The organism is Streptomyces sp. NPDC102283 (assembly GCF_044766265.1).
GTDB lineage: Bacteria > Actinomycetota > Actinomycetes > Streptomycetales > Streptomycetaceae > Streptomyces.
Window position 1 is genome coordinate 1 of record NZ_JBIWLQ010000014.1, and the last position, 115343, is coordinate 115343.

98 protein-coding genes, 1 tRNA gene and 5 pseudogenes are annotated in these 115343 nt (G+C 72.0%); 45 read left to right on the forward strand and 59 right to left on the reverse strand.

The genetic code is table 11. The annotated features are described in order from the left end of the window. Positions 1-202: 202 nt before the first annotated feature. On the reverse strand, positions 203-859 hold the full coding sequence (locus ACIRJT_RS25630; RefSeq protein ID WP_403913191.1) for a hypothetical protein: 657 nt from the start codon (positions 857-859) through the stop codon (positions 203-205). A 217-nt stretch (positions 860-1076) separates the two neighbouring features. Then, positions 1077-2012, reverse strand: a complete 936-nt coding sequence (locus ACIRJT_RS25635) for a hypothetical protein (protein ID WP_403913194.1) — start codon at positions 2010-2012, stop codon at positions 1077-1079. A gap of 809 nt (positions 2013-2821) precedes the next feature. Here ACIRJT_RS25635 and ACIRJT_RS25640 point away from each other — a divergent pair. The 7 genes from ACIRJT_RS25640 to ACIRJT_RS25670 all read left to right on the forward strand — a co-directional run bounded on the left by ACIRJT_RS25640 (position 2822) and on the right by ACIRJT_RS25670 (position 10186). Beyond that, the gene (locus ACIRJT_RS25640; protein ID WP_403913196.1) at positions 2822-4036 is read left to right on the forward strand and encodes a helix-turn-helix domain-containing protein; all 1215 of its coding nucleotides are present in this window, start codon (positions 2822-2824) and stop codon (positions 4034-4036) included. A gap of 200 nt (positions 4037-4236) precedes the next feature. Further along, on the forward strand, positions 4237-4500 hold the full coding sequence (locus ACIRJT_RS25645) for a hypothetical protein (protein ID WP_403913199.1): 264 nt from the start codon (positions 4237-4239) through the stop codon (positions 4498-4500). Positions 4501-4626: 126 nt separating this feature from the next. Beyond that, positions 4627-5100, forward strand: coding sequence for an SCP2 sterol-binding domain-containing protein (locus ACIRJT_RS25650; protein ID WP_403913201.1), 474 nt, complete (start codon positions 4627-4629; stop codon positions 5098-5100). A gap of 4 nt (positions 5101-5104) precedes the next feature. Then, complete coding sequence (locus tag ACIRJT_RS25655) at positions 5105-6319, forward strand: acyl-CoA dehydrogenase family protein (RefSeq protein ID WP_403913204.1); 1215 nt, start codon at positions 5105-5107, stop codon at positions 6317-6319. A 508-nt stretch (positions 6320-6827) separates the two neighbouring features. Further along, complete coding sequence (locus tag ACIRJT_RS25660) at positions 6828-7004, forward strand: hypothetical protein (RefSeq protein WP_164613048.1); 177 nt, start codon at positions 6828-6830, stop codon at positions 7002-7004. A 173-nt stretch (positions 7005-7177) separates the two neighbouring features. Beyond that, positions 7178-8032: a hypothetical protein gene (locus ACIRJT_RS25665; protein WP_403913207.1), complete on the forward strand. Its 855-nt coding sequence runs from the start codon at positions 7178-7180 to the stop codon at positions 8030-8032. Positions 8033-8092: 60 nt separating this feature from the next. Next, positions 8093-10186 carry an MDR family MFS transporter gene (locus ACIRJT_RS25670; RefSeq protein ID WP_403913209.1) on the forward strand — a complete coding sequence of 698 codons (2094 nt, stop codon included), beginning with the start codon at positions 8093-8095 and terminating at the stop codon, positions 10184-10186. Positions 10187-10236: 50 nt separating this feature from the next. Here the strand turns inward: ACIRJT_RS25670 and ACIRJT_RS25675 are convergent, their stop codons facing one another. From ACIRJT_RS25675 to ACIRJT_RS25690, 4 genes are all read right to left on the reverse strand, one after another. Further along, positions 10237-10671, reverse strand: coding sequence for a YchJ family protein (locus ACIRJT_RS25675; RefSeq protein WP_403913212.1), 435 nt, complete (start codon positions 10669-10671; stop codon positions 10237-10239). Between the two features lie 28 nt (positions 10672-10699). After that, positions 10700-11509, reverse strand: a complete 810-nt coding sequence (locus tag ACIRJT_RS25680; RefSeq protein WP_403913215.1) for an SAM-dependent methyltransferase — start codon at positions 11507-11509, stop codon at positions 10700-10702. Between the two features lie 71 nt (positions 11510-11580). After that, positions 11581-11817 carry a DUF397 domain-containing protein gene (locus ACIRJT_RS25685; RefSeq protein ID WP_403913218.1) on the reverse strand — a complete coding sequence of 79 codons (237 nt, stop codon included), beginning with the start codon at positions 11815-11817 and terminating at the stop codon, positions 11581-11583. Further along, positions 11817-12677 (reverse strand): helix-turn-helix domain-containing protein, encoded by an 861-nt coding sequence (locus ACIRJT_RS25690; protein ID WP_403913221.1) that lies wholly within the window; start codon positions 12675-12677, stop codon positions 11817-11819. The genes ACIRJT_RS25685 and ACIRJT_RS25690 overlap by 1 nt, the downstream gene beginning before the upstream one ends. A 207-nt stretch (positions 12678-12884) precedes the next feature. On the opposite strand from ACIRJT_RS25690, the gene ACIRJT_RS25695 reads away from it, so the two are divergent. Next, positions 12885-13361 carry an ATP-binding protein gene (locus ACIRJT_RS25695; RefSeq protein ID WP_403913224.1) on the forward strand — a complete coding sequence of 159 codons (477 nt, stop codon included), beginning with the start codon at positions 12885-12887 and terminating at the stop codon, positions 13359-13361. Beyond that, a complete protein-coding gene (locus tag ACIRJT_RS25700; RefSeq protein ID WP_403913227.1) occupies positions 13355-13792 on the forward strand; it encodes a hypothetical protein in 438 nt (145 codons plus the stop codon). Before ACIRJT_RS25695 ends, ACIRJT_RS25700 begins: the two co-directional genes overlap by 7 nt. A gap of 92 nt (positions 13793-13884) precedes the next feature. On the opposite strand, the gene ACIRJT_RS25705 is transcribed toward ACIRJT_RS25700, so the two are convergent. The 8 genes from ACIRJT_RS25705 to ACIRJT_RS25740 all read right to left on the reverse strand — a co-directional run bounded on the left by ACIRJT_RS25705 (position 13885) and on the right by ACIRJT_RS25740 (position 22856). Then, entirely contained in the window at positions 13885-15231 is a 1347-nt protein-coding gene (locus ACIRJT_RS25705; protein ID WP_403913230.1) for a 6-phospho-beta-glucosidase, read from the reverse strand. Positions 15232-15365: 134 nt separating this feature from the next. Next, a complete protein-coding gene (locus ACIRJT_RS25710) occupies positions 15366-16982 on the reverse strand; it encodes a cytochrome P450 (RefSeq protein ID WP_403913233.1) in 1617 nt (538 codons plus the stop codon). 179 nt (positions 16983-17161) lie between these two features. Next, complete coding sequence (locus ACIRJT_RS25715; protein ID WP_402012842.1) at positions 17162-17776, reverse strand: GTP-binding protein; 615 nt, start codon at positions 17774-17776, stop codon at positions 17162-17164. Continuing rightward, positions 17757-18128 carry a DUF742 domain-containing protein gene (locus ACIRJT_RS25720; protein WP_003964953.1) on the reverse strand — a complete coding sequence of 124 codons (372 nt, stop codon included), beginning with the start codon at positions 18126-18128 and terminating at the stop codon, positions 17757-17759. The genes ACIRJT_RS25715 and ACIRJT_RS25720 overlap by 20 nt, the downstream gene beginning before the upstream one ends. Continuing rightward, positions 18125-18532: a roadblock/LC7 domain-containing protein gene (locus ACIRJT_RS25725; RefSeq protein ID WP_003964954.1), complete on the reverse strand. Its 408-nt coding sequence runs from the start codon at positions 18530-18532 to the stop codon at positions 18125-18127. Before ACIRJT_RS25725 ends, ACIRJT_RS25720 begins: the two co-directional genes overlap by 4 nt. Then, the gene (locus ACIRJT_RS25730; protein WP_403913237.1) at positions 18529-20175 is read right to left on the reverse strand and encodes a sensor histidine kinase; all 1647 of its coding nucleotides are present in this window, start codon (positions 20173-20175) and stop codon (positions 18529-18531) included. Before ACIRJT_RS25730 ends, ACIRJT_RS25725 begins: the two co-directional genes overlap by 4 nt. Before the next feature lie 462 nt (positions 20176-20637). Then, positions 20638-21144, reverse strand: coding sequence for a MarR family winged helix-turn-helix transcriptional regulator (locus tag ACIRJT_RS25735; RefSeq protein WP_403913240.1), 507 nt, complete (start codon positions 21142-21144; stop codon positions 20638-20640). Continuing rightward, the gene (locus tag ACIRJT_RS25740) at positions 21141-22856 is read right to left on the reverse strand and encodes an FUSC family protein (protein ID WP_403913242.1); all 1716 of its coding nucleotides are present in this window, start codon (positions 22854-22856) and stop codon (positions 21141-21143) included. The genes ACIRJT_RS25735 and ACIRJT_RS25740 overlap by 4 nt, the downstream gene beginning before the upstream one ends. Before the next feature lie 135 nt (positions 22857-22991). Here ACIRJT_RS25740 and ACIRJT_RS25745 point away from each other — a divergent pair, with 135 nt between their 5' ends. The 4 genes from ACIRJT_RS25745 (at position 22992) to ACIRJT_RS25760 (ending at position 26247) form a co-directional block, all read left to right on the forward strand. Beyond that, complete coding sequence (locus ACIRJT_RS25745; RefSeq protein ID WP_403913244.1) at positions 22992-23423, forward strand: hypothetical protein; 432 nt, start codon at positions 22992-22994, stop codon at positions 23421-23423. Between the two features lie 130 nt (positions 23424-23553). Then, the gene (locus tag ACIRJT_RS25750) at positions 23554-24204 is read left to right on the forward strand and encodes a DUF3105 domain-containing protein (RefSeq protein ID WP_403913247.1); all 651 of its coding nucleotides are present in this window, start codon (positions 23554-23556) and stop codon (positions 24202-24204) included. After that, complete coding sequence (locus tag ACIRJT_RS25755; protein ID WP_403913249.1) at positions 24201-24860, forward strand: DUF305 domain-containing protein; 660 nt, start codon at positions 24201-24203, stop codon at positions 24858-24860. Before ACIRJT_RS25750 ends, ACIRJT_RS25755 begins: the two co-directional genes overlap by 4 nt. 139 nt (positions 24861-24999) lie before the next feature. Further along, a complete protein-coding gene (locus ACIRJT_RS25760) occupies positions 25000-26247 on the forward strand; it encodes an ROK family protein (RefSeq protein WP_403913252.1) in 1248 nt (415 codons plus the stop codon). A gap of 143 nt (positions 26248-26390) precedes the next feature. Here the strand turns inward: ACIRJT_RS25760 and xylA are convergent, their stop codons facing one another. Beyond that, complete coding sequence (gene xylA / locus ACIRJT_RS25765; protein WP_403913255.1) at positions 26391-27557, reverse strand: xylose isomerase; 1167 nt, start codon at positions 27555-27557, stop codon at positions 26391-26393. Positions 27558-27776: 219 nt separating this feature from the next. Between xylA and xylB the strand changes: the two genes are divergently transcribed. After that, positions 27777-29261 (forward strand): xylulokinase, encoded by a 1485-nt coding sequence (gene xylB, locus ACIRJT_RS25770; RefSeq protein ID WP_403913258.1) that lies wholly within the window; start codon positions 27777-27779, stop codon positions 29259-29261. On the opposite strand, the gene ACIRJT_RS25775 is transcribed toward xylB, so the two are convergent. Both ACIRJT_RS25775 and ACIRJT_RS25780 read right to left on the reverse strand, forming a co-directional pair. After that, positions 29244-30419, reverse strand: a complete 1176-nt coding sequence (locus tag ACIRJT_RS25775; RefSeq protein ID WP_403913645.1) for a macrolide family glycosyltransferase — start codon at positions 30417-30419, stop codon at positions 29244-29246. The genes xylB and ACIRJT_RS25775 overlap by 18 nt on opposite strands. Positions 30420-30527: 108 nt before the next feature. Beyond that, positions 30528-32147 (reverse strand): ABC-F family ATP-binding cassette domain-containing protein, encoded by a 1620-nt coding sequence (locus tag ACIRJT_RS25780; RefSeq protein WP_403913260.1) that lies wholly within the window; start codon positions 32145-32147, stop codon positions 30528-30530. Between the two features lie 153 nt (positions 32148-32300). On the opposite strand from ACIRJT_RS25780, the gene ACIRJT_RS25785 reads away from it, so the two are divergent. Next, the gene (locus ACIRJT_RS25785) at positions 32301-32945 is read left to right on the forward strand and encodes a TetR/AcrR family transcriptional regulator (RefSeq protein WP_403913262.1); all 645 of its coding nucleotides are present in this window, start codon (positions 32301-32303) and stop codon (positions 32943-32945) included. A gap of 152 nt (positions 32946-33097) precedes the next feature. Here the strand turns inward: ACIRJT_RS25785 and ACIRJT_RS25790 are convergent, their stop codons facing one another. Further along, complete coding sequence (locus ACIRJT_RS25790; RefSeq protein WP_403913264.1) at positions 33098-33763, reverse strand: hypothetical protein; 666 nt, start codon at positions 33761-33763, stop codon at positions 33098-33100. Between the two features lie 157 nt (positions 33764-33920). On the opposite strand from ACIRJT_RS25790, the gene ACIRJT_RS25795 reads away from it, so the two are divergent. The 5 genes from ACIRJT_RS25795 (at position 33921) to ACIRJT_RS25815 (ending at position 39722) form a co-directional block, all read left to right on the forward strand. Next, a complete protein-coding gene (locus ACIRJT_RS25795) occupies positions 33921-35201 on the forward strand; it encodes a VWA domain-containing protein (RefSeq protein WP_403913266.1) in 1281 nt (426 codons plus the stop codon). Continuing rightward, entirely contained in the window at positions 35201-36058 is an 858-nt protein-coding gene (locus ACIRJT_RS25800) for a hypothetical protein (RefSeq protein ID WP_403913269.1), read from the forward strand. Before ACIRJT_RS25795 ends, ACIRJT_RS25800 begins: the two co-directional genes overlap by 1 nt. A gap of 99 nt (positions 36059-36157) precedes the next feature. Beyond that, positions 36158-37738, forward strand: a complete 1581-nt coding sequence (locus ACIRJT_RS25805) for an aspartate:alanine exchanger family transporter (protein WP_403913271.1) — start codon at positions 36158-36160, stop codon at positions 37736-37738. A 61-nt stretch (positions 37739-37799) separates the two neighbouring features. Continuing rightward, positions 37800-38240, forward strand: coding sequence for a hypothetical protein (locus tag ACIRJT_RS25810; RefSeq protein WP_403913273.1), 441 nt, complete (start codon positions 37800-37802; stop codon positions 38238-38240). Positions 38241-38354: 114 nt separating this feature from the next. Beyond that, complete coding sequence (locus ACIRJT_RS25815) at positions 38355-39722, forward strand: cytochrome P450 (RefSeq protein ID WP_403913276.1); 1368 nt, start codon at positions 38355-38357, stop codon at positions 39720-39722. 62 nt (positions 39723-39784) lie between these two features. Here the strand turns inward: ACIRJT_RS25815 and ACIRJT_RS25820 are convergent, their stop codons facing one another. The 9 genes from ACIRJT_RS25820 to ACIRJT_RS25860 all read right to left on the reverse strand — a co-directional run bounded on the left by ACIRJT_RS25820 (position 39785) and on the right by ACIRJT_RS25860 (position 52212). Further along, positions 39785-40759, reverse strand: a complete 975-nt coding sequence (locus tag ACIRJT_RS25820; RefSeq protein ID WP_403913279.1) for an ABC transporter substrate-binding protein — start codon at positions 40757-40759, stop codon at positions 39785-39787. 1 nt (position 40760) lies between these two features. Next, a complete protein-coding gene (locus ACIRJT_RS25825; protein ID WP_403913281.1) occupies positions 40761-42746 on the reverse strand; it encodes an ABC transporter permease in 1986 nt (661 codons plus the stop codon). Next, positions 42746-43897, reverse strand: coding sequence for a glycine betaine/L-proline ABC transporter ATP-binding protein (locus tag ACIRJT_RS25830; protein WP_403913284.1), 1152 nt, complete (start codon positions 43895-43897; stop codon positions 42746-42748). The genes ACIRJT_RS25825 and ACIRJT_RS25830 overlap by 1 nt, the downstream gene beginning before the upstream one ends. Then, positions 43894-45501 carry a GMC family oxidoreductase gene (locus ACIRJT_RS25835; RefSeq protein ID WP_403913287.1) on the reverse strand — a complete coding sequence of 536 codons (1608 nt, stop codon included), beginning with the start codon at positions 45499-45501 and terminating at the stop codon, positions 43894-43896. Before ACIRJT_RS25835 ends, ACIRJT_RS25830 begins: the two co-directional genes overlap by 4 nt. Before the next feature lie 102 nt (positions 45502-45603). Continuing rightward, complete coding sequence (locus ACIRJT_RS25840; protein WP_403913290.1) at positions 45604-47106, reverse strand: aldehyde dehydrogenase family protein; 1503 nt, start codon at positions 47104-47106, stop codon at positions 45604-45606. 210 nt (positions 47107-47316) lie between these two features. Next, a complete protein-coding gene (locus tag ACIRJT_RS25845; RefSeq protein WP_403913293.1) occupies positions 47317-48573 on the reverse strand; it encodes a hypothetical protein in 1257 nt (418 codons plus the stop codon). A 226-nt stretch (positions 48574-48799) separates the two neighbouring features. Beyond that, positions 48800-49624, reverse strand: coding sequence for an ATP-grasp domain-containing protein (locus ACIRJT_RS25850; RefSeq protein ID WP_403913295.1), 825 nt, complete (start codon positions 49622-49624; stop codon positions 48800-48802). Between the two features lie 36 nt (positions 49625-49660). Then, complete coding sequence (locus ACIRJT_RS25855) at positions 49661-50914, reverse strand: cytochrome P450 (RefSeq protein ID WP_403913297.1); 1254 nt, start codon at positions 50912-50914, stop codon at positions 49661-49663. Then, on the reverse strand, positions 50911-52212 hold the full coding sequence (locus tag ACIRJT_RS25860) for a cytochrome P450 (RefSeq protein ID WP_403913300.1): 1302 nt from the start codon (positions 52210-52212) through the stop codon (positions 50911-50913). The genes ACIRJT_RS25855 and ACIRJT_RS25860 overlap by 4 nt, the downstream gene beginning before the upstream one ends. 222 nt (positions 52213-52434) lie before the next feature. Here ACIRJT_RS25860 and ACIRJT_RS25865 point away from each other — a divergent pair, with 222 nt between their 5' ends. The 10 genes from ACIRJT_RS25865 (at position 52435) to ACIRJT_RS25910 (ending at position 61380) form a co-directional block, all read left to right on the forward strand. Beyond that, a complete protein-coding gene (locus ACIRJT_RS25865; protein ID WP_402012794.1) occupies positions 52435-53160 on the forward strand; it encodes a response regulator transcription factor in 726 nt (241 codons plus the stop codon). A gap of 118 nt (positions 53161-53278) precedes the next feature. Next, a complete protein-coding gene (locus ACIRJT_RS25870) occupies positions 53279-55201 on the forward strand; it encodes a sensor histidine kinase (RefSeq protein WP_403913648.1) in 1923 nt (640 codons plus the stop codon). Positions 55202-55326: 125 nt separating this feature from the next. Continuing rightward, on the forward strand, positions 55327-55827 hold the full coding sequence (locus tag ACIRJT_RS25875; RefSeq protein WP_403913304.1) for a hypothetical protein: 501 nt from the start codon (positions 55327-55329) through the stop codon (positions 55825-55827). A 107-nt stretch (positions 55828-55934) separates the two neighbouring features. Further along, positions 55935-56609: a class F sortase gene (locus tag ACIRJT_RS25880; protein WP_403913307.1), complete on the forward strand. Its 675-nt coding sequence runs from the start codon at positions 55935-55937 to the stop codon at positions 56607-56609. A 140-nt stretch (positions 56610-56749) separates the two neighbouring features. Beyond that, entirely contained in the window at positions 56750-57730 is a 981-nt protein-coding gene (gene sph / locus ACIRJT_RS25885) for a sphingomyelin phosphodiesterase (protein ID WP_403913309.1), read from the forward strand. A gap of 138 nt (positions 57731-57868) precedes the next feature. Next, positions 57869-58666: an N-formylglutamate amidohydrolase gene (locus ACIRJT_RS25890; RefSeq protein WP_403913312.1), complete on the forward strand. Its 798-nt coding sequence runs from the start codon at positions 57869-57871 to the stop codon at positions 58664-58666. Between the two features lie 191 nt (positions 58667-58857). Further along, entirely contained in the window at positions 58858-59061 is a 204-nt protein-coding gene (locus ACIRJT_RS25895; protein ID WP_403913315.1) for a hypothetical protein, read from the forward strand. 302 nt (positions 59062-59363) lie between these two features. Continuing rightward, positions 59364-59936 (forward strand): FtsK/SpoIIIE domain-containing protein, encoded by a 573-nt coding sequence (locus ACIRJT_RS25900; protein WP_403913317.1) that lies wholly within the window; start codon positions 59364-59366, stop codon positions 59934-59936. Beyond that, positions 59930-60862 carry an FtsK/SpoIIIE domain-containing protein gene (locus tag ACIRJT_RS25905; RefSeq protein ID WP_403913319.1) on the forward strand — a complete coding sequence of 311 codons (933 nt, stop codon included), beginning with the start codon at positions 59930-59932 and terminating at the stop codon, positions 60860-60862. Before ACIRJT_RS25900 ends, ACIRJT_RS25905 begins: the two co-directional genes overlap by 7 nt. Then, entirely contained in the window at positions 60859-61380 is a 522-nt protein-coding gene (locus ACIRJT_RS25910; RefSeq protein ID WP_403913651.1) for an AAA family ATPase, read from the forward strand. The genes ACIRJT_RS25905 and ACIRJT_RS25910 overlap by 4 nt, the downstream gene beginning before the upstream one ends. Before the next feature lie 153 nt (positions 61381-61533). Here the strand turns inward: ACIRJT_RS25910 and ACIRJT_RS25915 are convergent, their stop codons facing one another. From ACIRJT_RS25915 to ACIRJT_RS25925, 3 genes are all read right to left on the reverse strand, one after another. Beyond that, positions 61534-62778, reverse strand: a complete 1245-nt coding sequence (locus ACIRJT_RS25915; protein WP_403913322.1) for a VWA-like domain-containing protein — start codon at positions 62776-62778, stop codon at positions 61534-61536. Next, positions 62775-64064, reverse strand: a complete 1290-nt coding sequence (locus tag ACIRJT_RS25920) for an AAA family ATPase (RefSeq protein WP_403913324.1) — start codon at positions 64062-64064, stop codon at positions 62775-62777. Before ACIRJT_RS25920 ends, ACIRJT_RS25915 begins: the two co-directional genes overlap by 4 nt. A 106-nt stretch (positions 64065-64170) precedes the next feature. Then, entirely contained in the window at positions 64171-65622 is a 1452-nt protein-coding gene (locus ACIRJT_RS25925) for a hypothetical protein (RefSeq protein WP_403913326.1), read from the reverse strand. 309 nt (positions 65623-65931) lie between these two features. Here ACIRJT_RS25925 and ACIRJT_RS25930 point away from each other — a divergent pair, with 309 nt between their 5' ends. From ACIRJT_RS25930 to ACIRJT_RS25940, 3 genes are all read left to right on the forward strand, one after another. After that, positions 65932-67524 (forward strand): protein kinase, encoded by a 1593-nt coding sequence (locus tag ACIRJT_RS25930; protein ID WP_403913328.1) that lies wholly within the window; start codon positions 65932-65934, stop codon positions 67522-67524. A 77-nt stretch (positions 67525-67601) separates the two neighbouring features. Further along, positions 67602-69737, forward strand: a complete 2136-nt coding sequence (locus tag ACIRJT_RS25935) for a UvrD-helicase domain-containing protein (protein ID WP_403913330.1) — start codon at positions 67602-67604, stop codon at positions 69735-69737. A 125-nt stretch (positions 69738-69862) separates the two neighbouring features. Continuing rightward, complete coding sequence (locus tag ACIRJT_RS25940) at positions 69863-73174, forward strand: type ISP restriction/modification enzyme (RefSeq protein WP_403913337.1); 3312 nt, start codon at positions 69863-69865, stop codon at positions 73172-73174. Positions 73175-73186: 12 nt separating this feature from the next. Here ACIRJT_RS25940 and ACIRJT_RS25945 read toward each other — a convergent pair whose 3' ends face one another. The 6 genes from ACIRJT_RS25945 to ACIRJT_RS25970 form a co-directional block, all read right to left on the reverse strand. Continuing rightward, entirely contained in the window at positions 73187-73567 is a 381-nt protein-coding gene (locus tag ACIRJT_RS25945; RefSeq protein WP_403913340.1) for a hypothetical protein, read from the reverse strand. A 289-nt stretch (positions 73568-73856) separates the two neighbouring features. Further along, on the reverse strand, positions 73857-74246 hold the full coding sequence (gene rbsD / locus ACIRJT_RS25950) for a D-ribose pyranase (protein WP_215109292.1): 390 nt from the start codon (positions 74244-74246) through the stop codon (positions 73857-73859). After that, a complete protein-coding gene (locus ACIRJT_RS25955; protein WP_403913343.1) occupies positions 74243-75166 on the reverse strand; it encodes a ribokinase in 924 nt (307 codons plus the stop codon). Before ACIRJT_RS25955 ends, rbsD begins: the two co-directional genes overlap by 4 nt. A gap of 76 nt (positions 75167-75242) precedes the next feature. Further along, the gene (locus tag ACIRJT_RS25960) at positions 75243-77201 is read right to left on the reverse strand and encodes a substrate-binding domain-containing protein (RefSeq protein WP_403913346.1); all 1959 of its coding nucleotides are present in this window, start codon (positions 77199-77201) and stop codon (positions 75243-75245) included. Beyond that, positions 77191-78804 (reverse strand): sugar ABC transporter ATP-binding protein, encoded by a 1614-nt coding sequence (locus ACIRJT_RS25965; protein ID WP_403913349.1) that lies wholly within the window; start codon positions 78802-78804, stop codon positions 77191-77193. The genes ACIRJT_RS25960 and ACIRJT_RS25965 overlap by 11 nt, the downstream gene beginning before the upstream one ends. After that, the gene (locus ACIRJT_RS25970) at positions 78801-79817 is read right to left on the reverse strand and encodes a LacI family DNA-binding transcriptional regulator (protein WP_403913352.1); all 1017 of its coding nucleotides are present in this window, start codon (positions 79815-79817) and stop codon (positions 78801-78803) included. The genes ACIRJT_RS25965 and ACIRJT_RS25970 overlap by 4 nt, the downstream gene beginning before the upstream one ends. A 214-nt stretch (positions 79818-80031) precedes the next feature. On the opposite strand from ACIRJT_RS25970, the pseudogene ACIRJT_RS25975 reads away from it, so the two are divergent. After that, positions 80032-80592 (forward strand): annotated as a pseudogene (locus ACIRJT_RS25975) (agmatine deiminase family protein); the annotation flags it as partial. A gap of 81 nt (positions 80593-80673) precedes the next feature. Here ACIRJT_RS25975 and ACIRJT_RS25980 read toward each other — a convergent pair. Genes ACIRJT_RS25980 through ACIRJT_RS25990 form a run of 3 tightly spaced genes read right to left on the reverse strand, consistent with a single transcriptional unit; the run spans position 80674 to position 84931 of the window. After that, positions 80674-82794, reverse strand: a complete 2121-nt coding sequence (locus tag ACIRJT_RS25980) for a hypothetical protein (RefSeq protein ID WP_403913355.1) — start codon at positions 82792-82794, stop codon at positions 80674-80676. 47 nt (positions 82795-82841) lie between these two features. Next, entirely contained in the window at positions 82842-84494 is a 1653-nt protein-coding gene (locus ACIRJT_RS25985) for a hypothetical protein (RefSeq protein ID WP_403913358.1), read from the reverse strand. Next, positions 84491-84931: a hypothetical protein gene (locus ACIRJT_RS25990; RefSeq protein WP_403913361.1), complete on the reverse strand. Its 441-nt coding sequence runs from the start codon at positions 84929-84931 to the stop codon at positions 84491-84493. Before ACIRJT_RS25990 ends, ACIRJT_RS25985 begins: the two co-directional genes overlap by 4 nt. A gap of 152 nt (positions 84932-85083) precedes the next feature. On the opposite strand from ACIRJT_RS25990, the gene ACIRJT_RS25995 reads away from it, so the two are divergent. From ACIRJT_RS25995 to ACIRJT_RS26020, 6 genes and pseudogenes are all read left to right on the forward strand, one after another. Continuing rightward, on the forward strand, positions 85084-85668 hold the full coding sequence (locus ACIRJT_RS25995; protein WP_403913364.1) for a tetratricopeptide repeat protein: 585 nt from the start codon (positions 85084-85086) through the stop codon (positions 85666-85668). A gap of 444 nt (positions 85669-86112) precedes the next feature. Then, positions 86113-88683 (forward strand): tetratricopeptide repeat protein, encoded by a 2571-nt coding sequence (locus ACIRJT_RS26000; RefSeq protein WP_403913367.1) that lies wholly within the window; start codon positions 86113-86115, stop codon positions 88681-88683. Beyond that, positions 88680-89246, forward strand: a complete 567-nt coding sequence (locus ACIRJT_RS26005) for a hypothetical protein (RefSeq protein WP_403913369.1) — start codon at positions 88680-88682, stop codon at positions 89244-89246. Before ACIRJT_RS26000 ends, ACIRJT_RS26005 begins: the two co-directional genes overlap by 4 nt. 40 nt (positions 89247-89286) lie before the next feature. Beyond that, positions 89287-89800: pseudogene (locus tag ACIRJT_RS26010) on the forward strand (NAD-dependent epimerase); the annotation flags it as partial. Between the two features lie 68 nt (positions 89801-89868). Continuing rightward, positions 89869-90756, forward strand: a complete 888-nt coding sequence (locus ACIRJT_RS26015; RefSeq protein ID WP_403913371.1) for an SDR family oxidoreductase — start codon at positions 89869-89871, stop codon at positions 90754-90756. 59 nt (positions 90757-90815) lie between these two features. Then, positions 90816-91415 (forward strand): flavodoxin family protein, encoded by a 600-nt coding sequence (locus ACIRJT_RS26020; RefSeq protein ID WP_403913373.1) that lies wholly within the window; start codon positions 90816-90818, stop codon positions 91413-91415. Positions 91416-91433: 18 nt separating this feature from the next. Here the strand turns inward: ACIRJT_RS26020 and ACIRJT_RS26025 are convergent, their stop codons facing one another. Together ACIRJT_RS26025 and ACIRJT_RS26030 are read right to left on the reverse strand one after the other, a co-directional pair. After that, on the reverse strand, positions 91434-92828 hold the full coding sequence (locus ACIRJT_RS26025) for an aromatic acid exporter family protein (RefSeq protein WP_403913375.1): 1395 nt from the start codon (positions 92826-92828) through the stop codon (positions 91434-91436). A gap of 430 nt (positions 92829-93258) precedes the next feature. Then, positions 93259-93474 (reverse strand): annotated as a pseudogene (locus tag ACIRJT_RS26030) (oxygenase MpaB family protein); the annotation flags it as partial. Between the two features lie 155 nt (positions 93475-93629). On the opposite strand from ACIRJT_RS26030, the gene ACIRJT_RS26035 reads away from it, so the two are divergent. Next, the gene (locus ACIRJT_RS26035) at positions 93630-94262 is read left to right on the forward strand and encodes a hypothetical protein (RefSeq protein ID WP_403913378.1); all 633 of its coding nucleotides are present in this window, start codon (positions 93630-93632) and stop codon (positions 94260-94262) included. A 52-nt stretch (positions 94263-94314) separates the two neighbouring features. Beyond that, positions 94315-94962, forward strand: a complete 648-nt coding sequence (locus tag ACIRJT_RS26040; protein ID WP_403913381.1) for a class F sortase — start codon at positions 94315-94317, stop codon at positions 94960-94962. A gap of 255 nt (positions 94963-95217) precedes the next feature. On the opposite strand, the gene ACIRJT_RS26045 is transcribed toward ACIRJT_RS26040, so the two are convergent. The 7 genes and pseudogenes from ACIRJT_RS26045 to ACIRJT_RS26075 form a co-directional block, all read right to left on the reverse strand. Next, positions 95218-95559, reverse strand: a complete 342-nt coding sequence (locus ACIRJT_RS26045; RefSeq protein WP_403913384.1) for a DUF6479 family protein — start codon at positions 95557-95559, stop codon at positions 95218-95220. A 136-nt stretch (positions 95560-95695) separates the two neighbouring features. Next, entirely contained in the window at positions 95696-96445 is a 750-nt protein-coding gene (locus ACIRJT_RS26050) for a glycosyltransferase (protein ID WP_403913386.1), read from the reverse strand. Beyond that, on the reverse strand, positions 96442-97029 hold the full coding sequence (locus ACIRJT_RS26055) for a class I SAM-dependent methyltransferase (RefSeq protein ID WP_403913653.1): 588 nt from the start codon (positions 97027-97029) through the stop codon (positions 96442-96444). Before ACIRJT_RS26055 ends, ACIRJT_RS26050 begins: the two co-directional genes overlap by 4 nt. A 62-nt stretch (positions 97030-97091) precedes the next feature. Next, entirely contained in the window at positions 97092-97856 is a 765-nt protein-coding gene (locus tag ACIRJT_RS26060; RefSeq protein ID WP_403913389.1) for a PIG-L deacetylase family protein, read from the reverse strand. After that, complete coding sequence (locus ACIRJT_RS26065) at positions 97853-98842, reverse strand: acyl-CoA dehydrogenase (protein WP_403913392.1); 990 nt, start codon at positions 98840-98842, stop codon at positions 97853-97855. The genes ACIRJT_RS26060 and ACIRJT_RS26065 overlap by 4 nt, the downstream gene beginning before the upstream one ends. Before the next feature lie 276 nt (positions 98843-99118). After that, positions 99119-99328, reverse strand: a pseudogene (locus tag ACIRJT_RS26070) (DNA starvation/stationary phase protection protein); the annotation flags it as partial. Between the two features lie 278 nt (positions 99329-99606). Beyond that, the gene (locus tag ACIRJT_RS26075; protein ID WP_403913395.1) at positions 99607-100182 is read right to left on the reverse strand and encodes a hypothetical protein; all 576 of its coding nucleotides are present in this window, start codon (positions 100180-100182) and stop codon (positions 99607-99609) included. Positions 100183-100588: 406 nt separating this feature from the next. On the opposite strand from ACIRJT_RS26075, the gene ACIRJT_RS26080 reads away from it, so the two are divergent. Both ACIRJT_RS26080 and ACIRJT_RS26085 read left to right on the forward strand, forming a co-directional pair. Beyond that, positions 100589-101854: a Mur ligase family protein gene (locus ACIRJT_RS26080; RefSeq protein ID WP_403913398.1), complete on the forward strand. Its 1266-nt coding sequence runs from the start codon at positions 100589-100591 to the stop codon at positions 101852-101854. 297 nt (positions 101855-102151) lie between these two features. Next, positions 102152-102379, forward strand: coding sequence for a DUF2945 domain-containing protein (locus ACIRJT_RS26085; protein WP_403913401.1), 228 nt, complete (start codon positions 102152-102154; stop codon positions 102377-102379). Between the two features lie 270 nt (positions 102380-102649). Here the strand turns inward: ACIRJT_RS26085 and ACIRJT_RS26090 are convergent, their stop codons facing one another. From ACIRJT_RS26090 to ACIRJT_RS26100, 3 genes and pseudogenes are all read right to left on the reverse strand, one after another. After that, positions 102650-102991 carry a hypothetical protein gene (locus tag ACIRJT_RS26090; protein WP_403913404.1) on the reverse strand — a complete coding sequence of 114 codons (342 nt, stop codon included), beginning with the start codon at positions 102989-102991 and terminating at the stop codon, positions 102650-102652. 127 nt (positions 102992-103118) lie between these two features. Further along, positions 103119-104166, reverse strand: a pseudogene (locus ACIRJT_RS26095) (fatty acid desaturase family protein). An 880-nt stretch (positions 104167-105046) separates the two neighbouring features. Continuing rightward, positions 105047-105134 (reverse strand) — tRNA-Leu (locus ACIRJT_RS26100). Positions 105135-105298: 164 nt separating this feature from the next. On the opposite strand from ACIRJT_RS26100, the gene ACIRJT_RS26105 reads away from it, so the two are divergent. After that, positions 105299-106603, forward strand: coding sequence for a DUF2254 domain-containing protein (locus tag ACIRJT_RS26105; protein WP_403913407.1), 1305 nt, complete (start codon positions 105299-105301; stop codon positions 106601-106603). A gap of 65 nt (positions 106604-106668) precedes the next feature. Here the strand turns inward: ACIRJT_RS26105 and ACIRJT_RS26110 are convergent, their stop codons facing one another. The 8 genes from ACIRJT_RS26110 to ACIRJT_RS26145 form a co-directional block, all read right to left on the reverse strand. Continuing rightward, positions 106669-107751 (reverse strand): sugar phosphate isomerase/epimerase family protein, encoded by a 1083-nt coding sequence (locus tag ACIRJT_RS26110; protein ID WP_403913410.1) that lies wholly within the window; start codon positions 107749-107751, stop codon positions 106669-106671. A 67-nt stretch (positions 107752-107818) separates the two neighbouring features. Continuing rightward, positions 107819-109213, reverse strand: coding sequence for an alkaline phosphatase family protein (locus tag ACIRJT_RS26115; protein ID WP_403913413.1), 1395 nt, complete (start codon positions 109211-109213; stop codon positions 107819-107821). Next, the gene (gene eboE / locus ACIRJT_RS26120; RefSeq protein ID WP_403913416.1) at positions 109210-110385 is read right to left on the reverse strand and encodes a metabolite traffic protein EboE; all 1176 of its coding nucleotides are present in this window, start codon (positions 110383-110385) and stop codon (positions 109210-109212) included. Before eboE ends, ACIRJT_RS26115 begins: the two co-directional genes overlap by 4 nt. A 7-nt stretch (positions 110386-110392) precedes the next feature. Further along, positions 110393-111241, reverse strand: a complete 849-nt coding sequence (locus tag ACIRJT_RS26125; protein WP_403913419.1) for a TatD family hydrolase — start codon at positions 111239-111241, stop codon at positions 110393-110395. Then, a complete protein-coding gene (locus ACIRJT_RS26130; RefSeq protein ID WP_403913422.1) occupies positions 111241-111930 on the reverse strand; it encodes an EboA domain-containing protein in 690 nt (229 codons plus the stop codon). Before ACIRJT_RS26130 ends, ACIRJT_RS26125 begins: the two co-directional genes overlap by 1 nt. Further along, positions 111924-112796, reverse strand: coding sequence for a sugar phosphate isomerase/epimerase family protein (locus ACIRJT_RS26135; RefSeq protein WP_403913425.1), 873 nt, complete (start codon positions 112794-112796; stop codon positions 111924-111926). Before ACIRJT_RS26135 ends, ACIRJT_RS26130 begins: the two co-directional genes overlap by 7 nt. Then, positions 112793-114130 (reverse strand): SCO3242 family prenyltransferase, encoded by a 1338-nt coding sequence (locus ACIRJT_RS26140; protein WP_403913428.1) that lies wholly within the window; start codon positions 114128-114130, stop codon positions 112793-112795. Before ACIRJT_RS26140 ends, ACIRJT_RS26135 begins: the two co-directional genes overlap by 4 nt. Continuing rightward, positions 114127-115329: an inositol-3-phosphate synthase gene (locus tag ACIRJT_RS26145; RefSeq protein ID WP_403913430.1), complete on the reverse strand. Its 1203-nt coding sequence runs from the start codon at positions 115327-115329 to the stop codon at positions 114127-114129. Before ACIRJT_RS26145 ends, ACIRJT_RS26140 begins: the two co-directional genes overlap by 4 nt. Positions 115330-115343 lie beyond the last annotated feature (14 nt).

Sequence of the window (115343 nt, forward strand, 5' to 3'; positions counted from 1 at the left end):
CGCCAGGATATGCAGGCGGGGCCCCCCGCCCGGGCCGGGGGGGGGGGGCGGGCGCCGGGGGGCGCCGGGGGGCGGGGGGGGGGCGGGGGGGGGGGGGGGGGGGGGGGGGGGGGGGGGCGCCCCGCGGGGGGGGGGGGGGGGGGGGGGGGGGGCCCCCCCCCCCCCCCCCGACGCTCACGTACGGGACGTCATCGGCGGTGGGTCACCCGCTGATGACCGGGGACTTGCCCGTCGCCGCGTTCACGATGGTGTACAGCCCCTGGAAGCTGGCGGTGGTGCCGACGATGCCGCAGCCGCCGCCGACCTTGTTGGCGATGGCGAGGGTGAGCCCGCCGCCGGCGGTGTTCAGCGTGCCGTTGCTCCCGTTCAGGGTCGGGTTGTTGTACTTGGCAGCGACCTTGCCGGTCACGTCGAAGGTGCACGGGCCGAGGACGCTGTTCCCGGACACCTTCGCCTTGATCGCTCTGATCTCACCGGTCACCTGGCCCGTGGAGTTGGTGCCGGCGCCCGCCGTGTAGTCCAGGCCCCAGATCTCCCACGGCGGCGTGGTGGTCACCGTCCACGTCGAGCTGAACGGCCCGGTGCACGGCGAGTTGAACGAGATCCCCGAGATGGACGCGAGCTTGGCCGGGCTCCCGGCGACCGGGGAGGTCGGCGCCGAGCCCGAGGCCGCGGAGGTCGCACACTGGATCTTGTTGCCGTTGTTGTCGGTCAGGACGGTCACCCCGGCGCTGCCGTTGAAGGCGCCGGTCGGGCTGATCGTCCAGCTGGTCGGCGCGGCGACGGCCGACGGGGCGGCCAGGACGACGGATGCCGCGGCGGCACCGATCGCGGTCAGGACACCGGTTCGCTTGAACATGGGGGTACTCCCTTTTCTCGTCCCGTTGGGGATTCGACTGAACGTGACTGGAGAGGCGCTTTGCTCAGTTGCTCGCCGTGCCGGACGGTGCGGCGCTCGGCGGGTCCACGTCACCGGCTCGTGTCGAGGTGCGCGGACACGGACTGGGGGGCGGGTCGCGCATCACCTCCTCGTACTCGGGTCGGGGCGGGCGGGTCCGGCGGATCGGGAGCGGGGCCTACCGCTTCGCGGAGTGCCAGAATTCGGACAGCTTCCTGCCCTCGTTCGGCGCGAGGCCGGCGGGGTCGTAGGGGCTGCCGAAGTACGTCGTGGTGGCGTCGAGCGTCACGCTGTTCTTTCCGGCGGCGGACGGGAGACCGGTCTTGAGGTTCACCGCCCAGTCCAGGAGGCCGGCACCGCAGCCGCTGGCCCCGGGAACGGCGAACGTGGCGTCACCCTGGTCGGCGCCGGCGAAGGTGTAGCGCCCCATCTCGCCCTCGTCGTCGTTCGGCGTGCCGTCGGCCGAGAACCGCTGGAGCGAGAGGCTCGGCGCCGTCACGTTCTGCGGCTTCAGGAGCACCGGGTTGGACGTGGTCCCGATGTAGCACTTGTCACCGAGGAACGGATTCTTGAGGTGGATGCGGACCGGAATGGTGAGAATGGGCTCACCGGTGGAGAATGCCGCGCTCATATTGAAGTCGCGCGGCGCTCCGGCCGGTTCGATGGTGGCCGTCACACGGTTGAGATTGTTGTCCGTCAGCTGGCGGCAGATTCCCGATACGAGAGGAATTCCGCTGGGGCACATGAGCCCGATCAGCCCACCGGGGATCTCCGCCGGGTCCGCGGTCAGCGCCCCTTCGGGCGGGGCCACCAGCGAGGCGGCGCCGTCGGGTCGCTGGATGACACCGAGCTGCAGATCGGTGTTGCCGGTGGAGACCTTCGTCTTGCCCAGCGTGATGGTTCCGGTGGCCGAACTCGACGCTATGCAGGTCGCGATGGTGTTGACACCGTCCGCGGCCAGCATGGCGGGCGCGTCGACCGGGCAGCGGTCGAAGGGCGCCCAGTCGCCGTTGAGCTGGGTGGCGGCGGTGGCCGAGCCGGTGGAGAGCACAGCGCTGAATGCCGTGAACGCCGCGAGAAGACCTACGCGGGTTCGATTGGAAACGGATCTCATGTCGTCCCCTCTGTCGGCCGCCGTGGCGCGGCCTCGTGCACGAAGTTGACCGGTTCTGCAACGCGAGCCCGCACCGCGACGATTTCTCGACGGTGATGGAGCCTCGGGTGGGCCCGGGGGCGGAGGATCGGAGCATCAAATTTCGGGCAGATTTCGTGACCGAATTGATCGAGGCGTGATGTTACTCGCGGGAAACAGGGCGACACAATCCGTCCGTCTAAGATTCTTTGCACCACACTCTTTTTGATCCGGAAATGAGCATCGGGGCGCCGCTTCCTTGTCAAGGAATGCGCACCCCGGGGCAGGGAATCGCGCACCGACGACCGGAACCCCGCGTGCTGTGCGCACGCTGCGCCGCGGGGGCAGGGGCCGCGGAGGTTCCGCTTCCACTCCCGCGCGAATGGTGCGCGAATCAGCCATGCGGCCGAAAGTATCCGACCACGAGAGAACGCCCGTTCACATTCGTCATGGTGAACCGCCTGCGAGCCCCTCCGCCCCGCGGTTCGACCGACGTAGCGCGCACCCCATCGGGAACACTTCGGGGCGGCGGAAGGGCTTTGTTGTCATCGCCGGAGCAGGCGGCCGAAATTCATTGTCCGAAAGCGCGCAGCACCGCCCGACCTGCACGGAAGTCGCACAGTGCGGCCAGGATGTGTGCCCCCTGCACTTCGATCTTGTCCAAGTGGTGTGCAGTGCCTGTTCGTTGGTCTATCTTCGTCGCGAACTTGGTACGCACCTGTCGGTTCGTGGGAGCGCTTTCCCCCACCGCCTCACCCCACCACCGGGCGCCGAGAGCAAGGGGACTTGTCATGTCACATCTCATACAGCCGTTGGATACCGAGGACCCGCTGGGGCCGCTCCCGCAGGAATTCGCGGCGATCATGCGACCGGAACTGCCCAGCCTCATCAAGGAAATCGGCGTCGAGGTGACCCGGGCCTATCCGGAATACGCCCGACTGCTCGACGGTCCGACCGGGCAGGCCATCCGGGTGGGCGTGGAGCAGAGCCTCGCCTCCTTCGTCGACCTGGTGGCCGAGCCCTCCTCCTCCACCACGCTCCGGGACGACATGTGCCGGCGCTTCGGACGGTTCGAGGCGTACGAGGGCCGGAGCATGGACACCCTCCAGGGGGCCTACCGGCTGGGCGCACGAGTGGCCCTGCGGCGGGCGAAGAAGGTCGGACAGAGCTATCACCTGTCCCCGACCCTGATGCTGAGCTTCGCCGACGCGCTCTTCGCCTACGTCGACGAACTGGAATCGCTTTCCCGCGAGGGATTCCAGGAGGTGCACTCCCAGTCGGGCGAGCACAGCGAGGCGCTGCGCCGCCGCCTGCTCCACCTCATCCTCGCCGGACGCCCGGCGCCCGGCAGCGCCATCGCCGATCTGTGCGAACAGGTCGGGTGGGCGCTTCCGGAGGAGGTCACCCTGGTCGCCGTCCGCGCCCCGGCGGAGCTGGACCGGCTCAGCGCGGACCGCGACCTCCTCGTCGACCTCAGCGCCCCGCAGCCGCATCTGCTGATCCCCGGGACACTGGACGACGCACGAAGATCGATGCTGGAACAGGCCCTGCCGGCCGGCCGCGCGGCGATCGGGCTGACCGTTCCCGCGGCGCTGGCCTGCGAGTCGATCCGCTGGGCCCGCCGGGTCCTGGAGCTGGTCGACTCCGGCGTGATCGACGACGCACCGCTGATCCGCTGCGAGGACCACCTCACCACCCTGTGGCTGCTGTCCGACCCCGCCCTGCTGGACCAGCTCGCACAGCGGGAGCTGGCCGCCGTCGCGGGTATCAGCGCCACCCGCCGCGACCGGCTGGTCGAGACGCTGCGGATCTGGCTCGACACCCGGGGCACCGCGGCCCAGATGGGCGCACTGCTGGATGTCCACCCGCAGACCGTGCGCTACCGCATGCGGAGCCTGGAGACCATCTTCGGTGACCAACTCGTCGATCCCGAGAGCCGTTTCGCCACCGAGGCGGTGCTGCGCGCGCTGCGGCTGCGCTCCCGCGCCTCGGGCACATCCCCCTGATCCGGATCACGTTCGGCGCGGCGGGTCAACTTACCGGCGCGTAAGGCGAAATAGACGGTCAGTCCCAAACGGTTGCGACACGGAGACGTATCCGACGAGAAACCCGGAACCGCGTCCCGTACACAGGAAGGAACCTGCCGCCCATCAAGCGGCAGGCCCGTGCACCGCCTCCTGGCCAACCATCCGAGAGGGAACGTCCCATGACCGCCTCGCACCTCCTCGTCCCCGTGCCGATCCCGGACCGGGTCGCCGCGCTGATCGGTTCGTGCATTCCGCCGCACATCCTCCAGGCGGAGTTCGACGCCGACTGCGCGGCCCGCGAGGTACGCAGGTTCCGCGGCCCCCGGCTCGGCGTCGAGGACCAGGCCGACCGCGAACAGGCCCTGTCCGACCTGGCCCGCGCCAACAAGGTGCTGGCCTCACACCACCCCGGACTCGCCGTGCTGCCCGGTTCGCCCTTCTGACCGCCCCGCACCCCCCGCCTCCCGCCCGCTCCTCTCACCGCGACCTGCCCCGGACCGGCCTTGCGGGGCTTCGCCGCTCCCCTTACCTTACTCAAAAGTAAGTTTACTTTGGAGTAAGGAACTGGCGTGGACGGAACCAGCAGCGGCAACCTCACCGACGACCTGTCCGGGCTCGACTTCGCGGCGGTCGCGCCCGAGGAGTTCGCCCGGATCGTCAAGAACCTGTCCGCGAAGCAGCTCGCCGAGGTCATGCGGGGCGAGCTGCGCACCCGGATACTCGGCGAGGTCTTCGGCCGGATGAGGCAGCAGTTCCGGCCCGAGGCGGCCGGCGGCCTCACCGCGCTGATCCGCTGGAAGATCACCGGGGAGAGCGACGCCGTCTACGAGACCGCGATAGCCGACGGAGCCTGCCGGGTCACCCCCGGCCGGTCGGACGCCGAACCGCGCACCACGCTGGTGATGGGCGACGCGGAGTTCCTCAAGCTCGTCTCCGGCAACGGCAATCCCGTCACCATGTTCATGACCCGCAAGCTCAAGGTCGCCGGTGACGTCGGCCTCGCCTCCGGCCTGACCCGCTACTTCGACATCCCGAAGGCGTGAGCGCATGAGCTTCTTCTCCCTCGCCCTGACCGAGGAGCAGCGCGACCTGCGCGACTGGGTCCACGGCTTCGCCGCCCAGGTGGTACGCCCGGCCGCCGCCGAGTGGGACGCCCGGGAGGAAACCCCCTGGCCGGTGATCCAGGAGGCCGCACGGATCGGGCTGTACGGATTCGAGTCGCTCGCCGACCTGTACGGGGACCCCACGGGGCTTTCCCTCCAGATCGCCAACGAGGAGTTGTTCTGGGGCGACGCGGGCATCGGCATGGCCCTGTTCGGCACCTCGCTCGCGGTCGCCGGAATCTTCGCCTCCGGCACCCCGGACCAGCTCGCCGAGTGGGTCCCCCAGTGCTACGGCGACGAGGACGATCCGAAGGTCGCCGCCTTCTGCGTCTCCGAACCGGGAGCCGGATCCGACGTCTCCGCGATGACGACGAAGGCCAGCTACATCGAGGCGAGCGACTCCTGGGTGATCTCCGGTCAGAAGGCGTGGATCACCAACGGCGGCATCGCCGAGGTCCACGTCGTCGTCGCCTCGGTCGATCCGGCACTGGGGTCCCGCGGACAGGCCGCGTTCATCGTGCCGCCCGGCACGAAGGGCCTGACGGCCGGCCGTACGGTCAAGAAGCTGGGGCTGCGCGCCTCGCACACCGCGGATCTCTTCCTCGACGAGGTGACCGTACCGGGGCACTGCCTGCTGGGCGGGAAGGAGAAGCTGGACGCCCGCCTCGCCAGGGCGCGCGGGGGCGGCACCGCCAAGGGCCAGGCGGCGATGGCGACTTTCGAGGTCAGCCGCCCGACCGTGGCGGCGCAAGCGCTCGGGATCGCCCGTGCGGCCTACGAGTACGCCCTGGAATACGCCGGTGAGCGCGAGGCGTTCGGCAGGCCGATCATCGAGAACCAGTCGATCGCCTTCGCCCTGGCCGATATACGCACCGAGATCGAAGCCGTACGCCTGCTGATCTGGCAGGCCGCCTGGATGGCCCGCAACGACCGGACCTTCGACGCGGGCCAGGGCTCCATGTCGAAGCTGCGGGCCGGCGAACTCGCGGTCGCGGCAACGGAGAAGGCGGTCCAGATCCTCGGCGGCGCGGGCTACAGCAGGGAGCATCCGGTGGAGCGGATGTACCGCGACGCCAAGATCTACACCATCTTCGAGGGCACCAGCGAGATCCAGCGCCTCGTCATCGCGCGGGCGATCTCTGGTCGGCACATCCGCTGAGGAGAGGGTGGGGGCGACGGTCGCCGCGGCGGCGGCGGCGAAGGGTTGGGGCCGGCGTCGCGAGGGCCGGTGGGGCGAACGGACCGCCCCACCGGCCGACCCTCCGGCCGCCGAAGCGCCCGTCCATCCCGCTGAATCCGCCCCCGATCCGGGCCCGATCCGCTCCGGATCCGTGTGATTCTCGTCGCCCCGAACGCGGACGCCGACGTGGAACGGAGCCGTGAAAATCTTCGTCGGGCCGGGCCGGACGGAGATCGTCACCGAGCGCGTCGAGGTGTGTACGCGACTGCGCCGAGGCCCCACCACACACCGCCGACGTGCGACAACAGGCTTCGGATCGCCCCGTCGTGACGATCCGCGGCGATCGGTGACGACGGTGTGGAGGGCGTCGCGGCACGGGACGACAGCGTCTCGGCGCCGCTCCGGAGACGACGGCGAACGGTGCCCGTGGTGGGCCCCACACGTTTGACCGGTGCCTCTCCGGCCTCCCTGCCACTAGCCTCTTCACATGACCTCCACTTCGACCGAGCCGACGCCTGCCCGCCCGATGGTTGAACTGAACGCGGAGATCCGCGCTCTGGTCGCCGACGGTGGTGTGGTGTCGCCCGAGGGCCGCCGGGAGTACGAGCGGCTGCTCGTGGAGTGGGTGGCGGCCGTACGGGGCGGGTCCACGGAAGCCGGCTGACCGCGCAGCGGCGGGGCCCGCCGCGAGCGGTGAGCCCCCGGACTCGAGGGATGCGGACTTGGGGGATACAGGCGCGAGGGATCCGGGCGCGAGAGGAACCACCCCCTCCGCGAGGCCGTCCGGGCGTCGGCGATAGTGATCGTCCGTCCGCGTCCTCATCCCGGGAGAGCCTCATGACCGCCGCGTCACCCGTCGGCGCACGCCGCACGTCGCTCCTACTCGTCACCGATCTCGCGTACGAGGCCCGTGGCCGCCGCTACTGCGACGAGGACATCCACCTCGGCTCCCGGCTGCGCGAGTCGTTCGATGTCGCGCTCTGCCACCCCCGGGACGCGGCCGCGCTGCTGGAGGGCTTCGACACCGTGCTCATCCGCAACAGCGGGCCGGTGCTGCACTACCGGGAGGCGTACGACGCTTTCTGCTCCCGGGCCAGGGAGCTGCGGACGCCGGTCTACAACCCGCTGGGCGGGCGCGGTGACATGGCGGGCAAGGAGTATCTGGTCGAGATGAGCCGGGCCGGCCTCCCCGTCATCCCCACGGTGGACCGGGCGGCGGATCTGCCGGAGCTGCCCGACGTCCCCGCCTACGTCGTCAAGCCGAAGCTGGGAGCCGACTCGGTCGGGCTGCGGTTCGTCACAGCGGCGCAGGCGGCCACCGAGCTGGAGCGGGCGGCCGAGGGCTCGCTCCTGGTCCAGCCGCGGATCGACTTCCGCCACGAGGTGTCCTTCTACTTCGTCGACGACGACTTCCGGTACGCGCTGTACGCGCCGGACCCGGAGCGGCGCTGGGCGCTGGAGCCGTACGCGGCGAGCGCGGAGGACCTGGAATTCGCCCGGCGCTTCATCGCCTGGAACTCCCTCGACCACGGGATCCAGCGGGTCGACGCCTGCCGGGCGAAGGACGGCGCGCTGCTGCTCGTCGAGCTGGAGGACCTCAACCCGTATCTGTCGCTCGACCGGGTCGGCGAGGACGTCCGGGAGGCGTTCGTGGCGCGGCTGAAGACGTCGATCGCCTCGCTGCCCCGCTGACCACCCCCGTCCGGCCCGCCCCCGCATGCGGGGGTCCTGAGCCGGTGTGAGGGTGCAGGGGTGACCACTGCCAGCGAGCAAGCCCCCGCCGCGCAGAGTGCAGCCGCGCCGCCGCCCGTCCTCGACCGGCGGCGGCGGAACATCGTCTTCGCCACGATCGTGCTGGGCATGCTGCTCGCGGCACTGGACCAGACGATCGTGGGTACGGCCCTGCCGACGATCGTCTCGGACCTGGGCGGGGCCGCGCACATGTCGTGGGTGGTCACCGCCTATCTGCTGGCGGAGACGGTGGCGACCGTCCTGGTCGGCAAGTTCGGCGACCTGTTCGGGCGGAAGCTGGTCTTCCAGGTCTCGGCGATCATCTTCATCACGGGTTCGTTCCTGTGCGGCCTCGCGTCGGACATGCTGCTGCTGATCATCTGGCGCGGTATGCAGGGCATCGGCGCGGGCGGACTCATGGTCACGTCGATGGCGCTGATCGCGGATGTGATCCCGCTGCGCGAACGGGGCAAGTACCAGGGCGCGATCGGGGCGGTCTTCGGCATCTCGACCGTGATCGGGCCGCTGCTCGGCGGACTCTTCACCGACCATCTGACCTGGCGCTGGGCGTTCTACGTCAATGTGCCGATCGCCATCGTGGTGGTGATCGCCGCCGCCCGGAACATCCCGTCGGTGAAGGCCGCCGGCCGGCCGGTCATCGACTACTCCGGGATCGCGCTGGTCACCGTCGGGGCGAGCGCGCTGATCCTGGCGACCAGCTGGGGCGGGAACGAGTACGGCTGGGGCTCGCCCATGATCATCGGGCTGTTCGTCGGCGGGCTGATCGCCCTGGCGCTGTTCTGCGTGGTGGAGAAGCGGGCGAAGGAACCGATGCTGCCGATGCGGCTGTTCCGGAACCCGGTGTTCACGGTCTGCTCGATCCTCAGCTTCATCGTGGGCTTCGCGATGCTCGGCTCGATGATCTTCCTGCCGACCTATCTCCAGTACGTGGACGGGGACTCGGCGACCCTGTCGGGGGTGCGGACGCTGCCGCTGGTCGTCGGTCTGCTGGTCGCCTCGATCTTCAGCGGCAACGTGGTGAGCAAGACGGGCCGCTACCGGGTGTTCCCGATCGTGGGGACCCTGGTCATGGCGGCCGGGCTGTTCCTCCTGTCCCGGATGGGGCCGGGGACAGGCGTCTGGCTGGAGTCGCTCTACATGGTGGTGCTGGGGCTCGGCATCGGCCTGGCCATGCAGGTGCTGACGATCGCCGTGCAGAACACCGTCGACTACGAGGACCTGGGCACGGCCACGTCGGGGGTGACGTTCTTCCGCACCCTGGGCAGCGCCTTCGGCACCGCGGTGTTCGGCACCATCTACGCCAACGCGCTGAAGCCCAACCTCACCGACGGCGTCGCGCGGGCGGTGGCGGCGGGCGGCGACCCGGCGGCCCTGGCCCGTGCCTCGCAGAACCCGCAGGCCCTGCACGCGCTGCCCGCCGCCCAGTCGGAACCGCTGGCACTGGCGTACGCGGACACCCTGCACACCGTGTTCCTGTGGACGGTGCCCGTCGCGCTGATCGGCTTCGTCGTCGCGCTGTTCCTGAAGGAGGTGAAGCTGCGGGACTCGGCCCGGCTCGGGTCGACGGACATGGGCGAGGGCTTCGCCCAGCCGGGCACCGGGGACTCGGCGAAGGTCCTGGAGTTCTCCGTGGCCGCGATCCTGCACGGCGCGGGCCCGGACGCCGCCCGGCGGATCACCGCCGAGTCCGACACCCGGCTCGACATGGCGGGGGCCTGGGCGGTGATGCAGGTGGACCTGTTCACCAGGATGGTCGGCCACGCGGGCCTCGGGCTGATCGCGGCCCGGCACCGCATCCCGCCGGAGGTGCTGGTGCCGGTCTTCGACCGGATGATCGAGGAGGGCTATCTGACGGGCGACGGCCGGATCTTCTCGCACACGGCGGCGGGGCGGCGCGAGGCCGCGGTGATCTCCGACGCCTGGGGCCGCTGGCTCAACGACCGCCTGGCCGAGGACGGCGCCCGCCCCGACGACCGTCGGCTCCGGGCCACCGTGGACGTGATCGCCAAGCGGCTGCTGGCGGAGGACCTGGCCCAGGAGCTGTCCCCGGCGGCCGGTCCCGGCGGTTCGAGGCGGGTGGGGGCCCCGGTCTGAGGCCCGGGCCCGCTCCCGGTCGCTGCCCGGCCACCGGCCCGCGGGCGGGCTCAGTCGACGAAGACCGCCGTCGTGTAGACCCAGGCGCCCTCCTGCCGGACGAAGCGGCTCTTCTCGTGGAGGGAGTCGGGGCGGCCGTCGTCGGCGTAGTGGGCGCGGAAGGTGACCGTTCCGGTGGAGTGGAAGGCGCTGCCCTCGGTGGTGTCCAGGATGTCCAGCCCCGTCCAGCGCATCGCGGGGTCGAAGTCGACGCCGGGCGGCCGGGTCCCGGGGTGCCAGGTGCGCAGCAGGTACGCCGCGTCCCGGACGACGAAGGCCGCGTACCGGGAGCGCATCAGCGCCTCGCAGGTCGGCGCGGCGGCGCTCCCGGAGTGGAAGCGGCCGCAGCACTCCCCGTAGGCGGCGGGCAGGCCGCAGGGGCACGGGGAGGCGGGGGTGATCCGCGCGGCGGCGGGCCCCCGCGGCCGGGAGGTGCGTCGTGACATGGGTCCATTGTGACGCGTGGCGGCGGGCTCAGGGTTTGCGGGCCACGGCGGCGTAGCCGGGGATCGGCTCGTCGCCCGGGACGCCGATGACCTCACCGAGCTCCGGGTGCCACTCGGCGGAGAGCGAGACTCCGGGCTCGACCAGTTCGAGACCGTCGAAGAACGCCGTGAGTTCGGCGCGGCTGCGGGGACGCAGCGTCATCCCGCGCGCCTTGTACATGGCCCGTGCCTGCGCGGCGCCCTCCGGGTTGAAGTCGCCGGTGGTGTGCGAGAGCACCAGATAGCTGCCGGAGGGGAGCTGCTCGACCAGCTTGTCGACCAGGTCGCCGGCACCGTCCTCGTCGTCGATGAAGTGCAGCAGGGCCAGCAGCGACAGGGCGATCGGCTCGTCGAAGTCCAGGACCTCGGCGGCCTGAGCCAGAATGGTCTCCGGCTTGCGGGCGTCCGCCTGGATGTACTCGGTGGCGCCCTGGGGCGTGGAGCGCAGCAGCGCCGCCGCGTGGGCGAGCACGATCGGGTCGTTGTCGCAGTAGACGACGCGCGCGTCGGGGGCGGCCTGCTGGGCGATCTGGTGGAGGTTCGGCGCGGTGGGTATGCCGGTGCCGATGTCCAGGAACTGGCGCACGCCGTTCTCGGCGAGCCAGCGGGTGGCCCGGTGCATGAACGCCCGGTTGACCCGCGCCATGTCGCGGCCCCGCGCGTCCACGGCGAGCAGTTGTCGCGCCATCTGTTCGTCGACCGGGTAGTTGTCCTTGCCGCCGAGGAACCAGTCGTACATCCGGGCCGGATGCGGCTTGCTGGTGTCGATCTCGATGGAGTGGGGATCTTGCCCGGTCATGGCACGCTCCGTGGTCAGGGGTCCGTACGTCGGCGATGGGGGAACGAACGAAGGTGTCGCGGGGTGCGGTCTCAGGTGAGGAGGAAGTCCGCCTGGCCGGCCTTGGCGCCCTGGATGAAGGCGGCGATCTCTCCGTTGGAGTAGATGAGAGCGGGGCCTTCCGGGTCGGCGGACTGGCGTACGGCGACCCGGCCGTCGGCGAGCTTCATGGCCTCGACGCAGTTGCCGCCGTTCCCGCCGCTCCACGGCTTGTACCAGCCTTCGGAGCCGAGGTCACCGGCAGGCATGCCGTTGTATATGTGGTTCATCACAGCTCCTTGCGGAAGTCCCGGAGGATTTCCTTCGTGCGTTGTGCAGTCGCGGCCTGAGCCGCCATGCGGTCCATGACTTCGAGGTAGGAGGCCACCTCGGGGCGGGCGTCGAAGTAGACGGCGCCGGTCAGGTACTCGCTGTAGACCATGTCGGGGAGTTCGGGGACGGCGAACCGGAAGAGGACGAACGGTCCGTAGGTTCCCGGGTGGTGGCCGGTGGCGAACTCCGCGATCTGAAGCGTGACGTGGGGGAGCTCCGTGGATGCGAGCAGCTTGTCGATCTGCCCGCGCATCACCCCGGCGCCGCCGACGGGCCGCCGCAGGACGGTCTCGTCCATGATCGCCCACAGTCTGGGGGCGTCGTCCTTGGCCAGCAGGGACTGGCGCTCCATCCGCAGCGCCACGTGGCGCTCTATGTCCTCGGGCCGGGTCTGGCCGACCGCCCCGGTCCGCATCACGGAACGTGCGTAGTCCTCGGTCTGGAGGAGTCCGGGCACGAAGTGCGGCTCGTACATGCGCAGCAGGCTCGCCGCGCCCTCCAGGCTGACGTACATGCTGAACCAGTCGGGCAGGACGTCGTGGAAACGCTGCCACCAGCCCGGTTTGTTCGCCTCCTCGGCCAGGTCGACGAAGGCGTCGGCCTCCTGGTCGGCGATGCCGTACGCCTTCAGCAGCAGCTGGACGTAGGGGATCTTCAGCCCGACCTCGGCCGTTTCCATTCTGCGTATCGTCGCCGGTGCGACCCTCAGCACCTTCGCCGCCTGGTCACGGGTCAGGCCGACACGCTCGCGCAGATCCTGCAGGCGCTTGCCGAGAACGACCTGGCCCACGGTCGGGGCGGACCGCGGTTCGCTCACTTCAGACCTCCCCATGCGCTGTTTTGCCAGCAGTGTGCCATGCGTGCGCCCCCAACGACACAGTCACTCTGGAAATTTCAGAGTGCCCCTTGCCAAGTGTCATCGTCAGGGGGAGAGTTGACTCCCGAACCAGTTCGCTCAGTCGCGCCTGCCCCCGTTCACCCGGGAAACGAAGCGTGACGCAGCCCCCACTGTGAGGAATCGGTCGTGGCACCTGGCAGTGCGCTCATCCCCCGGCTCATGGACCTCAGCCCCGGGACGGAGACGCTTCGTTACTGCTTCGCGCTGCCGGCGCACCCCGAGTCGGTGGCCGGTGCGCGCGAGCTGACGCGAGCACGGCTCGACAGCTGGGAGCTGGGCCGCGACGCCTGTGACGCGGCCGTCCTCATCGTCTCCGAGCTGGTGACCAACGCCGTCGTGCACACCGCGAGCACCCGGGTGGTGTGCGAGCTGAGCCGCATCGGCAGACGACTGCGGATAGCCGTGCAGGACCAGGGGCACCAGCCCGGCGGCCCGCGGCTGCGCCGCTCGTCCGACGACGAGCACGGCCGCGGTCTGCTCCTGGTCGACGCGATGAGCAGCGCCTGGGGTTCGCACGACGCCGGGGACGCCTCCGGGCGCATCGTCTGGGCGGAGCTGCCGCACGGCGCGGAGCAGCTGCCCGGCACGGAGCAGCCATGCTGAGGAACGCGCTGACCAGGCTGCGCGCGGCACATCGGGCCCTGAAGCCCGAGCAGACCCGTGGCGGCGGGGTGCGGCTGGTCCTGCCGGCCTCGATGTCGGCCAGCCTGGGCTGCGACGCGGTCGGGGTGCCCGCCCGGCACGGCTTCCGCCTCATGTCCCACCTGCCGCGCACCGGATGCGTCTTCGCCGACGCGGACCGCTGGTGGTGGATCGTCCCGGCCGGTTCCGACCTGGATCTCGACTGGCCCGAGCAGGTGACGTACGCGCGTGACGCGGACGTGCCCGGCGGGCGGCCCCGGCTGATCCACTCTCCGGACGGCCTCACTCCGTACACCCCGCCCATCCCGCTGTTCCTGATGGTCTGCCAGGTGACCGGGGTGGCGCCGAGCTGGGCCGCGGCGGGCAGGCCGAGCGTCGTGTCCGCTCCGTAGTCTCTCTGGCGGCCGGGCGGCGGGGCCCGCGTCGGAACGAGCCGGGCCCGGTCAGGTCGGGCCCGTATCGTTCCGACGCGGGCCCCACGGGGTCAGGGTCCTTCGAGGTACGCGAGACCGGGGTGGACCTCGGCGTACCGGTCGAGCAGCCGCCGGGCAACCGCCACGGAGTCGACCAGCGGGTGCAGCGCGAACGCCTGGACGGCGGCCGCCCGGGACCCGCTCTCCGCCGCGTCCAGCACCGCCCGTTCCACGGCCTTCACGGCGGTGACGAGGCCGACGGCGTGGTTCGGGAGAGGTGAGACGGCCACCGGGTGGGCCCCGTTGGCGTCGACGAGGCAGGGCACCTCGACGACGGCGTCCGCGTCGAGGGCCGAAAGGGTGCTGCGATTGCGGACGTTGAGGATCAGGGAGGTGCGTTCGTTGCGGGCGACGGCCCTCATCAGGGCGAGCGCGACCCGTTCGTAGCCGCCGGACTCCAGATCGCTCTCCTCCCGCTCCCCCGCCCCGGCGACCTCGCGGTTCTCCGCCATGTACGTCGCCTCGCGTTCGGCGCGGGTGCGGTCCCAGGTGGCCAGGGCCGGGGTGCCGGGCTCCCGCATACGGGCGTAGAAGCCCTCCTGCTGGTCCTGGAGAAAGGTGCCCCGGGTCTGTTCGGCCTCCTGGTAGGCGCGTACGGCTTCCCGGTTGAAGTAGTAGTAGTGCAGGTATTCGTTGGGGATCGCGCCCAGCGACCGGAGCAGCTCAGCGCCGAAGAGGCGGCCCTCCTCGAAGGATTCGAGAAGCTTCGGGTCGGCGAGCAGCCGGGGCAGTTCGTCCCGCCCGTCCACGTACAGCCCCCGCACCCACCCGAGGTGGTTGAGCCCGGCGTAGTCGATCCAGGCCCGGTCCGGGTCGGCGCCCAGGACGCGGGCGATGCGCCGCCCCAGCCCGACCGGCGAGTCGCAGATCCCGATGACCCGGTCGCCCAGGTGCCGGGACATCGCCTCGGTGACGAGGCCCGCCGGGTTGGTGAAGTTGATGACCCAGGCATGCGGGGCGAGCCGGGCGACGCGGCGGGCGAGGTCGAGGGCGACGGGGACGGTGCGCAGCCCGTACGCGATGCCGCCGGCGCCGACGGTCTCCTGGCCGAGGACGCCTTCGTCGAGGGCCACCCGTTCGTCGGCCGCGCGTCCGGCCAGGCCGCCGACCCGGATGGCGGAGAAGACGAAGTCGGCGCCGCGCAGCGCCTCGTCGAGCTCCGTGGTGGCGACGACGGCGGGGGCGTCCGCGATGCCCCGCCCCTGTTCCGCCAGGACGCGGGCGACGGCGGTGAGCCGGTCGGCGTCGGTGTCGTACAGCGTGACCCGGGAGACGCGGCCCTCGGCGTGATCGCCGAGGAGGGCCCCGTAGACGAGAGGCACCCGGAATCCGCCACCGCCAAGAATTGTCAGCTTCACGCTGCTCGATGGTACGGGCAGGTCCGGGCTCGCACGCTCCGCCCGCGCCGCCCGCCGGCCCGAAACGCGACGCGGCGGCCCCGGGCCCGTGGGCGTGATCCGGGGCCGCCGCGGCCGGACGGGGCGACGGTGGGTCAGTAGCCGCTCCACCAGCGGGCTACCGCCTGCCAGAGCCGGGCCGGGGCGGCCGGGCGGCGCTGCTGCGGGATCGTCGCCACCGGAGCGGCTTCGGGGGAAGGAGCCGGTTCGGGCACGAGGGGTGCGGCCGGGGCGGGTACGGCCGGGGCCGGGGCGGGGGCGGCCGGGGCCGGGGCCGGGGCGGCCGGGGCGGGGGCGGCGCCCGGGGCGTGGGCGGGCTGCGCCACGGCTGCCTCGGGCCTGGGCTCGGGGACGGGCGTGGCCGGGGAGGAGATCTCCCAGGCGTCGGCCGGGCGGGCGACGCGGGCCATCACCGAGAGCGGATCCGCGTCCAGCTTCTGCTGGGGGCTGGGGGCGAACTTCACCGGCAGCTCGACCAGGTGGCGGGACATGATGTTGCCGACCCAGCGCAGCTCGCTCTCCCCGACGCCGAGCTCCAGGTCCGGCAGGCGCATCAGGAGCGCGTCGACACCGACGTCGGCGATGGCCCGCCCGATGTCCTGCCCCGGGCACTCGTGGGGGCCGCCGCTGAAGGCGAGGTGGGCGCGGTTGCCGCTCATGTCGGCGCCCAGGTCCGGGCGGACGGTGGGGTCGGTGTTGGCCGGGGCGATCCCGACGAGCAGGGCGTCGCCCGCCTTGATCTGCTGGCCGCCCAGCTCGGTGTCGCCGACCGCCCAGCGGCCGAACACCGCGGTGAACGGCGGCTCGTCCCAGAGGGTCTGCTCGACCGCCTCGGGCACCGTCATGTGACCGCCGCTGAGCCGGGCGCGGAAGCGCGGGTCGAGCAGGACCATGCGCAGCACGTTGGCGATGAGGTTGGCGGTGGACTCGTAGGCGGCGATCATGATGAGGCGCAGATGCTCGATGACCTCGGTGTCGGTCATCGTCGCGGGGTGCTCGACGAGCCAGGAGGCCAGGTCCGGCGCGGATTCGGCGCGGCGGCGCTCGACCAGGCGCGTCAGCACGGTCACGATGTGCGCGTTGCTGGCGACGGCGGTCTCGGTGCCGCGTGTCATGTCCCGGGCCGCCTGGACGAGGCGCTCGTCGTACTCGTCCGGCATGCCGAAGATCGCGCACACCACCATCATCGGCAGATGCTCCGCGAACTGGCTGACCAGGTCGGCGGTGCCCTTCTCGCAGAAGTCGTTGACGAGCCGGTTACTGAAGCGGTTGATGTGGCGGCGCACCCCGCGGGTGTCGATGCGCTCCATGCTGTCGGTGACCGCGCCGCGCTGCCGCTCGTGCTTGGCGCCGTCGGCGAAGACGCAGACGGGCTGCCAGGTGAAGATCGGGGCGAGCGGGTGGTCCGGGGCGACGCTGCCGTCCTGGAGGGCCCGCCAGCGCCGCGAGTCCCGGGAGAACTGGGAGGGCGTACGGGTGACGTGGAGGTTCTCGCTGTGGCCGAGGACGAGCCAGGCGGGCACGTCGCCGTGGAGCAGGATCGGGGCGACCGTGCCGTGTTCGGCGCGGAGCTTGTCGTAGAGGCCCGCCGGGTTGTTCTCCGCCTCGGGGCCGTAGAGCCGGCGCAGTCCGCCGGGGCCGACGTCGAGGTTGTGGGCCGGGCACTGGGGCGGGGGCACGGCGCCGGGTTCGTGGTGGAAGGGGCTTGTCACAGGGGCTCCAGGGATCAGGATTCCAGGGCTGGTGCACGAGCGGGCGGGACGGGACGGTGAACGCGGACCGGTCCGGGGGCATGCGCCGCGGGATGGCGCGTGCCCCCGGTCGTGGGATCCGGTCGTGGGATCCGGTCGTGGATCGGCTGGACCGGGGGTGTCCCGGCGGCGGTTCGGTGTCAGGCGAGCGGGACGGCCAGGCTGTGCAGATAGCGCATCAAGGTCATCAGCACATCGCGGCTGGAGGCCCGCAGCCGGGCGTCGCAGTCGACCATCGGGACCTCGTCCGGCAGGTCGAGGGCTCTGCGCAGGTTCTCGACCGGATGGTGCGGCGCGTCGGGGAAGGTGTTCACGGCCACCACGAACGGCACTCCGCGCTCCTCCAGCCGGCCGATGACGTCGAAGCTGACTTCGAGGCGTCTCGTGTCGATGAGGACGACCGCGCCGAGGGCGCCCTCGAAGAGGCCGTTCCAGAGGAACCAGAAGCGTTCCTGGCCGGGGGTGCCGAACAGGTAGAGGATCAGTTCCTCGCTGAGGCTGATCCGTCCGAAGTCCATGGCGACCGTGGTGGCGGTCTTCGTCTCCACCCCGGCGTTGTCGTCCACGCCGACGCCCGCCTGGGTCATGGTCTCTTCGGTCGTCAGCGGCCGGATCTCGCTCACCGAGCCGACCATGGTCGTCTTGCCGACGCCGAACCCGCCGACGATCACGACCTTCACCGCGGCGGTGGCCGTGGTGGGAAGGACGTCCTCGCTGCGAGGTCCGGTGATCGTGTCAGAGCTTCTGAAGTCCATGCATCACCGCTTCGAGAAGGGACCTGTCGGGGAGCGTGGCGCGGACGATCGGCGCACGCGACTCGATGAGTTCGGTCGCGAGGAGATCGCTCAGGAGCGAGGTGACCACGCTGAACGGCAGGCTGAGGTAGGCCGAGATCTCGGCGACGGACAACGGCGCCTGGCAGAGCCGCAGGATGGCCGCCTGCTCGGGCTGGAAGGTCGGCGAGGGCTCCGCCTGCGCGACGACCATCGTGACCAGGTCGAGCGCGGACCGTTCGCTGTCGTCGAGATCGCCGGTGATCACGTACAGCCGTTCCGGATCGTGCAGGTCCGGATCGGCCTTGCGGCGTTCTCGTCGAGGACCACTCATCCGGACTGCCCGCCGTGGCGGGGCGGGCTGGTCAGGTGGGCTCCGATCCGCACGACCATGTCCCGCATCCGGGCCCCGACGAGTCCGGCGTCGACGGTCTCGCCGGCCAGGACAGCGAGATAGGCACCGGTCCCGGCCGCCATCAGGTAGAAGAACCCGCCCGTCACCTCGATGACCACGAGCTTCATGAGGCCGTCGCTGTACGGGATCTCGGTGGCCACGGCGGCGGCCAGGCTCTGCAGTCCGGCGCAGGCCGCCGCGAGCCGGTCGGCGACGTCGGGGTCGCCGCCGTGCATCGCGATGCGCAGGCCGTCCGACGAGAGCACCACGATCTGGTGGATGCTCGGAACGTCCTCGGCCAGTTCCTTGAGCATCCAGTCCATGTTTCCCCGCTGCTGGATCACTTCAGGTCTCCCTTGTCCCACGCGTCATCGGAGTCTTCGCCGTGCTTTCGTTCCTGCGGTACGCCGTTGACGGCCTTGGTGAAGGCCTCCAGCCACAGGCCGGGGGGCTTCTCCTCGCCGCGTCCGCCGTCCGCGCCCTCGTCCGCTCCGGGCTGGAACCCGTTGGCGGGGGCGGGGGCGGGGGGCGGTGGGGGCTGCTGCGGGAGGTTGTGCGAGCCGAGCGGGGCGCGGCCCCGGCTGCGGCGCTGCGGCAGCCCGTTCTCGGTCCACTCGGTGACCACGGGAAGGTCGTCCTCCATGGCTGCCGCGGCAGAGGCCGGGTGCGACGTGGCCGCGGGGGCTCCGGAGGAGACCGGTGCGGCCATGGACGGCACGGGGCCGGTGGCGGCGGGTTTGGGCTTGCGCTTGCCGGGCGGCGGCACCACATGCTGGAGCTGCGACATGTCCAGGGAGCTGGTGGGCCGCGAGGTGGCGCCGATGCCGTGGGCGATGCCCGGGGCGGGCCCGGTGGTGATCATGTCGCGCGGCACGATGAGGACGGCGCGGACGCCGCCGTACGCCGACTGACGCAGCGACACCTGGAGCTGGTACATCCGGGAGAGCCGGCCGACGACGGCCATGCCGAGGCGCGGGGACTCCCCGAGGTCGTTCATGTTGATGCCGGCCTGCGCCTGGGCGAGCATGTTCTCGGCGCGGGCGCGGGCCTCCTCGCTGAGGCTGACGCCGCCGTCCTCGATCTCGATGGCGATGCCGGTCTGCACCTCGACCGCGGTGACGTGCACCCGGGTCTGGGGCGGTGAGTAGCGTGTCGCGTTGTCGAGGAGTTCGGCGCAGGCGTGGATGAGCGGTTCGACGGAGGTGCCGACGATGGCGACCTTCGCGATCGAGTGCAGATCGACGCGCTGGTACTCCAGGATGCGGGACATCGCGCCGCGCAACACGCTGAACAGCGGTACGGGCTTGGGCCACTGGCGGCTCGGGCGGGCGCCGCCGAGCACGGCGATGGAGTCGGCGAGGCGGCCGATCAGCGCGGTGCCGTGGTCGATGCGCAGCAGGTCGTCGAAGACCTCTGGGTTGCGCCCGTAGTGGTTCTCCATCTCCCGCAGTTCGCTGGCCTGGCGGTGCACGATCGCCTGGACGCGGCGGGCGACGCTGACGAAGGCGCGCTGAGCGGAGTCACGCCGCGCCTCCTCGTTGTCGATGACTTCGAGGACCTGGTAGATCTGCTCGCGCAGCGCCCCCGGCAGATGGCGGTTGGCCACGTCCGCGTCGACGATGTCGCGCATCACTTCTTCGGGTGAATTGCCCACGCGCAGCCGCCGGATCGCGGCGGGCATGACTTCCTTGGTGAGCCGTACCGTCTCGGCGTCGTGCGAGAGGATGCGGTGTTCCAGGTAGGCGATGCGCTGTTCGTACTCCGCGCGCTGGACGCGCATGGCGCGTCGGCGGCGGTGCAGCGCCACGGTGAGTACGGCGACCACGAGTGTGGCGATCGCGCCGCACACGGCGACTGGTATCCGCGCGGCCGGTGCGACCAGGGCCGAGCCGGCGGCAGTGGCGCCGAGGAGCAGGGCCACGGGCGGCAGGACTACGCGGACGACGGGAATTTCTCTGTCGGTCGGCGGTGATTCAACACGGACCATCTAAAACCCTCTGGCGGTTGATTCCGGGATGTATGCACACATGAGCGGAGACCTAGGAACAAGTGCTCGAATTCATCTCAACTCGACTTCACTGCGCGTGAGCTTAGCCAGATCAGAACAGTGCTTCGGCATATTCACCCAACCCTCTGCGGAAGCTCGCCGAGAGGAATACACTCGCCAGTTTTTGCACGCAGCGCTTTGAGGCGTGCGCGGGGAGTGATCGTGACTGAAAATCGCCCCCTTTGGGGGCTGTCGCACCGGAAGAACCGGAGCGACGGGCGGCAAATAACGCCCATACCCGAATAAATTGCCCGCACATGGGCGCCCTTCACCCTGTAGATCAGGACAACGGCACAGGTGATCGAACCGGATCGAAAGGTGCAGATTCCTGACCAACGGGCGAGTGAAGCGCGAAAACGCCGCACTGACGCGCCTGCGAAGACCCTTCGCAGGGCCGCCGGATCAGCGCCGGGCCCCGCCGAGCCGCCCCTCCAGCTGGACGAGCAACTCGCCCAGCCTGGAGCTGAGTTCATCGCGCGCCCCCTCGCCCAGACCGGCGAGCACCGCGCGTTCGTAGGCGAGCTGTTCGGGCAGGATCCGGTCGACGAGAGCCCGGCCCTCGTCGGTGAGCCGGACATGGGCGACCCTCCGGTCGCGGGCGTCGCCCCGGCGCTCGACCAGGGCGCGATCCTGGAGGGCGCGCAGCCGCTTGGTCACGGCGGCCCCGGAGGAGAAGGTCTCGCGGGCCAGCTCGCCGGGGGTCAGCTCCCGGTCCGTCCTGCGTACGGCGCCGAGGAGGTCGAATTCGGCGCGGGTCAGTCCGGCGGAGCGCAAGGGGGCGTCCTCCGCCTGCTGGAGCAGGGCGGCGCAGCGGTTGATCCGGCCGATGATCTCCATCGGCCCGGTGTCGAGCCCGGGGTTGACGGCCTGCCACTGCCGGACCACCGAGGCAACGATGTCGTCTCTCACTCCGCTCCGATCGAAGAGGCGTGGACCGTGGGAGGCGTGTCGCCCCCGGGCCCCCGCCGTTGTGCTGTCGCGGCGAGCGTACGGTGTCCGGCCTGCTCGGCCGCGAGAAGACGCTGCTCGGGCAGGGCGCGCTGCCACCATTCGCCCGCGGCGGTGTCGCCGGCCTCGCGCAGTTCGACGAGGCTGGCGGTGAGCGTCCGGCGCGCCCGGTCCCGCGTCGCGGGCGCGGCCCCGGGGTCGGCGCCGGTCCGTTCGGCGTCGGCGCGGGCCCGGCCGGTGGCGTCGAGCGCCCGCTCGACCCGCCCGGCCGCCCGCCGGTTGGTGACGAGCGTCGCGGCCAGGAACCCGGCGACCGCGCCGAGGACGGTGTCCAGGACCCGGTCGCCGATCAGCTCCCCGGCCGGATGGGAGCCGCCGAACTCCAGGACCAGCAGGGCCATCGGGGTCACCGCGACGGAGCCGAGCCAGTAGTTGCGGGTGATGAGCGCCTCGGCGGCGAAGCCGAAGAAGAGACAGCAGCAGACGAGGGCGAGCGGGCCGGTCCGGGACACCGGCAGGACGGCGGCGAAGACGAGCACACCCAGGAGGTTGCCGAGGGTGCGCTGGAGGGCCCGGTTCCACGACAGGGTGATGTTGGCCTGGTAGAGGGAGGCGGCGGTGACGATCGCCCAGTAGGGGCGGCCGACGCCGAGCGCGGCGCAGAGGTATCCGGCGAGCGCGCAGCCCGCCAGGGTGCGGACGGCGACCGGCAGCAGCGGCGAGCCGGGGCCGAGCCGGCGCAGCAGGGTGCGGCGGGCCGCGCGGCGTCCCTCGGGGGCTCGCACCGCGGCGCGCTCCGCGTCGATCCCGTAGAGCTCGTCGGCGGTGCCGGGGGCCGGCGGCGGCCCGGGCACCGGGCCCCGGGCCCGGGTCAGGGCGGCCCAGGCGCGCAGCCGGTCCGGATCCGCGACTCCGCCCCCGGGTCGCGGGGCGGCGAAGGCCGCTTCGGCGTGCACCACCAGGCGTTCCAGCGACCGGCGTACGGGGGTGGCGCGGCCGGAGGCGAGCAGGCACTGCCAGGCGGCGTGCACGGCGGCGGCCGCCGCGTTGCGGGTACGGGGGCCGGGGTCGGCGGCGCACTCGGCCGCGACCTCCAGGGCGCGGGCGACGGCCCGGCGTTCGGGGCCCTCGCGGCGGACCAGCGCGGGCGCGAGCACGACCAGCCAGGCGAACGCGCCCGCACCGAGGGTCAGGGCGAGGTGGCCGGGGATCTGTTCCGGGCGCTGCGGGGCGAAGAGGGCGGCGGAACTGACGAAGGTGAAGATCACATGGCCGGGCGGTCCGATCCGGGTGGCGTCGCACAGGACCTTCTGGGCGGCGGCGAGCAGCGCCCCGACCGCGATGAGCACGGCGGTCGATCCGGTGAGCGACGCGGTGACCAGGGAGACGGCGAGCGAGGCCGTCATGCCGAGCACCACGCCCGCGACGGCCCCGGCCCGTCGGGCGTACGGCAGGCCGTGGCCGTAGAGCGCGCAGAGCGAACCGGCCATGGTGTACATCACGAGGTCCAGCCGGTCGATGGCCAGGAGCGTCAGCTGGGGTGCGGCGGAGGCGACGACCACGCTGAGGGCGGGCTTGAACCAGGTGTCCGACGGCCGCGAGAGCCGGAGGGCCGAGGCCAGCGGGAGACTCCGGACGGAGGGCCGCCCCGAGCGGAAAGGTGTACCAGTCACGCATATACGTTAACAGGTATTACACCGGTAAAATATTTGGGCTCTGTTCGAGCGCCGACGACTCGGGCACACTGTCCCGCGGACAGCGCGACCCATATTCTTTGAATCTTCATGCACCCACTACGATGACGGGCGATGACCAGGGTGAGCACGCGGACCGACCGGCAGCGGTACCGCTCCCGCACGCCCCTCGCCCTGGGCTGGGTGTTCTTCCTGCTGGCCATGCTCTTCTGCTGCTCGGTCACCACCTCGTCCGCCGGCGCCCCGGTCGCGACGGGCCCTGCCGGGGCGAGTGCCGTCCGTGCCTTCACCCCGACGCCCGACGCCGCCTTCGAACCGGTCGTCCTGGCCTCCCCGGCGGACCGCGGGCTCGGGACCTCGTGCCACGGCGGCTCGACCCACACGGCTGCGGTCGTGCTTCCGGCGTCGTCCGCCCCCGTCGCCTTCCCCTCGCCCGTGACCTTCGTCCCCGCCACCCCGCTCACCGGCGCGGCGGCCATCCGGGGTCCCGCGCACGACGGTGTGCGTTCCGTCGATCAACTACGCCTTCAGGTCCAGCGGATCTAGGGGCCGGGTCCGCTCTCCCGCCGCGCCCCGGCGCCGGTTCACCGGGAGCGGACTCTCGCATGCCCCGCATCCTTTCCCCTCCCCCTTCATGCATCGCCCGTATGCATCGGTTGAACGACGAGGACTCCCCATGGCTTCCGCCAAGAACCCGAACAACCCGGCCTCAGCGCGTCGCGCCAAGCTCGAAGAGGCGCGCCGCAAGGAACGCGCCCGCGAGCGACGGGTCCGCATCATCACCATCGGCGCGTCGGTGGCCGTGGTCGCCGCCCTGGTCGCCGGGGGCGGCTATCTGATGTCGCAGGCGAACGAGAAGGAGGAGAAGGAGAACCAGGCCAAGACCTCGCCGGTCACCGGTGAGCGCAGCTGGGACGAGCTGGGGCGGGAGCACGTGACGACCAAGGTCGACTACCCGATGAACCCGCCGGTCGGTGGCGACCACAACCAGGTCTGGATGAACTGCAACGCCGACGTCTACACCGATGAGATACCGAAGGAGAACGCCGTGCACTCGCTGGAGCACGGCGCGGTCTGGGTCACGTACAACGACAAGGCATCGGACGCCGACATCGAGGCGCTCACGAAGAAGGTCAAGTCGACCCCGTACTCCCTGATGAGTCCGGTCAAGGACCAGAAGGACCCGCTGATGCTCAGCGCGTGGGGCAAGCAGGTGACGATCAAGAACGCCACGGACGACCGCGTCGCGCAGTTCTTCACCAAGTACGTGCAGGGCCCGCAGACCCCTGAGCCGGGGGCCGCCTGCACCGGCGGGCTGGACAAGTGACCGCCCTGGCGCCTTCCGGCTCCACCCGGCGGATGGTCCTCGCGGGGGCCGCCGTGCTGCTCGTGGCCCTGGGGCTGGTGGCGCTGATGGTCGTGCGCCCCTCCGCGGCCTCCCCGTCCGGGGCCTCCTCCGCGGCTCGGTCCGCTCCGGCGGAGGACTCCGTGGACGCGGGCTTCGCCCGGGACATGGCGATCCACCACCAGCAGGCGGTGGAGATGTCGTTCATCGTGCGGGACCGCACCGACGACGAGGACGTGCGGCGTCTCGCGTACGACATCATCAACACCCAGGCCAACCAGCGCGGCATGATGCTGGGCTGGCTGGAGCTGTGGGGGCTGCCGAAGAGCGCGGCCGGACCGCCGATGGAGTGGATGGGACACACCCTCACGCCGACCGACGACGGTTCGCTGATGCCGGGCATGGCCACCGACGCGGAGCTGGCGGCTCTCACAACCGCGAAGGACGAGAAGGCCGAGGTGCTGTACCTGCGGCTGATGACCGTGCATCACCGCGCCGGTGCGGACATGGCGCGGGCGGCCGCCGATGCGGCGAAGACGGACGCCATCCGGGATCTGGCGGCGGGCATGGTCAGCGGCCAGCAGTCGGAGATCGGCCTGATGGCGGACATGCTGGAGGACCGGGGCGCCAAGCCCTGAACCGAGCCCGATCGAGGGGGCGGTTCCGGCCGGACGGCCTGAACCGCCCCTTTCGCGATGCCTCGCCCTCCGCTTCCGCGATACCGCCCGTCCTCGCACCCCCGTCGGGAGCCCCGCATCGCATAGGCTCGGCGACGATATGAAGAGCATCCTCACTCCGCTGGGGCCCAAGGCCGACAAGGACACCGTGCGACGGCACAATCTGAGCCTGGTACTCCGCGCCGTACGGGACGAGGGCGAGCGGGGCGAGGCGACCCGGGCCGGCGTGGCCGCCCGGGTCGGGCTGACCCGGGCCGCGGTGTCCTCGCTCGTCGAGCAGCTGATGGACAGCGGGTTCCTCACCGAGTCGGGCAAGACCTTCAGCGGGCAGGCCGGACGCCCCGGCACCGCGCTCAAGGTGGCCAGGACCGGGCCGGCCGGGCTCGGTGTGGAGATCAACATCGATTACGTCTCGGTGTGCGTGGTGGACCTGGCGGGCACCGGCCGGGTCCGGCAGACCGAACACCTCGACAACCGGGGCGCGCCCGCCGAGGAGGCCCTGGCCCGGGCGGCCCGGATCGCCGCGCGGACCCTGGAGTCGGCGTACGAGCAGGAGTTGCGTCCGGTGGGAGCGGCGCTGGCGCTGCCGGGTCTCGTCTCCGGAGGGTCGGTGCGGCAGGCCCCCAACCTCGGCTGGAACGAGGTCCCGGCGCAGAAGCTGTTCGCCGACGCGCTGGCCGCCCTGCGACCGGGCCGTCCGGTGCTGCCGGTCGCCTCGGAGAACGAGGCCAACCTCGCGGCGCTGGCCGAGCTGTGGTTCGGCGGCCTGGGGGATGTGCGGAGCTTCCTCTACCTGACCGGGGAGATCGGGGTCGGCGGCGCACTCGTCCTGGGCGGCGAACTGCTGCGCGGTGCGCACGGTTTCGCCGGGGAGATCGGGCATGTCGTGGTGGATCCGGCGGGGCCGGAGTGCCGGTGCGGTTCGCGGGGGTGCCTGGAGCAGTACGCCGGTCAGGCGGCGCTGCTGCGGGCTGCCGGGATCGAGGGCCTCGGCGGCGCCTCCGGGGTGCTGGAGCTGGAGCGGCGCGCGGGCGCCGGGGACCCGCGCGCGGTGGCCGCGGTCGGTGAGGCGGGCCGGATGCTGGGCCGGGTGCTGTCGGGGGCGGTGAACCTGATCGACCCGGACGCGGTGGTGCTCGGCGGGATCTACCGGGGGCTGATGCCGTGGCTGGCGCCGCCCGCCGACGAGGAGCTGACCGGCCGGGTGGTGTCGGGGCTCTGGTCCCCGGGCAGCGGCCGGCTCCGGGCGTCGTCGGTGGCGGGCGACGCGGCGCGGGGCGCGGCGGCGCTCGTGGTGCAGGACGTGCTGGACGATCCGGTGGCGTACGCGGAGCCGTCCGGCGGCTGAGCCGGGGCCGGACGGCTCCGGCTCAGCCGGTGGGCCGGGCCCAACGGGCCGGGCCGGGCCGGGGCACCGCCCGATGGGTCGGCTTGGTGTTGCGGCCCGGTGTTCCGGCGTGGGGTCCAGGCCCGGTGTTCCGGCCCCCTGGGTCAGCGCACGGCGAGCAGGTGGTCCATGGCGAGCTGGTCCAGTGCCTCGAAGGCCATGCCGCGTGCCGCGGCGGCGTCCACGTCGAAGTCCTCGTACGCTCCGCGGTCGGCGAGCAGGCCCGCCAGGCCGTCGCCGACGGTGGGGCGCGCCAGTTCGTCCAGGCGGGACGCGCGCAGGGCCGCCCGCACCTCGGGGTCGGCGCGGAAGGCGGCGGCCCGCTCCTTGAGGATGAGGTAATTGCGCATGCAGCCCGCGGCGGAGGCCCAGACACCGTCGTAGTCCTCGGTGCGCGGGGGCTTGAAGTCGAAGTGGCGGGGGCCCTCGTAGCCGCTCTCCAGCAGGTCGACGAGCCAGAACGCCTGGCGCAGATCGCCCGCGCCGAAGCGGAGGTCCTGGTCGTACTTGATGCCGGACTGGCCGTTGAGGTCGATGTGGAAGAGCTTGTCCGCCCACATGGCCTGGGCGATGCCGTGCGGGAAGTTGAGCCCGGCCATCTGCTCGTGCCCGGTCTCCGGGTTGACGCCGACCAGCTCGGGGCGCTCCAGGCGCTCGATGAAGGCCAGGGCGTGGCCGATGGTGGGCAGCAGGATGTCGCCGCGCGGCTCGTTCGGCTTGGGCTCGATGGCGAAGCGGAGGTCGTAGCCCTGCTCGACGACGTACTCGCCCAGCAGGTCGAAGGCCTCCTTCATCCGGTGGAGGGCCAGGCGGACGTCCTTCGCCCCGCCGGACTCGGCCCCCTCACGGCCGCCCCAGGCCACGAAGGTGCTCGCGCCCAGCTCGACGGCGAGGTCGATGTTGCGCAGGGTCTTGCGGAGCGCGTAGCGGCGTACGCCACGGTCGTTGGCGGTGAATCCGCCGTCCTTGAAGACGGGGTGGGTGAAGAGGTTCGTCGTCACCATGGGCACGACCAGCCCGCTGTCGTCGACCGCCTGCCGGAAGCGCTTGACGATCCTCTCGCGCTCGGTCTCCGGCGCCCCGAACGGGATCAGGTCGTCGTCGTGGAAGGTCACACCCCAGGCGCCCAGCTCCGCGAGCCGCCGCACCGACTCGACGGGGTCGATGGCCGCCCGGGTCGCGTCGCCGAAGGGGTCCCGGCCCTGCCAGCCCACGGTCCACAGGCCGAAGCTGAACTTGTCCTCGGGGGTGGGGGTGAAGCGTTCCGTCATCGTGGTCCGACCGCCTTCGCCTGCCGTCGGGACGCCCGGCCGCCAGCCCGGCACCCCTATTTGTTCAGTGTCATGACTAATTAAGCACACCCCACCTCGGCCAGGGAACCCCCCTGCCGGGCGAAGCCGACCCCTCCCTCTGTGCAGGGCGGCCGGCATCCCGTAATTTGTTCGTGCCCCAGCCAAATGATCAGGCCGTCCCGCGCGAAAGAGGCCCCCATGCCGTCACCCGCCGTCGTCATCGGCGTGGACAGCTCGACCCAGTCCACCAAGGCCGCCTTCATCGACGCCGCGACCGGCGAGCAGCTCGCCGTGGGACGCGCCCCGCACGTGGTCACCGGCGAGGCCGGGGCCCGGGAGAGCGATCCGGAGATCTGGTGGCGAGCCCTGTGCGAAGCCGTGGCCGCCGGGCTGAAGGAGTCCGGCCTCCCGGCCCGCACCGTCACCGGCATCGCGGTCGCCGGGCAGCAGCACGGGCTCGTCGTGCTGGACGGTGCGGGTCGGCCACTGCGCCCCGCGCTGCTGTGGAACGACACCCGCTCCGCGCCGCAGGCCGCCGCCCTGACCCACGCGCTCGGCGGGCCAGGGGCCTGGGCGGAGCGGACCGGGTCCGTGCCGGTCGCCTCGATCACCGCCTCCAAGTGGCAGTGGCTGCGCGAGAACGACTCCGTGAGCGCCGCGCACGCGGCGGCGGTCCGGCTCCCCCACGACTTCCTGACCGAGCGCCTCTCGGGCGTCGCCGCCACCGACCCCGGGGACGCCTCGGGCAGCGGCTGGTACTCCACCGCGACCGGCGCCTACGACCCCGACCTGTTGGAGCTCCTCGGCCTGGACGCGGCGCTGCTCCCGGAGGTCGCGCCGACCGGGGCGACCCGGATCGGCTCGCTCACCGAGGCGGCGGCGCAGGCCCTCGGGCTGCCCGCGGGCATCGCGGTGGCGGCCGGCACCGGCGACAACATGAGCGCCGCCGTGGGCCTCGGGCTGGGCGGCGACGGGCTGCTGGACCACCCGGCCCTCAGCCTCGGCACCTCCGGCACGGTGTTCGCCGCCTCCCGCACCCGGCCCGTGTCCACCGCGCTGAACGGGTTCGCCGCCGCCGACGGCACGTACCTCCCGCTGGCCTGCACCCTCAACTGCACGCTCGCCGTGGACAAGGTGGCCGCCCTGCTCGGCCTGGACCGCGAGGACGCGGCGCCCGGCGGCGAGGCCGTCCTGCTCCCCTACCTCGACGGCGAACGGACCCCCGATCTGCCGACCGCCTCCGGACTGCTGACCGGGTTGCGCCACGACACGACCCGGCAGCAACTGCTGGGCGCCGCCTACGAGGGCGCGGCCGTCACCGTGCTGCGGGCCATGGACGAACTGCTGTCGGCCTGCGGACTCGACCCGGACGCGCCCGAGGTCGCCGCCCGCCCGCTGCGCCTGATCGGCGGCGGGGCGCAGGGGCGGATGTGGGTGGAGACGGTACGCCGGCTCTCCGGCCGCCCGCTCGTCATCCCGGGCACCGGGGAGCTGGTCGCCCTCGGCGCGGCGGCGCTCGCCGCCTCGGCGGCGGGCGGCGGCGATCCGGTGGCGCTGGCGACGTCCTGGCAACGGCCCGGGACGGACCGTCAGCTGCCGCCGGTCGAACGGGACATGGAGACCTGGCGGCGGGTCGTCACCGTCCTGGAGCGTGCCTCCGGGCCGCTACTCGCCGGTTCCTGACGCCGGCCGGGGCGCCAGCATGTCCTCGATCAGGCCGACGGCGCGCGGGGTGCCGCCCTCGCTCCGGGCGGCGGCGCGCAACCGCGCGGACCGGCGGGCGGTTTCCGGGTCGGTGACCAGGTCGTTCAGGGCCGTCCGCAGGGTCTCGGCCGTGGCGTCCGGCGTGTCGACGCGGCGGGCGACGCCCAGCTCCACCAGCCGGTCCGCGTTCATGAACTGTTCGGCGCCCTGGGGCACGGCGATCATCGGGACGCCCGCGAGGAGTCCGTCGCCGCAGCCGCCCATGCCGGCGTGGGTGACGAAGGCGTCCGCCTGTTCCAGGACCGCCCGCTGCGGGACCCAGGAGTGCACTTCGACGTTGGGCGGGATGTCGCCGAGCTCTCGCGGGTCGGTGTGCCTGCCGATCTGGAGCACGATGTGCCAGCCGGGCAGATTCCCGTACCCCGCGAGGCACTGGCGGTAGAACCGCGGCCGGTGCGTGTACGCCGAGCCGAGGGAGATCAGCAGGACGTTCTCCGCGTCCTCGGGCCGGGTCCACCGGCCGGTGTCGGCCTGGGCGTCGAAGCAGGGCCCGACGAAGGTCACCGTCGCGGCGTCGACCCGGTCGGCGCTGGGCTGCATGGCCTCGGGGATCAGCGCGAGGGCCCGCGCGGGCGGACCGGAGAAGGCGTCCACGTCGAGGGTGGCCGCCCCGCAGCCGGCGAGCCAGCGGCCGAACCTCTGGCGGTACGCGGGGGCGCCGGGCAGCCCGCGCAGGTGCGCCGCGACCTCCTCCTCGTACCCCTCCCAGGCCACGAACGACGGGGACAGCTGCATGAGGGGCCGCCCCTGTGATTCGGCGAGGGCGCGGGCGGCATAGGCACCGATGTCGTACAGGTACAGATCCGGCGGGTCGCGGTCGTAGGCGGCGTGCAGTTGGGGCAGCGCCTGCATCGCCTCGTCGAGGAAGAGGTCCATCGCGGCGACGGGATCGGTCGGCCAATTGTTGTCGACGACCGGCAACACCGAAGTACAGGGCACGAGTTCGGCACCGGTGGCCTCGATCCGGTCCGCCACGAACGGGTCGTTGGCGTAGGTGACCCGGTGGCCGCGGGCCACCAGCTCACGGACGATACCGAGGCCGGGCAGGACGTGGCTGACGATCGGGATGCCGATCATCGCGATGTGGGAGCGGCGCGGGGGCAAGGGTGATCACTCGTTTCGGGTAGGGGCACGGAGGCCGGCCCGGGCCTCCACTTCGGGCAGGGGTACGGAGGCCGGGGGGTCTCAGGCCTTGAGCGCGGGCAGTCGGGCTGTCCGCAGCGCCAACCGGGCGCCCCGCCAGCGGCTCCGGAGCAACCGGTCGTGGCTGACGAGGACGACGGCGCCGGCGAAACCGGCCAGGGCGGTCTCCAACTCCTCGGCGAGGGCGGGAGACAGGTGGTTGGTCGGCTCGTCGAGCAGCAGGACGTCGGCGGGCCGGCCGACCAGCCGCGCCAGGGCGAGCCGCTGCCGCTGGCCGGTGGAGAGCCGCGCGACGGGCACGGTCAGCCGGGCCCGGTCGAACAACCCTAGGGCCAGCAGCCGTTCGGCGTGCTCGTCCGCCTCCCCGGCGAGCCCCCGGGCGTAGGCGGCGAGCAGGGTCTCGTGCGCCGAACCGGATGCCGGGTCCTGCGGGAGGAAGCCGATCCGGCCGCGCCTGACGACGTTCCCCCGGTCGGGGGCCAGGTCTCCGGCGAGGACGCGCAGCAGGGTGGTCTTGCCGGCGCCGTTGTCACCCGTGATCAGCAGGTGCTCGCCGGCCCGGACCGTGAGGTCGACCGGGTCGAGCCGGCCCGCGACCAAGACCCCCGCGGCGTCGAGCACGGTGCCGGACAGCTGTCCGGCCCGCAGCACGGGCGAGAAGCTCAACGGCTCCGGCGGGGCCGGGACCGGGTCGGCCAGCAGGCGGTTCAGCCGTTCCTCGGCGTTGCGGACACGGCTGGCCAGGGACTGCTGCACCCGGGCTCCGGCCTGGTTGTAGGAGAGTTTGTCGCCGTCCTTCATCGGGCGTCCCGGGGCGACCCGGCGAGCGGTGACGGCGGCCGACGCGCGCGTCCGGTCGACCTCCTCGCGCCACCGGTCGTGGCGCTGGACCCAGCGCTGCCGTGCCGCCGCCTTCTCCGCGAGGTGGCCGGCATAGCCGTTGCCGTACCGGACGACGCCGTGCCGGTCCCCGTCCACCTCCAGGAGGCTGGTGGCGACGTGTTCGAGGAAGCGCCGGTCGTGGGAGACGACCACGGTCGTGCCCCGGCGGTTGCGCAGGTGCTCCTCCAGCCAGGTCAGGGCGGACTCGTCCAGGTGGTTGGTCGGCTCGTCGAGGAGCAGCACCTCGGGGGCGGCCGCCAGCACCGCGGCCAGGCGGAGCCGGGCCCGTTCGCCGCCGGAGAGGGCGCCCAGGGGCGATGCGCGGTCCACCTGCCTCAGGCCGAGACCGTGCAGGGCACGCTCCAGCCGGGCGTCGGCGTCGTAGCCGCCGCGCAGCTCGAAGGCGGAGACGGCCTCGCCGTACGCGTCGAGCACCGCGGTGTCGCCGTCGGCCATCGCCGCCTCCAGGCGGCGCATCCGTGCCTCGATCGCGCGAAGGTCGCCCAGCGCGCGGTCGATGACCCGCTGGGCCGTCATACCGGCGGGCAGGGCCTCGTCCTGGGCGAGGTAGCCGACGCCACCGTCGGCCCGCAGGACGACGCGCCCCCGGTCGGGGCGGACCCGCCCGGCGAGCAGCCGCAGCAGGGTGGTCTTGCCGGAGCCGTTCTCACCGACGATGCCGGTGCGCTCGCCCTGCGCGAGCGAGCAGCTCACCGAGTCGAGAACGGGCCTGCCGTCGAAGGCCTTGCTGACGGCGAGCGCGGTGATCTGTGTAGGCATACGGGCGACTCCGAAGCTGTCGTGGACGAAGCGGTGGCGGCGGACCGCGAGGCCGGGGGAAAGCTTCGGAAGAGCATCGGCGACTCCACTAGTGCGACAACTGTTGCTTTAAGATGGTGCCATGACCCACACCGCCGGGCAACCGGATTACCGATGACCGAACCGGCGGGCGGCCCGCCGGAGCCCGCCCGTACCGCCACGCCGCCGGGACGCAGGCCGGGTGGCCGCACCGCGCGCGTCCGTGCCCAGGTGCTCGACGCGGTGCGCGCCGAGCTGGGCGAGCACGGCTACGAGGGGCTCACGATGGAGGGCGTCGCGGCCCGCGCCGGCGTCCACCGGACCACGGTCTACCGGCGCTGGGAGGACGTCGGAGGACTGCTGGCCGATGTCCTCGACGCGGCGGGCGAGGACGACTGGGCGCCCGCGGACACGGGCTCGCTGCGTGGAGATCTGACGGCCCTCAACGACGAGATCCAGGAGTCGCTGGTCGTGCGGCCGTCGATCCCCCGAGCGCTGATGGCCGCCTCGTTCCGCTCCGCGCGGGCCGCCGACGCCCAGCGGCGGCTGTGGGAGGACCGGTACGCGCGCTGCGAGATCATCGTCGAGCGTGCCGTCGACCGCGGCGAACTCCCGTCGCACACCGACGCGCGGGGGCTGCTGATCGCCTCCACCGCACCGCTGTACCACCAGTTGGTGCTCCTGCGGAGCGCTCCCGATCCGCGGCTGCCCGCCCATGCCGCGACCACGACGGCCCTGGCCGCCGCCGCCGGCGCGTTCGACCGTCGCACGCCGGAGTGACCGGTCGCGACGGATGGCAGCACCGGACCCGCCGAGCGGGCGCGACACCCCCCTTCGGTCACGATGGCCGGCAGCGTTCGGTCATCGTTCCCGGCACCTGCCCGGGTCGGCCCGTCAGCCACGCAGGTGCCGGGATTCGGCGGCGGCCGCGATCAGCCGCCGTGGAGCCCCGACTCGTCGAGACCGCCGTACACATGGGCTTCCAGGCACTGCGGCGCGTCCATGCCGACGGCCTCGCCCCGGTAGAGGGCGATGAGCGAGTCCTTGCCCCGCCACCACGTGTCCGTCACGCCCTGCACTTCAGGCACTGGCTCGAATCCGGCGAGGTCCAGCGAATCGACGGCCTTCCCCTTGATCCTTGTCACGGTCCTGGCCCGGCGACCGGCGTGGGCGGCGAGCGCCAGGGACTCCACCCATCCGTCCGCGCTGGCATGCAGGGGTGTCCAGCGGTAGGCATCGATCCCGAACGCACTGTCGGGGCCGATCATGAATCCGTAGGCCATCGACACCCGGCAGTCTCCCGCCGGAAACGACCAGCCCTCAGCGGCCGAGCCTTCGGGGCAGTCGGCGTCCAGGATGCGCGGACCGCCCTCGTAGAACGGGGCGGGCGGCAGCGCGAGACCGCCCCAGCGGTGCTGGAAGGCCGCGGCCCGGTCGACCTCCGGGGCCGGGATACCGTGCTCGATCCAGCTCTCCCTGTGCTCCCCGAGGCCCTGCCGGGGAACACGGACGCCGTTCACCTCGACGAATCTTCTGGCGCGGTCGGTCAGGCCGGCAGGCGCGACCGGAATGAGCGATACCGGAGGGGTGGCCGTCATGGTGCCGAAGCCTAATGGCGGGTCACGGTCGCGCCGAAGGCGTCGGACGTCACGGCGAGGTGCCGGCCATCGCGACCGGTCACAGCCGGACGGGGAGGCTCCCGAGCCTCAAGTGACCCGGTTGGGAATACGAACTGATTTTCCATAAGATCCGGCGATGATCACTAGAAAACGGCTGACGACCGGGGTGGGCATAGCGCTCGCCACCCTGGCCGCCGGGCTCGGCACCGCGATCCCCGCCGCCGCCGACGAAGCCCCCGCCGCCCCCTCCCCCCAGGTCGAGCTGGTGCTCGACGTCAGCGGCTCGATGCGGACCCGCGACATCGACGGCCAGTCCCGGATGGCCGCCGCAAAGCAGGCGTTCAACGACGTGCTGGACGCGGCGCCCGAGGAGGTGCACCTCGGCATCCGGACGCTCGGCGCGGACTACCCGGGCGAGGACCGCCAGGTCGGCTGCAAGGACACCCGGCAGCTCTACCCGGTCGGCCCGCTGGACCGCACCGAGGCCAAGGCCGCGGTCGCCACCCTCGCTCCGACCGGCTTCACCCCGATCGGCCCGGCCCTGCTCGGCGCGGCCGACGACCTGGAGGGCGGAGACGGTTCGCGCCGGATCGTGCTCATCACGGACGGCGAGGACACCTGCGGGCCGCTCGACCCGTGCGAGGTGGCCCGGAAGATCGCCGCCCGCGGCACCCACCTGGTCGTGGACACGCTGGGCCTGGTGCCCAACGCCAAGATCCGTCAGCAGCTCACCTGTATCGCCGAGGCCACCGGCGGCACCTACACCGCCGTCCAGCACAAGGAAGAACTCTCCGGCCGGGTCAAGCAGTTGGTGGACCGGGCCGCCGAGCCCGTCGTCACTCCGGTGGCGACCGAGGGGGCCGGGAGCTGTTCTGCCGCGCCCGAGCTGAAGCCGGGTCTCTACACCGACCGCGCGGAGATCGCCCAGCACCGCTGGTACCGCGTCGACGTGCTGCCCGGTCAGGAGCTGCGCGCCTCGGCGAGCGTGGCGGCCGACCGCGCCGTGGACGACGACTACGGCGTACTGCTGCGCGCGGTGACCGTGCACGGACGGGAGATCGTCCGGGGTTCCGAGGCCGGGACCGGCCGCACCGACGTGATCTCGTCCGGGCTGCGCTATCCGAAGCCCGAGGTCGCGGACGGCGACGACGGCGACGGCAAGCCCGCCGCCGAGACCGTCTGCCTCCAGCTCGCCCACTCCTTCTCCGCGCCCGCTTCGGTGAAGCGCTCCCCCGGTCTGCCGGTCGAGCTGGCCGTGGACCTGGTGGACGGCCCGGACGACGCCTTGGACGTGGCGGCCTTCGGGCTCGGCCGCGGCTGGTGGCTGCTCGGCGTGCTCGTCCTGACCGGACTGGTCGCGGGCCTGCTGACCGGCTGGATCTCGCGCTGGCGCGTCGCCGTATGGAGGACCAACTGATGGCTGAGAACCCTCGCCGCACCCACGGCGTCCGACGCGCGCTGACCGGAGCGCTGCTCGCCGGACTGACCCTGCTCACCTCGGCGGGCACGGCCGTGGCCGATGACCCGTCGGCGAGCGCGAGCCCCGTCGACGACGGGGCGGGCCCCACCGAGGCCGGGACCACGTTCCGTACGGCCACCGCACTGGAGCAGGGGCAGACCGGCACCGCCCGGGCCTCTGCGGGCGACTACCTGTACTGGGTGTTCCCCGCCGACGCCGGTCAGCGGCCCACCGTCGAGGCCACCGTGAAGCTGCCGTCGAGCGCCCGGAGTTCCACGTCCACCTGGCAGATCGATGTGTACGACGGGCTGCGCCGCCGCCAGGCCTGCATGTACGGGCACCAGACCAGGAAGGCGGCGGCCGACGCGGCCTCCGTCGAGCTGTCCTGCGTGCTGCGGACCGTGCGGTCCTGGTCCGAGCCGTGGGCGAACGACCCGCTGCCCGGCAGCTACTACATCCGCCTCACGGTGGTGGATCTGCCCGCCGCCGACCTCGGGCTGCCGGTCGGCGTCGAGGTGAAGGCGGCCTCGAAGGAGCAGGGCGGGGCCCACGACGTGGACGGCGCGCTCTCCGAGCCGCTGGTGCCGGGCGTATCGGTCGCCTCGGCGGGCGACGCGGGTTCGGCGGGCACCGCGAGTGCCGCGCCGCGGGTGCCGTCCGCCGGTGAGCCGGAGGACGGCTGGGCTTCGGGCTGGTGGACCGACCGCTGGCTGTGGACCGTGGGCGGCGGCGTGCTCGCCGCGCTGGCGGCCGTGTTCGGCTACTCGCTGACGCGGGGCCGGGGCCGACCGGCCCACGTGCCGCCCGGCGTCTGAGGGGCGCGCCGCCCGCTCACCGAGTGGCGGCCGCCCCCGACCTCGAAGATCCTGGCCCCCGACAGGGATCGGATCTTCGAGGTCGCGGAGGCAGGACCGGTGTGGCAGTTCTTCGCGGACAACCCGTGGGTCGCGGTGTTCACCGTGATCACGATCGGCGCGCTGCTCGGCATGGTGCGCTTCGGCCCGGTCCGGCTCGGCGCGGCCGGGGTGCTGTTCGTCGGCCTCCTCGTCGGGGCGCTCGACGAGGACATCGCCGCCGCCGTGCCGGCCGGGGTCTCGGCGCTGGGCCTGGCACTGTACGTGTACACGGTCGGCCTGGAGTCGGGTCCCGCGTTCTTCCGTGAACTGCGCGGCCAGCTCCCGGTGATGGCCGGAGCCGTGGTGGCGCTGGCCCTCACCGCGGCGGTGGTCGGCTTCGTCGGACACCGCTGGTTCGGCATCGACGGCCCCTTCCTCGCGGGCGGATACGCGGGCATCGGGACCACCACCCCGGGTCTCGCCGCCGCCCAGGACGCCTCCGAGGATCCGACGCAGCCCGCCGTGGGATACGCCATCGGCTACCCGCTCGCCGTCGTCATCACGATCATGTTCGTCTCGGCGATCGCGGCCCGCCGCCACTGGACCGCCCGCCGGGACCCCGACTCGGGCCTGCCGGCCACCCTCGTCACCCGTACGGTCCAGGTGGCCCGGGGCTTGCGCTGGACGGACGTGCCCGGCGTCGCCGCGCACCGGGTGCTGGCCAGCGAGTACCGGCCGGCCGGCGGCGTCACGCGGGTCGCCCGGGAACTGGGCGGCCTCTCCCCCGGCGACCAGGTCGTGCTGGTCGGCGGCGAGGACGACGTGCGGGCGGCGACGGACGCGCTCGGGTCCCTCGCCCCGCGCCACCTGCTGGACGACCGCAGTGCGGTGGACTACCGGCGGGTCCTGCTCACCAACCCGGATCTGGCCGGGCACACCGTCGGGGAGCTCGGGCTCGGCGAGAAGTACGGGGCGCTCGTCAGCCGGGTGCGGCGCGGAGACTTCGACATGCTCGCCCACGACGACCTGCTGCTCCAGCTCGACGACCGGGTACGGGTGGTCATGCCGCGCGAGCGGACGGGCGAGGTCACCGCGTATCTCGGGGACACCGAGGCGAAGGTCAGCGAGGTCAGCGCGGTCAGCCTGGGCCTCGGCCTCACCCTGGGCTTCCTCATCGGCATCCCCTCCCTCACCCTGGGCTCCACCACGCTGGCCCTGGGCACCGGGGCCGGACCGCTGGTGATGGGGATGGTCCTCGGCTGGCGCCGGCGAACCGGCCCGTTGGTGTGGACCCTGCCGACCCGAGCCAACCTCACCCTGCGCCAGATCGGGCTGCTGCTCTTCCTGGCCGTCGTGGGGCTCACCTCGGGCTACTCGTTCCGGGAGAACGCCTTCTCCCTCTTCGGCCTGAAGCTGGCGGCCGTGCTGGCGATCGGCGCGGTCGTCAGCTATGCCCTGATGGTGCTGGTCGCGAAGGTGCTGGGGCAGAGCCGGGAGCGGACCATGGGGCTGTTGTCGGGCTACGTCGGCAACCCGGCGATCGTGGCGTACGCCAACAGCCGGGCGAGCGACAGCCGGATCAACAACGGCTATTCGACGCTGTTCGCGCTCGCCATCCTGGTCAAGATCGTCTGCATCCAGCTGATCGTCGGCCTCTGACCCGCACCGCCCGGCCGGACCTACGCTGAACCCTTCACCGGTCTTGGCGGAGGGAAACGGAATGGGCCCGACGATGACGTACGTACGGTTCCAGAGCACCGAGCGGAGCCCCCGGGGCCACTTCCCCGGGATCTTCGCGCTGGCCAACGGCCTGGCCCGGCAGGGGCGCCTGACCGAGGAGCAGCACCGGTTCTGGCGGGCGGCGAACGACTGGTACGACGCCGCCTACACCGACCCCTCGCGGGTCGACCCGGCGGTGTACGACCCCGGGGTGAACCCGGGGGCGGTGGCCTGGTTCAAGGGGACGGCGACCCACCTGCTGGACCGGATCCCCGGCTATCTCGCGCTGCTGGCCGCGCACGGGGTGCCGTGCGAGCGGCTGGATTCCGCGGATCCCGGCAGGGTCGTGTACGAGGACGGGCATCAGGTCGTCGTGGTGCCGCGGGCCACGGGCGCGCACCTGGCGGCCACCCTCAACTCACCTACTCCGCACGGGACCTGACGGTTTCCGGCCACGCGCGCCGTCGCTCTGGTGGAGCGCCGCCCCCATCCTGTTCGATGGGGATCGAACAGTCGCGCGCCGGCCGTGGCGCGCCCCAGGGAGCGGAGTTCCTCGATGTCCACGCAGACCGGCCCGGCACGCGACACCCAGCCTCGCGGCCATGCGTTCACGCCGGGGCCCAAGGGGCTGCCGCTCGTGGGAAATCTGCCGCAGTTCGGGAAGAACCCCCTCGCCTTCTTCGAACTCCTGCGCGAACACGGGAACTTGGTGTGCTGGAGGTTCGGACGCAATCGGTGCGTCTTCCTCTCCGATCCCGACTGCATAGGCGAGTTGCTCACCGAGACCGAGCACACCTTCGACCAGCCGAAGCTCGGCATCGCGTTCCGTACGGTACTGGGCAACGGGATGCTGGTGGCACGGGGCCGCGACTGGCGGCGCAAGCGCTCGCTGGTGCAGCCCTCCGTGCGGCCCAAGCAGGTCAAGTCGTACGCGACCACGATGGCGGACTGTGCGGTGGAGCTCGCGGACCGGTGGGCGGACGGCCAACGGGTCGACGTCAAGCGGGAGATGTCCGCGCTGACCCAGAAGATCGCGGTACGCACGATCTTCGGGGTGGACACCCCCGCGGACTCCGAGGCGATGGGGCGGGCGATGGACGTCGCCCAGATGGAGATCGGCAAGGAGTTCGCCGGGCTCGGCGCACTGCTGCCGGACTGGGTGCCGACACCGGGCCGGGCGCGGATCAGGAAGGCCGCCGCCGTCATCGACGCCGAGGTGCGCCGGGTCGTCGCCCGGCACCGGGACGGCGAGAAGGAACGCCCCGATCTGCTCAGCCGGTTGCTCACCGCCGTGGACGACAGCGGGGCGCACCTCAGTGACGAGGAGATCCGGGACGAGGCGGTCACGCTGTACATCGGCGGTCATGAGACGACGAGTACGACGCTGGTGTGGGCGTGGTACCTGCTCGCCCGCAACCCCCGCGTCCGCGACGCGCTCGCCGAGGAGCTGGACCGCGTGCTCGGCGACCGGGAGCCCGGCTTCGAGGACTACGCACAACTGCACTACGCCCAGGCCGTGGTGAAGGAGACCCTGCGGCTGTTCCCGGCGATCTGGCTGATCACCGGTATCGCGAAGGAGGGGGCGACGATCGGCGGCCTGCCGGTCGAGGAGGGCACCCGGGTGTGGAGCAGCCAGTGGGCCACGCACCGCGACGCGCGCTGGTTCCCCGAGCCGGAGGATTTCCGGCCCGAGCGCTGGGACGCCGAGGACGGCGACGAGATCCCGGAGTACGCGTGGTTCCCGTTCGGCGGCGGCCCCCGGGTCTGCATCGGCACGCGCTTCGCGATGGTGGAGTCGGTCCTCCTCCTCGCCGTGCTGGCCCGCCGTTTCACCGTGGACGTGGACCCGGGCGAGATCACGCCGCTGACGGGTCTGACGCTCCAGCCGGACCGGGACGTGCTGGCGACGGTCCGGGCGCGGTAGCGGGCGGGCGGACAGCGTCCGGCGCCCGGCCCTCGAAACGAGGGGCCGGGCGCCGGGCGGTGTCAGTCCTGCGGAAGCCACTTCTTCCAGACGTCCGGGTGGCGCTCGATCCAGCGCTTCGCCGCCTCCTGGGGGTCGAGCTTCTGCGAGGCGATCATCTCGGAGACCTCGTTCTGGTCCTTCTCCGACCAGTGGAACCTCTTCAGGAACGCGGACGCCTCGCCGCCGCGCTCGGCGAAGTCGGCGTTGAGGAACTTCCGCAGCGGGGTCGTCGGGTACGCGCAGTCGATGTCCGCCGGGTCCTTGGCGGCGCACTCGTCGGTGTACTCGGGGAGCTTCACCTCGACCATCGGCACCTCGTTGAACAGCCACTGCGGCTGGTACCAGTAGCTGAGGAAGGGCTTCTTCTCCTTGGCGAACTGCTGGATCTGGGTGATCTGGGCCGCCTCGGAGCCGGCGAAGACCACCTTGTAGTCCAGGTCCAGGTTCTTCACCAGGGCCACGTCGTTGGTGACGTAGGAGGGCGAGCCGTCCATCAGCTGGCCCTTGCCGCCGCTCTCGGCGGTCTTCAGCTCCTCCGCGTACTTGTCGAGGTTCTTCCAGTCCGTGACGTCCGGGTGCTTGTCCGCCCAGTACTTCGGCACGTACCAGCCGATGTGGCCGGTGACCCCGAGGTCGCCGCCCGGGACGATGGTCTTCTTCTCGTCGACGTAGAGCTTCTCCTGGTCCGGGTGGCCCCAGTCCTCCAGGATCGCGTCGACCCGGCCCTGGCTGAGGGCGTCCCAGGCGGGGACCTCGTCGGTCTGGACGAGGTCGACGCGGTAGCCGAGCTTCTCCTTCAGGAGCTGCTCCGCCACGGCGACGTTCGCCTGGGCGCCGACCCAGGACTGGACCGAGAGGGTGACCGTCCTGACCCCGGCGGGGGCCGCGAAGGGGGACGCCTGCTTGGTCATGTCGGCGGCGCCGCAGCCGGCGGTGGCCAGCAGGGCCCCGGCCGAGGCGAGCGCCACGAACAGGCGGGTGCGGGAGCGGTTCATCTCAGCTCTCCTGTCGCTGGCGGCGGGTGGTGGGCTGGGTGACCCGGTCGAGCACCAAACCGAGGCAGACGATCGCCGCTCCGGCGACGAGGCCGGTGGCCAGATCGCCCTGGGCGAGGCCGAGGACCACCTCGTAGCCGAGCGCGCCCGATCCGACGAGTCCGCCGATGATGACGACGGCGAGGACCAGGACGACCGCCTGGTTGACGGCGAGCAGCAGGGAGGGCCTGGCCAGCGGGATCTGGACCTGGCGCAGTTGCTGGCCGGGGGTCGCGCCGAGCGAGCGGGCGCACTCCATCGCCGCCGGGTCGACGCCCCGCAGCCCCTGGGTGGTGATGCGGATGACGGCGGGCAGCGCGTAGATCACCGCGGCAGCGGCGGCGGGGGCGCGGCCGACGCCGAAGAGGGCGACGACGGGAATCAGGTAGACGAACTGCGGCATGGTCTGGAAGACGTCCAGGACCGGTCGCAGCAGCCTCTCCAGACGCTCGCTGCGGGCCGCGCCGATGGCGACGCCGAAGCCGATGACCAGGGTGACGGCGACGGCCGCGAGCACCTGGCTGAGGGTGTCCATCGAGGGTTCCCACACGCCGAGTACGCCGATCGCGGCCATGGCGAGGACGGCGGTGGCGGCGGTGCGCCAGGTGCCGATGGTCCAGGCGAGCGCGGCGACGACCACCAGCACCGACCACCAGGGCAGGCCGGTGAGCCCGCTGCGCAGCGGGTTGAGGACGCCGCTGGTGAAGTGGGCGGCGAGGTCGGCGGTGCCGCCGACGACGGGCACCCCGGTGTAGAGGTGGTCGACCATCCAGTCCTTGGCGGTGTTGACCGGTCCGGCGATGGCCACGGTCACGTCCTCGGGCCAGACCCGGCCGTCGGTGGCCCGTCCGGCGACGGCGACGGCCGCGGTGACCACGGCGGCCAGGGACCAGCCGCGCCAACCGCGCAGCAGCGCCGGGCCGGTGGGCTCGGCGCCGATGCGGCGGCCGGCCGCCTCCGTCGTACGGTCCAGGACGACGGCCAGCAGCACGATCGGGATGCCGGCGGCGAGCGCGGCGCCGACGTCCACGGAGGACAGCGCCTGGTAGACCCGGTCGCCGAGGCCGCCCGCGCCGATCACGGAGGCGATGACGGCCATGGAGAGCGCCATCATGATGGTCTGGTTCAGGCCGAGGAGGAGTTCCTTGCGGGCCAGCGGGAGCCGGGCGCTCAGCAGCCGCTGCCGTCCGGTCGCGCCGAGCGAGGCGACGGCCTCCATGACGCCGGCGTCCGCGCCGCGCAGGCCGAGCGCGGTGAGCCGGGCCATCGGCGGAGCCGCGTAGACGACGGTGGCGAGGACGGCTCCGGGCACGCCGATGCCGAAGACCAGCACCACCGGGAGCAGATAAGCGAAGGCGGGCAGCACCTGCATGGTGTCGAGCACCGGGCGCAGGAGGCGGAACACACGGTCGGAGAGACCGGCCGACAGTCCCAGGAGCAGCCCGAGCACGACGGAGGCGAGGACGGCGACGACCATCAGCGCGAGCGTCTGCATGGTCGGCACCCACATGCCGAGCAGCCCGCAGACCAGGAAGGAGACGGCCGCGGTGAGGGCGAGCCGGATTCCCGCGACGCGCCAGGCCACGGCGGCGGCGAACACGGTGACGCCGGCCCAGCCGAGGGCGAGGAGGACCAGGTAGACCCCGCGCACGGAGAGCACGACGGCGTTGCTGATGTGGCCGAAGAAGTAGAGGAACAGCGGGTGGCTGTCGCGGTTGGAGACGATCCAGTCCGTCACGTCGCCGAGCGGCGCGGAGAGGTCGGCGGTCAGCGCGTCGGGCCAGACGCCGCCGCCCCAGCGGCCGTGCACGAGGGGGACCACGACGGCGGTGACGAGAGCGAGCAGCACAAGCTTGGCCACTGCCGGGCGGTCGCGGAGTACGGCAAGTGGTCCCCGGCGCGCGCCCGCAGCTGCGGGGCGGGCCGGGGTGGCCTGGGCGGTGGCCATCAGAGGGTCACCTCGCGGGAGCCGTCCGGCGCGTCGGGGGTGTCCGGGGCGCCGTTCGCGGAGGCGGTCGCCCGGCCGGGTCCGGTCGTTCCCGCGACGACGTCGAGCAGGCACGCGTGGTCGACGACGCCGACGAGCCGGCCGCCGTCCATCACCCGGGCGGCGGGGTCGCCGGAGCGGGAGACCGCTTCGATGGCCTCGGAGACGGTGGCCCCGGGGCGTACCGCCGGGCCGCGCTCGCTCTCCCCTGCGAGCGCGGGCCGCATGGCCGTGGCGACGGTGAGGACCTGCTCGCGCGGCACGTCGCGGACGAACTCGCGCACGTAGTCGTCCGCGGGCGAGCCCACGATCTCCTCGGGGGTGCCGAGTTGGACGATGCCGCCGTCGCGCATCAGCGCGATCCGTGTGCCGAGGCGCAGTGCCTCGCTGAGGTCGTGGGTGATGAAGACCATGGTGCGGCCCTCCTCGCGGTGCAGCCGGACCACCTCGTCCTGCATCTCGCGGCGGATCAGCGGGTCCAGCGCGCTGAACGGCTCGTCGAAGAGGAGGACGGACGGGTCGACGGCGAGCGCGCGGGCGAGCCCGACGCGCTGCTGCTGGCCGCCGGAGAGCTGCGACGGACGACGGTCCTCCAGACCCGCGAGACCGACCTTCGCCACCAGCTCCGCAGCCTTGGAGCGGCGTTCGGCCTTGCTCAGGCCCTGGATCTCCAGGCCGTAGGCGACGTTGTCCAACACCGTGCGGTGCGGCAGCAGTCCGAAGTGCTGGAAGACCATCGCGGCGCGGTGGCGGCGCAGTTCGCGCAGCCGGGAGCGGTCCATCGCGAGGACGTCCTCGCCGTCGATGGCGATGGTGCCGCTGGTGGGCTCGATCAGCCGGGTCAGACAGCGTACGAGGGTCGACTTCCCGGAGCCCGACAGGCCCATGACGACGAAGACCTCGCCCTTGCGGACGTCGAAGGAGACGTCGCGCACGGCGGCGGTGCAGCCGGTGGCAACACGCAGTTCGGCGGGCGGGAGCGCGGCGTGCTCGCCGCCGGGGATCCGGTCGGCCTTGGGGCCGAAGACCTTCCAGAGGTTGCGCACGGAGAACACGGGGTTCTCGTCGGCCTCGGTGTTCCCGGTGGCCCTGAGGGTCTCGGTTGTGGTCATCGGACATCGCCTCCGGTGCTGGTGCTGGTGACCGGCGCGGTGTCACGCGCCCGGTCCGCGAGGAGTTCGGCGCACTTCTCGCCGACCATGAGGACGCCGATCATCGGGTTGACGGCGGGCATGGTCGGGAAGACGGAGGCGTCGGCGATCCGGATGCCGTCCAGGCCCCGGATGCGCAACTGGGGGTCCACGACGGCCGCTTGGTCGTCGGCAGCGCCCATCCGGCACGTACCGGCCGGGTGGTAGACGGTGTGCGCGACCTTGCGGGCGTACTCGCTGATGTCCTCGTCCGAGGTGACCTCGGGACCGGGGCAGACCTCGCGCTTCAGCCAGTGGGCCAGCGGTTCGGTGGCCGCGATCTCACGGGCGAGCTTGATGCCGTCGACCAGAGTGCGGCCGTCGTGGTCGTCCTCGTCGGTGAAGTAGCGGAAGTCCAGGGCCGGCTTGACCTCGGGGTCGGCGCTCGTGAGGTAGAGGCGGCCCCGGCTGCGCGGCTTGGGGATGTTCGGGGTCATCGACACCCCGTGCTCGGGCTTCTCGTAGCCGAGCCGCTCCGGGTTGTCGGTGAACGGGATCTGGTAGAAGTGGAACATCAGGTCCGGGCCCCGGGATTCGGGGTCGCGGCGGACGAAGAGTCCCGCGTCGGAGTCCATCGCGGAGTTCTCCGGGATGGGCCCGTCGGTCTCCCAGACGATGACGGACTCGGGGTGGTCGAGCAGGTTCTCGCCGACGCCCGGCAGATCGTGGCGTACGTCGATGCCCAGCGCGGCCAGGTCCTCGCGCGGACCGATCCCGGAGTGCAGCAGCAGCCGGGGCGTGTCCACCGCGCCCGCGCAGACGATGACCTCGCGGGCGGCGCGCAGCAGGATCTCCTCGCCGTCCTTCGTCCGCACGTGCACTCCGGTGGCGCGGTTGCCCTCGAACTCCAGCCGGTACGCCCATGTCTCCAGCAGAATGCGGAGGTTCGGGCGGTCTCCGGCCTCGATGTGCGGGTGGAGGTAGGCCACCGAGGCGGAGGAGCGCTTGTTGTTCTCGGGGTGGTAGGCGAGGTCGAAGAAGCCGACGCCCTCGTGGAACGGCTTGCTGTTGAAGCTGTCCACGCGCGGGACCCCGGCCGCCTGCTGGGCGGCGTCGACGAAGTCGCGGGCGATGGCGTTGCGGTCCTTCTCGTCGACCGGAACGATGTTGTTGCGCAGCTTGGCGAAGTACGGGTCCATCGCCGCCGCGTCCCAGCCCTCCGCGCCCGCCTCGGCCCACTCGTCCCAGTCGCCGGGCAGCGGCTTGAAGCTGATGAGGGTGTTGTGCGAGGAGCAGCCGCCGAGGACCCGGGCCCGGCTGTGCCGGATGTGGGAGTTGCCGCGCGGCTGCTCGGTGGTGGGGTAGTCGTAGTCGAGGTCGCCGCCGAGCAGGCCGAGCCAGCGGCGCAGGGTCAGCACGTCGTCGCGGTCGAGGTCGGTGGGGCCGCCCTCGATGACGGTGACGGTGACGTCCGGGTCCTCGGTGAGCCGGGAGGCGATGACCGATCCGGCGGTGCCGCCGCCGACGATCACGTAGTCGGCCGCGGGGCCGTCGGGGACCGCGGTGCTGCGGGGGGTGGAGGGCATCGGTCACTGCTCCTTCTGCAAGGTTCGTGCGTGTACGTGGTGCTGCGAACAGCCGGGCGGGACCGGACGGATTCCGAAGAGGGCGCCCCGTCCCCGCAGGCGTCAGCCGGCGAACCAGCGCTGGGGGCGCGGGTTCAGGTTCTGGTAGATGTGCTTGGACTCGCGGTACTCGGCGAGCCCCGTCGGGCCGAGCTCGCGCCCCGTGCCGGACTTCCCGAAGCCGCCCCACTCGGCCTGCGGCAGGTAGGGGTGGTAGTCGTTGATCCAGACGGTGCCGTGGCGCAGCCGTCCGGCGACCCGGCGGGCCCGGCCCGCGTCGGTCGTCCAGACGGCGCCCGCGAGGCCGTAGTCGGTGTCGTTGGCCAGCGTGATGGCCTCTTCCTCGGTACGGAAGGTCTCGACGGTGAGAATCGGGCCGAAGGTCTCCTCACGGACCACCCGCATCTCGCGGTGGCAGCCGTCGAGGACGGTCGGCCGGTAGAAGTAGCCGCCCTCGGGCCGTACGTCGCTGGGCTCCGGGCGTCCGCCGCCGGCCCGGACGATCGCGCCCTCCTCGCGGGCGGAGGCGACGTACGCCTCGACCTTGGCGAGCTGCTGGGCGGAGACGAGGGGCCCGCACTCGACGCCGTCGAAGGTGCCCCGGCCGAGACGGATGGCGTCGGCTCGGCGGGCCAGCTCGGTGACGAACCGCTCACCGACCGAGTCCTGGACGATCAGCCGGGCCCCGGCGGAGCAGACCTGGCCGCTGTGGAAGAACGCGGCGTTCAGCGCCTGGTCCACGGCGGTGTCGAAGCCCTCGTCGGTGGCGCAGGCGTCGGCGAAGACCACGTTGGGGTTCTTGCCGCCCAGCTCCAGGGCGACCTTCTTCACGGTCGGCGCTGCGGCCCGGGCCACCTTCGTACCGCTGGCGAGACCGCCGGTGAAGGAGACCAGGTCGACGTCGGGGTGCTCGGAGAGACGCGCGCCCACCGGGTCGCCCGCGCCGGTGACCAGGTTGGCCGCACCGTCGGGAAGTCCGGCCTCGGAGAGCAGCCGGATCAGGTGGACGGTGGAGAGCGGGGTGACCTCGCTGGGCTTGAGCACGAAGGTGTTGCCGGCGGCGAGGGCCGGGGCGATCTTCCAGCTGGCCTGGAGGAGGGGGTAGTTCCAGGGGGCGATCAGGGCGCAGACGCCGACGGGTTCGTGGACGACGATGCTGTGGACGTCGGGGTCGCCCGCGTCGACGACCCGGCCGCCGCTCTCGTTCATCACGAGGTCGGCGAAGTAGCGGAAGGCTCCTGTGACGTCGTCGACGTCGACCCGGCCCTCTTCCAGGGTCTTGCCGGTGTCGCGGCTCTCGGTGATCGCGATCTCCTCGCGGTCCCGCTGGAGCAGCTCGGCGACCCGGCGCAGCAGCCCGGCCCGCTCGGCGACGGGCTTGTGCGGCCAGGGGCCGTCGTCGAAGGCGCGCCGCGCCGCCGCGATCGCCGCATCGGCGTCCTCGGCCCCGCCCTCAGCGACGACGGCCAGGACCGTGGCGTCGGCGGGGTCGATGACCTCGCGCGTCGCGCCTGATCCGGCGGCCCGCCAGGAGCCGTCGATGTGGATGGTGTTGAGCGCCGACATGTCGATTTTCGCCTTCCGTGCCTGAAATGCCCCCTCCGGTTCGGCCGGGGCGGTGCGCGGTGGACCGGGGTACGGCCGCACCAGCGGCCTGGAACCCTCCCCGGTCCGGCGGAATGTATGCCGAGAATTTCACGCACAGTGACGTGCCTCACGCGTGAAGGCCTCCCCCCGGGCACTCCCGCACGCTCCGCAAAGGCGACCCGGTGCTGGTCAGGCGCGTGGTCGCGGGGCGGCCAGCAGGTGCGCCGCGTGCTCCCACACCTCCGGCCCCTCCCCCGCCACAGCGGCGGCGAACCGCTCCGGGCGGGCGAGGAGCCGCCGGTGGCCGGGGTGGAGCGCGGTGTGCGCCAGCAGCCAGCCCGCCAGCGGATGCGGATCTCCCGGCGCCTCGGACCAGCGCTCCCGGTACGCCTCCCGTGCCGCCGCGGCCTCCCCCCGGACCAGCAGCACATCGGCGCGGACCGGCTGCGTGATCTCCGGGCGCGCGCCCGGAGCGACGGCGAGCGACGCGGCGGCCACAGCGACGCCCGACGCGACGATCGGTCCGGCACCCGGCGCGGCGCCCGGCCCGATGCCCGCGACGGTGACGTCCGACGCACGGTCCGGCGCGAGGTCCGGCGCGAGGTCCGGCGCGAGGCCCGGCGCGAGGCCCGGGCGGAGGTAGAGCGCGCCCCTCACCTCCTGCCAGTGGGTGCGTTCTGAGGCCGGGACGAGCAGGGGCGGCCGTACGGGCGGCGGCGCGGTGCCCGTGCGCAGCGCCGCCGCCAGCCCGGCGCGCTCCTCGTCCGCGCACCGCAGATTGCGCAGCCGCCACTCGGCCCGGTGACCGGCCGCCGCCGCGCGCCCGCGCCACGGCACGCCCCTCCACCGGTTCACGCAGCCAGCCGTCGACGGTGCGGGTGAGTCCGGCGACCAGCCGGCGGCCGGGCCCGGTGAGCCCGGCGTACCGCCGCCGGCCTGGGCGGCAGCGTCCCCCGCCGCCCAGCGGTCCGCCCACCGGCGCAGCGCCGCACCCTGCTCGGCCGACAGGGCGGCGGCCGTCTCGACGAGGACGACGGCGGCGGGGAGGCCGTCGGCGAGTGCGGCCATGTCCAGCGCGTGGTCGAGGAGTTCGGCCGGAGTTCTGTGGTCCGGCAGTTCCCCGGGCAGTTCCTCGGCGAGGAGGGCGGCGAGGCGCCCGCCGTCGATGTCCTTCGCGTCGACGAGCAGCCGCCACGCCTGCCGGGCGACGCTCTCCTCGAAGACGGGCGCGAGCCAGGGGGCCGGCCGGCCGTCGCTCCGGATGCCAGCCTCGGCGGCGATCCGCTCGGCGTCGTCCTGGCCGGAGACGGTACGGACCGCGTAGACGAGTGCTTCGGGGCCGCCGGGCCGGTGGATCACCTTGCGGACCAGATGCGTCATGTCGATCCGGGGCGTGCTGTCCGGGTAGGCCAGTTCGACGCCGAGGCTGTAGGCCACCGTGTCCACGAACTCGACGCGTTGGGTGCGGTCTTGACGCAGACGAGCAGGGTCAGCGCGTCGACGAGGCTCTGCACCAGGTCCGGTCCCGGGTGCCCGTGCCGGACAGCACTCATCGCCGGGCCATCCCCCGCCGAGCCGGTCCAACTCACATGGCTGACGGCGAAGTTACCACGACTGTTTCTTCGGCAACCTGGATCTTCGCGTGCTCCGGAGACCTGCCCGGGGCACCGCCTCAGCCCCTCGGCGCGGGCACGGCGGGGCGGGCCCGCCGGAACGCCGCGTCCCGCTCGCGGACCAGGCCGCCGGGGCCCGCCGACCGGAGCACCACGTCCAGGGCGCGGTCGGGATCGGCGGCGTACACGGTGCTGAACCAGGCCATGTTGGCCTCGACGACCGCCCAGACGGTGGCCCGGCCGGGGCGGCGCATCCGCCCGACGTCGACGACGACGGCTCCGGGCAGGGTGTCCCCGCACTCCGCGGTGAGCCGGTCGGCGAAGGCGCGTACGGCGGCCTCCTGGGGGTGGCCTGCCAGCGGGGCCGCGTCGAGCCGGCCGTGCACGGCGTAGCGCGATCCGGTGCGGATCTCGCCGTCGAGCAGGAAGAGCCTGAACTCGTCGGCCCAGCTGACGACTTCACTGATCTGGACGAGCGGGTCGCCGGAGCCCGGCGGAGGCTGCGGGAGCGAGGCGCCGTCCGGGTGGACGGCGGCCGGGAAGCTCTTGTCGGTGGGCGGTTTGACGAAGAGCGGGCCGGTGCGGCGGCGGGCCTCGGAGAGGGGCACCCGGCTGACGCTCCGGCCGGTGAAGGCGACCGGAAGGGCGTCGAGCCACCCGTCGTGCGGCTCCAGGAGCGCCACCCCGAGCGGATCCGCGACCCGGGCGCCGAGACACGGGCCTCCGTAGTAGTGCCCGTCTCCTCTCCCCCGGTACCGCTCGGGCACTCCGTCGGCGGGCAGCACGGTCACCTCCATGCCGCGTCGGCGCGCCGCGTCGGACAGCAGGGAGGCCGTGCCGGAGCGGTGCGGCGCGAGCGCCAGGAAGCCGGGTCCGGACCGCATACGGCTCGCCTCTCCCGCTGTCCGCCGGTCGCGCCGTCAGCCCAGGAGGACCGGGAAGGCGGTCATGTCGTTCTGCGTCATCACCGGAAGCTTGGTGATCTCCCCGTCCGGGACGGCGAGGCGGAGTCCCGGGAAGCGCGTGAACAGAGCGGGCAGCGCGATGCCCGCCTCGACGCGCGACAGGGCCGCGCCGGGGCAGATGTGCGGGCCGTGACCGAAGGTCATGTGGCGGTTCCGCGTGGGCCGGGTGATGTCGAAGTCGTCCGCGTCGGGGCCGTGTTGCTCGATGTCGCGGCCGATGGTCCGATAGGAGACGACGAGCCCCTCGCCCTTGCGGATCACCTCGTCGCCGACGGTGATGTCCTCGGTGGCGAACCGCATCAGCAGGTGGGTGGTGGGGGTGTCCCAGCGCAGCGTCTCCTCGATCACCGCGTCCCAGCCGACCTCTCCGGCGAGCACCATGCGCAGCTGGTCGGGGTGGGACAGGAGTGCGCGTACGGCGTTGAGGACGAGGCCGATGGTGGTCTCGTGCCCGGCGGCGACCATGGCCTTGAGGTTGCCCACCACCTCCTCCTCGGTGAGCGGCTCGCCGCCCTCCTCGGCCAGGATCAGCGCGCTGGTGAGATCGTCCGTGGGCCGGGCGGTCTTCTCCCGTACGAGGTCGGTGTAGAAGACGTCCAGCTCGGCCAGCAGCGCGAGGCGTTCGTCCTGCGGGGTGAGCATGGAGAAGAACGCCTTGTACTGCCTGGTCAGCATGGCGTGCTGGGACTCGTCCACTCCCATGAGCATGCCGACCACCCGCATCGGCAGCGGCTGGGCGAAGACCGCCTTCAGGTCGACGACCCCGTCGTCCCCCCGCGCCGCGTCGAGGGCGTCCAGCAGCTCCTGGGTGAACTTCTCGATCTCCGGGCGGATCGTCTCCAGACGGCGGGGGGTGAGCGCCTGCGAGGTCTTGGTGCGCAGCCGCCGGTGTTCGCTCCCGTCGACGGTGAACATGGAGCGCCCGGCGTCGATCATGCCGATCAGTGGCCACGCGTGAGTGACCGCGCCGCTCTGCCAGAGGCCCCAGGCGTCGATGCTCTTCACCAGCCTCGGGTCGACGAGGAGTTGGCGCGCTTCGGCGTGCCGGGTGACCGTCCAGGCCGGTACGCCGAGCAGGTCGATCCGGGCGAGGACCCCGGCGTCGCGCAGCCGCGCGGTCTCGCCGTCCAGGTCCTGGACCATGGGGTCGATGACGACGGTCCCGGCGCCCCGGTCGGCCGGCGCGGCGGCAGTGTGCGGGCAGTTCACAACGCGTCTCCTGTCGTGCGTACGGGAGTGAAGCGGACGGGCAGGGCGATCGACCCGCGCAGGAACGCGGACGGCCGGCGGACCAGTTCGGAGGCGGGGACGGCCAGTTCGAGGTCGGGCAGCCGGTCCAGCAGCACCTCGATGCCGGTACGGGCGATGACCTCGGCGATCTCCTGGGCGGGGAAGGGGCAGCGGTACTCGCCGTGACTGAACGCCAGGTGCGCGCTGTTGCCGCCCTGCCCGGAGCGGACGGCGGATGCGCCGACCTGCTGCCGGATGTGCGGGTCGGCGTTGGCCGCGCCGAGCCCGAGGAGCAGCATGTCGCCGCGGGCGATGTTCCGTCCGCCGAGCCGGGTGTCGCGCGCGGCCCAGCGGCCAGCCAGGATCTGGGTGGGTCCGTCCTCCCAGAGCACCTCGTTCATGGCCTCGGCGACACTGTGCCGGCCGCCGGACAGGGCGTCGGCGAACTGGTCCTCGGTGAGCATCAGCCGGGTGGAGTTGCTGATCCAGTCGGCGGTGGTCAGGTGGCCGGCGGCCGTGACGGCCATCAGGTCGAGCGCGTACTCCTCGTCCGTGAACGGTTCGGGGTGGGCGAGCATCCGGGAGGTCACGTCGTCGCCGGGCCGGGCCCGCTTGGCCGCGACGAGGCGCCGCATGTGCTCACCGAAGCGCAGGTGCGCCTGCTGCGCGCCGGCGCCGCCGTCGGCGAGGTCCTTGAGCACCCGCGCGATGTCGGCGCCCTCGTCGTCGGGGAAGCCGACGAGCCGGGCGAGCACGAGGACGGGCAGCGGCTCGGCGAACTCGGCGACGAGGTCGGCGGCGCCGCGGGTGCAGACGGCGTCGATGAGCCGGTCGGCCAACTGCTCGCAGTGCTGCCGGATCTCGAAGGGGTCCGCGCCTTCGAGAGCCGGTACGACCATGTCGACGTGCTTGCGGTGCTCGGCTCCGGCGGTGAAGTAGATGGACGGCATGGGGGTGCCCACCATGGGCAGCAGCGGCCAGTCGGCGGGGACGTTTCCCCACTGGTTCCACAGGGAGACGTCCCGGGGGAACAGCTCCCCGTCGCTGGTGACCTGGTGGAGTTCCCGGTAGCCGATCACGAGCCAGGCGGGAAAGCCACCGGGCAGCTCGACCGGGACGACGGGCCCGTGGTCGCGCCGCATGGACCGGTAGAGCTCCTGGGGTTCGGTGGGGAAGCCGGGTCCGCCGAGCGCGACGGAGCCCGTACCGGCGCCCACCGGGCAGCGTCCGCCGGCGCCGGCCGTGGACGCGGGCGTGGCGGACGAGGGGTTCGTCATCGTACGGACTCCAGGGGCGACGGCTTCGCGCGTTGCGACCATACGATCAACGCGGCACCACTATAAGGAGATTGCGTGAACCACCGAAGCTGTTCGCGCTCATATTCGCCCGAACTCCGATGGTCTCGCCCTCACCTCCGCCCCTTCTCCTCCGATATCCGCCCACCGTGTGGTGACCAGCCCCGGGCTCGCGCCGTGATCCCGCCGCTCTACGATCGGGGCGTGTGCGCTGACGTCATAGTTGCCGAGGACGACGAGAAGCAGGCCGAGCTCGTACGCCGCTATCTGGAACGGGAAGGACACGCCGTACGGATCGTGGGCGACGGCCTCGCCGCGCTCGACGCCGTCCGGCACCAGGAACCCGACCTGCTCGTTCTCGATGTGATGATGCCCCGGGCCGACGGCCTGGACGTGGTGCGGGTGCTGCGGTCCGAGAACCGCGAGCTGCCGGTGCTGATGCTGACCGCCCGGTCGACCGAGGACGACCTCCTGCTCGGTCTCGACCTGGGCGCCGACGACTACATGACCAAGCCCTACAGCCCGCGCGAGCTGATGGCCCGCGTCCGTACCCTGCTGCGGCGTGCCCGGCGCACCGCCTCCCCGGAGCCGGTGGCCGAGGACCCGGTACTCCGGGTCGGCACCCTCGTGGTCGACCCGGCACGGCACCAGGTGTCCGTGGGCGGCGGGGCGGTGGAGTGCACCCCGGGCGAGTTCCGGATCCTGGCGGCCCTGGCGGCGGGACCGGACCGGGTGTTCAGCCGTCAGCGGCTGCTGGAGGAGCTTCACGGGTTCGACCGCTACATCAGCGCCCGGACCGTCGACGTGCACGTCATGAACCTGCGCAAGAAGATCGAGCGGGCCCCGCGGCGGCCGGAGCGGCTGCTCACCGTGTTCGGCGTCGGCTACAAGCTCACCGATCCGGCGAAGGCCGCGGCCCGGCGTGCGTAGGGCGCACGGCGGGACCGGCGGGACGGACGGCCCCGGGACGCACGGGGACGGCAAGGGCCCCGGCCGAAGCGGTCGGCACGACGGCCGGCGGGAGACACCGGGCCGGGCGCGGCTGCCGCTGCGCCGGAGCCTGCTGGGGCGGCTGCTCGCCGTCTCTGCGCTGGTGGCCGCGTGTTCGGTGGCGGCCACCGCCTGGATCGCCGTGCAGACGACCTCCGGCGCGATCAAGCAGGAGCAGGGGCAGAACCTCACGGCGGACGCCAGGATCTACGACACGCTGCTGGACTACGCCGCCCGCAACCCGACCTGGGACGGGGTCGGTGCGACGGTGCGGGAGCTGGCCCGGGAGTCGGGCCGCCGGGTCGCCCTGACCACGCAGGGCAGGCAGCCGCTGGCGGACTCCGCCACGGCGGCGACCGCCCCGGCGCTCCCGCCGCAGGCGTCCGCCGTGGTCGACCCGTTGTCCGTGGACACCGTTCTGGCGGCGCGCGGTACCGATGGACAGGGCACGGCGGCCGACCGCATCGATCCCCGGGCGGTGGGGCCGTTCCGACTGTCGGCGGCCGACGGCAAGGCGTTGCGGCGGACCGCCGACGACCAGGTGGAGTGCCTGAACCGGGCGGGAATCGCCTCGGACGTGGTGGTCGGCGCGAGCGGCCGCCCCCGGGTGCAGATCGTGGGCAACGACCCCGAGCGCGCGCTGGGCACGCGCTGCGATCTCGCCGCCCTGGACGAGCCCACCCGTTCGGAACAGAAGGCGCTCGACGCGCTCACCGGGTTGGCCGACGCCTGTCTGAAGCGCCAGGGCCGCGAGGGCGTACGGCTGAACAGCGACCTGTCCTGGGGCGATCCCGCCTCTTCGTCCGTGCCGGGCGAGGCCGGACCGCTGGTGCCACGGGTGCCGCTGCCGGCGCCGGTGCCGAGCGACGCCCCCATGGAGGACGCCACGCCGTCCGTCGTCACGCCGGAGCGCACGGGGGAGAACGACCGGGCCATCGCGTCCTGTGTGAGCGCGGCCCGGAGCGAACAGCTCAGCTCGTACGTGTCCTCCCCCGCCCTCCTCTTCATCGGCGACGAGGGCGGCGCGACGCTGCCCGGGTTCGACCTCTCCCCCGCGAACACCGCCAGGATCGCCGGGGCCGCGGCGCTCGTGCTGGCCCTCACCGTGGGCGCGTCGGTGTTCGCGGGAGCCAGGCTGGTGCGCCCGCTGCACGCGCTGACCGGCGCCGCGCAGCGCATGCGCGACGGGGAGCAGCCGGAGTCGGTGCCCGTCTCGGGTGACGACGAGGTCGGCCGGCTGGCCGCGGCGTTCAACGACATGTCCGCGCACCGGGCGCGGCTGGAGGAGCAGCGCAAGGCCATGGTGAGCGACGTCGCCCATGAGCTGCGCACCCCGCTGAGCAACATCCGGGGCTGGCTGGAGGCCGCCCAGGACGGACTCGCAGACCCCGACCCGGCGTTCGTCTCCTCGCTGCTGGAGGAGGCCGTGCTGCTCCAGCACATCATCGACGACCTCCAGGACCTGGCCGCCGCCGACGCCGGGGTGCTGCGGCTGCATCCCGAACCCGTCGAGACCCGGGAGCTGCTGAGCCAGGTCGCCGCCGCCCACCAGGCGCGGGCGGAGAACGCGGGCGTCACACTCGCCGTCACGCCCACCGCGCCGGGGCCGGCCCTGCGCGCCGACCCGGTCAGGCTGCGGCAGGCGGTGGGCAACCTGGTGTCCAACGCCGTACGGCACACACCGGAGGGCGGGCGGGTGACACTGCGCGCGTACGCCTCCGAGGAGGGTGACGGGGCGGTGCTGGTCGAGGTGGCGGACACCGGATCGGGGATACCGCCCGAGGACCTTCCCCATGTCTTCGACCGGTTCTGGCGCGCGGAGAAGTCCCGCAGCCGCCGCACGGGCGGCAGCGGCCTCGGCCTCGCCATCGTCCGCAAGCTGGTCGAGGCCCACGGCGGCACGGTGGACGCGGCGAGCGTCGAGGGCGAGGGGTCGACGTTCGTCCTCCGGCTGCCCGGGACCACGCCGCCCGGCCCCTGATGGGATGACCACAGCGCTCTGACAGCTTCTTCATATCTCCGGGCCAGCCTGGCGGCACGCCCCGTCCCCGGTGCGAACCCGCGTCCGGGGCCTCACGGGGCCGAGTATGGAATGGAGCCATCCGTATGACCGCTTTCTCCTCTCGCCGCACCCTGCGTGCCGCCGTCCTGGCCGCCGTCGCGGCCGGCGCGGTGCTGGTCCCGTCCGCCGCGGCCTTCGCCGACGCCTCCCCGAAGCCGTCGGAGCCCGCCGTGGTCGACCTGTCGAAGCCCGCCGAGGCCGCGACGGAGACCCCGAAGGCCGCCGCCCCGGCGGTCGCCCCGCGCGGAGGCGTGGCGGCGGGCGAACGTCCGACGCCCGCACCGAAGGAGGCCGGACCCGCGGAAGCCACACCTGCGGTGACCCCGCGCGGAGGCGTGGCGGCGGGCGAGCGCCCGGCGCCCGCACCGAAGGACGCGGGCCCGGCCGTCACCCCGCGCGGCGGTGTCGCCGCGGGTGAACGCCCCGCCGGCAGCGGTGACAGCAGCACCGCGGTGCTGATCGGCTCGGTGGCCGGGACCGCGCTGCTCGCGGGCGTGGGCACGATCGTGCTGCGCCGCCGCTCGGCGGCCGGCCTCAACGGCTGACCCGCACCGCTCACCACCGCTGACCGTGGCGCCGCCCCGCACCGGGGCGGCGCCACGCCCGCGCACCGGCCCGCACCACACCGCCCCGCCCGATCCCGGAGTCCTCTGTGCCGTCCCGTACGCCCCACCGCTTCCGGCGGACCACCGCCCTGCTGGCCGCCCTCGCGGCCTGCGTCGCACTGGCGGGTTGCTCGTCCGCCGACCCCTCCCCCTCGTCCTCCTCCTCATCCTCCGCCGCCGCGTCGGGCACGCCTTCCGCCTCGGCGTCTTCCGCACAGGGCGAGGCGGCATCCGGATCGACCGGATCGACCGAGCCGTCCAGGACGGACGAGCCGGACCGGCCGGCTCCCGCCCACGTCTCCATCCCCTCGATCGGCATACAGAGCACGCTCATGGCACTGGGACTCAACCCGGACGGCACGGTCGAGGTCCCGCCCGCGGAGAAGGGCATGACCGCGGGCTGGTACAGCGGCGGTTCCGCGCCCGGCACACCGGGGCCCGCCGTGCTGATCGGCCACAACGACACCCGCTTCGGCCGCGCCGTCTTCCACGACCTCAAGAACATCCGCGAGGGCGCCGAGGTGCTGGTCCGCGACGGGGCGGGGAAGACCCTGCGCTACACGGTCACCGGAAAGGAAGCGGTCAGCAAGAAGGCGTTCCCCACCGACAAGGTCTACGGCCCGACGAAGGACAGCACGCTGCGGCTCATCACCTGCGACGGCGAGTTCGACGCCGAGGGACATACGGTCGACAACCTCATCGTGTACGGCGCCCTCGCCTGAGAGTCGGCGCACCCGCCCACGTGGTACCCGGATGGCAGCCGGGCGGACAGACTCGTGCCACCCGGTGTCTACCCGTGGGTAACTCCCGCTGCTTGGATGGGGTCGACCGGTACGCCCCCCACTCGACCACAGGAGACCTCGTGCCGAACACCGCGTTCCGCCGCCTGACCGGCGTGGCCCTGTCCGCCGCCCTCGCCACCGCCACCCTCGCCGTGAACGCACCGCAGGCGGCGGCTGCCGAGACCCCTTCGCTGCGGGTGCTCTCGTACAACGCGTTCATCTTCAGCAAGACCCTGTACCCCAACTGGGGCCAGGACCACCGGGCGGCCGAGATCCCGAAGACGCCGTTCTTCCGGGGCAACGACGTCGTGGTGATCCAGGAGGCCTTCGACAACGGGGCCTCCGACGCGCTGCTGCGGAACTCCGCGTCCCAGTACCCGTACCAGACTCCGGTGGTCGGCCGCAGCAAGAGCGGATGGGACGCGACGGGCGGCTCGTACGCGGCGGCGACGCCGGAGGACGGCGGCGTCACGATCCTGAGCAAGTGGCCGATCGTGCGCAAGGAGCAGTTCGTCTTCAAGGACGCCTGCGGCGGCGACTGGTTCTCGAACAAGGGCTTCGCCTACACGGTGCTGAACGTCAACGGCGCCCGGGTGCACGTCGTCGGCACCCACGCCCAGTCGACCGACCCCGGCTGCTCGGCGGGCCAGGCGGCGCAGGTGCGCAGCCGGCAGTTCCAGCAGATGGACGCGTTCCTCGACGCGAAGAACATCCCCGCCTCCGAACAGGTCGTCGTGGCAGGCGACTTCAACGTCGACGGGCACTCGGCCGAGTACGCCTCCTTCCTCTCCGACGCGGGCCTGAGCACGCCGGAGACCCGGACGGGGCACCCGTACTCCTTCGACACCCGCGACAACTCCATAGCCTCCGAGCGCTACCCCGACGACCCGCGCGAGGACCTGGACCACGTCCTGCACCGCACGGGCCACGCCAAGCCGGCGGGCTGGAAGAACGACGTGATCAAGGAGGAGAGCGCCCCCTGGACGGTATCCAGCTGGGGCAAGGACTACACGTACACGAACCTCTCCGACCACTACCCGGTGATCGGCTCCGGCCGGTAGCCGCGCCATGACGTCGCCGTCCCCCTCTCTTCATTACTGGAGGGGGGCGGCGACGTCGCCCGACTCCCGCCGAGGCCTTCCGGGGGCGGTCCGGGATGCTGGTACGTGAACGAAGGCAACACACCGAAGGAGTCACTCGTGAGTGATCCGCAGCCGTTCACGCTCATCCCGGGAGCTGCCGACTCACCGGTCCTCCTGCACGTCCCGCACGGCTCCCGCCGCATCCCGCGAAAGGTGCGCGAAGGGATCACGTTGGACGATGCCGCCCTGGAGCGCGAGCTCGACCACATCACCGACTCCCACACCGCCGAACTGGCGGCCGCGGCAACGGCGATCGCCCCGGCCGCCCCGTGGCGCTTCGTCAACGACCTCTCCCGGCTGGTCGTCGACCCGGAGCGCTTCCCGGACGAGCGGGAGGAGATGCTCGCCGTCGGCATGGGCGCCGTCTACACCCGCACGACCCACCGCGAACCGCTCCGCCCGCCGGGGGCGGACCCAGGCCCCTTGCTGGAGGCGTACTTCCACCCGTACGCCGCCGCGATGACGAAGGCGGTCGAGTCGCGCCTCGCCGCCGCCGGCCGCGCGGTGATCATCGACGTCCACTCGTACCCGACCCTGCCCCTCCCCTACGAACTCCACGGCACCGGCCCCCGCCCGCCCGTCTGCCTGGGCACCGACCCGTTCCACACCCCGCCGGAGCTTCTCGCGGCGGCGGAGGCGGCGTTCGGGGGCCGCGTCTCGCCGGGCGGTCTCGGACACGACACCCCGTTCGCGGGTACGTACGTCCCGCTCCAGCACTACGGAACGGACCGTCGGGTCACCGCGCTGATGATCGAGATCCGCCGCGACACGTACATGAGCGAGCCGGGCGGTCCGGCGGGGCCGGGGCTCGACATGCTGGCCGGGGCGCTGGCGGAGTTGGTGGAGGCGTGCTGAGCCGGCCGGGTGCCTCCGGTCGGTGACCCGGGGAGTCGGCGGAGGAGTCTTCCGCTTCTCCCGCACCACTCAAAGGCGCTATACGACCAGTCGTCGATGGCGAACTTCCGCGTGAAGGAGCCAGGGTGTACGAGCTGGTGCTCCGAGTGAACGTGGGATCCACGGCGTCCGCCGAACACAGGGATCGCCAGGTGAGCAGTCTTCACCGGGATCTGAAGGCGATGGGTCTGTTGCGTGTGGAGCGCAAGCAGGCTCTCGCGCCGGAGGGCTCGATGGCCTCCGCCGGATACGAGTTGGGCGTCCTCGTCGTCACCGGCGCCTTCTCCGCGGCGGCGCTCAAGGCGATCAGCAACGTGTTGGTGGCTTTCGTCCAGCGTTCCAAGCCCCGTTCCTAGATTGGGAGTTCAGGGGCGACGAGGGCGCGTTCCGAGCCCTGTCCGCGAAGGACCAGAGCAGGCTGGTCTAGGTCGTGGCGACGCGGTTCGCGGCCGGCGGCACGGGGGAGTCGGGAGGACCCTGATGGCGGGACGCCGAATCGCGCTGCTGGTCGCGACTGACGGGTACGTGGACCCCGGCCTCAACCAGCTCCGGTCGCCCGTGCGCGGCGCGGGCGAACTGGAAGGCCTGCTCAAGGACGAATCAGGAGGCCTCCGGCTCCGCCGAAGCGAGGCAGGCGCTGGCCGAGACGACCCGGCGTATGCGGAGACTCTGGGTCGGAGCGCTGCCGGACACCGCCGCGACATCCAGGGCCGCAGTGGAGTTCACCGGACTCTTCGGTATCACTGACCCCGAGCGGTTCGACGCCCCCCGGGCCTGGCAGGGCCGACAGCCGGAGGGCACGCTGCGGGTACCGATCGGCCTGACCGAAACGGGAGAACCTTCCGCGCTCGACCTGAAGGACGCGTCGCAGGGCGGGATAGGCCCCCACGGTCTCTGCATCGGCACCGCAGGTTCCGGACGGTCCGAACTTCTGCGCACCCTGATCCTGGGCCTCGCCGTCACGCACTCCCCGGACGAACTGAACTTCCTCCTGATCGACCACGAAGGCACCGCCGCCTTCGACGGGCTGCGAAACCTTCCCCACGCCTCGGGCCTCATCACCGGTCTCTCCCGCGATCCGACACATGTGAAACGGATGATGGACGCCATCAGTGGCGAGCTGTCAGGCGTCAGGAGTTGCTCCGCTCCTCTGGTGGCTATGCCACGCTCCGCGCCTACGACGGGGCACGTGCGGCCGGGGCACCACTGGAGCCCCTTCCCTCCTTGCTGATCGTCGTCGACGGTTTCACCGAACTCCTCGACGTCCGGCGGGATCTGATGGACGCCTTCGTCATGCTCGGCCGCGTCGGGCGCTCGCTGGGCGTACACCTGCTGCTGTCCTCACAGCACCTGGAGGAAGGCAAGCTACGCCGCCTGGAAACCTACCTCTTGTACCGCATCGTCCTGCGCACGCTCTCGGCAGCGGAATCCCGCACGGTGATAGGCGTCCCGGACGCCTATCACCTGCCGGCGCTCCCCGGATCCGCCTATCTCATCTACGACAGTGCCGGGTTGACGCAGTTTCGAGCCGCATACGCATCGGCTCCCCGACCGCCCGGAGATGGCGAGCCCTCCGGCGACGCCGTCCTCGCCGACAGTCTGCTGGACACCCTCGTACGCCGGGTCGAGGGTCAGGGGCCGCTCGCACGCCCCGTATGGCTTCCTCCGTTGGACGACGCGCCGACCCTGGACGCGCTGCTTCCGGAGTTGACCGTCACTCCGGAGCGCGGGCTGCACGCGCCCGTGAACACGGAACCCGGCAGCTTGCGGGTACCGGTGGGGCTGTCCGACAGACCCTTCGAACTACGCCGGGAGACACAGTGGCTCGACTTCTCGGGCACGCACGGACACCATCTGGTCGTCGGCGCGCCGCAGTCGGGAAAGTCGACGCTGCTCCGGACCGTGATCTGTGCGCTCGCCTTGACCCACACTCCGTCCGAAGTGCAGCTTTACTGCCTTGATTTCAACGCCGGATCGCTTCAGGAACTGAAGAACCTGCCTCACGTGGGAGATGTGACCACGCGCCTCGACCCCGAGCGGGTCCGGCGCACGGTCGCCGATGTCGTCGCCGTGTACTCCGCCCGCCAGACACGCTTCCCGAGAAGTTCGACCGTTCAGACTCCGGCATCGCGCTGGGCATCGAAGGAACGGACCTGACCCCGTTCAGTACCGACTTCGCGCAGGAGCCGCACCTCGTCGTCATCGGAGAGAGTGGGTCCGGAAAGACATCGCTGCTACGACTGCTCACCCGGAGAGTCAGCGAGCGGTACACACCGACAGAAGCCCGGTTGATCATCGTGGACTACCGGCGGCCCCTGCTGGGCAGCGTGGGAAGGGACTACCTGGCCGAATATCTGCCGAGCGGTGCGAAACTGCCGACCCAGATGAACGCCCTTGCCGAGGCCTTGGCGCGCCGCTTGCCCGGCCCCGACGTCACCTCGGAACAGCTGCGCTCGAGAAGCTGGTACACGGGCTTCGACATCTTCCTCGTCGTGGACGACTACGAACTCGTCTCGACAGCCTCAGGCAGCCCCTTCACTCCCATCCTCGACTACCTCCCGCTGGCGGGCGACATCGGACTACGCCTGGTGCTCTGCCGCAATTCAGCAGGAGCCGCCCGTGCGATGTACGAACCCGTCCTCAGCGCCTGCGGGAGTTGGGCACGAGCGCGCTGACGCTCTCCTGCGACCGAGGGGAGGGTCCCCTGTTCGGTTCGGCGACTCCCGTCGGCCAGCCGCCGGGCCGTGCCGTGCTGACCACCTGGCGGCGGCCGGAGCAGCGGGTCCAACTGGCCCGATCTGCCACCTCCCGCACCCGACTGACCGGAGCTAGCCGATCTCCACCACCCGCGCCCACGCCGGCGGCCGGCGAGGGACGTAGTCCGGGTTGTCCTCGTCCCAGGAGCGGCGCCGGTGGTCCCTCGGGAACAGGCCGATGACCGTTCGGCAGGCCGGTTGCGCGGTCGGCCAGGGTGTCTGTCCGTCGGTCAGGATCACGATGGCGTCCGGGCGGGGATGGGACCGCAGCGCCTTGGCGAAGCCCGTACGGAGATCCGTGCCGCCACCTCCCACCAGCGGGATGCCCTCGGCCTGGCACAGCGGGTGGACGACCCTGGTCGCCGCGTCGCAGGCGAGGACGGTGACCAGGTCGCGGCGGCCGCCCACCGCGCGGGAGATGGCGGCGACCTCCAGGAGTGCGCTGCCCAGTTCGGCGTCGCTGACCGAACCGGAGGTGTCGATGACGACGGAGACCCGGGGCGGTCTGCGGCGGAGGCTCGGCAGGACGACGCCGGGCAGTCCGGTGGAGCGTCGCGACGGGCGGCCGTAGGTGTAGTCCTCCCCCGCGCCGGGCCCCGAGGCGGCCGAGCGTACGGCGGCGCCCAGCAGGTCCCGCCAGGGCTGCGGCGGGTGGAACGCCTCCTCCGCCCACCGCTTCCACCCCTTCGAGGCGTTCCCCGGCCGGCCCGTGATGCCCTGCGCCACCCTGAAGCGGACCGCGTCCTGTTCCTGCGCGCTCAGCCCGTTCGCGCCGTCGGGCCCGAGCTCCCATTCCCTCTCCAGTCCGTCGGCGCCGCTTCCGCAGTCCAGCCAGGCGAGGTCCTGGGTGCGGGAGCCTAGGCGGAACTGGTACAGGTAGTCCTCCATGAGCTCGCCGGGCTGAAGGTGCAGCGTCGACGGGTAGACCGCGCCCTTCGGGGCGGCCAGGCCGTCGCCGTACACGTCGTCGTTGATCTCGCAGTCGGCGGCGATGTTCATCCGCAGCCGCTCCCCCGGCCCGGTCAGCCCGCGCTGCCGGGCGACCCGGTCGCTACGGCCGTGGTGGTCGCGCAACAGGTGCGACACCTCGTGGACCCACACCCCGGCCAACTCCTCGACGGGGGTACGGGCCACGAAGGACGGCGAGACGTAAGCCCGCCAGTACCGGTCGACGGCCATGGTCGGGACCAGCCGTGACTCCACGGTGTGCAGGGCGAACAGCGCGGTCGCCAGGTAGGGGCGGACCCGGGCTGCCTGGAGGCGGGCGGCGAAGAGTTTGCCCAGGTCGAGCGCGCTCGGCGCGTCCGTCGTCGTCATCGGCCCGCCGTCGTCTTCGTCTTCGCCTTCGCCGTGACCCGGGCGGCGGCCCGGTCCGCGCGCCCGGACAGGGACACGACGCCCGCGAGCTGTTCGATGGAGGCCGGTACGTCCCAGTCCTCCTGGCGCAGCGAGGCGAGGGTCGTCGCCGGGACGACCACCAGATCCGGGGCTCCGTCCTCCAGCGCCCTCACGAGCAGCGCCCACGCCGCGTCCCAACGGGCCCTGTCCGGGCGGGTACGGACCGCCGCGACGACCCCGTCCAGCGCGGCCTGCCGGAGATCGCCACGCTCGGGGAGGACGGCGCCCGCCGGGTCGGCGAGGAGGTCCTCGGGGTCCGGAAGGTCCATCCGGTCCAGGCTTGCCAGCAGTTCAAGACCCGGGCCGTCCCCGACCGTTCCCCGGACCAGCAGGGACAGCACGTCCCGGGACGACCCGGCGGCCGTCGCGAAGGCGATCAGGTTCAGCGTCATGTCCCAGCTGCGCGGCGAGGGCCACGGGCCGCCCCGGCGAGTCTCCGTCGTGGGCAGCCGGTGGACGAGCGTGGGGCGGGCCGAAAGGAGCCCGCACACCGCGCGCCGGGCGAAGTCCACCGCCTCGGGCAGCCTGTCGGGGTCGAGGCGGGGCAGGGTCGCGCGCGGCCAGGTGCCGGCGAGGCCGCGTACGACGACCTCGTGGTCGTGGGTCCACTGGAGGTGGACGAAGCGGTTGGCGAGCGGCGGGCTCAGCTCCCAGCTGTCGGCCGCCGAGGAGCGCGGGTTGGCGGCGGCCACGATCCGTACGCCGGGCGGGAGTTGCAGCGCCCCGATCCGCCGTTCCAGTACGAGGCGCAGGAGCGCGGCCTGAACGGCGGGCGGTGCGGTGGAGAGCTCGTCGAGGAACAGCAGCCCGCGCCCGGCCCGTACGAGGCGAACGGCCCAGTCCGGCGGGGCCATCGGCACACCCTGTTCGGCGGGGTCGTCGCCGACGATGGGCAGTCCGGAGAAGTCGGACGGCTCGTGCACGCTGGCGATGACCGTGGTGAGCGGCAGATCCAGGGAGGCGGCGAGCTGGGTGAGCGCCGCGGTCTTGCCGATCCCCGGCTCACCCCACAGCAGCACGGGCAGGTCGGCGGAGACCGCCAGGGTCAGCGCCTCCAGTTGGATGTCGGGGCGCGGCTCGGTGGTGGTGTCGCGGAGCAGGCTCATCAGCGTTTCGGCGACGGCGAGTTGGGAGGTGGGGGCGGAGTCCGTGGGCACGGGTGCGGGTGCGTGTGCGGGCGCGGCGGACGGGGTGTTCATGAGCATGAGTGATCACCTGAGGGTATGAGAGAGGGCGAATGGGCAGGGGTGGGTGCGGGGTTGGGCCAGGACGGTCACGGCGCGGGAGCCGACAGGACCGGCAGCCCCGGGGTCAGCCGACGGCTGTGTGACGCGGGCGTCGGGCCCGACGAGGGCGGGGGTCGACGGGTCGGCGGACGTCGGAGCGGTGACGGACGGGTCCGGGACCGAGCAGATCGGCCCGGAACAGTCCGTAGGTGATCCGCCGTTGCGCGGCAGCCTCCAGCTCGTCCCGCAGAGGACCGTCGCGCAGCAACGCCCCAGGGCCGAGCAGCCCCTCGACGACGGCCAGCGCACCGGCGATGTCCCCGTGGTCGAGGCGTTCCCGCACACCGGTGAGGCAGTCCGGCCGCCGGTGCGCCTCGTCGATGGCCTGGAGGCAGGGCAGCGGAGTACCGGTCAGGGCGACCAGCAGTTCTTCGCGGCGGACCTCGGCCGGATCGTGGTCCAGCGGGGCGAGGGCCCCTTCGACGAGGCCGATCCGGTGCTGCTCTCCCCGGCATTCCACGAGGCGCGACGCTCCCGCCCGGTCACCGCCGCCCGGACGAGCCGATGTCGGATCAGGCGGCGGCAGGTCCGGAACGAGGGCCCGCGCGACCAGCGGGTGCAGCTGACCGGCCTCGATCTCCCCGGTTCGGAGCAGGTCGAGGTCGGGCAGCACCCAGGTGGCCGCGTCCGGCAGCACCGGTGGAGTGGACGCGCCCGGGTCCGGGGCCGCCTCCGCGACCCGCGCGACAGGCGTCCCCCGACCGTCCGCGCCGGCCTCCAGTCGCAGGAGAAGCCGACGTCGGCCGCCCAGCCGCACGCTGACCGCTCCGCCCGGCCCCTGCCCCTCGGCGCGGAGCAGGATCGCCGCCTCCGCCGCCCAGCGGTCGACGGCGCAGCGTCGGTCCGGCGGGACGGCGGCCCACCACCCCGGGTCGACGGCCTCGGCGGCACGGGCGGACGGCAGGTCGTCGAGGCCGCAACGGATCCGTAGCTCATCGGCCGTGCGCGCATCCCACAGGTGGCGGTGCAGGTCGAGGCGGAAGCGCCGGTTCGGACGCGGGTGAGGGTGGCGGCGGGCGCCCGGTTCGGTGTGCGACCCGTCCCACAGTGCGAGGCTGATCCGCTGCCCGGCGTCCGCCCAGGCGGGCGGGGTCCGGACGACCAGGTGCAGGGGGCCCGGGGCGTCACGCTCCGGTGGGTCGTAGCGGGCCAGTTCGATCGTCAGCCCCGGGCGCAGCAGGCCGTGCGGGGCGATCCTCGGCATGTGCCAGCGCAGCAGGTCGGGAGCCAGATGGCGGAGGTCCGCCCGGATGCGGGCGGTGAGTTCCGGGCCATGGCTGCGCACCACGGACCGGAGGCGAAAATCGATGTCGACGCCTGCTGCGGCGCACGCTCCTGCCCAGTCCCCGGCCTCACGGCGGGCGGTCGCGGTCTCGATCATCGGGGCCGGCACGGCGAACTCGCGCACGCGCGGCCAGAAGGACGGGGAGGAGAGAGGAGACGGGTAGGAATCCCGGTTCGCGGTCGAAGTGAGCATCAGCACTCACCTTGCGCGGACGGGTCCCCCCATCTGTTCAGGGAGAGAGTCATCGCGGGGAGCCTAGCTCCGGTCACCGAGATCTGCCAGGACTTTCTTCTCCGACCGTGCGCCTCCCGCAGCCGACAGGGCGGCCGCACCGCCCTGAGCAGTACTAACGAGCCACTCCATTGACCGGAACAAGACGGCTCGTCCCTCGCCCCGTGCCGCCGGTGGACCTGGCACACTCCCACCGGCGAGACTCGTCCCCAACCACGTCGTGGTCGGCCCCGTGCACGTCGACCGCATCCGCACAAGCCCGGGGGAACGGTGTCACAACAGGCGATCGCCGGTCGGTACGAACTGCTGGAGGGGCTCGACAGCGGCGGCATGGGGGATGTGTGGCGCGGCTACGACGCCGTGCTCGACCGGCCTGTCGCGGTGAAGCTGATCCGGCAGCAGGCCGTGCTCGGCTCGCCGCAGTTGGCCGAGGAGTTCGCGAAGCGCTTCCGTCGCGAGGCGCGCATCACCGCGAAGATCAGGCATCCCGGGGTACCCCAGGTGTACGACGCGGTGCTGGACGACTCGTACGAGCGGCTGTACCTGGTCATGGAGCTGGTCGACGGGGTGGCGCTGTCCTCGTACATCCGCCCAAAACGTCCGCTGCCGGTCAGCTGGGCGGTCGCCGTCGCCGCGCAGGTCGCCACCGTGCTGTCGTACGCGCACGAGGTTCCGGTCATCCACCGCGACCTGAAGCCGGGCAACATCCTGGTCGCCCGGGACGGGACCGTGAAGGTCCTGGACTTCGGGATCGCGGCGATCCTGCGGAGCGACGTCACCAAGCTGACCGCCACCGGCACCCCGATCGGGACCTACCAGTACATGGCGCCGGAGCAGGTACGGGGCGGGCGCACCAGTACGCAGACCGACCTGTACGCCCTCGGCTGCATCCTCCACGAACTCCTCTGCGGAAGCCTGCTCTTCACGGGTGGCAGTGAGTACGTGGTGATGTCCCAGCACGTCAACGCGGCGCCCACCCCGCTGCGGGCGCTGCGCCCCGACGTGCCCGCCGAGCTTGAGGACCTCGTGCTGCGTCTGCTGCTCAAGGCGCCGGAGTCCCGGCCCGCCGATGTGCAGGAGGTGTACGAGCGGTTGCGTCCCTTCCTGCCGCCGCCCGGTCACCAGCCCTTGACCGGTGAGGCTCACTGGGGCGGTGCGCCCGACCCGACCGGGATCTTCCGGAATCCGTACGCACCGCGGGCCCGCGCCGGTGAGGGCGACCGCCCTGCGCCGACGGCCGTGAGCCCGGGCGTCGCAGCCGCCGGGCCCGTCCCCGTACCGGAACAGCTTCGCGCGGAGATCGAGGAGGCCTACCAGCACTCCGACGCCCTGCTGGAGGAGGAGCGGTACGCCCAGGCCGCCGAAGTGCTCGGAGAGATGATCGGACCCGCTGCCCGCGCTCTCGGGGAGGAGAGCCGGAAGGTGCTGGACCTGCGGCGGCAGCGCGCCGCGATCCAGCTGCTCGGCGGGGACTTCCGGGCCGCGCTGCCCGAGTTCGAAGCTCTTGCCGACGCCTATGGGCGGACCGGCGGGCCCACCGGGGAGCGGGCCCGCGGCTGCCGTGCGCAGGCAGCCCGGTGTCGGGGCGAGCTCGGGCAGGTGACCGACGCGCTGGCCTCGCTGCGCGGTGTCCTGGAGGTCGTCCGGGCCGTGGACGGAGACGTGAGCGACGAGGCGGTCGAGCTCCGTCGCGACATCGGGATGCTGCTGCTCGCCCAGGGGCTGGCGTCCGAGGCCGCGCGGATCCTGGCTCCCCTGTACGACGATCTGTGTCTGGTGTTCGGCTCCGACGACGAGATGACGGAGGAGGTCGCCGAGGCGCTGGCCCTGATACGTCTCGACCTCGACGGCCCGACGGGCTGAGTACCCGCTCTGCTGTCGTTCGCCCCTCTGCCCCACCCGTTCGCTCCGTTCCGCCCGCACCTCGGGAGAGTCCACCCATGCCCCACCTCGCGTTCGACATCGGCTTCTGTTCCCAGCTCGCCAAGCTTCAAGGGACGGTCAAACAAGGGGTGTTCGACGCCTGGGAGAAGTTCGAACGACTCACGCTCGACCAGTTGTTCAAGGACCCGGGGCTGAAGCTGGAGTCGCTGAAGCGCGCCCGCGATCCACACATCCGCACCATCCGCATCGACCAGGGGACGCGGGGTGTCGTGCTCGCGCCCGCCAGCGGTGACACGTACGTGCTGCTCCGGGTGATGCCGCACGACAAGGCGATCGACTGGGCGATCAAGCAGAAGGCGAGCATCAACACCGTCACCCGGGCGGTGGAGATCCGGGACATCGCCATGCTGGACGAGCTCACGCCCGCCTACGAGCGGATCGCGCCCGCTGCCGATCAGCGGCTGTTCGCGGAGGTGTCCGACGGAGACCTCGCGGCGCTGGGCATCGACGCGACGACGCTGCGTCAGGCCCGTGCGCTGACCGATGCGGAGCAGCTGGAGGTCTTCGCCCCCTACTTCCCGCAGGACCAGCGAGAGGTGCTGGAGTACCTGGCGGCGGGGTTCAGTGTGGAGGAGGTGTGGCGGGACGTCGTCTCCGTCAGCCTCGCCCAGGTCTCGCCGGGTGACGCTCCGGTGGACACGGACGACTTCGCCACGGCCATCCACCGCACCCGTACCCGCATCGCGCTGGTGACCGCCTCCGAGGAGTTGCGGGACATCCTGGACAAGCCGTTCGCGGCCTGGCGGGTGTTTCTCCACCCCTCCCAGCACCGGATCGCCTACCGGGCTTCGTACTCCGGCCCCGCCCAGGTCACCGGCGGCCCGGGCACCGGGAAGACTGTTGTCGCGCTGCACCGGGTGCGGCACCTGCTGGGACACCTGCGCGACGGCGACCGCATCCTGCTGACCACGTACACGAACGCGCTCGTGGCCGCGTTGCGCAACGGACTGGCCACCCTGGTGGAGGACGAGGCCCTGCGCGACCGCGTCGACATCATGACCGTCGACGCGTTCGCGGGGCGTGTCGTGTCCACGTCGCGACGCCCGCTGCGCGGCAGCGAGGAGGAGACGCGGTGGGGGCAGGCCGCGCGGGCGACCGGATTCTCGGGGACTGGGCTGTTCCTGGCCCAGGAGCACAAGCACGTCGTCCTGGCACAGAATCTGCGCACCCCGGAGGGGTACGAGAGCTGCGAGCGACGGGGTCGCGGCAGCGCCCTGCCCATCACCTCGCGCGCGCTGGTGTGGCGCACGATCCAGGAGTTCACCGACCGGCTGACAGCCGACGGACTGCGCACCTATCTCGGTACCTGTGCGGAGGCGGCGGATCTGCTGGAGTCCGGTGGCCCGCGCTACCGGCACGTCGTCGTGGACGAGGCGCAGGATCTTCATCCTGTGCAGTGGCGGCTGCTGCGGGCTGCCGCCCCGTCCCGGCCGGACGACCTGTTCATCGCGGGCGACCCGCACCAACGGATCTACGACTCGAAGGTCTCGCTCAAGGCCGTCGGGGTGAGGGTCGCCGGGCGCTCGACGAAGATGCGCAAGAACTATCGCTCCACGCACGAGATCCTCAGCTGGTCGACGGCGCTGCTCGTCGGGCGGCCGTTCGAACAGCTGGCCGACGACGCACGGACCGAGACCCTGCTGGGCTACCGCTCGTCCCTGCACGGCACACGGCCCGAGATGCTCGGAGCCGCGTCGGAGGCAGCCGAACTGGACGGACTGGTGGAGCGGGTGCGCGGCTGGCTCGCCAGCGGAATCGCCGCAGGCGAGATCGGGGTCAGCGCCCGGTTCAACAAGAACGGCGACAAGGCGGTGGAGCGGCTCCGGCAGGCCGGCATTCCCGCGGCCCGTCTGCGGGGCGACACGGCCGCGGAGGCGGACGCCGTCCAGGTCGGCACCATGCATGCCTTCAAGGGGCTGGAGTTCCGGTGTGTCGCGGTCATCGGCGCGAGCGCCGGCGCCCTCCCGTTCGCCAAGGCGGTGACACCGGTCGAGGTCGACCGCCTTCAGCACGCCGCCGACCTGCTGGCGGAACGCTGCCTGCTCTTCGTGGCATGCACGCGGGCACGGGACGACCTGTACGTGTCGTGGACCGGGGAACCCAGCACCTTCCTGGTGGAGGCCGGGGTGTGAGCGGCGGCCGTGCCGGATCACCATCCCGACAGTCCCGGCGGCCCCCTCAACCTCCTCGGTAACAGACCGTCTTCCACTGCGCACCATGCGTAGCTAGGCTCCGTCTGACGCGACCCGGGGGGAATATGTCAGAAGGGCATTACGGTTGGCTTCTGGCCGCCGTAGCGGAGTTCGGCCGTCAGTCGAAGACCAAGTTGTCCGGTGGCGGCGGCAGCGAGGAAGCCGCGATCCGTGGACCGCTCGAGAATCTGCTGCGGGCGGTCGGCGAACGGCACGATCAGCACGAGGTCACCTGGCACGACGAGTACCGCATCGCCGACCTCGGTGTCCGCCCCGACTACGCCGTCCGGTCCGGCGGCGACCTGACGGGCTATATCGAGCTCAAGAAGCCCGCGCTGTCAGTGGATCCGGACACCTTCAACAAGGCGAATCGCGCACAGTGGGAGAAGCTCCGGAACCTGCCCAACCTGCTCTACTCCAACGGAACGGAGTGGCGTCTGTTCCGCGACGGGCGCCAGCTGGGTGATCCGGTGTACTTCAAGGGCGCGCTCCGGAACGCGGGAGACAGACTGGTCCCGACCGATCCCGCGGCCTTCGACGCCTTGTTGAGGGTGTTCCTCAACTGGAAGCCACCGCATATCTCCAACGTGTCCCGCTTGGTCCAACATCTTGCGCCGTTGTGCAGGCTTCTGCGATCAGCCGTGCTGGAACAGCTCTACGTAGAGGCCAAGTCACCGGCCTCCGACGACGACCTACGCGCCAGGCCGTTCACCGGGCTCAAGAACGAGTGGCGGCGGCTGCTCTTCCCCTCCGCCGACGACGCCACCTTCGCCGACGGCTACGCCCAGGCAGTCACGTTCGCTCTGCTTCTCGCCCGCTCGGAGGACCTCCTCCTGGAAGACGTCGGACTGCATGATGTCGGCCGTGGCCTCAACGCGGATCACGCGCTCATGGGCCGGGCACTCCAGCTCCTCACCGACAACGTCAACGAGCGTTTCAGTGTGACGCTCGATCTCCTGCAGCGGACGATCGCCAAGGTGGACTGGCCTGCGATCAGAGCCGGAAACCGGGACGCCTACCTCCATCTCTACGAACACTTCCTCACCGTGTACGATCCCGCGCTGCGGCAGCGGAGCGGCTCGTACTACACACCGCATCAGGTGGTGGAGGAGATGGTTCGTCTCACGGAGGACGTGCTGCGCACCCGCCTCGCGCAGCAAGCCGGTTTCGGTGAGGAGGACGTACGCATCGTGGACCCGGCCATGGGCACAGGGACGTATCTGCACACCATCATCGACCGGGTGGCCGAGCAAGCTGCGGACCGATCCGGCCCGGCCATGGCCGCTGACGCCATATCGCGCCTCGCCACACGACTCTGTGGCTTCGAGCTGCAGATGGGGCCCTACGCCGTGGCCGAGCTGCGGACGTCGGACCTGCTGAAACGCCACGGATCAGCGCTGCCGGATGGCGGCCTGAGCCTCTTCGTCACCGACACCCTCGACAACCCCTTCGTCGAGGAGGAATACCTGTCCTACGACGCGTTGGCCGCATCCCGGCGCCACGCCAACAGGATCAAGGCCAGCACGCCGGTCAATGTGGTCATCGGCAACCCGCCCTACGACGACAAGGCCGAGAACCGCGGCGGCTGGGTGGAGAAGCATGATCACGGCCAGGACGCGCCGCTGCTGGACGGCTTCCGGCTGTCGGGCAACGGCCGCTACGAACACGTGCTCAAGAACATGTACGTCTACTTCTGGCGCTGGGCCACGTGGAAGGTGTTCGACGCGCACCAGGACGACCGGCATGGCGTCGTCTGCTTCATCACCCCGTCCGGGTGGACCACGGGCCCGGGCGGGCGGGGCATGCGGAGCTATCTGCGCCGAACCTGCGACGAGGGCTGGGTCATCAACCTCTCGCCCGAAGGACACCGCGCCGACGTCGCCACCCGCGTCTTCCCCGGCGTCGCCCAGCCCCTCGCCATCTGCGTCTTCGTCCGCAGAGCCGGGGAAGCGGCGGGGAGGGACGTCCGTGAGGCGCGGGTGCACTACCGTGCCGTGGCCGGCAGTCGCGACGAGAAGTTCCGGCAGCTGCGCGATATCCGGCTGGACGACGACGGGTGGAAGGACACTCACTCCCGGGGAGAGCTTCCGTTCACGCCGCTGACCCAGTCGAGTTGGCAGGACTTCCCGCCGTTGAGCGAACTTCTCCCCTGGGGCAGCCTGGGAATCACCGCCAACCGATCCTGGGTCAGCAGTCCGTCGGCGGTGACTCTGCAACGCCGATGGGCCATGCTTGTGCGCGAGCCGGACCCGGCAGCCAAGTCCGTCCTGTTCAAGGAGACCGGCGACCGCGACTTGGGCAGCAGAAGGAAACCGTTGCCCGGATTACCCGCCCACCCCCACGCGGTCGACTACGAACCCGACACTCGGCCGGATCTGGCGTGCGTCTCCCTGCGCAGCTTCGACCGGCAGTGGCTGATCGCGGACAACCGTGTACTCGACCGCCCTCGGCCCGATCTCTGGGCATCAGTTCAACCGGATCAGCTCTTCCTCAACCAGCAGTCGTCCCACGAGATCGACTCGGGCCCGGCGGTCGTGGCCACCCACCTCATACCCGACACTCACCACTTCAACGGCCGCGGCGGCCGCGTGATGCCGCTCCTGCACCCCGACGGTACGCCCAACGTCCCGGCGGGCCTGCTGCCCCATCTCTCGCGCAGTACGGGCGCGGGGCCGGTGAGCGCGGCAGACCTGGCCGCCTACATCGTCGCCGTCACCGCGCACAGCGCCTTTACGGAGCACTTCGCGGAGGAGCTGCTCACCCCGGGCATACGTCTGCCACTGACCCGGGACGCGGCACTGTGGCGCCGGGCGACGGCGCTCGGGGCCGAGATCCTGTGGGCGTCGACGTACGGAGAGCGGTGCGCCGACCTGGGGGCCGGCCGCTCTCTCGGCGACGTCCGGTTTCCCTCGGGGGATCCGCGGCAGGTCCGCTACGAGACCAACGTCGGCCGCGACGTCCCGGACCGTATCCGGTACGAGGCGGAGACCCGGACGCTGCACGTGGGCGACGGCACGTTCGCTCCCGTGCCCGAGGCCGTCTGGACCTACCACGTGGGCGGCATGAGGATCGTGAACAAGTGGTTCGGCTACCGGAAGGCGAAGCCGACCAGCAAGAGGACGAGCCCGTTGGACGATCTGCACGTGGAGAGCTGGCCGACCGAATGGACGGAAGAGTTGCTCGACCTTCTCTCCGTACTGCGCCGTCTCACCGATCTGGTCTCGGCTCAAGAAGACCTTCTCGCCGAGGTTCTGGCGGGGCCCGTCTCCACCCGCGACGAACTGACCTCGGCCGGTGTACTCCTCGGGCGGGAGAGCGACCGCAAGCCGCGTCATCGCCCTGCCGACACCCTCTTCACCGACCTGGGCAGCGGGTAGCCCCGCCGTGACTCACGCCGTGCGCCGGGACTCCCTCATCGCGTCCGCGAACGGCAAGGAGCCCTCGGCGAGGCGGCGCACGGCCCGCGCGAACCGCGGCACCGACGACTCGTTGGCTGCCGCGTACCTGGCCACCTCGCTCAGCCGGACCTCCAACGACTCCTGAAGACGCCGGTAGTGGAGGGCGGCCCCGAGGTCGGTCGCCGTCAGCTGGTCACCGCTGTGTTCGGCCAGTTTCATCCAGGCGAGGAGGGCGGCATCGGTCGGGAACAGCCGCGGGTCGAGGCCACGTGCGGCCGCGGTGGCCGTGCTGTCGACGCTGCGGGACGGGTCGGTGAGGGCTGCGGAGACCAACTCGCCCAGGAGTTGCCACTGCGCGGCCGTGAGGTCCACGTGTGGCAGAGGGGCTGGAGAAGACATGCAGACATGCCTAGCACATGAAGGCGCCCTGACCGGCGGAACCCGACGCACAGACGTCTCGTACCTCTCGCACGCGTATCGGCGGCGGAGTTCTCGCGGATGACCGCGGACAGTCCCACCCTGACGGCGTGCCTGCGCGGGCTGCGCAACCGCCACGAAGAGGCCCGGGTCGGGACGGTCGTACGAGGGCGGGCGGCGCCCCGCGTGGGGCGCGGCCCGCCGTCGTACCGCCGTCAGGTCGGTCCGGGCAGAGAGGGCTCGCTCAGAAGAAGACCCCGCACCGCAGCAGCACGTTCGCGTACGGCCGGGCCTCCCCCGTCCGTACGACCAGGCGGGCCGCCGCCGTGAGCGCCTTGAGCTCGTCGTGCGGGACCACTTCCAGCCAGGGGAAGTGCCCGTCCAGGAGCGCCGCGGCCTCCGGGTTGGCGTCACGGATCTCCTCGGCGGCCGTCGCCCCCTCCACGACCAGTTCGTCGAGCAGGCCGTCCAGGACCTCCGCGAACGACGGGGTCCCGGCGCGGAAGGCCAGGTCGATCACGCGGGGGCCGGGCGGGATCGGCATGCCGGCGTCGCAGACCAGGACGGTGTCGCCGTGGCCGAGTTCGGCGATCGCGCCCGCCAGGTGGCGGTTGAGGATGCCCGACTTCTTCACAGCGCGTCGACCTCCTCCAGCGTCGGGAACGACTCCTGCGCCCCCCGTGCCGTGACCGCCGCCGCCCCCACCCTGACCGCGAAGGCCGCCGCCTCCCGCAGGTCGTCGCCCCGACCCAGACGCCAGGCCAGGGCAGCCGTGAACGCGTCCCCGGCACCGGTCGTGTCGAGCGCCTCGACCTTCGGGCTGACCAGGTGGTCCAGGGATTCCGTACGGCTGTCCCCCACCAGGGCCCCGGCCGCGCCCAGGGTGATCACGACCGAGCGCGGGCCGAGCGCGAGCAGGGCGGGCGCCCAGTCGTGCGGGGACTCCCCCGCCCCGTCGCCGAGGATGTACCGCGCCTCGTGCTCGTTGACCACCAGCGGATCGCACGCGGCGAGCACCTCCTCGGGGAGCGGGGCGGGCGGGGACGGGTTGAGGACGAGCCGGGTGTCCGGCCCCCGGCCGCGTACCGTCTCGGCCACCGTGTCCAGCGGGATCTCCAGCTGTACGGAGATCACCCGGGCCGCGGCCAGCAGCGGGGCCGCCGCCCGGACGTCCTCGGGGGTGAGGCGGCCGTTGGCTCCCGGGGAGACCACGATGCTGTTGTCGCCCGAGGGATCGACGGTGATCAGGGCGACGCCCGTGGGGGCCCCGCCCACCAGGACGCCGTCCGTGTCCACGCCGGCCGCGCGCTGGGTCTCCAGCAGGAGGCGTCCGTGGTCGTCGTCGCCGACCCGGGCGAGGAGAGCGGTTCTGGCGCCGAGGCGGGCGGCGGCCAGCGACTGGTTGGCGCCCTTGCCGCCGGGGTGGACGGCGAGGTCGGAGCCGAGGACCGTCTCGCCGGGCGCGGGGCGGCGCTCGACGCCGATCACCAGGTCGGCGTTGGCCGACCCGACGACCAGCAGGTCGTACCGGTCGTCGGGGGCGGTGTCGTGCATGTGCGTGCTTCCTGCTTTCGTCGGTCGGGGGCCGAGGGTCGAGGGTCGACAGGCCTGTTCACGGGCCAGGTGGCAGTCAGGAGAAGTCGGCGACATTCTCCCGGGTGACCACCTTGACCGGCACCTTCACCGTGCTCTCGACCTTCTCGTCCTTCGCGGCCTTCTCGGCATTGCGCACCGCGATCCTGCCCAGTTCGGCGGGCTGTTGGGCCACCGACGCGTAGAGCGTGCCGGCCTCGACCGCCTTCAGGCCGTCCGGGGTTCCGTCGAAGCCGACGACCGAGACGGACTTCCCGGCCCTGGCGCCGAGTGCCTTGGCCGCGCCGAGCGCCATCTCGTCGTTCTCGGCGAAGACGCCGGTGACGCCGGGGTGCGACTGGATGAGGTTGGTCATGACGTCCAGGCCCTTGGTGCGGTCGAAGTCCGCGGGCTGCTCGGCGACCACCTTGATGTCCGGGTACGCCTTCAGTCCCTCGGCGAAACCGGCCCCGCGCTCACGGCTGGCGGAGGTGCCCGCCGTGCCCTGGAGGATGACGATGCTGCCCTTGCCGCCGAGCTTGTCGGCCAGCGCGTCGGCGGCGAGCTTGCCGCCCGCCACGTTGTCCGAGGCGACGAGCGTCGCGGTCTCCGCCTTGTTGACGCCCCGGTCGGCGGCGATCACGGGGATGTCCGCCTTGTTGGCGCTGCGGACGCCCGGGCCGACGGCATCCGAGTCGACCGGGTTGACGATGATCGAGGAGACGCCGGAACTGGTGAAGTTCTGGAGCTGGTTGGCCTGCTGGGAGGCGTCGTTCTGGGCGTCGGTGACGGTGAGGTCGATGCCCGCCTTCTCCGCCTCCGCCTGCGCGCCTTCCTTCATCTGCACGAAGAAGGGGTTGTTGAGCGTGGAGAGGGACATGCCGACCTTCGTCGTGCCCCCGGACGAGCCGGAGTTGAAGAAGGAGACCGCGCCGACGACGAGGGCGACGCAGAGTGCCGCGCCGGCCAGCTTGAGCGCTCCCTTGCGCCCGGATCCCGGCGCGCCGGGGGCGGTGCCCGCGGAGGAGGCTGCTCCCGAACCCGCCTTGCGGCGCAGCGTGTCCAGCAGGACGGCGAGCGCGATGACGACGCCGATGACGACCTGCTGCCAGAACGCCGACACGGAAAGGAGGTTGAGACCGTTGCGGAGGACCGCGAGGATGAGCGCGCCGATCAGGGTGCCGGACGCCTTGCCGACACCGCCCGCCAGACTCGCTCCGCCGATGACGACCGCGGCGATGGCGTCGAGTTCGTACCCCTGGGCGGCCTGCGGCTGGGCGGAGACGAGGCGCGAGGCCAGGACGATGCCCGCGACGGCGGCGAAGAGACCGGACAGCGCGTAGATGACGATCTTCTGGCGCTTGACGCGGAGCCCGGAGAGCCGGGCCGCCTCCTCGTTGCCGCCGATCGCGTACATCGAGCGGCCGATGAAGGTGCGGCCGAGGATCAGTGCGGTGATCAGGCCCATCGCGATCATCACGAGGACCGGCACGGGGAGCCACCCGCCGAGGGTGTCGCCGAGTACCGAGACGGAGTCGGGGAAGGCGATCGGGCTGCCCTGCGAGATGACGAGGGAGAGGCCGCGGGCGATCGAGAGCATCGCCAACGTCGCGATGAACGGCGGGAGTTTGCCGTACGAGACGAGGGCTCCGTTCACGAAGCCGCAGGCGATTCCCGTGACGATCGCGAGCACGACGGCCAGGACGACCGGCACGCCGGCCGAGGTCGCCGACCAGGCGAGGACCGTCGCGGACAGGGCCGCCACCGAACCGACGGACAGGTCGATGCCCGCCGAGACGATGACGAAGGTGACGCCGAACGCGAGGATGGCGGTGACGGCCGCCTGGACGCCGACGTTCAGCAGGTTCTGGGTGGTCAGGAAGTCGCCGGAGAGCAGCGACATCGCCACCACCAGGACGACCAGGGCGCTGAGCGCGCCGTTGTCGAGCAGGACGCGGCGTATCACGGAGACTCCGCCGCCCGTTCCCGCGTCACTCTTGGCTGTCTCAGTGGCCACGGGGGCCCTCCTCTTCCTTCTTCGGTGCGGGGTGTTCGGTGGACGTCGGTACGTCGTCGGGGGCGGGGCCCCGGGTGGTGGTCGGGGTGCCGACGGCGAGGGCCATGACGGCGTCCTGGCTGGCTTCGCCCGCGGGGAGTTCTCCGGCGATCCGGCCCTGGGCCATGACGAGCACCCGGTCGCTCATGCCGAGGACCTCCGGCAGATCGCTGGAGATCATCAGGACGGCGTGCCCGGAGGCGGTCAGCTCGTTGATGAGCTGGTAGATCTCGACCTTGGCGCCGACGTCGATGCCCCGAGTGGGTTCGTCGAGGATGAGGACCCGAGTGTCGGCCAGCAGCCACTTGCCGATGACGACCTTCTGCTGGTTGCCGCCGGAGAGGGTGCGCACATGCTGGCCGAGGCCGGACATGCGGACGCCGAGCTGGTGCGCGATGCGGGCGGCGGCCGTGCGCTGCCCCTTGAGGTCCACGAGCCCGGAGCGGGTCGCGGAACGCAGGGTGACCAGCCCCAGGTTCTCCTGCACGGAGGCGTCCAGGACCAGGCCCTGACCCTTGCGGTCCTCCGGTACGAGTCCGATCCCGGCGCCCATCGCGGCGGGCACGTCGTGCCGGGCGAGGCGTTCGCCGCGTACGTCGACGGTGCCCGCGTCGTACGGGTCGGCCCCGAAGACCGCGCGCGCCACCTCCGTACGCCCGGCGCCGACGAGTCCGGCGAGGCCGACGACCTCGCCGGCGTGCACGTCGAAGCTGATGTCGTGGAAGACGCCGCTGCGGGTGAGCCCGCGCACCGACAGCAACGCGTCTGCGGAGTCGGGGCGTTCGGGGCGTTCGCGCGGGTACTGCTGTTCGATGCTGCGGCCGACCATGAGCTGGACGAGTTCGTCCTCGGGGGTCGACGCGGGGACCTGGTCGATGCTGCGGCCGTCGCGGAGGACGGTGACGCGGTCGCCGAGTGCGGCGATCTCCTCCAGGTGGTGGGTGATGAAGACGATCCCGACGCCGTCCTCGCGGAGTTGGCGGACGATCGCGAAGAGCTTGTCGACCTCCTCGGAGGTGAGCACGGCGGTCGGCTCGTCCATGATCAGGACGCGGGCCTCCAGGCTGAGCGCCTTGGCGATCTCCACCATCTGGAGTCGGGCGATGCCCAGTTCACGGACCTTGGCGTCGGGTCGCACGTCGACGCCGACCCGGTGCAGCAGCTCTGCCGCGTCCTCGCGCATCCGGCGGTGGTCGACGAGCCCGTAGCGGCGCGGCTGGCGGCCCAGGAAGATGTTCTCGGCGACCGTGAGGTCGGGGACGAGGTTGAACTCCTGGTAGATGGTGGCGATCCCGAGCCGTTCGGCGTCCTGCGCGCCCTCGATGCGCACCTCACGCCCTTCGGCCAGGATGCGGCCGTGGTCGGGGCGGTAGGCGCCGGAGAGCATCTTGATGAGAGTGCTCTTCCCCGCGCCGTTCTCGCCGAGCAGCACGTGCACTTCGCCTCTGCGGAGGTCGAAGTCGACGTTGTCGAGCGCCACCACGCCGGGGAAGGTCTTGCGCAGACCCTCGATGCGCAGCAACTCGTCCGGCGCGGTCACCCGTGGCTTTTCCGGTGCGGTCACCGGTCGCTCCTCTGGTTCGATGCGGCCCCGCCGCACGAGCGGCGTACGACGAGGCGGGCGGGCAGGGTGACGGACTGCGGGGTCCGTCCTTCGATCCGGTCGGCCAGCGCGCGCACGGCGGCCCGCGCCAGGTCGGCGGTCGGCTGCGCGATGGCGGTGATCGGCGGGTCCGTGTGGACGAACCACGGGATGTCGTCGAAGGCGGCGAGCGCGATGTCGTCGGGGACCCGCAGTCCTCGGGCCCGGATCGCGTCCAGCGCTCCGAGGGCCATCAGGTTGTCCGCGGCGAACACGACCTCGGGAGGCTCGGCCAGGGCGAGAAAGCGCTCGGTGACCCGACGGCCGCTGGCCGCCTGGAAGTCGCCCTGGCCGATATAGGCGTCGGGCAGGGCGAGCCCGAGCTCGCGCATCGCGTCCCGGAAGGCCCCGACGCGCTCGTTGCCGGTGGTCGTGGCGGCGGGCCCGGCGATGATGGCGAGCCGGCGGTGACCGAGGCCGTGCAGATGCGCGACGAGATCCTTGACGGCGCCCGTACCGTCGGCCCGGACGACGGGGACGTCGATGCCGGGGATCCAGCGGTCGACGAAGACCATCGGGGTGCCGCTCAGGGCGACGTCCCGCATCAGCGGGGAGCCTCCGTCTGCGGGTGAGACGAGGAGCCCGTCGATCCTGCGGTCGATGAGCGTGCGGATGTGGTGGTCCTGGAGCTCGGGTCGCTCGTCGGCGTTGCCGATGATGACGCTGTAGCCGAGCGCGCGGGCCTCCTCCTCGACGAAGCGGGCCAGCTCGGTGAAGTACGGGTTGAGCACATCACTGATGACCAGGCCGAGGGTGCGGGTCTGCGCGGTGCGCAGCGAGCGGGCGACCGCGTTGGGCCGGTAGCCGAGCACCTCGACGGCGGCGAGGACGCGGGTACGCGCCTCTTCGCTGACGGACGGATGGCTGTTCAGCACGCGCGACACCGTGGCGACCGACACACCCGCCTCGGCCGCGACATCCTTGATGCCCGCCATGTCCGGACCACCTCCTTGTGGTTTCCGTACACCTCGAAACTCTTGCGCCGACCGGTGGTGGACCAGCCGCTCGGCGCCATGGAATCGATTACACGGATGATTGGAATCGATTACATAGCCAAAAACAAGCCCCCTTCCCGCGTCCGAGACCGGATCGTGACGGGAGGGGGGCTGAGTGCGATGCGGGACGAGCGGTGCGGGAGGGGCGGCGCCAGAGAACCGCAACCCGGGGCTGGGCCGGGACGGCATCGAGGCCGACCTCATCGAGACCCTCGGGGTCGACAAGGTGGTGTGGCTGAAGGGGGTGCGCGGCCAGGACATCACCGACGCCCACGTGGACAGCCTCGTCCGCTTCACGGCGCCGGGCGTGGTGCTCCTCGACCAGGCCTTCCCCGGCACTCCCCCGGACTCCTGGTCACGCGCGGCCGACCGGGCCAGGGCGGTGCTGAGCAAGGCGACCGACGCCCGCGGCCGACGCTTCGAGGTGATCGACCTGCCGCAGCCCGATCTGGACAGGGTCACCGGCGAGGGCGACGACTTCGTGTCGACGGAGGGCGACGACTTCGTGTCGACGTACGCCAATTTCTACGTGGCCAACGGCTCGGTCCTCATGCCCAGGTTCGGCGACCGCAGGGCCGACGACCGGGCCCGGGGAATTCTCCAGGAGCAGTTCCCCGACCGCGACATCGTGCCGGTCGTGATCGACACCGTGCCCTCCGGGGGCGGCGGCATCCACTGCGCCACGCACGACCGGCCCGGCGAGCCGGTCGACTGACCCGCGTCCACCGCGCCTCACCGAGGGTTGGATCACATCCACCACGACAAAGAGCCGGTCCGAGCGACCGCCCCTGGGTGGTCAATGACGGGTGGCCATCACGTTGGCGAGGCGCAGCAGGTCTCGCACGCCCGGATCATCCCCGCCGGCCCGGGCCAGAGCCGCGCGCTCGGCGTCGTCCAGACCGGCTGGGGACCGCCGCAACAGCGAACCGGGATGGTGCAGGTCGTGCGCGCGGGTCACGAACGTGAAGGGGCGGCTCCGCTGCGGCGCGTCCACGTCGAGCTGCCCGGAGTACAGGACGTGACGTCCGCCCGGCGCCGCCAGCACAGCACGCAGGCGACGGGCGGAGCCGACGATCGCGGGCGGGGCATCGACCGGGGCGAGACCCCGCCACGGGTCGAAGAAGCGAACCCGGCCTTGGGAGCCGGAGTGACCGCTGACCATGTCCCAGGCAGGAACCGCGCACAGCTGCGACAGCATCGGGGTGTCACGGGACGCCACCGGCAGCATCCCGCCGGCGTCCAGTCTCCACAGCACCAGCCCGCCATGCCGTCCCGCCGTCACGAGCGCGTCCTCGCCGACGAAGACCAGTTCCCGTACCGGCGCGTGCTCCGCCGATACCGGGGCCGCGGCCAGCGCGTGGCCGAGTGCGGCGTGGACGGCGATCAGGCGGTAGCCGTCACACAGCACCATGCGGTCGCCCCTGGGGGTCACCGCCATCGGACCGCCGGTGCTCAGCGCCCATTGCCCGAGATCGACCTGGCGCAGCTCTCCGGTCCGCTCCACGACCAGGACCTGCGGTGTCAGGGGCAGCGAGACCACGCATCCGAACGCCGTGGCCGCCAGGTGTGCCCCGGTCAACGTGCGGCCCTGCGCCAGCACCCGCGTCCGCAGCGACGTGTGCCGGACCAGTTCCGCCCGGGTCGCGTACCCCTCACTGCGGCGCAGCGCGACCACGTCCCCGGGGCCCAGGACGGCGAGCGACTCGTGGCACACAGGGCCGCGGTGGAGCACCGTCCGTGTGCCCGACTCCGGCTCGAAGGTCTCGATCACCTCGCGAGACCGCTCGTCCGGGTCGTCCGTCACGTGCGCGACGGCGAACACCTCGCCGCCACGCCCGAACGCGCTGTGCGCCGCGGAGAACACGCCGAAGTCCTCGGGCAGCGTCCGGGTGGCCGCGCCGGCCGCCTCATCCACGAGAGTCCGGGCGCGGCGCGGGGAGAAGGACCTAAGCCAGCCGAACAGTTCTGCGTCCAGGGGATGGTCCGGCGCCCCGGCGCGCCGCGGGATCCGCCGTACGAGGTGCACCGCATCGGCGACGGGAGCGGAGCTGACGAGCTCCCAGTACGCCGGCCAGTCCCGCCGGCGCGCGAGCCCGCGCGCCGTCTCCTCCCCTACCGCCGCCGACCTGTGCGGCACGGGCAGCAGCTCCGGGAGCCACCCGTCCACCGTGATCCGGGCCTCCGGCAATCGCCGTCCCAGGGAGTCGGGGTCGAGCACCCGCCGCGGAACGTCGACCTCCTCTTCCGGCGGCAGGCCCGCCGCCCGCAGGGCGCTGTTCTGCCGCGAAACCGCTTCGCCCAAGCGCGACAGATGGCTGGCAGGGGCGCGGTCGGCCAGCCGGCGCAGCCACGTCACCGCCTCCTCGCCGACCTCCACGGCCTCCCTGGGGCGGTCGGCGTCGAGCAGGATCCCGTGCAGGCTCATCAACGCCGTCGTCCACGCGGAGGTATACCGGTGCGGATCGGCCTCGGCGAGGCGCCGGTTGAGCTCTGCCACCTCCCGCGCCGGCGCGACGGCCTCGGCGTGCCGGCCGCGCGCGGACAGATGCTCGCGCAGCCGCTCCAGCGACGCCACGAGCGGCGTGTCCTCGACCAGCGCTCCCTCGCGCACCAACTCCTCTCCCAACCGCACCGCTTCGCGCAGTGCGGCGTCCTCCCCGGGCGGACGGAAGGTGAGGGCCGACGCGTTGGACAGCGCGATCGCCAACCCTCTGCGCTGCCCCGGATCGTGGACGGCGGCCCGACGGTAGGCACGCGCCGCTTCCTGGTTGGCCCGGTACGCCTCCTCCCACCGACCGGCCGACTCCAGATGCACACTGATATTGGCCAGCGCGGTCGCCCGGTACGGTTCGTACCGGCGTGGATCGTCCCGGGCGAGACGGGTGAAGAGGTCCACCACGCGCTGCTGCGTCGTCACCGCTTCGCCGGCCTTTCCGGTGCTGTGCAGCAGATTGGCGACGTTGGTCAGGGAGCGGCCGACGTGCTCCTCGTACGTCTCCGGAGCGTCGGCGGCCAGTTCCTGGAAGAGCGCCGCGCCGCCCGGAGCGCTTCCTCGGTGCGCCCCAGTTCGCGCAGGTCGTTGGCGTGCCCGGCGTACAGACAGGCGTGGTCGTGCCGGTCCGGTGCCGCCGCGATCCGGGACGCGAACAGCCGGACGTCGACGGCGGCCCGTCCCACCACGAGGTTCGCCGGGGCAGGGTAGGGCACGGCGCCCACCACCTCCTCCAGGAGCGCCGCCTTCATGTCGGGCAGTTCGGCCAGAGCGGTGAGGGCGGCGCCCCCGGCGGCCACCCCGAGGCCGGGATCGGCGGCCAGCAGCGGATACAGGCAGGCGGGCCCGAGGTGCGGCCAGCGGCCCGCCGCCGCGATCAGCGTCGGCACCGCCCGGGCGGGCCCTGAGCCGTGCCGCAGCGCGGTGCCCGCGGTGTCCGCGGCCCACGCCTGCGCCGGGTAGTCGGCCGCGTGGCCCGGCACGGTCAGCGCGACGAAGTCCTCGGCCAACCGGTCCGGACAGAGCGGTTCCAGGACCGTGCCGGCCAGCCCCTCGGGCGGCGGATAACAGATGCCGTGGTCCGCCAGCACGGTGGGCGTCGGCTGCCCGACCTCCAGCGCCTCCACCAGCGTTGTTCCCTGCTCTCGCGGTTGCGCGCCGCTCAGGGAGGCGGCGAAGACCACCCGGTTCATGACCGCGGGGGACAGCGCTGCCCGCCCCGCGCCGCGCCGGTCGTGCAGCAGCGCCCACCCCAGGTGTTCACGGTCGAGGAGGTAGAGGGTGAGCCCCGCCAGGTCGGGCGGGGCGCGCCGGCCCGAGGCCGCGGCGTCGACGGCGACCAGGGCGGCCATGTGCACGGCGAGTACGAGCCCGAAGTCGTCGTCGGTGAGGCCGGGTTCGCCCACCGGCGCCACGATCCCGTACCGCTCCGCGAAGGCGGCGCGCGCCGCACGGAACATCGCACCCCGTTCGCCCTGCCCGGCCGCCGGGCCGCTCGGCTCGCCCAGCGGCCCGAGAGCCTGTGTCGACACGTCGATCTGCTCACCGGCGAGCGCCCCGCGCAGCGCGGGCCACGGATTGGTGCCGCGAGCCAGCAGCAGGACGCGGGCGCGCACATCCGGCCGGTGCAGCAGGGCGTTGCTGAACAGCCAGGTGAGGGTGGTCAGCGGCCAGCGATCCGCGTAGTCGACCAGGAGCAGGAGCCCGGCCGTTCCGTCCGGCGTCAGGTCCTGGCTACCGGGCGGAGGCAGCACGGTCCCGGGTCCCTCGACCGCGGTGACGACCCTCCAGCCCTGCCCGGACAACTCGGCGGCCAGGTGCTGGGCCAGCCGGGTCTTGCCCTGCCCGCCCGGCGCGTGCAGCCAGCGCGCCGCCCGCTGCGGGCCGCCGGCGCACCAGGCGTGCAGCGCCCCCAGATCGTCCTCCCGCCCGGTGAACGGTGCCACGGCGAACCGCGCGTGGAGCATCCGGCTGGGCTGCTGTCGCAGCCACAGCGGATCGGTCTCGGGGGGCGGCGCCCACCGGCGCAGCACGTACAACGGCGTGCCGTCGCCGAACACATGGATGTCCGCGCCGACGACACCGTAGGCGAACCCGCCCGTCGCGCTGACGTGCTGCTCGCTCACGTCGCGCGGTCGCCGTGGCCGGCGCCGGGCTCCTGATGGACGATCACGTTGCCGCCCTGGGCGCCGAACGCCTGTCCGTGGTCGCGTGCCTCGACGTGCTGCACCCAGTGGCTTTGCTGGGCGGGCAGTTCGTCCCGCAGCCGCCGGGTCAGCTCGCGCACGTCGTCGGCCATCTCCGGGTGCGCGTGAAGGAACCGCTCGAGCCGCAACTGCCACGCCGGCGCCAGCTGACGGCGCGCCGCCTCCGGATCCTCCGCCTCGGACACCAAGGCCGCCTCGTCCTCCAACAGCGCGACCAGCGAGCCCTGTTCGGGTGCGTCGTTCCGCCGGAACAGGCGCAGCAATCCGGAGCGCGCGGCGCCCCAGGCGTCGGTCGCCATCGCGGCGACGAGCGTCGTCGAAGCGGCCGTCGCGATCGCCGCCAGGGATTCGATCATGGGTGTCCTCCCGTTGCCGTGCCCTCACCATCGTGCCACTGCGGCGCGGCCCGTGCCCGCGCCCTTCCTGATCGACGTGGGGCGGTTGTACGGTGGTCGGCCACACCACCGGAACGACGACGCGGCGGCGACGCCGTGGGCGAGGGGGCGTCGTGTGGCGTCGCAAGGGCCCGAACCGCACCGGTCTGCGCCGGCAGCTCCGCACGGCGCGTGTCCTGTTCGACACCGGCGACTTCGCCGCGGCGGAGGTGCTCCTGCGCCACCTGCTGCCCGACTGCGAGGCGGAGCTGGGCGCGAGCCACGGGGAGACCATCGGCCTGCTCAACCTGCTCGGCTCCACTCTCTACCAGCAGCGCAAGGCGGCCGCGTCCGTGCAGATCGCCCGCGAGGCCACCGACCGTGCGACCCGCGCCTGGGGCTCCGACGACCCCGCGACCCTCGACTGCGCTCACAACCTCGGCGGGGCTCTGGCCATCCAGGGCGACGTCTCCGCGTCCGTCGCGGTTCTCGACGACACCTGGCAGCGCCGCGCCCGCCTTCTCGGAGCCGGCCACGAGTCCACCCTCACCACCGCCAACACTCTCGGTGCGACCCTCTTCGCAGCAGGCCTCCGCCGCGACGGCCTCACCGTCCTGCGTCGCGCCCACGCCCAGAGCGCGAGCCTGCCGGCCGGGCACCCTGTGTGTGCGGACATTGCCAACAATCTGCGGATCGCGGAACGGAACGCGGGCGGCTGACCGGCACGCCGGCTCCCTGGCCCCGACCCCGCAGTCGCTGTACGAGGGAGGCGCCCGGCCGGCCCATCGGCGGCCACCCCGCCGTACCCCAGTGACCCCGACCGCATCGCCAAGTCAGGCTGAATGCACCCGGGACAGGCGGCGGAGAACGACAACTGCCTCAGCAGAGGCGAGGGTTGGGGCTACGCTTTCGACGGCAGGTGCAACCGATTGAGCAGCGTCGGCGATGTGCGCCGGTCACAGGTCCAGGGGTTTCGCGCTCTCGCGACCCGGGACGGTACGCGGGCGGCGCGGAAAAGGGCCGACGCATTCGAACGGAGATGATCTCGTGCCCGAAGAGACGGCGGCGGTTCTCGCGATGTCCGGAGCGACGACTCCCGTCGCGGCCATGGCCACCAGCGCCTGGGACGAGGACGCGGAGAGCGAGGGCTCAGGAGGCGCGCCGTGACCGAGACGCCGGACCCCGCCCCCGCCGCCCCCGTATCGTCCCGGGACTCGGAGTCCACATGGTCGCAGGCGATCCAGAACGTGCATGTGGAGAGCGGCTACGGCTTCGGCACCATCGGCGCGGACATCCATGTCTTCGGCACGGGTGTCCCGCTGTACGTCCTGGAGGCGTGGGCTTCGCGGCCCCCGGTCGACCCCCCGTTCCTGAGGGAGCTGCCCAGCCGCATGCTCAACGCGCGCTTCGGGGTCGTACCCTTCACCGGCCGGCACACCGAGCTCGCCGAACTGCGGCAGTGGCGCGACTCCGGACCACGGCTCGCGGTCCGCTGGCTGCACGCCCCCGGGGGCCAGGGCAAGACACGGCTTGCCGACGAGTTCGCCGCCGCCACCGTCGAGCAGGGCTGGAAGGCGGCTACCGCGACCCACGGACCCGGCGCGGTACTGCCCGCGCCGGGCAGCCAGGACCTGCGACTGGACGGCGCTGGCGGCCTGCTCCTCGTCGTGGACTACGCGGACCGCTGGCCCCTGACCCATCTCACCTGGCTGATGAGCAACGTGCTGCTGCACCGCCCCGGTGTACGGACCCGGGTGCTCATGCTCGGACGTGGCACCGAAGGATGGCCGGCGGTGCGCGCCGCGCTCGGCAACCACCAGGCCGGCACCTCCTCGCAACAGCTGGCGCCGCTGGCGGAGACCGGCGCCGATGGCGCGACGGGCGGGCACCGCAGCGAGATGTTCCGGGCGGCGCGCGCCGGATTCGCCGCCTGCTACGGCGTTCCCCCGGACAGCGGCGCCCCGCCCGCTCTCGACGACCCCGGCTTCGGCCTGACACTGGCCCTCCACATGGCCGCGCTCGTCGGGGTCGACGCCCAAGCCGCGGGGACACGGCCCCCACACGGGCTGGAGGCACTGACCGTCTACCTGCTCGACCGGGAGCACCTGCACTGGGAGAATCTCTACGGGGACGACGCCCCCCGGCTCGACCCGCCCGAGCAGGACCCCTCGACACCGCCCGGTGTGATCAACCGGACGGTGTTCACCGCCACGCTGACCGGTCCCAGCAGCGTCCCGACCGGCTTCCAGGCTCTACGGGCGGCCGGCGTCCCCGGCGACCTCCACCGGGTTCTCGCCGACCATGCCCTCTGCTATCCGCCCGCGGATCCGACCCGGGGAACCGTCCTGGAGCCGCTGTACCCCGACCGGCTGGCGGAGGACTTCCTCGCCCTGACCCTTCCCGGGCACCGGGCCGACTATCCCGCGCGCGGCTGGGCGGCCCCGACGACGTCCGCGCTGCTGGAACGGGCCGGCACGCAGGCGCCCGCGCCTTGGACTCCACGCGCCGTCACCTTCCTCGCCTCCGCCGCCGCCCGATGGCCGCATGTAGGCAGCGGCCAGCTCTATCCGATGCTGGTCACCGATCCGCGGCTGGCCATGGAAGCGGGCAACTCCGCTCTTTTCCTGCTCGCGGGCCTGGCGGACATCGGGCCCGAGGTACTGGAAGCCGTCGCGTCCGCCTTCCCGGAGCACCGGGTCGTCGACCTCGATCCCGGGATCGCCAGGATCTGCCGCCGACTCGCTCCCCACCGGCTCGCCGCCGCACGGAGCCCCGCCGAGCGGGCCCGTATCCACGACCGGCTCGGGACCCGGCTGTTCCACGCCGGACTGCACGACGAAGCCCTCCGAGCCACCGAGACGGCCGTGCTGCTGTGGGCGGAGCTGGAGCGTCAGGACCCGGCCGCGTACCGGCAGAACTACGCTGCGGCACTGAGCGGCCTGTCGCTGCGGCTGTCCAACGTCGGCCGCGACGACGAAGCGGTACACCCCGCGCAACGCGCGGTCCTCGCCCGCCGCCTCCTGGCCCGGGCCGGACCCGCCGCCCACAAGGCCGCACTCGCGACCGCACTGAACAACCTCGGCTCCGCGATGACGGCGCTGGACAGCCGTGCCGAGGCCCTCGACCGGCATCGGGAGGCCGTGTCCATCTATCGGCGCCTGGTACGGGCCCGGCCGTCCGAGCACGAACCCGGGCTCGCCGAGTGCCTCAACGGTCTGGCCATCGCCTCGGCACGCGTCGGACGCAGGCGCAAGGCCCTGGCCCTGCAGCGCGAGTCGGTGAACATCTACCGACGTCTGAGCCGAGCCATGCCCGCCGCCTACGAGGCGGACCTGGCGAGCGCCCTGCACAACCTGGCCGCCTGTCACGACACGCGAAGACAACCGCGCCAGGCTGCGGAGACCCAGCACGAGGCACTGGAGATCCGGCGTCGGCTCGCCCTGTGCAACCTCGCCTCCATGGCCCCCGAACTCGCGGACTCCTGGAAGAACCTCTCCCACTACCTGATGCGTTCGGGCGACCGCACCGCGGCGCTCGCAGCGGCGGAACAAGCCGTGGAGATCTACCACCACCTCCTGGCAGAGCGGCCCGTCGCGCTGCACGGCCACTACCACCACATGCTGCGTGGACTCACGATCGTGCTCAATGCCCCCGGGCTCGCCCGGTCCGCCGAGGAACTGGCGGCCCGGACGGCGTCCACCGCACACGTCTCCTCCCGAAAGGCCACACGATGAACGAAGCCGGCATACAACGCCTGGCCGGTCTTCTCGGCCTCGCACTGGGAGCCCTTGCGGGCGCGCTTCTGGACGGGGCAACCGGCGCGGTCATCGGCGCCTTCGTGGGATATGTCGCCGCCGCGGATCTGCTGGGCGGCCTTCTCCTGCTGATGGAGGTGCCCTCTCTGCGCCGCAGAACGGCACCCGGCAGCATGGACAGAGAAGCCCTGGCCCTCGGCGCCCGCGGGGCCTGGGGCCTCGTCCTGACCGGAGCCGGGGCGTGCGGGGGCGCCCTGCTCGGACACCGCCTCGGGCCGACGGACTTCGCCCAGGCGGCCGGCGTGTTCGTCGGAATGGCACTGGGCTGCTCGCTGGCCACCGTCGTCGCCAAGACCTTCACCGTGGTCAAGATCGTCGACGGAGTCATGGTCTCGCTTTCCCGGCTGCTCGTCGGGGCGGCCGTGTGGGCTCTGCACACGGTATGGACGGGGCCCCTCTCCGCGCTGGCCGGAATAGTGCTGGGCGTTATCGCAGTGGCCCTCATCGGAGCCCTGCTCTTCGCGTACCGCCCCGGATACTGATCGGGCCGCCGCCGACCGCCTGGGGAAGGGCGCTGAGCCGAGCGGATTCCTCTTCAAGGAATCGGCCGCGCCCGAACAACGACGCATCTTCGCCGGCCGGTACGCCCCCCGGGCCCCTCCTGCGCCCCGACCTGCTGCCCTTCGTCCCCGACCTGGAAGGGATGCGTTTCCAGGTGCTCCACACCGACGACGCGGCCGACGCCTTCCGGCTGGCCGTGCTCCGTGACGTGCGCGGTCCGTTCAATCTGACGGCGGCTCCGGTCATCGACGCTTCCCTGCTGGCGGATCTGCTCGGCGCCCGGATCGTGCGGATCCCCAGAACGCTGGTACGCACCGTGCTCACGGCAGCCTGGCGGGTGCATGCCGTACCTGCCTCCCCGCACCTGTTCGACGCTGTCCTGAGGCTGCCCGTACTGAACTCCGGCCGGGCCCACGACGTGCTGGGCTGGCGGCCCACCCGCACGGCGGAAGACGCGCTGAACGCCTTCCTCCGAGGTGTACGCGCAGGCACGGGCGACGACACCGCACCTCTGGCCGGCCGAAGGATCGGCTGAGCCCACGCGGGCTGTGAGGGCGGGCGCAACCGGACCGGCCGACCCTGTTCGACGGAGGAAGGACAACCATGACGAGCAGTGAACAACCGCAGGACCCGAACGAACTCCACCCGCGACCCGACTTTCCCCAGCAGGAACAGGCGCATCCCGGATGGACCGGCCCCATGGATCCGCCGCCCGACCACGGCGAGGACTCCTACCGGGGGTCGGGCCTGCTCGACGGCCGAAAAGCGGTGATCACCGGGGGTGACTCCGGCATCGGCCGCGCGGTGTCGCTCGCCTTCGCACGCGAGGGCGCGGACGTGCTGCTGACCTACCTCCCCGAGGAGGAGGACGAAGCACAGGAGACTGCCCGCCTGGTGGAACACGCGGGCCGCAAGGCGGTGCCCGTGGCCTGCGACATCCGGGACGAGAAGCAGTGCCGCTCCCTCATCGAACGCGCCGTCTCCGAGTTCGGCCGGATCGACGTCCTGGTCAACAACGCGGCCTACCAGATGTCCCAGCCCGACGGGATCTCCGCCCTCCCCACCGAGCAGTTCGACCGTGTCGTGCGCACCAACCTCTACGGCATGTTCTGGCTGTGCAAAACCGCCCTGCCGCACATCCCGGCCGGCGGATCCATCATCAACACCACCTCGGTCCAGGCCTACAAGCCCAGCCCGCACCTGCTCGACTACGCGATGACCAAAGGGGCGATCATCACCTTCACCCAGGGCCTCGCCCAGATGCTGGCCCCCGACGGCATCCGCGTCAACGCCGTGGCCCCGGGCCCCGTCTGGACGCCCCTCATCCCGGCGACGATGCCCGACACCACCGAGTTCGGGAAACAGAGCCCACTGGGCCGCCCCGCGCAACCCGCCGAAATGGCACCCGCCTACGTCTTCCTCGCCTCGGCGAGCGCCTCGTTCATCACCGGCGAGATCATGAACGCCACCGGCGGCACGCCACTTCCCTGACCCTCGCGACATGCATCGTGTGCTTTCCATCAGGTCGATCAGAACGAGCACCACCCGATGTGCGCGCACTCGCTCTCGTCTGCACCCTGAACGCCTCACCGGCCCCTTCAAGCAGCCAGTACCTTGCCGAGCAGGTCATGGCCCAGTTCGCACGCCATGACGTACAGGGCGAGATCGTCCGGGTCGCCGACCACGACGTCCGCCCGGGGATCGGGGTGGACATGGGCGACGGCGACGCCTGGCCGGGCCTACGGGAGAGGGTTCTGGCCGCCGACATCCTCCTCATCGCCACACCCATCTGGCTCGGCCACCCCTCCAGCGTCTGTCAGCGGGTTCTAGGGCGCCTCAACGCCGAGTCCTCCGAGACCGACGATCAGGGCCGTCCGCACACCTACGGCAAGGTCGCCGCCGTCGCCGTCGTCGGCAACGAGGACGGCGCGCACAAGGTCAGCGCGGACGTGTTCCAGGGGCTCAACGACGTCGGCTTCTCCCTCGCCCCCGGAGCGGTCACGTACTGGGTCGGCGAAGCCATGCACGGCACCGACTACCAGGACCTCGACGAAACACCCGACGCCGTCGCGACAACCACCGAGGCCCTTGCCGCCAACACCGCCCACCTGGCACGGCTCCTGACCGAGCGCCCGTTCCCGGCAGTCTGACGGCCCGGGGCCCGCACATCAGCAGGCAGCGCAAGCAACCTCCGATCCAACGAACGACGGTGGCCTTCCCATGCTGAGAATCGGAATTCCTGTCCTGGGCGTCACAGACGTCGCTCGCGCAGGGGCCTTCTGGACCGCAGCGCTGCACCTGGACGTCTCCACGCGGTGGCACAGCGAAACGTGGCACACCCTCAGCCACCGAGACGGCAGGGGCCCGGCTCTCGGCCTGATGCACAGCGCCTCCCCAGCCGCGCGACGCAGGTGAGGCGGGCTGCCAGCGACACAGGCAGAGGGGGCGAGTTCCGTCATCAGCCGATGGGCTTCCAGCAGCAGTTCGCCCCCGACGGCCGCCGCTGATGGGTCCTGGCGGTGGAAGGTGTCGGTGAGTGAGCCGAGCGTGCTCCAGGCTTCCTTGAATGCTGCCTCGCGGCGTTCGGACGGCTCTCCGGCTCCGGTACCGGAGCCGGAGAGCCGTTCGGCTTCGATGGCGCAGATGTGGCCGGCCTGGCGCAGCACCTCGGACAGCAGCCGGAGGAAGTCCGGGGACGGCGGGGGAAGCTCCGTGTCGTCGTTGATCGTCTTGAGCGTGCGGGTGAGGGCCAGGACGCAGGTGCAGACACGACCCCACCGGGTGTCCTCGGCGAACGGCGGAGGCTTCGGGCCCGTGCGCCGCAGTCGGCCTCCCGGGTTCCAGCGCGACCCCTCCATGGCCCAGCGGCGGGCCTCGCTCACGTTCTGCAGCGACACGGTGAGGCCCCCGGCCCCGTGATGCCACCTCTCGGACTTCTCCAGCCCGTCCTCCTCGCGGAGGCCTTCCGCGATGGCGCCGAGCACGTCCGCCGTCTCCCGCGCGAGACGGACGAGACGGTCGCGCACGCTGCGCAGGTGGACGGGCGGGAGAACGAACGCGTTGACCAGCAGACCGATCACCGCACCGATCAGCGTCTCCAGAAGCCGGTGCCCCACCGTGGACGTGCTGGACACCCCACCGGTGATCACGAAAAGCGCCGTGGTGGCACCGTAGATGCCCTGGCTCCCGAAGCGCCGGTAGTTGCCGAGCAGCAACATGAACGGCAACGTGAGCAGCATGGCGGCCATGGTCTGGTCACGTGTGAAGGCCATCGCCACGGATGCCCACAGGGTGCCCAGGGCGATGATGGCGAACTGCTGGATCCCCGTGCGCACCGACTGGTACACCGTGCTTCCGACCATCGCGATCGCCGTCCACGGAGCCAACAGGGCCATCGGCGCCTGGAACCACCAACCGCTCACCGCCCACGCAGCTATCGCCGCCCCCGCTGCCTTCAGCGACTGGACGAGCGTGTCCCGCTCCGGACCGGCCTCCACACACGCGCTGCGGACCGACCGGCGCACCTCCGCCCACTCCAGGCCCGCCCACCGCCAAGCGGCCATCCACCACACCTCCCGCGCCACGCCATTCCCTTTCGAGCGTCGTCGCATCAACTGCCCCACCTCTCGTGCCCCCGGGGAGAGGCAGAGAACAGCGCCGCGGCCAACTGCCTCCGACCGTGGGTGAACGCGGAGAGAGGTGGCCAGCCACGAGAAGGAACCCACCAGCACCGTCTCACCGAACGCCAGGAGTGCGACGCCGTTGCGCCTTCGCGAGACCTGGGCGGCACATTTCACCACGTACCGCTGGTGCGGATGATCTCGAAGCACCACGCACGGTCACCGCCAAGAGCCGCATCCTCACCCCCGCCACCCGGTAATCCGCGCCTCCGCCGCCGGTGCCGCCCTGACCATGGGCCTTCCGTAGATCGAGGCCCCCGGGCTTTCGCGGGTGGCGGCGGGTCGTTGCCCACCGGATGGGTCCTGCCCCCCCCCGGTCGCGCGGCGGGTCCAGGACGTCGAGGACCCGGGCCACGGTCGCCATGCCGTCGATGCACCCGTCGCAGCCGACGCCGTCCAACGGCCGTTCCCCGTAGCGCTGGTGGGCGCGCAGGAAGCTGTCCACCCCGGCGATGTGCACCCAGCACAACAGGTGCGGGTCGGCCGCGTGGCACGGCTCACCGGAGGACGAGATTCCACGCACCCCCTCGCATCCGCGCGCCCGGATTGAACTCGTGTGCTGTCTGCCGATCAGGGCACTTCTGGCATATTTTCGTGTCTTATCTGACTTTTACGATGATTCATGGCATCCCTTAGGCGATCAGGTGATCAGTACGACAATCATCTCGGCTTGAAGGAGCCTTCATGCGCATCCCCAGTTCCCTCCGCTCCCGCAGCGTCCGTGCGGGCACCAAGGTGGCCGTGGCAGTCGCGGTCACCGGCGCCACCCTGGCCGGTGCACCCGCCGCCTACGCCCTCCCCGGCGACAGCGGTGACATCGACATCCGCTCGGTCAGCTGGCACTCGCGTGGTGACCGCGACGGGGTCGAGGTCTGCAAGTTCGTCCTGTCGGCAAGCAACTTCGAGTCGTTCCCCTCGGTCCCCTGGACGATCACCGAGCAGCCCCCTACGGTGCCGCCTGGCACCACCCTGATGGACAGACTTCCGCTCATCAACGGCAGTGCGCGCAGTGAGCAGTACCTGCTCCCGGAAGGCACGTACCAGCTGGTGTGGGTCGTCCCGGCGGGCCCGAAGCAGAAGAGCTTCAAGGTCGAGTGCCCCGACCGCGGGCACGGCGGCGGCAAGCCTCACAAGCCGCAGAGGCCCATCGGCTCGGTCCCCGCGGGTGGCGGCGGTGTCCCGGACATGGAGCCCATCAGCTCCGAGAGCGACTCGAACGTCGGAGCCGCCGCCGCGCTGGCCGCCGGGGCCGCAGGAGCCGCGGGCCTGATCATGATGCGCCGGTCCGCACGTCGCCGTGCCCGTGGCGACGCGTAACGTCCGCTGCCGACGGCGACGACGAGGACCGACGCGCGCGTGCCGTCTCACCATGACGCTGTGCGTGACGTTCTCTCTGGTGGCCGGCATCGTCTGGGTGTCCTCGGACTCCTCCGAGGACACCCGGACGGTCACCGCCGCCCACGGTGGCGACGCCGCGGGCGGCGGGAGGGAGCCGTTTCGACGGGCACCGCACAGACCGGAAAAGCACGTGCCCGCCTCGCACGCTCCCCTGGTGCCCTCCCGCCCGCTGAAGGTCGCCATTCCCGCCATCTTCATCGAGGCGGCGGTCACCGGACTCGGCCTCGACAAGAAGGGCCGGCTCGAAGCCCCCCCATTGAGCAAGCCCAAGCTGACAGGCTGGTACGAGAAGGGGCCGTCGCCCGGTGAGGACGGCACGGCCCTGCTCGTGGGCCACCGGGACACCAAGACCGGCCCCGCCATCTTCCTCAACCTCAACGCACTGCGCCGGGGCGACAAGGTCAACGTGTCGCGCGCGGACCGCAAAACCGCAGTGTTCACGGTGGACGCGGTGAAGACCTACACGAAGGACAAGTTCCCCGACGACAAGGTGTACGGGGAGACAGGGCGGCCCGAACTCCGGCTGCTGACCTGCGGCGGGCGCTTCGACGAGAAGGCCGGATACTCGGCGAATGTCGTGGTCTTCGCCCACCTCACGTCACTGAAGAAGGCGGCCTGAACACCGCGCTCATGCGGCCGGTACCTCGGGGACAAGGTACCGGCCGCCCTCACGACCGAAGCGGAGCGGTGAGCATGCCCGGGTAGCACTCCCGGCCCGGGCCGATCTGACCGGGGTGCCCTGGAGGGGTGAGGCAATGGACCAGCCCGAGTTCGGTCCTGCCGTCGCTCTCGGCGCGACGCCGGGCATCGAGGCGGCAGTACGACTGCGCCGCCGCCGAACGCCACCGAGGCGGTCTGCCGCCGACCCTGCACATCAGCCGCCGTGACCCGCGCTCCGGTCGTCCCCGGAGCGGGATGACCGGCCCTGGTTACCGTGCCCCTTCATCTGATGAGGGGAGAGCCGCTCGCCTTCCGCACCGAAGTCGTCGGCCGCGCGACCGTCTCCCCGCGGGATCGAGGACGGCGTCGTGGGGGGCACCGGCTGCTCTTCCGGACGCGGTGGCCGGCTCCTGCCCCTGCGACTCCGCCAGATGACGGAGCCGATCAGCAGGGCCACCACGACGAGCCCCACGATGAACGGAACGGTTCCGCCCGCCCACTCCTTGGCAGCGATACTGACTCCGTCAGCGTGTTCATTTCCGAGCCACATCGGCATGGCAAACACCTGCTTCCTTCCTTGAGGGACGACCGGAGGCGGCCCCAGCCACCCGGTTCCCCAACGCGCCGGTCTCAGTCCTCCCCGCGTCGGTGAGGAAGGCGAACATGTGGTCCTGAAGACAGGTGAGTACGGCCTACGTCTCGTTTCCTGACGTGGTAAGCCGCTTACGGTTCAGGTCGATCAGGTGGTCGCCGAAGCCGCCTTGTGCGCGCGGTGTCCTGCGGGCCGACGTGGTGACGGGGGAATCCGCGGTGCGCAGGATGCGCGCCCCGGTGCTCTTCAGTGCGGCGACCAGGAGGCGGTCCTCATGGAGCGGGGCCGCCGGGAAGCCGCCTGCCGCTGCGTAGGCTCGACTGCTGACGCCGAGATTCGCACCGTGCACATGCGGGTGCTGCCACGGGCGGCCCGCCGGGGGACGGGACATCTCGTAGAGGTGGTGGTGGCGGACGGCCAGATCGGTCATGTGAGGTGGCCAGTGGTCTACGGTCACGGTGCCGACGACGGCGTCCCAGCCTTCGGCGGCGCGAGCCGCCTGATGGGCGAGCCAGTCCGGCCGCACCATGCTGTCGGCGTCGGTGGAAGCGATCCACACACCGCCCGGGGTGTCGCCGAGCGCGCTGAGCGCGGCTCGCACGCCTGCGGCGCGGGCCCGGCCGACGTTGCGGTAGCGGACTGGTACGACGTGAGCGCCCGCGGCGCGGGAGACAGCGGCGGTGGCATCCGTGCAGCAGTCGGCCACGACCACCGTGAGCACGCGCACCGACCCGATGGCGGCATGCACGGCCGCCGCGCCCACCGCTTCCAATGCGGTCGGCAGCAGGACTTCTTCGTCGCGGGCCGGGATCACGACGGCGATCGCTCCGATGCCGCGCGATGCGGTCATACGAGGCCCTCGCGGGCGGCGGGAGAGGGCGCCGCGGTGCCGTCGGGGCTGTTGCGCTCGTACACCTGGAGCACGAAGTCGTCCTCACGGTGGTCGGCCGTCAGGGTCAGCCCCGGAACCGAGCCGACGGTACGGGCGAGCGTGCTGCCTGTTCCGTGGTGGTCGGGCACCGGGTGGTTCCAGTGCACCGTGACCAGGGTGCCGCCCGGCTCCAGGGCGTCGACCGCGAGGTCCAGGACGCTCTGGAGGGTGGAGGTGTCGAAGTAGTAGAGCAGCTCGGACAGGACGACGAGATCGAAGTGGCCGGGCGGCCATCGGCCGGGAACGGCCAGATGGTGCACGTCCACATGAGGGAAGGCGGACGTGCGCCGGCGTGCGGTGGCGACCGCGGATTCCACCCGGTCGCAGGCCACCACCCGGTCACACCGCTCGGCCAGGCGGACCGTCAGCTCGCCCACGGAACAGGCGGGTTCGAAGGCGCGACGGTAGCGGGGCAGGGGCAGGCTCGCCACGGTGAGGTCGTACTTGCGGCGCTCGTACCAGCGCTCGGCAAGGTGCCAGGGGTCAGGAGCGTCGCGGTACATGCCCTCGAAGTACGCGGCAGGGGTGCCTTCCCCGGAGACGTCCGGTGTGTGCTGTGCGTCGTTCACCGGAACACCACCTCCCGGTCGCGCAGATGATGCGCCAACTCCTCCGGAGGCAGGACCGCCGCGTCGTCCCTGCCCGGGCCGAGGGGCGCGGTCTGGCTGACGAACCGCCTCACCGCGGCCCGCTTCCGGCCCAAGACCTCCGGGGGCAGCCGGATGAGGGCGGCGCGCCGCCAGGGCACCCTGGGGTCGTCCGGCGCGGCCCAGTGCCACATCCACACCGGATAGAGCCAGCAGGCGACGCCCGCTGAAGCTGCCGCGCACACGGCTGCCCGCCCGGCCGCCTCGTGGTCGCCGTGCACATCACCGGTCCACGGCGCGACGACCAGGTCCGCACCGGCCGCCAGGCCCGCGATCCGGGCCGCGACCTCGTCCTCGTACGCCTCAACCCGCGTATCGGGGACTTCCAGCCGAACGACGGTCGCGTCCGTGGCCCCGAGCTCGGCCAGCGCCGCCCTCGTCTCGGCCGTACGCAGCTCAGCGAGGTCGCGCGCGGTCATCACATCGCTGCCCGGGTGGGAGCCCTCACCATCGGTGACGGCCACCACGGTCACTTCCGTACCGGAGGCCGAGAGCAGCGCGATCGCGCCGCCGAAACCGAGCACCTCGTCGTCCGGGTGAGCAGCGACCACCACAACACGGCCGAATGGCCCCAGAGGAGTTTCCGGAAGGCCGGCCCAGCCCGGCCATGCCTGCCATACCGCCTCCGGGGTACCGGGAGCCTGGATCGGATCGGCGAAACCGTCGTCCGAGGTGGCTGTCATCGCTCGCCCTCCGGCCTGGCCAGGAGCGCGCCGAGCCCGGCCATATCGCGTTCGCCATGGTGCTGCCGGATGTACACGCTCAGGTCGGCCACGGTGCGGGCGTGCGCAGCGTCATGACAGAGCGGCCCCGCTCCGGTCGCCCGGCCCACGTGATCCAGTACCTCCCGGCACACCGACTCGACGAACCCCCGCACCCGCATCGCCCGCAGCCGGGCCTCTCCCCGCTCGTCCAGGGGGTCCGCGTCGATCTCCTCGGCCGCCCGCTCCAGGAGCGCCCCGGCCGCGTACAGCTGGACGTCCACCGCCCCCAGGTGGGCATCGGTGTGCGGCTCGGTCCTCCCTGCGGCTGCCTCGCGCAGCACCCGGGAAGCCGCCACCGCCCCACCGTGCCAACACGCGGCGACCCCGATCCCTCCGTGCCAGAACCCCGGCCTGCGCACATATGCCTCAGGCCCGCCGACCGCGGTTGCCGGGACGTCCGTGAACCGCACGTCCGGGGTGTCACTGCCCGCCATGCCCACGGCCTGCCAGGTGCCTTCGACCGGCCGGCAGCCGGCTCCGTCCACTCGGGCCGCGAAGAGCCGCCGCGACTCGCCCTCCCGTGCGGTGACCAGGGCGTGGCTGCAGCTGTGCGCGCCGGAGCAGTACTGCTTCAGTCCGTTCAGTACCCAGCCCGCGCCCTTCTGGACTGCGGTGAGGCCCTCGCCCGGCGGCTCGGCCGCCCACACACCCCACAGCCGGCCCGGTGACGGCGGTGATCCCTCCAGCTCCGCGAGGATGGCTACGGCGTCGACATGCCCCTCGACCAGGCGCGCCGTGCACAGACCGGACTCGGCGACGCCCCGCAGGGCCGCGAACCGCTCACCGGTGAGCCCGGAACCAGGCAGTGGGAAACTCAGCTGCCCGCTCTCGATGCGACTGACCGTGTCGGCGAACTCCTCCGCCACCGTTGCCGCCTCGACGGTCAGAGCAGGAACTGCTGGCATGATTCGGACTCCTTCACGACTGACGAGCAGGTCCGGCAAAGCCGGCTCTCCCACGATGACTCGACCCCCGGTCCGCATTACGCGCCCCCGCCCCACGGTGATGGCCCCTCCCTGTGCCCCTCTCACCAGGAACAAAACACCTTCGGTCACACAGTCACACAGTCACACAGGATTGATCGTATGGACGGAAACGCAGGCAGCACCTGATCAAGGAGCATCTCGGCGGCCCGACGAACACGGTGTGCCTCGACGCCGGCCCACGGGCCCCGCGCGCCCCAGTCGCTCGATGAGCATGTCCTGGGTCACCGGGTCGAGCGTCTCGGTGGCCTGCACCGCCTCGCGGTGGTCCTTGACTACGGACGGGTGGACGAGGTCGAGGGCACCAAGGTGCTCGATGGCCTCGCCACGGCCCATCGGATAGTCGTTCCAGGTGCGCCCGTCGACCAAGGCCCCAGGTGTTCCCTCGGCTGCGCCACCGAGGGTCGATCAGCCGAGGTCTGGGCGATTCGTCGGATGCCGGTGTGCGGCCTGGCTCTGCGGACCGGCGTCCAGCAGACGGCGCCACACGTCGCCGACAGTCCGCTCGGTTCTCTCGTCAGGCAGCAGCTCAACACTGTTGATCCACCCCGCCGTGGCGCTCGGGCGGGCCGCCCGCAGCGTCAGGTCTGCTGCCTCGCGCCGGTACGCCTGTCCGCCGCCCTGCCGCTCGTCCGCCACCTGATGCCTTTCCGATGGAGCCGGAGCGTCGGTGATGATCCGTCCGTCTAGTGCATTGCTGACCAGGGCGTCATCGATCCGGCGCGTCGCAGCATCCCCTGCAACTGTTGGGCGGGGCCCTGTTGCTCTCCGTGCAGGGCGTTGAGGACGATCAGACCACCGGTGAGAGCCGGAAGTACCCACTGAACCAGGGCGAGGTCGTGCTGAGCCTTGTCGGCGTCGATGGGGTGCTTCGCCGCTCTGTCGAAGTCTGCGGGGTCATCGGATGAGGCGAGTTCGATCTTCTTGCCCAGAACGCGGCTGTAGGCGGTGGCGGCCAGGGCGGCACCGGTGAGCACCGTCTTGGCGATGGTGGACGCAGCCACGCCTTTCTGCGTGGCCACGCGGGTGGCATTCGCGCCCAGGAGTCCGGTGCTGCCGACCAGGTGCACGGCGATCGCCGCGGCGTTGACCGGAGTCCACCTCGCCCAGCCGACGCTCGCGATCCGCGCGGTGTTCCGCCACGTACCGCCCTCGGCTCCAGCCGCGCTGTTCAGACCGACCGCGCCCATCAGCGAGCCGCCGAACCAAGCCGCCAACCCCAGATCGTGCATGCTGCGCAGGACGGTGTTGCGCTCCGACATCTGAAGCTCCTCAGGATCAGGACCGGCGACACGGACTGGTGTGCCGGCCGTGCCTCCACCGTCACCCGTGCCCGGCACGCGCGCACGTCGGATGCTGCGGATGCTGCGGATGCACAATCCATCGAGCGGACCGTACGCGAGGGCCGGGCAGGCCGCGCCGGAACCACAGGAACCTGCGGACAGCCGCCGCGGCGGCGGGGTGCACTTTCGACCCTGCCGCGCTCCCGAACGCTGAGCGCGCTCGGACCGACGTGGCGGCTCGCGGCCGGGATTTTCGCTTTTCGGCCGATGGGTCACCTCTTCGATGCCGATTCGGCCGGGTCCTCCCGGGCGCGGGCCGGAGAGCACCGCGGGTCGGTGATGCGCACCCGCCCGTAACCGCGCGCCCTCGATCGTGGAGGTGGACATGGCCAGTGCACTTCAGCGGGAGGACCGCCCCGTCGCGGAATCCCTGTGCCTCGACGATCTCCTGGACATCCTGCGCGATCTGGCCCTCGGGGGCCGGCTGATCGCCCGTCCCGGTGACGGCCGGGTACACGTGCGGGGGGTCACGCTCGACAGTACCGACGTCGCGCCCGGCGACCTGTTCGCCGGCCTGCCCGGAAGGCTCCGGCACGGCGCCGACTACGCCGGCCGGGCCGCCGAGGCCGGCGCCGTAGCCCTGCTCAGCGACCGTCCTGACCTCAGCCTTCCCTCTCTGGTCGTCGAGCACCCCCGCCAGGTACTCGGTGCCCTCAGCGCCCGGCTGTACGGCGATCCCTCCCATGCCCTGTCCGTGTACGGGGTCACGGGAGCCAACGGGAAGACGAGCACCAATCACCTGCTCGCCGCGGGGCTGAAGGCCGCCGGCCACCGGGTCGGGCTGGCCGGCAGCCTGGAGACCCGCGTACCGGGCGAGGTCGGCCGACCCTCCGAACGCACCACGGCCGAGGCGCCGTCCCTCCAGCGGCTGCTGGCCCGCACACGCCAAGCGGGCGGCACGGACATGGTGCTGGAGGTCTCCAGTCACGCCCTGGAGCTTGCGCGGGTGAACGGCACACGCTTTCGCGTCGCCGTCTTCACCAACCTCAGCCCGGACCACCTGGACCTGCACGGCGACCTCGAGCGGTACTACGCCGCCAAGGCCTCCCTGTTCACGCCGGACCGGTGCGAACACGCCGTGGTCAACGTCGGCGACCCTCACGGACACCGCCTGGCCAACGAGATGCTCTGCCCCCTCAGCACCTTCACCATGGGCTCGGAACCAGCCGACTGGAGCGCCCGCACCATCCGCGCCGACGCTGGCGGCACCCGCTTTCGCCTACGAGGGCCAGGATGCGACCGGGAGGTCCGGCTGCGGCTGCTCGGCGCCCATCAGGCCGATAACGCGGTGGCCGCGGCTGTGGCCCTGGCCGTCGGCGGAGTGGATTTCGGCGCAGCACTTCGGGGCATGGAGAACCTGGCCTCGGTCCACCGCCGAAAGCCCCCACAGCGAGAATCCCGCAACGCTGCGCGACGCCGTCGCAGCCGGCGCACGGAAGCATGCTCGGGCCTCGGTTCACGTCGAACCCGACCGGCGACGCGCGCTCCTTCTGGCGGTATCCGCCGCCCGTCCCGGCGACGTGGTCGTGGTCGCCGGACGCGGTGCGGACCAACTGCGGACCTCCGTCGGCGGCTCCCGCCCCTTCGATGACCGGGCCGCCCTGTACAGCGCTCTTCGCCGGCAGATCGCGACGTCCCGTTCGGACGGCGCTGAGCAGGGGACCCGAGGCGCGCAGCAGGGGTAGTGGCTCTTCTCGCCTGATCACTGCGCTCCTGGTTGCCGGATACGACCAGGCTGTCGGGAAGGGACCAGTCTGGACGACGTGAGCGCCGTCTGGCTTCGCACCATAGGCATGCCGCGGTCGTGCCGGAATGCGACCGGACGCGACGGGAGTAACCGTGTTCGTACAGTTGCAGTGGGCGGAAAGGATCAGGGAGCGTGCACATCATGACCAAGGACAAGAAACTGAAGCAGGGGGATTCCGTCTCCTGGAGCAGTCACGGGCAGACCGTTCCCGGCAAGGTGAAGAAGAAGATCACGGAGCGGGGCGAGGTCGCGGGACGTACGGTCGAAGCCTCGGAGGAGGAACCGCAGTACGAAGTCGAAAGTGAGAAGTCCGGCCGCACTGCTGTTCACAAACCGCAGTCTCTGCGGAGAAAGAACAAGGGCTCCTGAGGACCAGATCCATTGCTGTCGTGGCTCTCGCGACGCTGTCGCTCAGTGACGGAAGCGTCTGACGGTGGTACGCAGGTCATGCGGGACAGCCCTTGCCTGTTGGGCACCCCTTGACAACAGTGGGCACCGGTCCAGTCCTCTACGGCCAGAAACAAGCTCCCCTCCACGGAGACCTGTCGCTGATGCCTCCGACGACCTCCCGCAGCTGCTCTCCGGTGGCCCCTGCGACGGGGCACGTGTGGCTCTTGGCAGAGGCACCCCTCCGGCCGCCTACCGGGCGGGGCGGTCCTTGTTCGGCCGGTCGGCGTCGCATGGGTCGAGGCCTCGCTCCCAGCGTTCACGGCGCTCGGCCATGGACTGCTCCCACCACGGAGCACCGCGTTCGCCGAGGGCCACCTTCGCGCTGTGCACCTGACTGCGCGCCCGCTTCTCCGCCGCCGTGTCGCCCTTTTTCATGGCCGACCCCACAGCGCGCCGTGCTGCCATGAGAGCGGTGCGCAGACGGGCGGCGATGTCTTCGGGGATCTCCGGATCCGTCGCACGCCATCGGCGGCCGCCGACCCGGACATACCGGCCGTCGGGCGTTCGTTCCGATGGAGCGGCATCGTTCATCTCCTTCATGCTGCCGTACATGCCGGGCGCCCGCCGCCCGGCGCGGTGGGACGTCGCGCGATCGCGTTTACCGCTGGTTGGCCGGGGGACGCGTGCCGTGCGCTGCAGGGGCCAACGGCCGGCAGCCCTACGCGGTCGTGGCCGGAGTACGGCGTAGTGGGGTGCTTGCTTCGTACAGGCTGCGGAGTGCCTGTCGGTAGGAGGTGATCAGACTCGTCTCCAGATAGGCGACGTTCAACTCTTCGCAGTAGTGCCGGACGATGATCTGTGCCCTGCGCAGGTTGGGGCTGGGCATGCTGGGGAAGAGGTGGTGTTCGATCTGATAGTTCAGTCCCCCCAGCGCGATGTCGGTGAACCAGTTGCCGCGGATGTTGCGTGAGGTGAGGACCTGGCGGCGCAGAAAGTCCGGGCGGTCCTTGCCGGTCAGGATCGGCATGCCCTTGTGGTTGGGGGCGAAGACCGAGCCGAGATACACACCGAAGAGGCCCTGCTGAACGGCGAGGAAGGCGATCGCCATGCCGGGCGGCAGCACCAGGAACAGTGCGGTCAGGTAGACCGCGAAATGACCGATGAGCAGCGCCCCCTCCAGTGGCCTGTGCTTGAGCGATCGGTCTGCCAGCGCCCTTACACCCGACACGTGCAGGTTGAACGCCTCCAGAGTGAGGAGGGGGGAAGAACAGATAGGCCTGCGAGCGGCCGATCAGGCGGGGCAGCCCCCGGGCCGAGTGAGCCTGGTCCTGGGACCAGACGATCAGGTCGGGTTCGATGTCGGGGTCGAGTTCGTCGTGGTTGGGGTTGGCGTGGTGGCGGGTGTGCTTGTCCTGCCACCAGCCGTATCCCATGCCGATGCCGATGTTCGCGGCGATCCTTCCCCCCATCTCGCTGGCCTTGCGCAGCCGGAACACCTGGCGGTGGGCGATGTCGTGGGCCAGCAGCGCCACTTGGCCGAAGGCCGCGGCCAGGAACGCGGCGACGGCCAGGGTCCACCAACTGGCGCCGACGAGGACGAAGGCCGTCCAGCCTCCTGCGTAGAGTGCGGTCACAGCAGCGATACGGGCCGTGTAATAGCCGGGGCGCCGGGCCGCGGCGCCCTTCCGGCAGAAGTCGTCCGTCTCCCGCGCACCATCGGGTCGGCCCGGGTGCGAACGCTTCCGGTGGGACCGGCGGCAGGGCATCGCACCGGGGGCAGTTCGCAGCGGCCCCTTGCCGCCGGCCACGGGAATGGGTCCCGGGGCGGGCGCTTTCACGGCACCGCCACGGGAGTTCCCGACCGCTCCCGACCCGTACGTACGGATGCGGCCCGGTCCGCTCACCGCGCCGAACGGACCGGGGCGCCAAGCGCCAAACCCTCTCGTACGGTCGCGGCTGCCGCACGACGACACCTCTATGCGCGATTCCCCATCATCGGTCGACCAACCGCTCTCACCAGAACCGTGGCCGCGCACGGAAAGCGCGGCCTGCGGGCGACCGCCTCATCCGGACGGTCGGCCGCGACACCAGGGCTCAGCGCCCTTCCGCCGCCCCTCGACCCGGCCGTTCCGAACCGCGGAAGCTGACCGGCCGTCTACTGGGAGCATTGCCGGCGCGGCTGACTCCGCTGGTACCAGGACAGCTGGTGAACGTGTGTGAATGCCCAGCCGTGCCACTCGGCGAAGAAGTGCGGCGCGCACCGTGATGCAGTGGAGCGAGCCCAACAGGAAAGCACCCAGGGCGAACAGCAGTACCACCCGCCCAGCGGAGGCGGTCCGGTTCGTCTCTTCGGTCGCCGGTCCCAGCCCGGTGGTCAGCCTGGGGGCGCCGAGCACGATGAGGGTGGTACCGATCCGCCCGACGCGATCGTCCACCATCGCGTCGGCTTCCGCCGCCACGACTTAGGACAGCAGTATCCAGGGAACTGCGGCCAGGCCGACGATCGTTCGTAGGACGTGCACCCGCTTCACCGCCCCAAGCGGAGGGATGTCCGCCACGATATCGCGCACACATTCGCACATTCAGGCCTCGACCGCCGCCACTCGGGCTCGGCGGTCGAACTCTGCCTATGTGGTCGGTTGACCGTGGTGTCCGAGGGGGGACTTGAACCCCCACGCCCGATAAAGGGCACTAGCACCTCAAGCTAGCGCGTCTGCCATTCCGCCACCCGGACAAGGTGTCTGTCGTTCGCGGCGTGTTCCCCGCGGCGACATGGAAAACAATACCAGGGGTTCGGCGCGCCCTTCACCCGTATATCCGGTGGTCAGTGCGGTGCGGCGTGCCGGTGGGACCTCGGCCTCCCCGGTCCTCGGAGGTCCCGGGGCTACCTTCGCGTCCATGAGTGATCGCGGCTACCGCCGGCCCCGTCCGCTGTCCCCTCTGCGCGAGCATCTGCGCGACACGTTCTGGTTCGCCCCGACGATGGGGTTCGTCTGCGTGTTCGCGCTGTGGTTGGTCGCCACCGAACTGGACGACGCGATCGTCACCCTGCTCCAGCGGGAGGAGGCGTACGAAGAGCTGGGCGAGCTGATGGCGTTCTCCCAGGACGCGAAGACGATCGTCACCACGATCAGCTCGGCGATGATGACGTTCATCGGCGTCGTGTTCAGCATCTCCCTGGTCGCGGTGCAGATGGCGAGCGGCCAGCTGACGCCCCGGGTGGTGCGGATCTTCGTCAGGAGCCGGATCAGCAAGCTCACGCTGACGGTGTTCCTGGCGACGTTCCTCTTCTCGTTGCTGGTGCTCTCCTCGTACGAGAGCGAGAGCGATCCGCGCCGGGTGGTCTCGGTCCCGTTGGTGCAGAGTCTGCTCATCCTGCTGATGCTCGGGCTGAGTCTGCTGCTCTTCGTCGTCTACGTGAGCGCGACGCTGCGGCTGATGCAGGTGGGGCCGGTCGTGGACAGGATCGCGCGCGACTCGTTCCGGGTGCTGGGCCGGATGCCGAGGGGGCCGCGGGGCGAGGACGAGCCGGGGCCGGAGACCGCGCGGGTGCTGCACGAGGGGCGGGCCGGGGTGCTGCGGGACGTGAACACGGCGCGGCTGGTCCGGGCCGCGCGGCGGCAGGGCGTCGTGCTGCGGCTCATTCCCCGCATCGGGGACTTCGTGGTGCCGGGGACGCCGGTGCTCGCCGTCCACGGCGGGGCCGTGCCGCCTCCGCGCCGGCTGCGGTACGCGGTCTCCGTCTCGGTGGAACGGACCTTGCACCAGGATCTGGCGTTCGGGCTGCGTCAGCTCGCGGACATCGCGCTGCGTGCCCTGTCGACGTCGGTGAACGATCCGACCACCGCCGTGCAGTGCCTCGACCGGATCGTGCAGTTCCTGGCGGCCGTGGCACACCTGCCGCTCGGCGCCGTCCACCACCGGGACCGGGACGGGCGGGTACGCCTGGTGCAGGACGGTCCGGAGTGGGAGGACCTGGTGGATCTCGCCTTCGAGGAGATCCGGTGGTGTGTCTCCGGCAGTCCCCAGGTGACGCGCCGGCTCATGGCGGGTCTGGACGATCTGCTGCTGCTCGTCCCGGAGGACCGGAAGCAGTCGCTGGTCAGGCATCGTGCGCTGCTCGTCCAGACCGTGGAGCGCACGGTGGCGGTGGCCGCCGACCGGGGGTTCGCCCTGCTTCCGGACCGGCAGGGGATCGGGTAGGGGCCGGACCGCGGTGAGCGGTGAGCGGCCCGCCGGAAGGACTCCGGCGGGCCGGGCTCCACCCATCAGTCGCCGCAGCGGCCCTCGCGCAGGGAGTGCAGGTGCTCGCTCGACTTGCGGGCGAACGCCAGCGACTCGACCGGGTTGTCGTGCTCCGCCTGCCAGTGGTGGTAGGTCCGGCCGTGGTGGGTGCGCTTGGTGACCTTGGACAGGAACGTCTTGTAGTCGATGTCCCCGTCGCCCACGTCCGACATGCGGTAGCCGTCGCGGGTCGTCTCGTCGCGGACTCCGTCCTTGACGTGGAAGAGCGGGTAGCGGTTCGGGTGCCTCAGGACGTACTTCAGCGGGTCGAGCGGGGCCGGGCTGCCGTCCACGCGCTTGCTGAAGCGGAACTGGGCGCAGTAGGCCCAGTAGATGTCCAGCTCCAGGTAGACGAGGTCCGGGTCGGTCTCGGCGAGCAGGACGTCGTAGAGGCGGACGTTCGGTTTGTCGGTCGCGAAGGAGAACTCCTCGGCGTGGTTGTGCTGGTAGAACTTCATGCCGCGCTCGCGGGCGGCCGCCCCGTAGGTGTTGAACTCCTCCGCGGCCCGCTTCCAGCCGTCGACCGTGGAGCCGTAGCGGAAGGGGCCGGAGGCCGTGCCGATGTGCTTGAGGCCGAGCGCCTGGGCGTCGTCGAGGACCTTCTCCAGGTTCTGGGCGAAGGTGTACGCGCCGGGGTTGTTGTCGTCGTAGTAGCCGACGTGGCTGCCGATCGGGTTGAGTCCGTGGTCCCGGGCCAGCCGCTTGAGCTGGGCCAGGGTGATGGGACCGGCCGAGCCCTGGGTGTAGCCCGCGAGTTCGATCTCGTCGTAGCCGTACTTCTCCAGTTCGGCGAAGACCGGCGCGAAGCCCAGCGTGGAGATCTGGTCGCGGAGGCTGTAGAGCTGGATGCCGAGGCGGCCGGGCGGCAGGACGGGCTTGCCCTTGCCGTGACCGTGACCGTGGTCATGGCCGTGACCGTTGCCGTGTCCCTGGCCTCGGTCGCGGCTGTCGGCCTGCGCGCTCGCCGTGCCGATGATGGTGGCGGCGGTGGCTCCGGCGGCGACACCGAGGATGTTGCGGCGGCTCAGTCTGCGGGCGAGTTCGGTGTCCTTGGAGGTGCGGCTCATGTTCGGGTATCTCCCTTGCTGACCTGACGGGGTGAGTGGTGCGGTGCCGGGCGCGTGACGGGGAATGTCAGTGCAGTCCGGCAAGCTGGAGGAGCAGGGACTTCACTTCGGTGGCCCTGACCCGGTCGGGGAACGCGTGGGGGGTGGAGCAGAGGATGAGCGGACCTTCGTCGTCGCTCTCGGGGAGGCGGCCGTGGCTGCCGCGAATAGGTGAGGGGTCCAGGGGCACGACCGCCATGCGGTAGCGCATGCCGAGCTTCTTGCGGGCGACCGCGGAGACGGCCTTGACCCGGACGTAGGGGTCCTGGGGGTCCATGAAGAGCTCGACGGGGTCGTAGCCGGGTTTGCGGTGGATCTCGACGAGCTGGGCGAAGTCGGGGGCGCGGGCGTCGTCGAGCCAGTAGTAGTACGTGAACCAGGCGTCCTTCTCCGCGACGGCGACCAGCTCGCCGGAGCGGGGGTGGTCCAGGTGGTGCGCCTTCTTGCCCTCGTCGTCGAGGAGTTGCTCGATACCCGGCAGGTCCGCGAGGGCCGCCCGGGTCGCTTCCAGGTCCTCGGGGCGGCGCACGTAGATGTGGGCGAGCTGGTGGTCGGCGACGGCGAAGGCCCGGGACGTCATCGGGTCCAGGTATTCCATGCCGTCCTGGGTGTGGACCTCCAGGAGCCCCGCCCGGCGCAGGGCGCGGTTGATGTCGATCGGACGGTCGACGCGGGTGATGCCGTATTCGGAGAGCGCGACGACGGTACGTCCCTCGGCGCGGGCGTCGGCCAGCAGCGGGGCCATGGCCCGGTCCAGTTCGGCGGCGGCCCGGTGGGAACGGGGGTCGTCGGGGCCGAAGCGCTGGAGGTCGTAGTCGAGGTGCGGGAGGTAGCAGAGGGCGAGGTCGGGCGTGCGGGTGGCGATGACGTGCCGGGTGGCGTCGATGATCCACTGGGAGGAGACGAGGTCGGCGCCGGGGCCCCAGAAGTGGAAGAGGGGGAACGTGCCGAGCTTGTCCGTCAGTTCGTCGTGCAGGGCGGGCGGCCGGGTGTAGCAGTCGGGTTCCTTGCGGCCGTCGGCGTAGTAGACGGGGCGCGGGGTGACCGTCCAGTCGGTGTCGGCGCCCATGGCGTACCACCAGCAGATGTTGGCGACGGTGTAGCCGGGGTGGGCGCGGCGGGCCGCGTCCCACAGTTTGTCGCCCTCGACGAGCCCGTTGTGCTGGCGCCACAGCAGGACGTCGCCGAGCTCGCGGAAGTACCAGCCGTTGGCGACGATGCCGTGTTCGGCGGGCATCGTGCCGGTGAGGAAGGTCGACTGGGCGGCGCAGGTGACGGCCGGCAGGACGGTGGAGAGCGGTGCCTTCGCGCCCTGCTCCCCCATGGCCCGGAGGTTCGGCATATGGGCCAGGAGCTGCGGGGTGAGGCCGACGACGTCGAGGACCAGGAGCGGGGTGGGGCCGGGGGCGGCTTCGTCGGTCATGGCAGTTCCTTGAGGCCGAGGTCGACCAGGAGGTCGCGGGCGAGGGTGAGTTCGGCGGCGATGCCGTCGGCGAGCTGGGTGCGGGTGCGGGGACGCAGCTCGGCCGGCAGCGCCTGCCAGGTGTACGTCTCCACCTCCAGGTGCCGGGTCAGGGGCACGGGTCCGCCGACGAGCCGGGTGAGCGTGTCGCGGAGCACGGGCAGCGTCGAGGTCAGCGGGGGCGCCGGGGGTGCGTGGAGCGGCACGTGGAAGTGGGCGCGCCAGGGTGTGCTGTCCGGGAGCGCCCGGCCGGCGACGGCTTCGTCCAGGTCGTCGGTGCCGCGCAGCCCGGCGGCGGTGCGGGTGCGGGTCTGGTGCAGGAAGCGGGGTTCGGCGAACGCGGCGAGCGCGGCGCGGACCTCCGGAAGGTGGGGGTGGTCGGCGTGCAGGGCGGCGGAGAGCTGGGACTTGACGACGCGGACGCCGGCGGCGGCCAGGGCGTCGAGGGCGGTTGCGGGGTCCTCGAAGGAGGTGGCGAGGTGGCAGGTGTCGACGCAGATGCCGATCCGGTCGTGGGCCACGTCGGTGAGCGGGGCGATGGCGTCGGCGGTGGTCTCGACCGTGCAGCCCGGTTCCGGTTCGAGGCCGACGCGGATGGACTTGCCGGTGAGTTCGGCCAGGGCGTCGAGGCGCTGGGCGAGTGTGGTGAGGGCGGCGCGTGCGGTGCGGGCCGCCCCGGGGTCGCCGTCGTAGGGGGTGCGCCAGGCGAGCGGCAGGGTGGAGATGGTGCCTTCGGTGGCGTCGTCCGGGAGGAGGGCGGCCAGGAGGCGGGCGAGGTCGGTGGTGTGGGCGAGGCGGTCGGGTTCGGTCCAGTCCGGCCGGTAGACCCGGTACTTGACCTCGTCGGAGCCGAACCCTTCGTAGGGAAAGCCGTTGAGGGTGACCACTTCGAGGCCGCGGCTGTCGAGTTCGGCGCGCAGCGCGCGGAGTTCGGCGGGGTCGTTGATCAGGGTGCGGGCCGCGTCCCGGGCGAGCCAGAGGCCGATGCCGAGCCGGTCCCGGCCGAGCCTGCGGCGGACGGGTTCGCAGTGGTCGCGGAGCTGGGCGCGGACGCCGCCCAGGGTTTCGGCCGGGTGGACGTTGGTGCAGTAGGCGAGGTGGACCGTCGAGCCGTCCGGGTGACGGAAGCGCATGACCGCCTCACTCCCCGCCGCGCAGGATGGAGTTGCCCTCGTGGAGGCTCTGCGGCCTCGGCACGTCGAGCTGTAGGCGGCCGCTCTGGCCGTAGAAGGCGACCGGGTTGCGCCACAGGACCTTGTCGACGTCGTCCTCGGTGAAGCCGGCCTTCAGCATGGCGTCGGCGACCTTGCGGGTCTTGAGGGGGTCGCTCTTTCCCCAGTCGGCGGCCGAGTTGACGATCATCTTCTCGGTGCCGTGGTTCTGGAGGATGGTGACCATCCGGTCCTCGTCCATCTTGGTGTCCGGGTAGATGGAGAATCCGGCCCAGGAGCCGCTGTCGGTGGCGGCCTTCACCGTTGTCTCATTGAGGTGGTCGAGCAGAACGTGCTCCGGGGGGAGGTTCGATTCGCGGATGACGTCGATGGTGCGGTGCAGACCGGCGAGCTTGTCGCGGTGCGGGGTGTGGACGAGGGCGGGCAGCCCGTGGTCGGCGGCGAGCTGGAGCTGGGCGGCCAGCGCGTGGTCCTCGGCCGGGGTCATGGAGTCGTAGCCGATCTCGCCGACGGCGACGACCCCGTCCTTTTCGAGGTAGCGGGGCAGCGCGTCCAGGACGGGGGTGCAGCGGGGGTCGTTCGCCTCCTTGGGGTTGAGGGCGAGCGTGCAGTGGTGCGCGATGCCGTACTGGGAGGCGCGGAAGGGCTCCCAGCCGAGGAGCGCGTCGAAGTAGTCGAAGAAGCTGGCGGGCGAGGTGCGGGGCTGGCCGAGCCAGAAGGAGGGTTCGACGAGCGCGCGGACGCCCGCGTCGTACATCGCCCGATAGTCGTCGGTGGTGCGGGAGGTCATGTGGATGTGGGGGTCGAAGATGCGCATCAGGACTCCTCCGTGGGGGCGGGGGCGTTGGGAGCCGCGGCCGGCGGGGCCCGGTGGGCGCCCGCGTCGGCCGGGGCGGTGAGGTCGAGGACCGTGCGCAGGTCTTCGGGGACGGTGCGGCCGGCGGCGGTGCGTTCGGCCGCGAAGTCGCCGAGCATGCGGGCGAGTTCGGTGTCTCCCCGGGCCCGGTCGCCGAGCCGGGCGACGGCCGCCACCGGCACCTCGGTGAACAGGCACTTCAGTACGGCGTGCCGCCAGGCGTGCGTGTCCAGGTGGTCGGCGGCGTAGGGGCCGACGGCCGCGGCGACCAGCCGGGTGTCGTTGGCACGCAGGGCGTCCTCGACGAGCGGGAGCGCGGTGTCGCCGAGGTCGAGGCGGTGCAGGGTGAGCAGGACGGCGCGGCGTTCGGCGGCGGTGCCCTGTCCGTAGAGCCGGGTGACGGAGGGCAGCGTGGCGCGGGCCTCGACGAGCAGGAGGGAGCGTACGGAGTCGGCGTGCTCCAGTCCGCAGTGCCGGCCGGCGGCGGCGTAGCGCAGCTCCCACGGCGGGGAGGTGTAGGGGCCGGTCGCCTCCCGGCCGGGGCCGTCGGGCGTGGCGGCGGCGTGGGCGGCCTCGGCCAGGGCCTCGTCGAGCCAGGCCCGGGCGGCTCCGGCGAGTTCGGCGTCGAGTTCCTCGCGGGACTTCAGCACGGGGCGGCTCCCTGGGGTGCGGTACCGCGCGTCATGGCGTCGTGCAGGAAGTCGATCGAGGCGCGGGCCAACTCGGGGCCCGCGTGGGAGTGGCGGGGCAGTTCGACGACGGTGAGGCCCCGGTAGTCCGAGGCGGCCAGGGCGGCGAGCAGGGGTGGGAAGTCGATCTCCCCCTCGCCGAACGGCAGGTGTTCGTGGACTCCGCGCCGCATGTCCTCGATCTGGACGTGCCGGAGCCAGGGGGCGGCCTGCTTGGCGCACTCCAGGGGTGTCGCCTCCTCCAGACACTGGCAGTGGCCGATGTCGAGGGTGAGGCCGAGCGGGCCCGGGTCGCCGAGCAGGGCCCGCAGGTGGTGGAAGTCGGCGAGGGTGGCGAGGAGGTGGCCGGGTTCGGGCTCGACGGCGAGGGGGATGCCGGACCGGTCGGCGGCTTCGAGTACGGGGGTGATCGCCTCGGTGAGCCGCTTCCACGCGGTGTCCGCCGAGGCGCCGGGCGGGGTGATGCCGCTGAAGCAGTGGACGGCGTGCGCGCCGAGTTCGGCGGCCACGTCGACGGCGCGGACCAGCAGCGCGGTGCGGGCGGCCCGGGCGTCGGGGTCCGGGTCGAGGAGGGAGGGGCCGTGCTTGCGGCGCGGGTCGAGGACATAGCGGGCGCCGGTCTCCACGGTGACCCGGAGCCCGAGGGAGGTGAGCCGGCGCCGGACCCGGCGGGTGCGTTCGGAGAGGTCCGGGGCCATGGGGTCCAGGTGCATGTGGTCCAGGGTCAGGCCGACGCCCTCGTAGCCGAGGTCGGCGAGGAGGCCGAGGGCGTCGTCGAGGCGCAGGTCGGTGAGCCCGTTGGTGCCGTATCCGAGGTGGAGGGTCATGTGGGGCTCACCTTCCGTGCGAGGCTGCGGGCGAGGGGGACCAGGCCCATGACGGCGAGAGCGGTGACGGGTGCCCCGGCGCGGGCGGCGAGCGCGGCCTGGAGCGGGATCATGGCCCGGATGCCCCCGCCGACCGCGCGCTGGGTCAGGGGCGGGGACGGGTTGAGCGCGGCGTGCAGGAGAGGTGGTCCGGCGGTGCGGAGATAGGCGCCGGTGAGCGCGATGACCAGGAGTCGGGCGGGATCGGTGACCTTTCCGAGCGGGCCCGCGTCGAGACGCCGCGCGACGGCGTAGGTGTTGACGTCGGCGTAGGTGTTGACGTCGGCGTAGGTGCCGGACCTCGTCGCACCGGGCCGGTCGGGGGCCGGTCCCCGGGACTCCCAGGACTCCCGCAGCACCGCTGCCGCGAGTGCCGTCGTCGTGGCCAGCACCGCGAGCGGGGTGCCGGTGGAGCCGCCCTGCGCCTCGTGGCGCGATACGGCGGTGACGCCGTAGGTGTGGGCCCCGAGCACCAGCGAGGCGGGCAGGGCGGGCAGGCATGCGGCCAGGCCGCCACGCGGCGCTGCCGGGGCCGCCGCTCCGGCAACGTTGTCGGAGCGGCCTCCCCCTCGCGGCGTGCCGAACCCCGTCACCGGTGCCGTGGCCGTCGCCGTCGCACCCAGCAGCAGGTCCAGCGAGCGGGCCGCCGCCATGGCCGCCGGGCCCGCCTTCGTGTGCTTGAGGTGCAGGTCGTAGGCCCAGACCGTGGCGGCCAGGCCCGTGGCGACACCCAGCGCGGGCCGGCCGGCCCGGGCCGCCAGGGCGAGGCCCGCCGCGGTCAGCGCCCCGGCCGCGCCCAGGGCCGCCCCCGGGCTGATCCGGCCCGAGGGGATCGGGCGGTGCGGGCGGTCCACGGCGTCCTCGTCGCGGTCGGCCCAGTCGTTGAGGGCCATGCCGGCCTCGTACAGGCACAGCGACGCGCCCATCGCCAGGGCGGTGCCCCGGCCGGGCCGGCGCCCCACCGCCGCCGCGCCCGCCAGGGCGTCCCCGGGCACGGAGAACAGGGCGGAGACCCGCAGCAGTTCCGCCCAGGCCCGCAGCCGCTCCCGGGGCGCGCGCCGCCCGGATGCCGTGTCCGCCCGGCCGGCGGTGTCCGCGCTCCGCTCCCCGTTCCGGCCCGTGGGGGTCGGTCCGGGCCTGTCCGGTGCGGGTGCAGTCCCACCCGCACCGGACAGACGATCATCGGTCACGGCGGTCGTTCCCACGCCGTGCGCCACACCGCTGCGCCGGCCGGCCGGGAGTACCGACAGGGCGGAGACGAGAACGGCCGGGAGGGCGTTCCGTCGCCACCTCACGCCCGGTCCCGCAGGCGCTCGGCGAAGGTGAGCAAGGTGGCGTACTGCTCGGCGAGTGCCGCCGAGGTGCCGCCGTCCGGGTCCTTGAAGTAGAAGCCGAGTTCCGGCAGCGGGCCGCTGATCCCGGCCTCGTGGGCGCGGGCGAGCAGCCGTGCCAGGTCCAGGACCAGCGGGGCCGCGAGGGCCGAGTCGCAGCCCTGCCAGATGGTCTGGAGGATCATGCGGGAGCCGAGGAAGCCGTCGAAGGCGATGTGGTCCCAGGCGGTCTTCCAGTCCCCCATAGCGGGCACGTCGTCGATGTGCACCTCGCCCTCGGGGGCGGCGCCGAAGGTGTCGGCGAGGACGCGTTCCTTGCCGGCGTTCTTGGCCGCCGCGGCCGCAGGATCGGCCAGCGCCGCTCCGTCGCCGCCGCCCAGCAGGTTCGACCCGGACCACGCCCGTACGGCGAGGGCGCGCTGGAGGAACATCGGGGCGAGCACGGAACGGAGCAGCGTCTGGCCGGTCTTGCCGTCGCGTCCGGCGTGGGGAAGTCCGCCGGCGCCGACGGTGTCGGTGAGCGCGGGGGTGCGCAGTCCGGTGGACGGGGTGAAGTTGGCGTAGGAGCAGCCGGCCCGCAGGGCGGCGGCCGCGTAGAGCGAGCTGGCGGGCAGCCGGGTGTCGTCGGGTCCTGGCGCGGGTTCGGTGGAGGCGACGTTGACGACGACGGTCCGGGCCAGGTCGTGGCGGTGGGCGAAGTCGGTGAGGTCGGCGGCGAACGCGGCGATGAGCTCCTGGTCGGTGCGGGTGTCGCCGGGGAGCGGTCCGCCGGGGCGGATCTCCGCGTCGGCGGCGTCGAGTTCGGCGCGTACGGCGGAGGGCAGTCCGTGCGGCAGTACGCCGCCGTCGGCCAGGGCCTCGGCCCGCTTGGCCAGCGGGCAGTCGAGGGTGTCGTGGCCGCCGAAGACCAGGCTGGTCAGGGCGGGCAGGCGGCTGTCGGCGAAGGGAGGCGTCTCGGTGACCATGCCGGTCGGCGGGTGCAGGCCCGCGGCGATGGCGGCGCAGCCCGCGGTGGCGGTGGTCGCCACGGAGCCGCGTGCTCCGATGAACCAGACGCCGGTGCGGCCCGCGGGCCCTGCGGAGCCGGTGGCCTCCGAGGGGCTCGGGGCATTGCTGCGGCCTGGGGCGTCGGTTCGGCCTTCACGATCGGCGCGTGCGGTCACGGGCTGCCTCCCTG

Excerpts from the sequence above, each read along its gene's own strand:
- ACIRJT_RS25630 (WP_403913191.1), bottom strand. The coding sequence starts at position 859 with ATGTTCAAGCGAACCGGTGTCCTGACCGCGATCGGTGCCGCCGCGGCA.
- ACIRJT_RS25635 (WP_403913194.1), bottom strand. The coding sequence starts at position 2,012 with ATGAGATCCGTTTCCAATCGAACCCGCGTAGGTCTTCTCGCGGCGTTC.
- ACIRJT_RS25640 (WP_403913196.1), top strand. The coding sequence starts at position 2,822 with ATGTCACATCTCATACAGCCGTTGGATACCGAGGACCCGCTGGGGCCG.
- ACIRJT_RS25645 (WP_403913199.1), top strand. The coding sequence starts at position 4,237 with ATGACCGCCTCGCACCTCCTCGTCCCCGTGCCGATCCCGGACCGGGTC.
- ACIRJT_RS25655 (WP_403913204.1), top strand. The coding sequence starts at position 5,105 with ATGAGCTTCTTCTCCCTCGCCCTGACCGAGGAGCAGCGCGACCTGCGC.
- ACIRJT_RS25660 (WP_164613048.1), top strand. The coding sequence starts at position 6,828 with ATGACCTCCACTTCGACCGAGCCGACGCCTGCCCGCCCGATGGTTGAA.
- ACIRJT_RS25665 (WP_403913207.1), top strand. The coding sequence starts at position 7,178 with ATGACCGCCGCGTCACCCGTCGGCGCACGCCGCACGTCGCTCCTACTC.
- ACIRJT_RS25675 (WP_403913212.1), bottom strand. The coding sequence starts at position 10,671 with ATGTCACGACGCACCTCCCGGCCGCGGGGGCCCGCCGCCGCGCGGATC.
- ACIRJT_RS25680 (WP_403913215.1), bottom strand. The coding sequence starts at position 11,509 with ATGACCGGGCAAGATCCCCACTCCATCGAGATCGACACCAGCAAGCCG.
- ACIRJT_RS25685 (WP_403913218.1), bottom strand. The coding sequence starts at position 11,817 with ATGAACCACATATACAACGGCATGCCTGCCGGTGACCTCGGCTCCGAA.
- ACIRJT_RS25700 (WP_403913227.1), top strand. The coding sequence starts at position 13,355 with ATGCTGAGGAACGCGCTGACCAGGCTGCGCGCGGCACATCGGGCCCTG.
- ACIRJT_RS25715 (WP_402012842.1), bottom strand. The coding sequence starts at position 17,776 with ATGGACTTCAGAAGCTCTGACACGATCACCGGACCTCGCAGCGAGGAC.
- ACIRJT_RS25720 (WP_003964953.1), bottom strand. The coding sequence starts at position 18,128 with ATGAGTGGTCCTCGACGAGAACGCCGCAAGGCCGATCCGGACCTGCAC.
- ACIRJT_RS25730 (WP_403913237.1), bottom strand. The coding sequence starts at position 20,175 with ATGGTCCGTGTTGAATCACCGCCGACCGACAGAGAAATTCCCGTCGTC.
- ACIRJT_RS25745 (WP_403913244.1), top strand. The coding sequence starts at position 22,992 with ATGACCAGGGTGAGCACGCGGACCGACCGGCAGCGGTACCGCTCCCGC.
- ACIRJT_RS25750 (WP_403913247.1), top strand. The coding sequence starts at position 23,554 with ATGGCTTCCGCCAAGAACCCGAACAACCCGGCCTCAGCGCGTCGCGCC.
- ACIRJT_RS25760 (WP_403913252.1), top strand. The coding sequence starts at position 25,000 with ATGAAGAGCATCCTCACTCCGCTGGGGCCCAAGGCCGACAAGGACACC.
- xylA (WP_403913255.1), bottom strand. The coding sequence starts at position 27,557 with ATGACGGAACGCTTCACCCCCACCCCCGAGGACAAGTTCAGCTTCGGC.
- xylB (WP_403913258.1), top strand. The coding sequence starts at position 27,777 with ATGCCGTCACCCGCCGTCGTCATCGGCGTGGACAGCTCGACCCAGTCC.
- ACIRJT_RS25775 (WP_403913645.1), bottom strand. The coding sequence starts at position 30,419 with ATGATCGGCATCCCGATCGTCAGCCACGTCCTGCCCGGCCTCGGTATC.
- ACIRJT_RS25780 (WP_403913260.1), bottom strand. The coding sequence starts at position 32,147 with ATGCCTACACAGATCACCGCGCTCGCCGTCAGCAAGGCCTTCGACGGC.
- ACIRJT_RS25785 (WP_403913262.1), top strand. The coding sequence starts at position 32,301 with ATGACCGAACCGGCGGGCGGCCCGCCGGAGCCCGCCCGTACCGCCACG.
- ACIRJT_RS25790 (WP_403913264.1), bottom strand. The coding sequence starts at position 33,763 with ATGACGGCCACCCCTCCGGTATCGCTCATTCCGGTCGCGCCTGCCGGC.
- ACIRJT_RS25795 (WP_403913266.1), top strand. The coding sequence starts at position 33,921 with ATGATCACTAGAAAACGGCTGACGACCGGGGTGGGCATAGCGCTCGCC.
- ACIRJT_RS25800 (WP_403913269.1), top strand. The coding sequence starts at position 35,201 with ATGGCTGAGAACCCTCGCCGCACCCACGGCGTCCGACGCGCGCTGACC.
- ACIRJT_RS25810 (WP_403913273.1), top strand. The coding sequence starts at position 37,800 with ATGGGCCCGACGATGACGTACGTACGGTTCCAGAGCACCGAGCGGAGC.
- ACIRJT_RS25815 (WP_403913276.1), top strand. The coding sequence starts at position 38,355 with ATGTCCACGCAGACCGGCCCGGCACGCGACACCCAGCCTCGCGGCCAT.
- ACIRJT_RS25820 (WP_403913279.1), bottom strand. The coding sequence starts at position 40,759 with ATGAACCGCTCCCGCACCCGCCTGTTCGTGGCGCTCGCCTCGGCCGGG.
- ACIRJT_RS25825 (WP_403913281.1), bottom strand. The coding sequence starts at position 42,746 with ATGGCCACCGCCCAGGCCACCCCGGCCCGCCCCGCAGCTGCGGGCGCG.
- ACIRJT_RS25830 (WP_403913284.1), bottom strand. The coding sequence starts at position 43,897 with ATGACCACAACCGAGACCCTCAGGGCCACCGGGAACACCGAGGCCGAC.
- ACIRJT_RS25835 (WP_403913287.1), bottom strand. The coding sequence starts at position 45,501 with ATGCCCTCCACCCCCCGCAGCACCGCGGTCCCCGACGGCCCCGCGGCC.
- ACIRJT_RS25840 (WP_403913290.1), bottom strand. The coding sequence starts at position 47,106 with ATGTCGGCGCTCAACACCATCCACATCGACGGCTCCTGGCGGGCCGCC.
- ACIRJT_RS25850 (WP_403913295.1), bottom strand. The coding sequence starts at position 49,624 with ATGCGGTCCGGACCCGGCTTCCTGGCGCTCGCGCCGCACCGCTCCGGC.
- ACIRJT_RS25860 (WP_403913300.1), bottom strand. The coding sequence starts at position 52,212 with ATGACGAACCCCTCGTCCGCCACGCCCGCGTCCACGGCCGGCGCCGGC.
- ACIRJT_RS25875 (WP_403913304.1), top strand. The coding sequence starts at position 55,327 with ATGACCGCTTTCTCCTCTCGCCGCACCCTGCGTGCCGCCGTCCTGGCC.
- ACIRJT_RS25900 (WP_403913317.1), top strand. The coding sequence starts at position 59,364 with ATGCGGAGACTCTGGGTCGGAGCGCTGCCGGACACCGCCGCGACATCC.
- ACIRJT_RS25915 (WP_403913322.1), bottom strand. The coding sequence starts at position 62,778 with ATGACGACGACGGACGCGCCGAGCGCGCTCGACCTGGGCAAACTCTTC.
- ACIRJT_RS25920 (WP_403913324.1), bottom strand. The coding sequence starts at position 64,064 with ATGCTCATGAACACCCCGTCCGCCGCGCCCGCACACGCACCCGCACCC.
- ACIRJT_RS25925 (WP_403913326.1), bottom strand. The coding sequence starts at position 65,622 with ATGCTCACTTCGACCGCGAACCGGGATTCCTACCCGTCTCCTCTCTCC.
- ACIRJT_RS25935 (WP_403913330.1), top strand. The coding sequence starts at position 67,602 with ATGCCCCACCTCGCGTTCGACATCGGCTTCTGTTCCCAGCTCGCCAAG.
- ACIRJT_RS25940 (WP_403913337.1), top strand. The coding sequence starts at position 69,863 with ATGTCAGAAGGGCATTACGGTTGGCTTCTGGCCGCCGTAGCGGAGTTC.
- ACIRJT_RS25955 (WP_403913343.1), bottom strand. The coding sequence starts at position 75,166 with ATGCACGACACCGCCCCCGACGACCGGTACGACCTGCTGGTCGTCGGG.
- ACIRJT_RS25970 (WP_403913352.1), bottom strand. The coding sequence starts at position 79,817 with ATGGCGGGCATCAAGGATGTCGCGGCCGAGGCGGGTGTGTCGGTCGCC.
- ACIRJT_RS25990 (WP_403913361.1), bottom strand. The coding sequence starts at position 84,931 with ATGATCGAATCCCTGGCGGCGATCGCGACGGCCGCTTCGACGACGCTC.
- ACIRJT_RS26005 (WP_403913369.1), top strand. The coding sequence starts at position 88,680 with ATGAACGAAGCCGGCATACAACGCCTGGCCGGTCTTCTCGGCCTCGCA.
- ACIRJT_RS26015 (WP_403913371.1), top strand. The coding sequence starts at position 89,869 with ATGACGAGCAGTGAACAACCGCAGGACCCGAACGAACTCCACCCGCGA.
- ACIRJT_RS26025 (WP_403913375.1), bottom strand. The coding sequence starts at position 92,828 with ATGGCCGCTTGGCGGTGGGCGGGCCTGGAGTGGGCGGAGGTGCGCCGG.
- ACIRJT_RS26035 (WP_403913378.1), top strand. The coding sequence starts at position 93,630 with ATGCGCATCCCCAGTTCCCTCCGCTCCCGCAGCGTCCGTGCGGGCACC.
- ACIRJT_RS26040 (WP_403913381.1), top strand. The coding sequence starts at position 94,315 with ATGACGCTGTGCGTGACGTTCTCTCTGGTGGCCGGCATCGTCTGGGTG.
- ACIRJT_RS26045 (WP_403913384.1), bottom strand. The coding sequence starts at position 95,559 with ATGCCGATGTGGCTCGGAAATGAACACGCTGACGGAGTCAGTATCGCT.
- ACIRJT_RS26050 (WP_403913386.1), bottom strand. The coding sequence starts at position 96,445 with ATGACCGCATCGCGCGGCATCGGAGCGATCGCCGTCGTGATCCCGGCC.
- ACIRJT_RS26055 (WP_403913653.1), bottom strand. The coding sequence starts at position 97,029 with ATGTACCGCGACGCTCCTGACCCCTGGCACCTTGCCGAGCGCTGGTAC.
- ACIRJT_RS26060 (WP_403913389.1), bottom strand. The coding sequence starts at position 97,856 with ATGACAGCCACCTCGGACGACGGTTTCGCCGATCCGATCCAGGCTCCC.
- ACIRJT_RS26065 (WP_403913392.1), bottom strand. The coding sequence starts at position 98,842 with ATGCCAGCAGTTCCTGCTCTGACCGTCGAGGCGGCAACGGTGGCGGAG.
- ACIRJT_RS26075 (WP_403913395.1), bottom strand. The coding sequence starts at position 100,182 with ATGTCGGAGCGCAACACCGTCCTGCGCAGCATGCACGATCTGGGGTTG.
- ACIRJT_RS26080 (WP_403913398.1), top strand. The coding sequence starts at position 100,589 with ATGGCCAGTGCACTTCAGCGGGAGGACCGCCCCGTCGCGGAATCCCTG.
- ACIRJT_RS26085 (WP_403913401.1), top strand. The coding sequence starts at position 102,152 with ATGACCAAGGACAAGAAACTGAAGCAGGGGGATTCCGTCTCCTGGAGC.
- ACIRJT_RS26090 (WP_403913404.1), bottom strand. The coding sequence starts at position 102,991 with ATGAACGATGCCGCTCCATCGGAACGAACGCCCGACGGCCGGTATGTC.
- ACIRJT_RS26105 (WP_403913407.1), top strand. The coding sequence starts at position 105,299 with ATGAGTGATCGCGGCTACCGCCGGCCCCGTCCGCTGTCCCCTCTGCGC.
- ACIRJT_RS26110 (WP_403913410.1), bottom strand. The coding sequence starts at position 107,751 with ATGAGCCGCACCTCCAAGGACACCGAACTCGCCCGCAGACTGAGCCGC.
- ACIRJT_RS26115 (WP_403913413.1), bottom strand. The coding sequence starts at position 109,213 with ATGACCGACGAAGCCGCCCCCGGCCCCACCCCGCTCCTGGTCCTCGAC.
- eboE (WP_403913416.1), bottom strand. The coding sequence starts at position 110,385 with ATGCGCTTCCGTCACCCGGACGGCTCGACGGTCCACCTCGCCTACTGC.
- ACIRJT_RS26125 (WP_403913419.1), bottom strand. The coding sequence starts at position 111,241 with ATGCGCATCTTCGACCCCCACATCCACATGACCTCCCGCACCACCGAC.
- ACIRJT_RS26135 (WP_403913425.1), bottom strand. The coding sequence starts at position 112,796 with ATGACCCTCCACCTCGGATACGGCACCAACGGGCTCACCGACCTGCGC.